This window comes from Streptomyces sp. NPDC023157 (assembly GCF_055560575.1).
On the sequence record NZ_JBVHIL010000005.1, the window covers coordinates 559,834 to 669,926 of the forward strand.

Annotated in this window: 103 protein-coding genes, 8 tRNA genes, 1 other RNA gene and 4 pseudogenes (2 of these 116 only partly in view); 60 read left to right on the forward strand and 56 right to left on the reverse strand. The window is 70.8% G+C overall.

The window, feature by feature from the left end; translation table 11 throughout:
* Positions 1 to 3,203, reverse strand: partial view of a PAS domain-containing protein gene (locus ACZ3ZE_RS21210; RefSeq protein ID WP_467260120.1) — the 5' portion only. It extends 613 nt beyond the left edge of the window; 3,203 of the gene's 3,816 nt are visible here — the first part of the coding sequence; it begins with the start codon at positions 3,201 to 3,203; the stop codon falls past the left edge of the window.
* Positions 3,204 to 3,341: 138 nt separating this feature from the next.
* Positions 3,342 to 3,779: an SSI family serine proteinase inhibitor gene (locus tag ACZ3ZE_RS21215; protein WP_442305689.1), complete on the reverse strand. Its 438-nt coding sequence runs from the start codon at positions 3,777 to 3,779 to the stop codon at positions 3,342 to 3,344.
* Positions 3,780 to 4,042: 263 nt separating this feature from the next.
* Here ACZ3ZE_RS21215 and ACZ3ZE_RS21220 point away from each other — a divergent pair.
* From ACZ3ZE_RS21220 to ACZ3ZE_RS21240, 5 genes and pseudogenes are all read left to right on the forward strand, one after another.
* Positions 4,043 to 4,133 (forward strand) — tRNA-Ser (locus ACZ3ZE_RS21220).
* Between the two features lie 278 nt (positions 4,134 to 4,411).
* Positions 4,412 to 4,484: transfer RNA gene (locus tag ACZ3ZE_RS21225), tRNA-Arg, on the forward strand.
* 78 nt (positions 4,485 to 4,562) lie between these two features.
* A pseudogene (locus tag ACZ3ZE_RS21230) lies at positions 4,563 to 4,916 on the forward strand (NUDIX hydrolase); the annotation flags it as partial.
* Between the two features lie 59 nt (positions 4,917 to 4,975).
* A complete protein-coding gene (locus tag ACZ3ZE_RS21235) occupies positions 4,976 to 5,143 on the forward strand; it encodes an e9imm peptide (protein ID WP_442305688.1) in 168 nt (55 codons plus the stop codon).
* 512 nt (positions 5,144 to 5,655) lie between these two features.
* Positions 5,656 to 6,231: a hypothetical protein gene (locus ACZ3ZE_RS21240; RefSeq protein WP_467260122.1), complete on the forward strand. Its 576-nt coding sequence runs from the start codon at positions 5,656 to 5,658 to the stop codon at positions 6,229 to 6,231.
* A gap of 116 nt (positions 6,232 to 6,347) precedes the next feature.
* Here the strand turns inward: ACZ3ZE_RS21240 and ACZ3ZE_RS21245 are convergent, their stop codons facing one another.
* Positions 6,348 to 7,340 carry an HNH endonuclease signature motif containing protein gene (locus ACZ3ZE_RS21245; protein ID WP_467260125.1) on the reverse strand — a complete coding sequence of 331 codons (993 nt, stop codon included), beginning with the start codon at positions 7,338 to 7,340 and terminating at the stop codon, positions 6,348 to 6,350.
* A gap of 218 nt (positions 7,341 to 7,558) precedes the next feature.
* On the reverse strand, positions 7,559 to 8,326 hold the full coding sequence (locus ACZ3ZE_RS21250; RefSeq protein ID WP_467260128.1) for a transposase: 768 nt from the start codon (positions 8,324 to 8,326) through the stop codon (positions 7,559 to 7,561).
* A gap of 94 nt (positions 8,327 to 8,420) precedes the next feature.
* Here ACZ3ZE_RS21250 and ACZ3ZE_RS21255 point away from each other — a divergent pair, with 94 nt between their 5' ends.
* On the forward strand, positions 8,421 to 8,807 hold the full coding sequence (locus tag ACZ3ZE_RS21255) for a DUF6221 family protein (RefSeq protein WP_361629591.1): 387 nt from the start codon (positions 8,421 to 8,423) through the stop codon (positions 8,805 to 8,807).
* Positions 8,808 to 8,827: 20 nt separating this feature from the next.
* On the opposite strand, the gene ACZ3ZE_RS21260 is transcribed toward ACZ3ZE_RS21255, so the two are convergent.
* The gene (locus ACZ3ZE_RS21260; RefSeq protein ID WP_442305684.1) at positions 8,828 to 9,325 is read right to left on the reverse strand and encodes a hypothetical protein; all 498 of its coding nucleotides are present in this window, start codon (positions 9,323 to 9,325) and stop codon (positions 8,828 to 8,830) included.
* 1,069 nt (positions 9,326 to 10,394) lie between these two features.
* On the opposite strand from ACZ3ZE_RS21260, the gene ACZ3ZE_RS21265 reads away from it, so the two are divergent.
* The 13 genes from ACZ3ZE_RS21265 (at position 10,395) to ACZ3ZE_RS21325 (ending at position 23,441) form a co-directional block, all read left to right on the forward strand.
* Positions 10,395 to 10,772 (forward strand): hypothetical protein, encoded by a 378-nt coding sequence (locus ACZ3ZE_RS21265; protein ID WP_467260131.1) that lies wholly within the window; start codon positions 10,395 to 10,397, stop codon positions 10,770 to 10,772.
* On the forward strand, positions 10,769 to 11,203 hold the full coding sequence (locus ACZ3ZE_RS21270) for a hypothetical protein (RefSeq protein ID WP_467260134.1): 435 nt from the start codon (positions 10,769 to 10,771) through the stop codon (positions 11,201 to 11,203). Before ACZ3ZE_RS21265 ends, ACZ3ZE_RS21270 begins: the two co-directional genes overlap by 4 nt.
* 10 nt (positions 11,204 to 11,213) lie before the next feature.
* On the forward strand, positions 11,214 to 11,864 hold the full coding sequence (locus ACZ3ZE_RS21275) for a histone deacetylase (RefSeq protein ID WP_361620946.1): 651 nt from the start codon (positions 11,214 to 11,216) through the stop codon (positions 11,862 to 11,864).
* A gap of 66 nt (positions 11,865 to 11,930) precedes the next feature.
* Positions 11,931 to 12,698 (forward strand): BRO family protein, encoded by a 768-nt coding sequence (locus ACZ3ZE_RS21280; RefSeq protein ID WP_467260137.1) that lies wholly within the window; start codon positions 11,931 to 11,933, stop codon positions 12,696 to 12,698.
* A 54-nt stretch (positions 12,699 to 12,752) separates the two neighbouring features.
* Complete coding sequence (locus tag ACZ3ZE_RS21285) at positions 12,753 to 13,622, forward strand: DUF2797 domain-containing protein (protein WP_361168076.1); 870 nt, start codon at positions 12,753 to 12,755, stop codon at positions 13,620 to 13,622.
* A gap of 127 nt (positions 13,623 to 13,749) precedes the next feature.
* Positions 13,750 to 14,085: an antibiotic biosynthesis monooxygenase family protein gene (locus ACZ3ZE_RS21290; RefSeq protein WP_467260139.1), complete on the forward strand. Its 336-nt coding sequence runs from the start codon at positions 13,750 to 13,752 to the stop codon at positions 14,083 to 14,085.
* Between the two features lie 91 nt (positions 14,086 to 14,176).
* On the forward strand, positions 14,177 to 15,022 hold the full coding sequence (locus ACZ3ZE_RS21295; RefSeq protein WP_467260229.1) for an amidohydrolase family protein: 846 nt from the start codon (positions 14,177 to 14,179) through the stop codon (positions 15,020 to 15,022).
* Between the two features lie 85 nt (positions 15,023 to 15,107).
* Positions 15,108 to 15,845, forward strand: a complete 738-nt coding sequence (locus ACZ3ZE_RS21300) for a response regulator transcription factor (RefSeq protein WP_361168070.1) — start codon at positions 15,108 to 15,110, stop codon at positions 15,843 to 15,845.
* Positions 15,846 to 16,004: 159 nt separating this feature from the next.
* Positions 16,005 to 17,420, forward strand: coding sequence for a sensor histidine kinase (locus ACZ3ZE_RS21305; protein ID WP_363290562.1), 1,416 nt, complete (start codon positions 16,005 to 16,007; stop codon positions 17,418 to 17,420).
* A 120-nt stretch (positions 17,421 to 17,540) separates the two neighbouring features.
* Positions 17,541 to 18,803, forward strand: a complete 1,263-nt coding sequence (locus ACZ3ZE_RS21310; RefSeq protein WP_361168067.1) for a bifunctional glycosyltransferase family 2/GtrA family protein — start codon at positions 17,541 to 17,543, stop codon at positions 18,801 to 18,803.
* Positions 18,800 to 20,950 carry an ArnT family glycosyltransferase gene (locus tag ACZ3ZE_RS21315; protein ID WP_467260141.1) on the forward strand — a complete coding sequence of 717 codons (2,151 nt, stop codon included), beginning with the start codon at positions 18,800 to 18,802 and terminating at the stop codon, positions 20,948 to 20,950. Before ACZ3ZE_RS21310 ends, ACZ3ZE_RS21315 begins: the two co-directional genes overlap by 4 nt.
* Before the next feature lie 154 nt (positions 20,951 to 21,104).
* Positions 21,105 to 22,631: an MFS transporter gene (locus ACZ3ZE_RS21320; RefSeq protein ID WP_467260144.1), complete on the forward strand. Its 1,527-nt coding sequence runs from the start codon at positions 21,105 to 21,107 to the stop codon at positions 22,629 to 22,631.
* Positions 22,632 to 22,667: 36 nt separating this feature from the next.
* Positions 22,668 to 23,441 carry a TetR/AcrR family transcriptional regulator gene (locus ACZ3ZE_RS21325; RefSeq protein WP_361168058.1) on the forward strand — a complete coding sequence of 258 codons (774 nt, stop codon included), beginning with the start codon at positions 22,668 to 22,670 and terminating at the stop codon, positions 23,439 to 23,441.
* 194 nt (positions 23,442 to 23,635) lie between these two features.
* Here ACZ3ZE_RS21325 and ACZ3ZE_RS21330 read toward each other — a convergent pair.
* Positions 23,636 to 25,120, reverse strand: a pseudogene (locus ACZ3ZE_RS21330) (MDR family MFS transporter); the annotation flags it as partial.
* 242 nt (positions 25,121 to 25,362) lie between these two features.
* Positions 25,363 to 25,806, reverse strand: a complete 444-nt coding sequence (locus ACZ3ZE_RS21335) for a MarR family winged helix-turn-helix transcriptional regulator (protein WP_361168051.1) — start codon at positions 25,804 to 25,806, stop codon at positions 25,363 to 25,365.
* Positions 25,807 to 26,007: 201 nt separating this feature from the next.
* On the opposite strand from ACZ3ZE_RS21335, the gene ACZ3ZE_RS21340 reads away from it, so the two are divergent.
* From ACZ3ZE_RS21340 to ACZ3ZE_RS21360, 5 genes are all read left to right on the forward strand, one after another.
* On the forward strand, positions 26,008 to 26,274 hold the full coding sequence (locus ACZ3ZE_RS21340; RefSeq protein ID WP_361168048.1) for a hypothetical protein: 267 nt from the start codon (positions 26,008 to 26,010) through the stop codon (positions 26,272 to 26,274).
* A 652-nt stretch (positions 26,275 to 26,926) separates the two neighbouring features.
* Positions 26,927 to 27,394, forward strand: coding sequence for a MarR family winged helix-turn-helix transcriptional regulator (locus tag ACZ3ZE_RS21345; protein ID WP_361620951.1), 468 nt, complete (start codon positions 26,927 to 26,929; stop codon positions 27,392 to 27,394).
* Between the two features lie 153 nt (positions 27,395 to 27,547).
* On the forward strand, positions 27,548 to 28,231 hold the full coding sequence (locus ACZ3ZE_RS21350) for a DNA alkylation repair protein (RefSeq protein ID WP_361620952.1): 684 nt from the start codon (positions 27,548 to 27,550) through the stop codon (positions 28,229 to 28,231).
* A gap of 131 nt (positions 28,232 to 28,362) precedes the next feature.
* Positions 28,363 to 29,367 carry a 1-aminocyclopropane-1-carboxylate deaminase/D-cysteine desulfhydrase gene (locus ACZ3ZE_RS21355; protein WP_361168039.1) on the forward strand — a complete coding sequence of 335 codons (1,005 nt, stop codon included), beginning with the start codon at positions 28,363 to 28,365 and terminating at the stop codon, positions 29,365 to 29,367.
* 100 nt (positions 29,368 to 29,467) lie between these two features.
* Positions 29,468 to 29,809, forward strand: coding sequence for a DoxX family protein (locus tag ACZ3ZE_RS21360; protein ID WP_361168036.1), 342 nt, complete (start codon positions 29,468 to 29,470; stop codon positions 29,807 to 29,809).
* Positions 29,810 to 29,812: 3 nt separating this feature from the next.
* Here ACZ3ZE_RS21360 and ACZ3ZE_RS21365 read toward each other — a convergent pair.
* Positions 29,813 to 29,917, reverse strand: a pseudogene (locus ACZ3ZE_RS21365) (DUF397 domain-containing protein); the annotation flags it as partial.
* Entirely contained in the window at positions 29,886 to 30,833 is a 948-nt protein-coding gene (locus ACZ3ZE_RS21370) for a helix-turn-helix domain-containing protein (protein ID WP_467260146.1), read from the reverse strand. The gene ACZ3ZE_RS21370 and the pseudogene ACZ3ZE_RS21365, both read right to left, overlap by 32 nt.
* Before the next feature lie 127 nt (positions 30,834 to 30,960).
* On the opposite strand from ACZ3ZE_RS21370, the gene ACZ3ZE_RS21375 reads away from it, so the two are divergent.
* The 3 genes from ACZ3ZE_RS21375 (at position 30,961) to ACZ3ZE_RS21385 (ending at position 32,822) form a co-directional block, all read left to right on the forward strand.
* Entirely contained in the window at positions 30,961 to 31,332 is a 372-nt protein-coding gene (locus ACZ3ZE_RS21375; protein WP_467260149.1) for a hypothetical protein, read from the forward strand.
* Between the two features lie 72 nt (positions 31,333 to 31,404).
* Positions 31,405 to 31,968, forward strand: coding sequence for a TetR/AcrR family transcriptional regulator (locus ACZ3ZE_RS21380; RefSeq protein ID WP_361168030.1), 564 nt, complete (start codon positions 31,405 to 31,407; stop codon positions 31,966 to 31,968).
* On the forward strand, positions 31,965 to 32,822 hold the full coding sequence (locus ACZ3ZE_RS21385; protein WP_363290565.1) for an alpha/beta fold hydrolase: 858 nt from the start codon (positions 31,965 to 31,967) through the stop codon (positions 32,820 to 32,822). The genes ACZ3ZE_RS21380 and ACZ3ZE_RS21385 overlap by 4 nt, the downstream gene beginning before the upstream one ends.
* Here the strand turns inward: ACZ3ZE_RS21385 and ACZ3ZE_RS21390 are convergent.
* The 9 genes from ACZ3ZE_RS21390 to ACZ3ZE_RS21430 all read right to left on the reverse strand — a co-directional run bounded on the left by ACZ3ZE_RS21390 (position 32,803) and on the right by ACZ3ZE_RS21430 (position 38,477).
* The gene (locus tag ACZ3ZE_RS21390) at positions 32,803 to 33,588 is read right to left on the reverse strand and encodes a hypothetical protein (protein WP_442305676.1); all 786 of its coding nucleotides are present in this window, start codon (positions 33,586 to 33,588) and stop codon (positions 32,803 to 32,805) included. The genes ACZ3ZE_RS21385 and ACZ3ZE_RS21390 overlap by 20 nt on opposite strands.
* Positions 33,589 to 33,639: 51 nt before the next feature.
* Positions 33,640 to 34,605, reverse strand: a complete 966-nt coding sequence (locus ACZ3ZE_RS21395; RefSeq protein WP_361168021.1) for an RNA polymerase sigma factor SigF — start codon at positions 34,603 to 34,605, stop codon at positions 33,640 to 33,642.
* A 235-nt stretch (positions 34,606 to 34,840) separates the two neighbouring features.
* Positions 34,841 to 35,686 carry an RNA polymerase sigma factor SigF gene (locus ACZ3ZE_RS21400; protein ID WP_329422433.1) on the reverse strand — a complete coding sequence of 282 codons (846 nt, stop codon included), beginning with the start codon at positions 35,684 to 35,686 and terminating at the stop codon, positions 34,841 to 34,843.
* A gap of 262 nt (positions 35,687 to 35,948) precedes the next feature.
* Complete coding sequence (locus tag ACZ3ZE_RS21405; protein WP_361168018.1) at positions 35,949 to 36,248, reverse strand: Dabb family protein; 300 nt, start codon at positions 36,246 to 36,248, stop codon at positions 35,949 to 35,951.
* An 11-nt stretch (positions 36,249 to 36,259) separates the two neighbouring features.
* Positions 36,260 to 36,424, reverse strand: coding sequence for a hypothetical protein (locus ACZ3ZE_RS21410; RefSeq protein ID WP_361168015.1), 165 nt, complete (start codon positions 36,422 to 36,424; stop codon positions 36,260 to 36,262).
* A 413-nt stretch (positions 36,425 to 36,837) separates the two neighbouring features.
* A tRNA-Ser gene (locus tag ACZ3ZE_RS21415) sits at positions 36,838 to 36,925 on the reverse strand.
* A 67-nt stretch (positions 36,926 to 36,992) separates the two neighbouring features.
* A complete protein-coding gene (tadA, locus tag ACZ3ZE_RS21420; RefSeq protein ID WP_361169043.1) occupies positions 36,993 to 37,421 on the reverse strand; it encodes a tRNA adenosine(34) deaminase TadA in 429 nt (142 codons plus the stop codon).
* Between the two features lie 65 nt (positions 37,422 to 37,486).
* Positions 37,487 to 38,026, reverse strand: coding sequence for a tRNA adenosine deaminase-associated protein (locus ACZ3ZE_RS21425; protein WP_361168012.1), 540 nt, complete (start codon positions 38,024 to 38,026; stop codon positions 37,487 to 37,489).
* A gap of 247 nt (positions 38,027 to 38,273) precedes the next feature.
* Positions 38,274 to 38,477, reverse strand: a complete 204-nt coding sequence (locus ACZ3ZE_RS21430; protein ID WP_361168009.1) for a hypothetical protein — start codon at positions 38,475 to 38,477, stop codon at positions 38,274 to 38,276.
* A gap of 93 nt (positions 38,478 to 38,570) precedes the next feature.
* Between ACZ3ZE_RS21430 and upp the strand changes: the two genes are divergently transcribed.
* Positions 38,571 to 39,206 carry a uracil phosphoribosyltransferase gene (gene upp / locus ACZ3ZE_RS21435; protein ID WP_361168006.1) on the forward strand — a complete coding sequence of 212 codons (636 nt, stop codon included), beginning with the start codon at positions 38,571 to 38,573 and terminating at the stop codon, positions 39,204 to 39,206.
* A gap of 79 nt (positions 39,207 to 39,285) precedes the next feature.
* Here upp and ACZ3ZE_RS21440 read toward each other — a convergent pair whose 3' ends face one another.
* Both ACZ3ZE_RS21440 and ACZ3ZE_RS21445 read right to left on the reverse strand, forming a co-directional pair.
* The gene (locus ACZ3ZE_RS21440; RefSeq protein WP_361168003.1) at positions 39,286 to 39,918 is read right to left on the reverse strand and encodes a LytR C-terminal domain-containing protein; all 633 of its coding nucleotides are present in this window, start codon (positions 39,916 to 39,918) and stop codon (positions 39,286 to 39,288) included.
* Positions 39,919 to 40,073: 155 nt separating this feature from the next.
* Complete coding sequence (locus ACZ3ZE_RS21445) at positions 40,074 to 40,370, reverse strand: type II toxin-antitoxin system VapB family antitoxin (RefSeq protein WP_017240525.1); 297 nt, start codon at positions 40,368 to 40,370, stop codon at positions 40,074 to 40,076.
* A gap of 106 nt (positions 40,371 to 40,476) precedes the next feature.
* Here ACZ3ZE_RS21445 and ACZ3ZE_RS21450 point away from each other — a divergent pair, with 106 nt between their 5' ends.
* On the forward strand, positions 40,477 to 42,090 hold the full coding sequence (locus ACZ3ZE_RS21450) for a helicase HerA-like domain-containing protein (protein ID WP_361167998.1): 1,614 nt from the start codon (positions 40,477 to 40,479) through the stop codon (positions 42,088 to 42,090).
* A gap of 34 nt (positions 42,091 to 42,124) precedes the next feature.
* Here the strand turns inward: ACZ3ZE_RS21450 and ACZ3ZE_RS21455 are convergent, their stop codons facing one another.
* From ACZ3ZE_RS21455 to ACZ3ZE_RS21475, 5 genes are all read right to left on the reverse strand, one after another.
* Positions 42,125 to 43,678 carry a M28 family metallopeptidase gene (locus tag ACZ3ZE_RS21455; RefSeq protein ID WP_467260152.1) on the reverse strand — a complete coding sequence of 518 codons (1,554 nt, stop codon included), beginning with the start codon at positions 43,676 to 43,678 and terminating at the stop codon, positions 42,125 to 42,127.
* Positions 43,679 to 43,793: 115 nt separating this feature from the next.
* Positions 43,794 to 44,441 carry an HhH-GPD-type base excision DNA repair protein gene (locus ACZ3ZE_RS21460; RefSeq protein WP_363290567.1) on the reverse strand — a complete coding sequence of 216 codons (648 nt, stop codon included), beginning with the start codon at positions 44,439 to 44,441 and terminating at the stop codon, positions 43,794 to 43,796.
* 41 nt (positions 44,442 to 44,482) lie between these two features.
* Entirely contained in the window at positions 44,483 to 45,475 is a 993-nt protein-coding gene (gene pip / locus ACZ3ZE_RS21465) for a prolyl aminopeptidase (RefSeq protein WP_467260155.1), read from the reverse strand.
* Positions 45,476 to 45,485: 10 nt separating this feature from the next.
* A complete protein-coding gene (locus ACZ3ZE_RS21470) occupies positions 45,486 to 46,061 on the reverse strand; it encodes an RBBP9/YdeN family alpha/beta hydrolase (RefSeq protein ID WP_361167986.1) in 576 nt (191 codons plus the stop codon).
* A gap of 95 nt (positions 46,062 to 46,156) precedes the next feature.
* Positions 46,157 to 46,804: a TetR/AcrR family transcriptional regulator gene (locus ACZ3ZE_RS21475; protein WP_361167983.1), complete on the reverse strand. Its 648-nt coding sequence runs from the start codon at positions 46,802 to 46,804 to the stop codon at positions 46,157 to 46,159.
* 149 nt (positions 46,805 to 46,953) lie between these two features.
* Here ACZ3ZE_RS21475 and wrbA point away from each other — a divergent pair, with 149 nt between their 5' ends.
* Positions 46,954 to 47,565 carry an NAD(P)H:quinone oxidoreductase gene (wrbA, locus tag ACZ3ZE_RS21480; protein ID WP_361167980.1) on the forward strand — a complete coding sequence of 204 codons (612 nt, stop codon included), beginning with the start codon at positions 46,954 to 46,956 and terminating at the stop codon, positions 47,563 to 47,565.
* Between the two features lie 127 nt (positions 47,566 to 47,692).
* Here the strand turns inward: wrbA and ACZ3ZE_RS21485 are convergent, their stop codons facing one another.
* The 7 genes from ACZ3ZE_RS21485 to ACZ3ZE_RS21515 all read right to left on the reverse strand — a co-directional run bounded on the left by ACZ3ZE_RS21485 (position 47,693) and on the right by ACZ3ZE_RS21515 (position 54,520).
* Positions 47,693 to 47,980 carry a metal-sensitive transcriptional regulator gene (locus tag ACZ3ZE_RS21485; RefSeq protein WP_361167977.1) on the reverse strand — a complete coding sequence of 96 codons (288 nt, stop codon included), beginning with the start codon at positions 47,978 to 47,980 and terminating at the stop codon, positions 47,693 to 47,695.
* Positions 47,981 to 48,080: 100 nt separating this feature from the next.
* A complete protein-coding gene (locus ACZ3ZE_RS21490; protein ID WP_361621008.1) occupies positions 48,081 to 49,283 on the reverse strand; it encodes an RNA polymerase sigma factor in 1,203 nt (400 codons plus the stop codon).
* Positions 49,284 to 49,447: 164 nt separating this feature from the next.
* On the reverse strand, positions 49,448 to 49,882 hold the full coding sequence (locus tag ACZ3ZE_RS21495) for a YciI family protein (RefSeq protein ID WP_361167974.1): 435 nt from the start codon (positions 49,880 to 49,882) through the stop codon (positions 49,448 to 49,450).
* A gap of 251 nt (positions 49,883 to 50,133) precedes the next feature.
* Positions 50,134 to 51,339 carry a winged helix DNA-binding domain-containing protein gene (locus ACZ3ZE_RS21500; RefSeq protein WP_467260157.1) on the reverse strand — a complete coding sequence of 402 codons (1,206 nt, stop codon included), beginning with the start codon at positions 51,337 to 51,339 and terminating at the stop codon, positions 50,134 to 50,136.
* A gap of 107 nt (positions 51,340 to 51,446) precedes the next feature.
* Complete coding sequence (locus ACZ3ZE_RS21505) at positions 51,447 to 52,508, reverse strand: aldo/keto reductase (RefSeq protein WP_442305672.1); 1,062 nt, start codon at positions 52,506 to 52,508, stop codon at positions 51,447 to 51,449.
* 60 nt (positions 52,509 to 52,568) lie between these two features.
* A complete protein-coding gene (locus tag ACZ3ZE_RS21510) occupies positions 52,569 to 53,477 on the reverse strand; it encodes an alpha/beta fold hydrolase (protein ID WP_467260159.1) in 909 nt (302 codons plus the stop codon).
* Positions 53,474 to 54,520, reverse strand: a complete 1,047-nt coding sequence (locus ACZ3ZE_RS21515) for an ArsR/SmtB family transcription factor (protein ID WP_467260162.1) — start codon at positions 54,518 to 54,520, stop codon at positions 53,474 to 53,476. Before ACZ3ZE_RS21515 ends, ACZ3ZE_RS21510 begins: the two co-directional genes overlap by 4 nt.
* An 83-nt stretch (positions 54,521 to 54,603) precedes the next feature.
* Between ACZ3ZE_RS21515 and ACZ3ZE_RS21520 the strand changes: the two are divergent.
* Positions 54,604 to 55,665, forward strand: a pseudogene (locus ACZ3ZE_RS21520) (MFS transporter); the annotation flags it as partial.
* Between the two features lie 156 nt (positions 55,666 to 55,821).
* Here the strand turns inward: ACZ3ZE_RS21520 and ACZ3ZE_RS21525 are convergent.
* The 5 genes from ACZ3ZE_RS21525 to ACZ3ZE_RS21545 all read right to left on the reverse strand — a co-directional run bounded on the left by ACZ3ZE_RS21525 (position 55,822) and on the right by ACZ3ZE_RS21545 (position 60,397).
* Positions 55,822 to 56,034 (reverse strand): DUF4287 domain-containing protein, encoded by a 213-nt coding sequence (locus ACZ3ZE_RS21525; RefSeq protein ID WP_361169034.1) that lies wholly within the window; start codon positions 56,032 to 56,034, stop codon positions 55,822 to 55,824.
* Positions 56,035 to 56,251: 217 nt separating this feature from the next.
* Positions 56,252 to 58,531, reverse strand: coding sequence for an FtsX-like permease family protein (locus ACZ3ZE_RS21530; RefSeq protein WP_467260164.1), 2,280 nt, complete (start codon positions 58,529 to 58,531; stop codon positions 56,252 to 56,254).
* On the reverse strand, positions 58,528 to 59,187 hold the full coding sequence (locus ACZ3ZE_RS21535; protein WP_467260167.1) for an ABC transporter ATP-binding protein: 660 nt from the start codon (positions 59,185 to 59,187) through the stop codon (positions 58,528 to 58,530). Before ACZ3ZE_RS21535 ends, ACZ3ZE_RS21530 begins: the two co-directional genes overlap by 4 nt.
* Before the next feature lie 21 nt (positions 59,188 to 59,208).
* Positions 59,209 to 59,562: a hypothetical protein gene (locus tag ACZ3ZE_RS21540; RefSeq protein WP_467260170.1), complete on the reverse strand. Its 354-nt coding sequence runs from the start codon at positions 59,560 to 59,562 to the stop codon at positions 59,209 to 59,211.
* A 241-nt stretch (positions 59,563 to 59,803) separates the two neighbouring features.
* The gene (locus ACZ3ZE_RS21545; protein ID WP_467260172.1) at positions 59,804 to 60,397 is read right to left on the reverse strand and encodes a dienelactone hydrolase family protein; all 594 of its coding nucleotides are present in this window, start codon (positions 60,395 to 60,397) and stop codon (positions 59,804 to 59,806) included.
* Between ACZ3ZE_RS21545 and ACZ3ZE_RS21550 the strand changes: the two genes are divergently transcribed.
* From ACZ3ZE_RS21550 to ACZ3ZE_RS21565, 4 genes are all read left to right on the forward strand, one after another.
* Positions 60,371 to 60,634, forward strand: coding sequence for a hypothetical protein (locus tag ACZ3ZE_RS21550; RefSeq protein ID WP_467260175.1), 264 nt, complete (start codon positions 60,371 to 60,373; stop codon positions 60,632 to 60,634). The genes ACZ3ZE_RS21545 and ACZ3ZE_RS21550 overlap by 27 nt on opposite strands.
* Positions 60,631 to 60,951: a hypothetical protein gene (locus tag ACZ3ZE_RS21555; protein ID WP_361167947.1), complete on the forward strand. Its 321-nt coding sequence runs from the start codon at positions 60,631 to 60,633 to the stop codon at positions 60,949 to 60,951. Before ACZ3ZE_RS21550 ends, ACZ3ZE_RS21555 begins: the two co-directional genes overlap by 4 nt.
* 212 nt (positions 60,952 to 61,163) lie before the next feature.
* Positions 61,164 to 61,634, forward strand: a complete 471-nt coding sequence (locus tag ACZ3ZE_RS21560; RefSeq protein ID WP_467260178.1) for a hypothetical protein — start codon at positions 61,164 to 61,166, stop codon at positions 61,632 to 61,634.
* 102 nt (positions 61,635 to 61,736) lie between these two features.
* Complete coding sequence (locus tag ACZ3ZE_RS21565) at positions 61,737 to 62,297, forward strand: hypothetical protein (protein ID WP_361167944.1); 561 nt, start codon at positions 61,737 to 61,739, stop codon at positions 62,295 to 62,297.
* An 84-nt stretch (positions 62,298 to 62,381) separates the two neighbouring features.
* Here ACZ3ZE_RS21565 and ACZ3ZE_RS21570 read toward each other — a convergent pair whose 3' ends face one another.
* The gene (locus tag ACZ3ZE_RS21570) at positions 62,382 to 63,149 is read right to left on the reverse strand and encodes a hypothetical protein (protein ID WP_467260181.1); all 768 of its coding nucleotides are present in this window, start codon (positions 63,147 to 63,149) and stop codon (positions 62,382 to 62,384) included.
* A gap of 472 nt (positions 63,150 to 63,621) precedes the next feature.
* Positions 63,622 to 65,172, reverse strand: coding sequence for a hypothetical protein (locus ACZ3ZE_RS21575; protein WP_361167938.1), 1,551 nt, complete (start codon positions 65,170 to 65,172; stop codon positions 63,622 to 63,624).
* Positions 65,173 to 66,307: 1,135 nt separating this feature from the next.
* Here ACZ3ZE_RS21575 and ACZ3ZE_RS21580 point away from each other — a divergent pair.
* Both ACZ3ZE_RS21580 and ACZ3ZE_RS21585 read left to right on the forward strand, forming a co-directional pair.
* Entirely contained in the window at positions 66,308 to 67,012 is a 705-nt protein-coding gene (locus tag ACZ3ZE_RS21580) for a restriction endonuclease (RefSeq protein ID WP_361167935.1), read from the forward strand.
* 231 nt (positions 67,013 to 67,243) lie between these two features.
* A complete protein-coding gene (locus ACZ3ZE_RS21585; RefSeq protein WP_361167932.1) occupies positions 67,244 to 67,723 on the forward strand; it encodes a hypothetical protein in 480 nt (159 codons plus the stop codon).
* Between the two features lie 96 nt (positions 67,724 to 67,819).
* Here the strand turns inward: ACZ3ZE_RS21585 and ACZ3ZE_RS21590 are convergent, their stop codons facing one another.
* Positions 67,820 to 68,476 (reverse strand): hypothetical protein, encoded by a 657-nt coding sequence (locus ACZ3ZE_RS21590; protein WP_361167929.1) that lies wholly within the window; start codon positions 68,474 to 68,476, stop codon positions 67,820 to 67,822.
* 252 nt (positions 68,477 to 68,728) lie between these two features.
* On the opposite strand from ACZ3ZE_RS21590, the gene ACZ3ZE_RS21595 reads away from it, so the two are divergent.
* On the forward strand, positions 68,729 to 69,571 hold the full coding sequence (locus ACZ3ZE_RS21595) for a PE-PGRS family protein (RefSeq protein ID WP_467260183.1): 843 nt from the start codon (positions 68,729 to 68,731) through the stop codon (positions 69,569 to 69,571).
* Here ACZ3ZE_RS21595 and ACZ3ZE_RS21600 read toward each other — a convergent pair.
* From ACZ3ZE_RS21600 to ACZ3ZE_RS21610, 3 genes are all read right to left on the reverse strand, one after another.
* On the reverse strand, positions 69,501 to 71,198 hold the full coding sequence (locus ACZ3ZE_RS21600; RefSeq protein WP_361167924.1) for a PE-PGRS family protein: 1,698 nt from the start codon (positions 71,196 to 71,198) through the stop codon (positions 69,501 to 69,503). The two genes, ACZ3ZE_RS21595 and ACZ3ZE_RS21600, sit on opposite strands and share 71 nt — an antisense overlap.
* 75 nt (positions 71,199 to 71,273) lie before the next feature.
* A complete protein-coding gene (locus ACZ3ZE_RS21605) occupies positions 71,274 to 72,215 on the reverse strand; it encodes an SUMF1/EgtB/PvdO family nonheme iron enzyme (RefSeq protein WP_361167921.1) in 942 nt (313 codons plus the stop codon).
* Between the two features lie 65 nt (positions 72,216 to 72,280).
* Positions 72,281 to 73,054 carry an aminotransferase class IV family protein gene (locus ACZ3ZE_RS21610; protein ID WP_361167918.1) on the reverse strand — a complete coding sequence of 258 codons (774 nt, stop codon included), beginning with the start codon at positions 73,052 to 73,054 and terminating at the stop codon, positions 72,281 to 72,283.
* A gap of 355 nt (positions 73,055 to 73,409) precedes the next feature.
* Between ACZ3ZE_RS21610 and ACZ3ZE_RS21615 the strand changes: the two genes are divergently transcribed.
* The 4 genes from ACZ3ZE_RS21615 to ACZ3ZE_RS21630 all read left to right on the forward strand — a co-directional run bounded on the left by ACZ3ZE_RS21615 (position 73,410) and on the right by ACZ3ZE_RS21630 (position 77,087).
* On the forward strand, positions 73,410 to 74,846 hold the full coding sequence (locus tag ACZ3ZE_RS21615; RefSeq protein WP_361167915.1) for a Gfo/Idh/MocA family oxidoreductase: 1,437 nt from the start codon (positions 73,410 to 73,412) through the stop codon (positions 74,844 to 74,846).
* Positions 74,847 to 74,888: 42 nt separating this feature from the next.
* Positions 74,889 to 75,605 carry a class I SAM-dependent methyltransferase gene (locus tag ACZ3ZE_RS21620; RefSeq protein WP_467260185.1) on the forward strand — a complete coding sequence of 239 codons (717 nt, stop codon included), beginning with the start codon at positions 74,889 to 74,891 and terminating at the stop codon, positions 75,603 to 75,605.
* Positions 75,602 to 76,528 (forward strand): glycosyltransferase family 2 protein, encoded by a 927-nt coding sequence (locus tag ACZ3ZE_RS21625; protein WP_467260188.1) that lies wholly within the window; start codon positions 75,602 to 75,604, stop codon positions 76,526 to 76,528. The genes ACZ3ZE_RS21620 and ACZ3ZE_RS21625 overlap by 4 nt, the downstream gene beginning before the upstream one ends.
* 76 nt (positions 76,529 to 76,604) lie before the next feature.
* A complete protein-coding gene (locus ACZ3ZE_RS21630) occupies positions 76,605 to 77,087 on the forward strand; it encodes a nuclear transport factor 2 family protein (RefSeq protein WP_361167906.1) in 483 nt (160 codons plus the stop codon).
* A 58-nt stretch (positions 77,088 to 77,145) separates the two neighbouring features.
* On the opposite strand, the gene ACZ3ZE_RS21635 is transcribed toward ACZ3ZE_RS21630, so the two are convergent.
* From ACZ3ZE_RS21635 to ACZ3ZE_RS21645, 3 genes are all read right to left on the reverse strand, one after another.
* Entirely contained in the window at positions 77,146 to 79,767 is a 2,622-nt protein-coding gene (locus tag ACZ3ZE_RS21635) for a valine--tRNA ligase (RefSeq protein WP_467260190.1), read from the reverse strand.
* An 87-nt stretch (positions 79,768 to 79,854) separates the two neighbouring features.
* The gene (locus tag ACZ3ZE_RS21640; protein WP_361167900.1) at positions 79,855 to 80,466 is read right to left on the reverse strand and encodes a hypothetical protein; all 612 of its coding nucleotides are present in this window, start codon (positions 80,464 to 80,466) and stop codon (positions 79,855 to 79,857) included.
* A gap of 120 nt (positions 80,467 to 80,586) precedes the next feature.
* A complete protein-coding gene (locus tag ACZ3ZE_RS21645; RefSeq protein ID WP_467260192.1) occupies positions 80,587 to 81,096 on the reverse strand; it encodes a hypothetical protein in 510 nt (169 codons plus the stop codon).
* A 354-nt stretch (positions 81,097 to 81,450) separates the two neighbouring features.
* Between ACZ3ZE_RS21645 and ACZ3ZE_RS21650 the strand changes: the two genes are divergently transcribed.
* Positions 81,451 to 81,984 carry a hypothetical protein gene (locus ACZ3ZE_RS21650; RefSeq protein ID WP_361167894.1) on the forward strand — a complete coding sequence of 178 codons (534 nt, stop codon included), beginning with the start codon at positions 81,451 to 81,453 and terminating at the stop codon, positions 81,982 to 81,984.
* Positions 81,985 to 82,075: 91 nt separating this feature from the next.
* Here the strand turns inward: ACZ3ZE_RS21650 and ACZ3ZE_RS21655 are convergent.
* Positions 82,076 to 82,163: transfer RNA gene (locus tag ACZ3ZE_RS21655), tRNA-Ser, on the reverse strand.
* Positions 82,164 to 82,281: 118 nt separating this feature from the next.
* Between ACZ3ZE_RS21655 and ffs the strand changes: the two genes are divergently transcribed.
* The 6 genes from ffs to ACZ3ZE_RS21685 all read left to right on the forward strand — a co-directional run bounded on the left by ffs (position 82,282) and on the right by ACZ3ZE_RS21685 (position 90,883).
* An RNA gene (gene ffs / locus ACZ3ZE_RS21660) (signal recognition particle sRNA small type) lies at positions 82,282 to 82,380 on the forward strand.
* Between the two features lie 50 nt (positions 82,381 to 82,430).
* Positions 82,431 to 84,566: a DNA polymerase III subunit gamma and tau gene (locus tag ACZ3ZE_RS21665; protein WP_467260195.1), complete on the forward strand. Its 2,136-nt coding sequence runs from the start codon at positions 82,431 to 82,433 to the stop codon at positions 84,564 to 84,566.
* Positions 84,567 to 84,627: 61 nt separating this feature from the next.
* Positions 84,628 to 85,878, forward strand: a complete 1,251-nt coding sequence (gene purD / locus ACZ3ZE_RS21670; RefSeq protein ID WP_361167888.1) for a phosphoribosylamine--glycine ligase — start codon at positions 84,628 to 84,630, stop codon at positions 85,876 to 85,878.
* A gap of 326 nt (positions 85,879 to 86,204) precedes the next feature.
* Entirely contained in the window at positions 86,205 to 88,148 is a 1,944-nt protein-coding gene (locus ACZ3ZE_RS21675; protein ID WP_467260196.1) for a M48 family metalloprotease, read from the forward strand.
* A 289-nt stretch (positions 88,149 to 88,437) separates the two neighbouring features.
* Positions 88,438 to 89,898, forward strand: coding sequence for a N,N-dimethylformamidase beta subunit family domain-containing protein (locus tag ACZ3ZE_RS21680; protein ID WP_361167882.1), 1,461 nt, complete (start codon positions 88,438 to 88,440; stop codon positions 89,896 to 89,898).
* Between the two features lie 88 nt (positions 89,899 to 89,986).
* The gene (locus ACZ3ZE_RS21685) at positions 89,987 to 90,883 is read left to right on the forward strand and encodes a phosphoribosylaminoimidazolesuccinocarboxamide synthase (protein WP_361620975.1); all 897 of its coding nucleotides are present in this window, start codon (positions 89,987 to 89,989) and stop codon (positions 90,881 to 90,883) included.
* A gap of 44 nt (positions 90,884 to 90,927) precedes the next feature.
* Here ACZ3ZE_RS21685 and ACZ3ZE_RS21690 read toward each other — a convergent pair.
* From ACZ3ZE_RS21690 to ACZ3ZE_RS21705, 4 genes are all read right to left on the reverse strand, one after another.
* Positions 90,928 to 91,003, reverse strand: a tRNA-Gly gene (locus tag ACZ3ZE_RS21690).
* Positions 91,004 to 91,196: 193 nt separating this feature from the next.
* A tRNA-Gly gene (locus ACZ3ZE_RS21695) sits at positions 91,197 to 91,269 on the reverse strand.
* 80 nt (positions 91,270 to 91,349) lie between these two features.
* A tRNA-Gly gene (locus ACZ3ZE_RS21700) sits at positions 91,350 to 91,421 on the reverse strand.
* 113 nt (positions 91,422 to 91,534) lie between these two features.
* Positions 91,535 to 91,879, reverse strand: a complete 345-nt coding sequence (locus tag ACZ3ZE_RS21705) for a histone-like nucleoid-structuring protein Lsr2 (RefSeq protein WP_361167876.1) — start codon at positions 91,877 to 91,879, stop codon at positions 91,535 to 91,537.
* A gap of 362 nt (positions 91,880 to 92,241) precedes the next feature.
* Between ACZ3ZE_RS21705 and purS the strand changes: the two genes are divergently transcribed.
* The 3 genes from purS to purL are packed head-to-tail and all read left to right on the forward strand — an operon-like array spanning position 92,242 to position 95,413.
* Entirely contained in the window at positions 92,242 to 92,487 is a 246-nt protein-coding gene (gene purS, locus ACZ3ZE_RS21710; protein WP_361167873.1) for a phosphoribosylformylglycinamidine synthase subunit PurS, read from the forward strand.
* Complete coding sequence (gene purQ / locus ACZ3ZE_RS21715; protein WP_361167870.1) at positions 92,484 to 93,164, forward strand: phosphoribosylformylglycinamidine synthase subunit PurQ; 681 nt, start codon at positions 92,484 to 92,486, stop codon at positions 93,162 to 93,164. Before purS ends, purQ begins: the two co-directional genes overlap by 4 nt.
* On the forward strand, positions 93,164 to 95,413 hold the full coding sequence (gene purL / locus ACZ3ZE_RS21720; RefSeq protein ID WP_363290575.1) for a phosphoribosylformylglycinamidine synthase subunit PurL: 2,250 nt from the start codon (positions 93,164 to 93,166) through the stop codon (positions 95,411 to 95,413). The genes purQ and purL overlap by 1 nt, the downstream gene beginning before the upstream one ends.
* A gap of 64 nt (positions 95,414 to 95,477) precedes the next feature.
* Here the strand turns inward: purL and ACZ3ZE_RS21725 are convergent, their stop codons facing one another.
* Positions 95,478 to 95,888: a nuclear transport factor 2 family protein gene (locus tag ACZ3ZE_RS21725; protein ID WP_361167864.1), complete on the reverse strand. Its 411-nt coding sequence runs from the start codon at positions 95,886 to 95,888 to the stop codon at positions 95,478 to 95,480.
* Between the two features lie 66 nt (positions 95,889 to 95,954).
* Between ACZ3ZE_RS21725 and ACZ3ZE_RS21730 the strand changes: the two genes are divergently transcribed.
* The 4 genes from ACZ3ZE_RS21730 to purM all read left to right on the forward strand — a co-directional run bounded on the left by ACZ3ZE_RS21730 (position 95,955) and on the right by purM (position 100,567).
* Positions 95,955 to 96,743, forward strand: a complete 789-nt coding sequence (locus ACZ3ZE_RS21730; protein WP_361620977.1) for a maleylpyruvate isomerase family mycothiol-dependent enzyme — start codon at positions 95,955 to 95,957, stop codon at positions 96,741 to 96,743.
* A 149-nt stretch (positions 96,744 to 96,892) separates the two neighbouring features.
* Positions 96,893 to 97,687: an META domain-containing protein gene (locus ACZ3ZE_RS21735; protein ID WP_467260198.1), complete on the forward strand. Its 795-nt coding sequence runs from the start codon at positions 96,893 to 96,895 to the stop codon at positions 97,685 to 97,687.
* A 241-nt stretch (positions 97,688 to 97,928) separates the two neighbouring features.
* Complete coding sequence (gene purF, locus ACZ3ZE_RS21740; RefSeq protein WP_361167855.1) at positions 97,929 to 99,455, forward strand: amidophosphoribosyltransferase; 1,527 nt, start codon at positions 97,929 to 97,931, stop codon at positions 99,453 to 99,455.
* Positions 99,456 to 99,499: 44 nt separating this feature from the next.
* Entirely contained in the window at positions 99,500 to 100,567 is a 1,068-nt protein-coding gene (gene purM, locus ACZ3ZE_RS21745) for a phosphoribosylformylglycinamidine cyclo-ligase (protein ID WP_329422501.1), read from the forward strand.
* A gap of 159 nt (positions 100,568 to 100,726) precedes the next feature.
* Here the strand turns inward: purM and ACZ3ZE_RS21750 are convergent, their stop codons facing one another.
* The gene (locus ACZ3ZE_RS21750) at positions 100,727 to 100,984 is read right to left on the reverse strand and encodes a DUF3073 domain-containing protein (protein ID WP_361167852.1); all 258 of its coding nucleotides are present in this window, start codon (positions 100,982 to 100,984) and stop codon (positions 100,727 to 100,729) included.
* 301 nt (positions 100,985 to 101,285) lie between these two features.
* On the reverse strand, positions 101,286 to 102,374 hold the full coding sequence (locus tag ACZ3ZE_RS21755) for a Leu/Phe/Val dehydrogenase (RefSeq protein WP_361167849.1): 1,089 nt from the start codon (positions 102,372 to 102,374) through the stop codon (positions 101,286 to 101,288).
* Positions 102,375 to 102,527: 153 nt separating this feature from the next.
* Between ACZ3ZE_RS21755 and ACZ3ZE_RS21760 the strand changes: the two genes are divergently transcribed.
* Positions 102,528 to 103,475: a DUF8083 family protein gene (locus ACZ3ZE_RS21760; protein WP_442305758.1), complete on the forward strand. Its 948-nt coding sequence runs from the start codon at positions 102,528 to 102,530 to the stop codon at positions 103,473 to 103,475.
* A 590-nt stretch (positions 103,476 to 104,065) separates the two neighbouring features.
* The gene (gene bldC, locus ACZ3ZE_RS21765) at positions 104,066 to 104,272 is read left to right on the forward strand and encodes a developmental transcriptional regulator BldC (protein WP_003949541.1); all 207 of its coding nucleotides are present in this window, start codon (positions 104,066 to 104,068) and stop codon (positions 104,270 to 104,272) included.
* 423 nt (positions 104,273 to 104,695) lie between these two features.
* On the opposite strand, the gene ACZ3ZE_RS21770 is transcribed toward bldC, so the two are convergent.
* Both ACZ3ZE_RS21770 and hrpA read right to left on the reverse strand, forming a co-directional pair.
* Positions 104,696 to 104,769: transfer RNA gene (locus ACZ3ZE_RS21770), tRNA-Asp, on the reverse strand.
* Positions 104,770 to 104,857: 88 nt separating this feature from the next.
* Complete coding sequence (gene hrpA / locus ACZ3ZE_RS21775; RefSeq protein WP_361167843.1) at positions 104,858 to 108,832, reverse strand: ATP-dependent RNA helicase HrpA; 3,975 nt, start codon at positions 108,830 to 108,832, stop codon at positions 104,858 to 104,860.
* A gap of 118 nt (positions 108,833 to 108,950) precedes the next feature.
* On the opposite strand from hrpA, the gene ACZ3ZE_RS21780 reads away from it, so the two are divergent.
* Both ACZ3ZE_RS21780 and ACZ3ZE_RS21785 read left to right on the forward strand, forming a co-directional pair.
* A complete protein-coding gene (locus tag ACZ3ZE_RS21780; RefSeq protein WP_361620979.1) occupies positions 108,951 to 109,298 on the forward strand; it encodes a hypothetical protein in 348 nt (115 codons plus the stop codon).
* Between the two features lie 59 nt (positions 109,299 to 109,357).
* On the forward strand, positions 109,358 to 110,093 hold the 5' portion of the coding sequence (locus ACZ3ZE_RS21785; RefSeq protein ID WP_467260201.1) for a DsbA family protein. It continues 62 nt past the right edge of the window; only the first 736 of its 798 coding nucleotides appear in the window; its start codon is at positions 109,358 to 109,360; the stop codon falls past the right edge of the window.

The window sequence follows — 110,093 nt, forward strand, 5'->3', positions numbered from 1 at the left end:
GAGTGCACGATCACCGGCCGGTAGCCGCGGTCGCTCAGCGCCTGCTGGGTGGAGACGTCCGGCGCGGGCCAGACCAGCAGCCGGCGCGGGTTGTCCAGCGGCTCCGGGGGCAGTTCGTCGTCGACGGGCTGGGGCAGCGGCTGGTTCGACACCTCGACCGCGCCGCCGGGCCCGTCCAGCGGCTCCGGCCCCTCGGCCGAGCCCTCGGCGGGCGCACCTATGGCGTACGCGCGCCCCTCGGGGGCGGCGGCGGGCGCGGGGATCGGGGCGGCCTTCGGGGCGGCGGGCACGGGCGGCATGGCCGGTACCTGCGGCATGGGCGGTACGGGCTGGGCCGCGGGCAGCGGATGCGGCTTGGCGCCCGCCTCCGGGGCGGCGCCCGGACGGCTCTCCTCGGCGGGGTTGCCCAGCTTGCGGCGCCGACCGGAGGGGTTGGAAGGGTTGGCGGGGCCGGAGAGGCCGGAAGGGCCGGAGGGGTGGGGCTGGGCGGCGGTGGGCTGCGCCGGGGCTTGGGCCGGAGCCGGAGCCGGAGCGTGGGCCTGGGCCTGGCCCTTGGCCTGCGCCGGGTGGGCGAAGGGGACGCCCTGCCCGAGGGTACGGACGCTGAACGCCCGCCCCTGCGTCGAGTCCGAGCCGGGTACGGAGGGTGCCGCCGGAACCTCCGGCGGCAGCGGCACGGACCCCGTGCCCGTCCCGCTGGTGGTCTCCTGCGGCCCACGGCGCCGCCCGGGCAGCGGATGCGGCTGCGGCGCGGTGTGGGCGTCCTCGGGCAGCGCCCGTACGGCCTCGTGGCGCTCCGCGTGCGCCGGATCCACGTGGTCCTCCGCGGCGCGGTCGGCGTCGGCCGGCCCCAGCGCGAACGGCGTACGCGGCCCCGCCTCCGCCGCGGCGGCCCGCTCCTGCGCGGCAGCGAGCGCCCGGCGCCGACGCCCGGTGGGCTGGGCGGGCGACTCCTCGGACGCGACGGCGGGCAGGGCGAGGGCGAGCGCGTTGCTCTGGGGCGCGTCGGCCGGCACGCCCTGCGGGGGCACGGTGTCGCCGAGCGCCGCCCGGCCCTGCGCGCCCTCGGCGGCGGTCACGACGGCACCCTCGGCGGGCCGGCCACGGCGCCGCCCGGTCCCGGTCGGTTCGACGGACCCGGTGTTCTGAGCCGGGATCAGCTCACCCGGCGCGCCCGCGGGGACACCGGTGGCAGGCGTGTCGCCCGTACGGCCACGGCGTCGGCCGGTCGGCTCGGGCGCGGCACCGTCCTCGGGGACCAGCGGGCTCTGCAGGAACGCGTCGGTGGAAGCCCGCCGGGCCCGCCGACGCCCGCCGCCGTGGGTGCCGTTGGTGCCGTCCTGGGAGGCGACAGGGGCGGAGGGGGCGACGCCGGACGGACCTTCCGGCGCGACGACGGGAACGACGTCCTCGGAGGCCGCCTGCGCGGGCGCGGGCGGCAACGCGGGCATTCCCCTGCCGTCCCCGCCCCCGGCCCCAGCCTCGGCCTTGGCCGCACCCACCTCACGCGCGGAACCCAGCTCACGCGCCGCGCCCAACTCCCTTACGGGCCCCAGCTCGTGCGCGGACCCCAACTCCCGCACAGGCCCCAACTCGGGCCTGCCCCCGGCGTCCGGGGTGGCGTCCGGCGCGGCGGGCGGTGCGGCGACGGTCCCGCGCCCGGAGCCGAGGGGAACCTCGACGACGTACGCGCTGCCGGTCGTCCCCGGCACCTCGTGCGTCTGGACGACGCCGCCGTGGGCGTCGACGATCCCGCGCACGATCGGCTGGTGGACGGGGTCGCCGCCCGCGGACGGGCCGCGGACCTCGATGCGGACGACGTCGCCGCGCTGGGCGGCCGCGACGACGATCGTGGAGTCGGCGTAGCCGCTCGGCTGGGCGGCCTTGCTCTTGCCGGTGGCGTCGACCCCGGCGACGTCGGCGACGAGGTGGGCCAGCGCGGTGACGAGCCGTGCGGCGTCGACCTCGGCCTCGATCGGCGGCGCGTGGACGGCGAACTGGGCGCGGCCGGGCCCGATCAGCTCGACGGCGTGGTCGATGCCGGCCGTGACGATCTTGTCGAGGAGGGCGGCGTCCTTGTCGAGGGCCTCGGCGCCGGCGTCGAGCCGCTGGTACCCGAGGACGTTGTCGACGAGGGTGGTCATCCGGGTGTAGCCGGCGGCCAGATGGTGGAGGACCTGGTTCGCCTCGGGCCACAGCTGCCCGGCGTCGTCGGCGGCGAGGGTGCCGAGCTGGGTGCGCAGCTCCTCCAGGGGCCCGCGCAGGGACTCGGCGAGCACGGCGGTCAGCTGCTCGTGCCGGGCGGAGAGCTCGGCGTACCGCTCGCGCTGCTGCTCCAGCTCGGCCAGGTGCCGTTCGGCGCGGTCGGCGGCCTCGCCGGCGTGCTGCTCGACGAGCTGCTCGTACGGCCTGCGGTCGGTGAAGGTCATGACGGCGCCGACGAGCTGGTCCCCGTCCCGCACCGGCGCGGTGGTCAGGTCGACCGGCACGCGGTCGCCGCTCTTCGACCAGAGCACCTGGCCGCGGACGCGGTGCTTGCGGCCGGACTTGAGGGTGTCGGCGAGCGGCGACTCGGCGTACGGGAAGGGCTCACCGTCCGGGCGGGAGTGCAGCACCAGGGGGTGCAGCTCCTTGCCGCCGAGGTCGGTGGCGCGGAAACCGAGGATCTGCGCGGCGGCCGGGTTGACGAGGACGACGCGCCCGTCGGTGTCGGTGCCGACGACGCCCTCGGAGGCGGCGCGCAGGATCATCTCGGTCTGGCGCTGGGAGCGGGCGAGTTCGGCCTCGGTGTCGAGGGTGCCGGTGAGGTCGCGGACGACCAGCATGAGCAGCTCGTCGCCGGTGTACCCGCTGTACGAGTCGTAGGCCTCGCGCCCGTCCTCCAGACTGGCGCTCGTCACCTCGACGGGGAACTCGCTGCCGTCGGTGCGGCGGGCGACCATCCGGGTCGGCTTGGTGCGGCCCCGCTCGTCGGCGGCCTCGGGGAGGCGCATGGAGCCGGGGATGAGACGCGAGTCGAACTCGGGAAGCAGATCCAGCAGACCGCGCCCGACGAGCGCGGTGCCGGGCGTCTCGAACATCCCGAGGGCGATCGTGTTGGCGTTGACGACCGTGCCGTTGCAATTGACGAGCACGAGGCCGTCCGGGAGGGCGTCGAGTATGGCTGCGAGGCGAGCAGCGCCTCGGGATGGCCTGCTGCTCACGACGACGGTTCCTCCCTGACCCACTGCACTTGCCTATTGCCTGTGCCTATCGCCTGCCGGCCGGGCCCATCTTGCCTCTCGGGTCGCGGCCTGTCACGGAGGGAGTCTAAGGGAGGCGTCCCCTCCACTCCCCGGGGCTCACCCCTGGACGCGGGGAAGGACGGGCCGCAGGTTGTCCCAGCGCCCGATCTCGCACCCGTTCGCGCGGGAGAAAAGCGCGTCGATCGACCGCCCCTGCCAGTCGCCGGTGATGTGCGCGGTGGCGGGCCCGCCGTACTGCTGGGTGCACAGCTGGTCCTTGGGCACGGGAGCGAACGGATTCACGCCGGCGGCGGCGAACTCCTCCAGCCTCTTGCAGGCGTTCTCCCCGGCGGGATGCGTCCCCCCGGGCGTCCCGCCGCACTCCAGCCGGAACGTCCCGTCGGCCTCCGGGCTCCCGGCGTCCGCGACGACGACCGTGAGCGAGTCGGGCACGGAGAGCAGCGACAACGGAGGCAACGGACCGATCCCGGTCCCCGAGGCGGCGGCGGTGACGGCGAGCGGGGCGAGGGCGGCGAGGACGAGGCGGCGCAGCATACGAACTCCAGGAGAGGACGGACGAACGAGCGAGGGACTGACGAACCGGAGGGACGCGGGGCGGCGCCCCCTCCTCTAACGCTCGGACCTCCGCTCCGTTGCGCAACCGGGATGCGCCGGGCGGGGGGCGCGACCCGGGGGCGCGAGGGCGCGAGGGCTTTGCCCTGGGCCCCCGGGTCCTAGTACGGTGATAAGCGATTGGTGGCGCGGTGCTCGTCTGTGTCATCATCTGCACGCACCACTCGCGTACGCGCGGGGTGCGAGGAGGCGTCGCCTAGTCCGGTCTATGGCGCCGCACTGCTAATGCGGTTTGGGTCTTAAAGCCCATCGAGGGTTCAAATCCCTCCGCCTCCGCCCACCGAAGCCCCGGCCCCCAAGGCCGGGGCTTCGCCCGTTCCCGGCCCCACGCCACGGCGCCCCACGCCAGGGTGTGACCCCGGTCTCTTTCCACCGATTCCGGCCCCGCCCGCCCTGCCGCCGGCTCCCGCCCCATCCCCTCCCCGTCCGACGTTTCCGCAGGTCACAAGGGGTGTGGTCTATGGATTTCACATGACGGCGGCAGTCATGTAATGTTCTTCCTGTCGCCGCGAGCGGGTCGAAAGACCGGGGAGCGAAGACAAAAAACAAAACAAGCACTCGTAGCTTAACGGATAGAGCATCTGACTACGGATCAGAAGGTTGCAGGTTCGAATCCTGCCGAGTGCACACAGGTAAGAGGCCCGGACGAGAGTCCGGGCCTCTTGCGTTTCCGGGTCGTACAGCAGCGAAGTACAGCAACCGCATCGCCCGAGTGATCAGACGGTTCCACCGGGCGGAGTCCTCGAACTCACCGAGGCCCCGGAAGCAGGCGTAGCCCGCGAGGTCCTGGAGGAGACCGGCATCCACGTGGATGTAGACGAGCTCACGGGCGTCTACAAGAACACGAAGCGAGGCATCGTCGCCCTGGTCTTCCACTGCAAGCCCTCAGGCGGCACCGAGCGAACCTCGGCCGAGTCCACCGCGGTCGACTTGCTGACGCCGGAGGAGGTCGAGGAGCGCATGGCGGAGGTCTACGCGATCCGTCTCCTGGACGCCCTCGACGGGAACGGCCCTCACGTCCGGAGCCACGACGGCCGCCAGCTGATCGCGCAGCAGTGACCACGCAGCCGGTAGGGCGGATGCCCCGTGACGAAGCGATCCTCCTTGTCGAGCGCCTGATGAACGCAGAGGACTCCGAGGAGGAGGCGGACGAGATCCTGGCCAACCTCCAACGGGGCCTGGCCTGCCCGCACATCAGCGACTACATCTTCTGGGACCTGGACCCCGAGCTGACTGCCGAGAAGGCAGTGGACAGGGCCCTGGCCTACAAGCCGATCGCCCTCTGAGGGCAGCGCGGTAAGACTTTCTCTACTTCATCAAGGCACTCACCGCGCACGGCGCGGTGCGCGCGGCCCGTCGCCCGGGCCTGCGCTCCTGTCTACGCCCCGCTCCAGCCCGGGCGCCGTCCGCACGCCTGACGGCTCGGGTTGATGGGTGGCGAACCCACGATTGGGCCGAGGCGATCCGCGAGTGCAGCTGAAGACGATGCCTCCGGCGGGGGCGCTCAGGCTCCGGGATGGAGGGGCCCGTACGCGGGTGCCGACCGGTGGGTTGTAGCGGTGGGGGACTCCCATCCCGTCTGCCGTCGACCCAGGCAGAGCCGAGCAGACACGGCACCGGGCGTCCAGGTCGTTCGTACAGTGGCGCGCTCCACCTGGACGCCCGGCACCGCGCCTGCTCCACGGTGTGTGGGTCGACGGCAGACGGGATGGGAGTTGGGTGAGCGGTGGGGCCAGGCCGGACTGCAGAATCTGTGATCTTCGATGTGAAGAGTCGCAAGATGAGGGACCATCCAGCTATGGATGGACAGTCGGCCACGATCTTCGCAGCCGGAATCGCGGCAAGCGTTACGCTTGCCGGCGCTGTAATTGCCTACCGCGCCGGGCGACGGCAAGTAAGGGATCAAGGCGATATCGCGCATTCTCACTGGCTACGCACACAAAGAGAGCAAGCCTACGTTGAGTACCTAAGTGCGTGTGAAATCGCCAACGATGCAGTTTACAAGAGCTCTATGAAGTTCGATGAAGCTCTGATTCAGATTTCTTCCCCAGGGTTTACCGGGAACAGGACGGAGGTCGCTTCTAGTGTTGGGATTTACGAGGCGTACAACCTGGTGGATGCCACGCAGAAGCATTTGAATCGGATCGTCATGTTGGGCCCGGACTCTGTGGCCGGGGAGGCGGAAAGATTGAGGTCGGCACTCTGGGAATACGCTAGTGGCACTCAACGATTAGTCGTCATGCTATCGCACGAAATTCCATCACAACGAGAAGTCGACCTTGCTAACGACAAAATGGATGGCGTATTTCGTGCGCGTACCGAGTTTGCCAAGCTCGCTCGCCAGGTTTTGATAGGTGAAGGTTCCGCCATGTAGCGAGACGCGTCGCGCTCTCAAGGGACGGATCCTATTGGCAGACCCCCAGGCTGCCCGATGCTCGGAAAGTCTAGGGGCCTCGATTAGTCGCTTCAAATATACTCCGCTGCCCGTATTTAGCGTGACGAGCCTCCCTGTTTGGTGACGCGATTCTTCAGCTGCTCCAGTCCCGGATAGAGTTCCCCGCGTGCTTGCTCTGATCGACTGTACTCCTCGCGTGACAAATTGTTCGTAAAGACGCCGTCGCCGACGCGATGTCCCAAAGCTCCCTCCTCGAACCTGAATAGTGGGTCAATTTCCGAACGGACCGAGTCGCAGATGTAATTAGCGGATTTCGTTAGTTCGAGTGAGAGCTCGCTCAGGATGTCAACTTTGTGGTTGAAGTCCTTAAGGGACGCGTTGTATTCCTCTTGGGTTAGGGTGCGCTGCTTGTGCTCTCTGTGGAATTCCCAAATGCCTTCCCTTCCGTCGATCTCGATCATGAATTTACGCATATGGTTCACAGTGTCCCGCAGGACCGCGCCATAATTTTCGAAAGCGTGAGAGACCTTAGGGTAGCGTTCGGGCCAGTTTCGGGTCATGACCCATTCGGCTTGGTCAGCCAACTGTTCGATCTCTTCACCCTTTAGACGGGGGACGGGGGAGTTCAGCTTCCAGGTGAGGCTCTGCCACTTGCTCAGGTCTGCCTTTTCCGTCCAGGCATCCACCATGGCAAGGGTCCTGATCTCGATTTCTTCGAGCTTTTTAGTGCCGCTACTCTTCTGGCTGCGCTGCACTGCCTCGTGATTCGACTTCATGTTGCGCAGGGTATCGACGGAGAATCCCGATCCGTCCTTCTTGTCGATCAGGCTGTGGTGTGTCGGGCAGAGGAGAATGAGATTCTCATAGCTGTCCACTTTATCTGAGGGGTAGTCAGCGTCGTACCGCGGCCCATCCTTGCTTCCGGATACGATATGGGCTTCTTCTCCTAGTGGGATTCCGGCCGCTTCCATGGCTCTTGATCCGTCGTCGTGGAGATTGACCGTGAGCTCTTGCTGGCATTCCGGAAAAGCGCAGACATTGGATGATCTGGCCCACAGGACCTTCCGTGCCGTACTAGAGATGGACATCTCTCCCCTTACTCGCGGATGCTGAATTCAGATCGTAGCCGCATCTCCCGCCAATTGTTGGCGCTTCTTCTGCATTTGCACTGGGCCCATCGTGCGCAGGGAAGCCCCGGACCTGAGGCCGGGGCTTCCCTGTCGTCGGCGGTGCGTCGTTGCTAAGGGTTGTCCCGTAAATGATCTTCTGGTCGCCTCGGACATGGTTGGCCGCTGTGCCCGCTGCCTTATCCGGCGAGGGCGAGGTTGTGCATGCGGGCGATGCCGAGCATGGCGTGGTGGACGCCGTCGCCTTTGAGGCGGCAGTCGCGGAGGATCTTCCAGGTCTTCATGCGGGCGAAGACGTGCTCGACGCGGGCGCGGACCTGCTCGTGAGACTTGTTGTGCGCCTGCTTCCATTCGGGCAGTTCTTCGCCTTTGCGGCGTCGGTGGGGCATGACAAGTCCGGTGCCCGGATAGCCGCCGTCGGCGATCGTCATGGTTCTGCCGACGGCGGCTTTGGCGCCGGATTCCTCCCATGCCTTGCAATCGTTGCGGTTCCCGGCCAGCGGCCGGCCGACCGCGACGACCAGGCGGGTGTCGGCGTCGATGACGACCTGGTGGTTAGTGGAGTACCTGTAGTTCTTAGACTGCGCGGCAATGGTGTGGTCCCGGGTGGGGACCAGGGTGCCGTCCACGATGAGCACGGTGTCCTTCGCGAACCGCTTGCGAGGCTGGAGCGCGAGCATCGGCCCGAGGTGGTCGATGATGCGGTCCGCCGCCGACTTGGACACCCCGAACAGTGGGGCGAGCTGCCGCATGGTCAGGTTCGTGCGCCAGTAGGCCGCGACCAACAGGGCCCGGTCCTCCAGCGGAAGACTCCACGGCCGGCCCCTGCGGACCGAGTCCGCCCCCTCGCGCCGCAGCACCGTCACCAGCTTCCCGAACTGCCACGGGCTCAGCCCGGTGAACGGGGATATCCAAGACGGCTCCGACGCCATGATCACACCAGCCACAGCAAGATCATCCCAGTGCCCGCCTGCCGGCCGGGTCCTGCCCTCAGCACGGAAATCAGGCGACCGGGCCTGGCGCATCATCCAGGATGACCCCATGAGCCAAGACCTTGTGACGTTCCTCCACGCGCGGCTGGACGAGGAGGCAGACCTGGCCCGACGCTGCGACAGTGACGACTGCGGGGAGTGGACCGCTCACGGGCACACCGTCGACTTCTGCCAAGTAGAACTCTCCGGCTTCCATCCCACGATCGCCCTGCACGTCGCGCTGCACGACCCGGCTCGCATCCTGCGGGAGGTTGAAGCCAAGCGGCGCGTGCTCGCCCGCCATGCACTCAGTCCTGCCACGGGCGACCCCGAACTACCGTGGGACAACCGCGATGACTGCCAGTACGACGGCGAGACCTGGCCATGCGACGACCTGCTCGACCTCGCGTCACCTTACGGCGATCACCCTGACTACCCCGTCACCCCTGAGACGTAGATCGTTTTACGGGACAACCCTTAGACGCCGTAGATGGCACGCAGACGGCTGGCCAGAGCCTCCTGTGCTGCTGCGAGGCGGTTGTGACTCTCCACAACGAGATCACCCAACTCCTCTGGTGTGCCCGGGCCAGCCCACCCCAATTTCGACAACTGCTGGTGGGCGCTCTCAACGAGGGTTCGGAGTTCTTCATCGAGGATGAACGATTGCAAGCGGGCCAGCTCCTGCACCTCCCGCATGAAAGCGCCTGGTTCGGGCACCGGCGAGGCGGCATTGATCCTGTGCAGGTGCTCCATTAGCGCAGCACTGAACAAGCGAGACAGGCACTCGCTCGCCTTCGGGAGGTGATCGAGTTCGAACACCTCGCGCCGATCCAAGCGTGCTTGCTCTCGATCTAGCTGGCGCACCTGTCTCTCACGCTGGAGGGCAGCCTTCTCCCTCTTCGCGTCGCTCAGCTGGTTCATCCAAGCACCGAGCATGAGCGTGACGACAGGTAGCACGGATGTGAAGACGTCCACGGCGGGGAGAGTACGGCAAAGACCCCGCGATTCCATGGTCACCTCGGCGGGATCCTGCGGTACAGCAGCCAGGTACCGCAACCCTGGCAATCGCCCGCGTGGGTGCTCACCGGCCCCAGGCGACTGCTGGGCGCTTCGTGTGAGCCGGAGGTTCACGCCTCTGGAGGGGGTACCACGTCCCCCCTGGTGTGCAAGAGAAGACCCCGAGGTGCGCGCGTTCACCTCGGGGTACCTGGGTTGTAAAACAACTAATAGCTACCTGTTATTGCTTTTGATCAAATAATAGAGAGTTACGCAGATTCCTAGCACGGTGGCCCCGCCAATGAAGGCGCTACCCGCCGCCTGTAGTGCTTCCCATTTCGTATCGCCTGCGGTTGTGGATAGCCATCCCGCCCCCAGTGCAACCACCAGTGAGGCGGTCAGTACCAGCAAGGTGGCGAGGAGGGCGTGCTTCCTAGGTTCGAAACCTGGCGCGGACATGTCTTCGTTGTCTCCTTAGTGTGGTCTGAAATGTCATTTCTGCTCCAAATTGGTTGACTTCACCGATCGAATCGGCTTCGAAGGGCCGCATTGCAATTGCTTTCGAGTCGATTCGTTTTAGATGTGCGGCTGCTGCGGTGGATCCCTCATGACGCGCCTCCTGTTGATCATTTAAGAAAGATCACGAACGCGCCTCCGCAAATGGGAGGTGACCGACCCCGATGCATGGGGGCTGCGAGGGTATCTGGCACGCCCTCAGATGAGTAGACGAGCATTCAAGGCTTCGAGTTCCCCACGTCACCCGTCCGGGTTGGCCGACCGCTGGCGAGATCGCCAAGTCAACCCTCAGCGGGCGCCTGGTCTTCGGCCGCTCCCATGACCGCCGTGGCCCGGGCCGGAGTTCGGGTCCTTTGTGCTGTGGGCTTCGGCCCGTTGACAGAGGAACTTGAACGCGTTCAGGATGACGTCCGGCGCTTCCTTGAGGTGTCGCCATCGGGCATGTGTGAGACATGAGAGGCGGGGCCGTATGGCTGCCGGCCGGCATCAGCGGATACGACGTGCCTTCATGGGTGTTGCGTGGGGATGCGGGGTGAGCTTCCTCTTGACCTCCTGTTCCACCTATCCGGTCGAGGTCACGTCCGCTGATCAGTTGGCGGGCGTGTGGAAGGACTTCGCTGGGAGGACCGTCGAGTTCAAGGGCGACGGGACGTTCACGGCCACGGGGATGGACGAGGCGGACGTCGGTGAAGAGTGCTCCGGGGTCGCCGCTACGCAGCAGGGGGCGTTGTCCCTCTCCGGGACGTATGCCGATGTCACCTTTGACGGTGTGGACTGTGAGGGCATGATGCTCGCCTTCTACGGCTCCCCCAGCTCCTTCGTCGTCTGCTTCACTCGGGACGTGACGGCTGGGGGGTGCACGGGCGAACTCAGTCGGAAGGGCGACGTGACGGCTACGGGGGCGCCATGAGTGAGGTGCGGGCTGCTGTGCGGCCTTGGCATGTTTTTGCCGTGGGGGTGGTGCTCGGGGCGGGCGCGCTCTTCGAGCGGGTGTGGGGGTTTCGGGGCGGGCGGCAGTACGTGTTGTGTCACGCTTCGGCCGCGCTGGGCCATCGGACGTTCGTTGCTCTCGGGCTGGTGGCTGGGGCCTTTCTGGTGGGCTGCGTCGGTGCGGCGGCGGAGACCGTACGGGGCAAGGCCTCTCGTCCCGCGTTCCTTGTCGCCTGCATGGTGGGCGCCCTGGTGTTCGTCGTAGCGGCCGACAGGGTGGATGCCGGCGGGGAGGTGCGGGCCGTGGCCATGGCGGGTGACGACCATGGGGTGGGGGCCTGTGATTACGTGCCGCAGGTCTACTCCGCTACTCCCGGCTGGTTCTCTCCGGGTGGGCTGTCCGACCGGTAGTTTCGGGGGCGTGACGGCCGAGCGGGGTTCCTGGGTCTGGTACGTCGCTTACGGGTCGAACATGGATCTGGAGCGGCTTCAGCGGTATCTCGATGCCGGGCGGGATGCCGCCGCGCCGGTCGAGTCGCGCGGGGTCGTGCTGCCGGGGGTCGTCTACTTCGCCACCGACTCTCCCGTCTGGGGCGGTGCGCGGGCGTTCTACGATCCGGCCGCGGACGGGCGCGTGTACGCGCGGGCGCATCTGATCCGCCTCGGGCAGTTCTCCGACATCGCCGCTCTTGAGATGTATCGCTTGCCCGGTGTCGAAAGCGGGCTCGATGTCGGGCTCGATCTTGATCTTGATCTCGATGACCTTGTGCTGGGAGGGCGGGTTCAGGTGGGCCCCGGGCGGTACGAGACCGTCGTTCGGGTCGGGGAGGCCGGGCGGGTTCCCATGGTCAGTCTCACCTCGCCCTGGCGGGTGGGTGAGGTCGAGTTGCGGCCGCCTTCCTCGGCCTACCTGCGGCATTTCGTGCTCGGGCTGCGTGCCACGCGGCAATGGTCGGATCTCCAGATCGCCCGGTATCTCGTCCGGTGTCCCGGGGTCGCGGAGGCCTGGTCGGTACCCGACGTGCTCGCTCTCATCGGGGCGGAACCTCCTGATTCCCACACGTTTGGGTGAACCGGGCTGATTTCCATGTCAGTTGAATATGCCCTCGGCCTAGCTTGCAGGTGGAGGTGATGTCCGATGAACGCCAACGTCAACGCCGACGCCATTGACATCGACGACTTCGTTTTTGCCGCCACCGGGATCCGGCTGCGCAGGCTCACCCTGGCCGACGGCACACACTGGTTCCCCGCCGCGGACGTGGCCGGCGCCCTCGGCCACACCGACGTGCGCACAGCCCTCCGCGCCCACGTCGGCCAGCCCATGCAGGCCACCCTCGGCGAACGGATGGTCAGCCTCGAAGGGCTCGTCCAGCTCGTCGCCGCCTCCACCGCGGCCCGCGTCGCCCCCTTCACCGCCTGGATCGCCGAGATCGCCAGCGCCGTCCAGCGCCACGGCGCCTACGGGCTCGAACCCGCCGCCCTGCACCGCGGGTTCGTCCCTCCGGCGCCCGTCCTCGACGAGCTCGTCCGGCTGGAGGCGGACGAGCTCGACGACCGGAACCTCACCCGGCTCGCCGAGGCCGGCGAACTGCTCGCCGTGCCCGTCCAGCGCGTCGGCCCCGACCCGTACACCGGCCCCGCGCTCACCCCGCAGGACCTGCTCGCCTCCTGGCGCGAGCGGAACGTCGAGCTCAGCGACGACGTCCACGCCGTCGCCGCCTGCCTCGCCCCCGAACTCGTCCGCGGCGGCGTCCGCTACCGCCTGGAAGAAGTCGCCCGCCGCACCGGACTCCCCTCCGACCGCGTCCGCGACTGCGTCCGCATGCTCGTCGAGCGGGGGTGCATGCGGCATGCGGAGGGCGGGAGCGGGGGGCCTGACGGCGGGCTGCTTTATCTGTTGCCCTGACATCTGACCTCTGACCCCCCGACCCCTGTCAGTGCCCTGCGTCAGACTTGACCCATGGTGTGGCGGAGTGCCGGAGTGTCCTGGCGGGGTGGTTCACCCGCGTTGCGGTGGGACGGGGGGCGGGTCAGTTCGCTCGGGTACGGGCGGGTCATCGGGTTTCGCGCGGTCGGGGAGCGGCGGTGTCCTGGGGCCCGGGGGAACGCGTGCCCGCTGGGGGCCGTCGTGGGTGGGCGGAGTACGGGTGGGCGGTGTGCCGAGTGTGCGCGGCTCGACCGGGCGCATTCCGTCGCCGCCGACACCCTCCTCGACGACCCCCGGCCGTACCGCGTCTACCTCGCCTGGTTCGGGCCCGGCATGGTCAAGGTCGGGATCACCCGGGAGGAGCGCGGGGACGCGCGGCTCCTGGAGCAGGGGGCGGTCGCGTTCAGCTGGCTCGGGCGGGGGCCGCTGATGGCCGCGCGGCGGACCGAGGAAGTGCTGCGGCACGCGCTCGCCGTGCCCGACCGCATCCCGTACGCGCGTAAGCGGGCCGTCCGCACCGCCCTGCCGCCCGCCGCCGAGCGGGCCCGCGAGGTCGAGGAGCTGTACGCGCGGGCGGTCGGCGTCGGCGCCTGGGCCGAGACGCTGGAGCGGCTGGCGTTCGAGGTCCATGACCATGTGGGGGCGTTCCACCTCGACGGGCTGGTCCCGCTCGACGCGAGCGTCGTCGAGCTCGTGCCCGGCGGGGTCGTCGCCGGGCGGCTGCTCGCCGCCGCCGGGCCCGACCTGCACCTCCTCGACCGGGACGGGCGGCACCTCGCCCTCGACACCCGGCTGCTGACCGGGTGGGGGATCGAGAGCGCGCCGGGCGAGTCGCCCGTCAGCGTGCCTCTCCTGTCCGCTCCCCGAGAGAGTTCGGGGGACGGGCAGGAGCAGCTCTTCTGAAGGTCTTCTGAGGGCTGCCGAGGGGCTGCCGAGGGGCTGCCGAGTGTGTCGCCGTGATCGTAAAGTCTTGGATCCCTTCCAGCGGTGGCCATGGACACGTCTGCCCGGCCCGGACCAGGGTGATCACATGACTCCGCGACCTGTCGGCGGCTTCGAACCGCCTTACTACACCGCTGTCTTCACCTCCGTCCGGCCCGACGCGCCCGAGGGTTACGCCGAGACCGTCACCGACCTGCACGCCCTGGTCCAGGACATGCCCGGCTTCCTCGGTTACGAGTCCGCCCGCACGCCCGGCGGGATCGGCATCACCGTCGCCTACTTCCGTGACCTGGACGCGCTCGCCGCCTGGCAGCACCACCCGGAGCACATGGAGGCGAAGCGGCGTGGGCGGGAGGAGTGGTACGACAGCTACCGGGTCCACATCGGCAAGGTGGAGAGGACGTACGGCTTTGACCGCGACTGACGGCTCCCGTGACGATCTCGGCCGCCGTGACGATGACCACCCCCACGTCACCGAGGCCCGCGAGGTCCGGGCATGGGCGGCGCGGCTCGGGGTGCCCGGGCTCGTCGACGTCCACACGCACTTCATGCCGCGCAACGTCCTCGACAAGGTGTGGGCCTACTTCGACTCCGCCGGGCCCCTCACCGGCGTCGAGTGGCCCATCACCTACCGCGAGGAGGAGGACCGCCGGGTCGCGCTGCTGCGCGAGTTCGGGGTGCTCGCCTTCACCTCGATGCTCTACCCGCACAAGGCCGGCATGGCCGCCTGGCTCAACGACTGGGCGGCGGCCTTCGCCCGCCGCACCCCCGACTGCCTGCAAACCGCCACCCTCTTCCCCGAGCCCGGCGCCCCCGGCTACGTCCGCGACGCGCTCGACCGCGGGGCCCGGGTCCTCAAGGTGCACGTCCAGGTCGGCGGCTTCGATCCGAACGACGCCCTGCTCGACGAGGTGTGGGGCGTCGTCGAGGACGCCGGGACGCCCGTCGTCATGCACTGCGGCTCCGGGCCGGCGCCCGGCGCGTTCACCGGGCCCGGGCCGGTCGGGCGGCTGCTCGCCCGCCACCCGCGGCTGCGGCTGATCGTCGCCCACATGGGCATGCCCGAGTACGGGGACTTCCTCGGCCTCGCCGAGCGGTACGAGGGCGTCCACCTCGACACCACCATGGCCTTCACCGACTTCAGCGAACGCCTCGCCCCCTTCCCCGAGGCCGAACTCAAGCGGCTCCAAGGCCTCGGCGACCGGATCCTGCTCGGCACCGACTTCCCGAACATCCCCTACCCGTACGTCCACCAGCTCCACGCCCTCGAACGCCTCGGGCTCGGCGACGACTGGCTGCGGGCGGTCTGCCACGACAACGCCGCCGGGCTCTTCGGGCTGCCACAGCCGCCGCCCTCCTAGCCCTCAGGCCGCGCCCCGGGCATTCTCAGGAGATTCACAGGGAAGCGAAAGAACGGTCTCAGCAGCGGCGGGCACCGTGTCTGCCATGACTGCGACCACTCCCCGCTCGCGTACCGATCTGCTCCGGCCCGACGGCACCGCCGTCCGCGTCCTCGTCGTCGACGACGAGGCCTCGCTCGCCGAGCTGCTCTCGATGGCCCTGCGCTACGAGGGCTGGCAGGTGCACAGCGCGGGCGACGGGGCCGGGGCGCTGCGCACCGCGCGGGAGTTCCGGCCCGACGTCGTCGTGCTCGACATGATGCTGCCCGACATGGACGGGCTCGCCGTCCTCGGGCGGCTGCGGCGCGAGCTGCCCGAGGTGCCGGTGCTGTTCCTCACCGCGAAGGACGCGGTCGAGGACCGGATCGCCGGGCTCACCGCGGGCGGCGACGACTACGTCACCAAGCCGTTCAGCCTGGAGGAGGTCGTCGCCCGGCTGCGCGGGCTGATCCGCCGCTCCGGGGCCGCGCAGGCGCGCAGCGAGTCGCTGCTCACCGTCGGCGACCTCACTCTCGACGAGGACAGCCACGAGGTCACCCGGGGCGGCGACTCCGTCCACCTCACCGCGACCGAGTTCGAGCTGCTGCGCTACCTCATGCGCAACCCGCGCCGGGTGCTCAGCAAGGCGCAGATCCTGGACCGCGTCTGGTCGTACGACTTCGGCGGCCAGGCCAACGTCGTCGAGCTCTACATCTCGTACCTGCGGCGCAAGCTGGACGCCGGACGCAGCCCGATGATCCACACCCGGCGGGGGGCCGGGTATCTCATCAAGCCGGGGGAGTAGGGCGGCGTGCGCGTCCGCCCTTCCTCGGATGCACCCCGTGCACCCCGTGCACCCCGTGCACCCCGCCCTCCCCGCCCTCCCCGCGCTCCCCGCCCTCCCCGTGCGCCCTGGTCGCTGCGGACCCGCCTCGTCGTCTCCGCCGTCGCGCTGATCGCCGTCGTGTGCGCGGTCATCGGCACGGTGACGACGATCGCGTTCCGCTCGTACCTGTACGACCAGGCGGACACCCGCCTCCAGGAGGTCGCCAACCGGGCCGCCGGCCCGCCGCACTCCGCCCCCGGGCCCATGCCGGACGGCGGCTTCAGGGCGCCCCTCGGCTTCGTCCTCGGGCCCGGCGCGCCGCTCGGGACGGTCGGTGCGCGGGTCGTGGACGGCGAGCTGACCTCGTCGAGCGTCTCCGTGCCGCCGGAGGACGGGGTGTACGGGCAGCGGTACCGGGAGGACGAGCTGAGCGCCGCCCAGTCCGCCGCCCTCTCCGCCGTCCCGCGCGACGGCGGCCCGCACACCGTGGCGCTGCCCGGCGGCCTGGGCGACTACCGGGTGCAGTACGCCACCGGCAAGAACGGCGACTACCTCATCGGCATCCCGCTGTCCGAGGTCCAGGACGCCCTGTCCACCCTCGTCGTCGTCGAGCTGAGCGTCACCGGTGCCGGGCTCGTCGCCGCCTCGCTCGCCGGGACCGTGCTCGTACGGGTCGCCCTGCGGCCGCTGCGCCGGGTCGCCGCGACCGCCGCCCAGGTCTCCCGGCTGCCGCTGCACAGCGGCGAGGTGGCGCTCGACCACCGGGTGCCGGAGGCGCAGGCCGATCCGCGGACCGAGGTCGGGCAGGTCGGCGCGGCCATCAACCGGATGCTCGACCACGTCCACTCGGCGCTCGACGCGCGCCAGCGGAGCGAGACCCGGGTGCGCCAGTTCGTCGCCGACGCCAGCCACGAGCTGCGCACCCCGCTGGCCTCGATCCGCGGGTACGCGGAGCTGACCCGGCGCGGGCGCGAGGAGTGCGGGCCCGACACCCGGCACGCGCTCGGGCGCATCGAGTCGGAGGCGACCCGGATGACGGGCCTGGTCGAGGACCTGCTGCTGCTCGCCCGGCTCGACACCGGACGCCCGCTCTCGTACGAGAGCACCGATCTCGCCCTGCTGGTCGTGGACGCCGTCTCCGACGCCCGCGCCGCCGGCCCCGGGCACCACTGGCGCCTCGAACTCCCCGACGGCGGGGCCGCGGTGAAGATCCCGGCCGACGCCGCCCGGCTCCACCAGGTCCTCGTCAACCTCCTCGCCAACGCCCGTACGCACACCCCGCCCGGCACCACCGTCACCGGGCGGCTGCGAGTCGGCCCCACCCACGTGGTCGTCGAGGTCGAGGACGACGGGCCGGGCATCGCACCGGAGTTGGTGCCGTCCGTCTTCGAACGGTTCGCCCGCGGCGACGCCTCCCGCTCCCGGCACGCCGGCAGCACCGGACTCGGCCTCGCCATCGTCCGGGCGGTCACCCTCGCCCACGGCGGCGAGGTGAACGTCGACAGCGCGCCGGGGCGCACCCTGTTCGCGATCAGGCTGCCGAAGCAGCTCTGAGGCGGGGGGGGAGGGGGAGGGGGCGGGACAGCTGCTGGCCCCCCTCCCCTCCCCCCGACTCACAGCCACCCCACAGCCTCACCACACCACCATGACAGCGCCCCTGGCGAGGGTCGGGGCATGCAGATGTCACCGACCGCCGAAACCCTTCCCGCCCGGGAGCACCTCCCCGTTGGCGTGGCCGGCCGGCCCGTCCTCGACGTGGTGATCCCCGTGTTCAACGAGGAGAAGGACCTGGAGCCCTGCGTCCTGCGGCTCCACGAGCACCTCTCCCGTACCTTCCCGTACGACTTCCGCGTCACCGTCGCCGACAACGCCTCCACCGACTCCACCCCGGACGTGGCGCGGGCGCTGGCCGCCCGGCTGCCCGGCGTACGGGCCGTACGGCTGGAGCAGAAGGGGCGCGGGCGCGCGTTGCGGACCGTGTGGTCGGCGTCCGAGGCGCCGGTCCTCGCGTACATGGACGTGGACCTGTCCACCGACCTCAACGCGCTGCTGCCGCTCGTCGCGCCGCTCATCTCCGGCCACTCCGACCTCGCGATCGGCTCGCGGCTCGCCCGTTCCTCGCGCGTGGTGCGCGGCCCGAAGCGGGAGTTCATCTCCCGCGCCTACAACCTGATCCTGCGCGGCTCGCTCGCCGCCCGTTTCTCCGACGCGCAGTGCGGCTTCAAGGCGATCCGGCGCGAGGTCGCCGAGCGCCTGCTGCCGATGGTCGAGGACACCGGCTGGTTCTTCGACACGGAGCTGCTGGTGCTCGCCGAGCGGGCCGGGCTGCGCATCCACGAGGTGCCGGTCGACTGGGTCGACGACCCCGACTCGACCGTGCACCTCGTGCGGACCGCCACCGACGACCTGCGGGGCGTGTGGCGGGTGGGGCGGGCGCTCGCGACGGGTTCGCTGCCGCTGGACCGGCTGGCCCGGCCGTTCGGCGACGACCCGCGCGACCGCGACCTGTCCGGCGTGCCGGGCGGCCTGGCCCGCCAACTGGTCGGGTTCTGCGTGGTCGGGGCCCTGTCGACCCTCTGCTACCTGGCCCTCTACTCCCTCTTCCGGCTCGGCGTCGGCCCCCAACTCGCCAACGCCGGCGCCCTCCTCGTCTCCGCCGTCGCCAACACGGCCGCCAACCGGCGGCTCACCTTCGGCGTACGGGGCCGCGAACGGGCCGCCCGCCACCAGGCGCAGGGGCTCGTCGTCTTCGGCATCGGCCTCGCCCTGACCAGCGGCTCCCTCGCCGCGCTCGGCGCCGCGACCGGCGATCCGGCGCACTCGACCGAACTCGCCGTGCTGATCGTCGCCAACCTCGCCGCGACCGTCGTCCGCTTCCTCCTCTTCCGGCTCTGGGTCTTCCCGGAGCGCGCCACCGCCCCAAGGACCTCGCGATGAACTCCCTGACCCGACCCGGACCCGGGCCCCGCCCCCGCCCCCAGCGTCTGTGGCGCGGGCGGCCCGAAGACGCCCCCTGGGTGCGGCCCGCCTTCCTCGGCCTGCTCCTCCTCACCGCGGCGCTCTACCTCTGGAACCTGAGCGCCGGCGGCTACGCCAACTCCTTCTACTCCGCCGCCGTGCAGGCCGGCAGCGAGAGCTGGAAGGCCTTCTTCTTCGGCTCGCTCGACGCGGCCAACGCCATCACCGTCGACAAGCCGCCCGCCGCGCTGTGGCCGATGGCCCTGTCGGTCCGCCTGTTCGGTCTCGGCTCCTGGCAGATCCTGCTGCCCGAGGTGCTGATGGGGGTCGCCACCGTCGGCGTCCTGTACGCGGCGGTCCGGCGTCGCTTCGGCGCGGGCGCCGGCCTCATGGCGGGCCTGGTCCTCGCGCTCACCCCGGTCGCCGCGCTGATGTTCCGCTTCAACAACCCGGACGCGCTGCTGGCGCTCCTCATGACCGTCGCCGTCTACTGCGTGCTGCGCGCCCTGGAACTCGACAAGGGCGCGGCGCGCTGGCTGGTGTGGGCGGGCGTGGCGCTCGGCTTCGCGTTCCTCGCCAAGACCCTGCAGGCCTTCCTGATCCTGCCGGTCCTCGCGCTCGTGTACGTGGTGTGCGCGCCGGGCGGGATCGGGCGCCGGTTCGGGCGGCTCGGCCTCGGCGGGCTCGCGCTGCTGGTGTCGGCGGGCTGGTGGGTGGCCCTGGTCGAACTGTGGCCGGCGTCCTCCCGCCCGTACATCGGCGGCTCGCAGAACAACAGCTTCCTGGAGCTGACCTTCGGCTACAACGGCCTCGGCCGGCTCAACGGCGACGAGGTCGGCAGCGTGGGCGGCGGCGGTGCGCGCGGCGGCGGTACGGGCATGGAGCTGCCGGCCGGTTTGGAGCTGCCGGCCGGTTTGGAGCTGCCCGGAGGCGGCGGCCGTGGCGGTGGCGGCGGCTGGGGCGAGACCGGCCTCGGGCGCATGTTCAACGACCAGGTCGGCGGCCAGATCTCCTGGCTGCTCCCGGCCGCGCTGCTGCTGCTCGTCGCCGGTCTCGTGGTGACCTGGCGGGCCTCCCGTACGGACACGGCGCGTGCGGCGTTCCTGGTGTGGGGCGGTTCGCTGCTGCTGACGACGGGTGTCTTCAGCTTCATGGCCGGCATCTTCCACGAGTACTACACGGTGGCCATGGCCCCGTACCTCGCCGCCCTGGTCGGCATGGGCGCCGCCGTGCTGTGGGAGGAGCGGGCCCGGTTCCTCGCCTCGGCGGCCCTCGCCGCCTCGGTCGCGGTGACGGCGGTGTGGGCGTGGGTGCTGCTCGGCCGGACCCCGGACTGGCTGCCGTGGCTGCGCTGGGCGGTGCTCGTCGCGGGCTGCGCGGCGGCGCTCGGCCTGCTGGTCGCGGCCCGGCTGACCAGCGCGGCCCGGCGGATCGGCCTGACGGCGGCGGGCCTCGGCCTGGCGGCCGCCCTCGCGGGCCCCTTCGCGTACACCCTGGCCACGCTGGCCGACGGGCACCAGGGCTCGATCGTCACGGCGGGCCCGGCGGGCAGGGCCGGGCCGGGCGGGATGCGCGGCGGGCCGGGTGGCGGCCGGATGCTGTTCGGGGAGCGCCCGGGGCAGGGCGGCCCGGGCGCGCCGGGTGGCCAGGGCATGGGCCAGTTCCCGGGCGGCGGCGGCCAGGCTCCAGGGGGCCAGACCCCCGGTGGAGTTCAAGCCCCCACGCCCCCCGGCGAGAACGCCCGCCCCGGCGCCATCGGCGGCCTCCTCGACGGCCCGAGCGTCGGCACCGCGGCCAAGCGCAAGCTGCTCGCCGACGCCGGCGCGTACACCTGGGTCGCCGCCGCCGTCGGCGCGCAGAACGCGGCCGGCTACCAGCTCGCCACGGAGAAGCCGGTGATGGCGATCGGCGGCTTCAACGGCAGCGACCCGTCGCCGACGCTCGCGCGGTTCAAGCAGTACGTGGCCGAGGGGAAGATCCACTACTTCATCGGGTCCGGCGGTGGCATGGGCGGCGGTCCAGGCGGTGCCGGCAGCAGCGGCGAGATCAGCTCCTGGGTCGAGTCCACCTTCGAGAAGACGACCGTGGGCAGCGCCACCTTCTACGACCTGACCAGCAAGAAGTAGGAGGGCCTGGGCAGCGCGGATCAGCCCCCGATCAGTCCCCGATCAGGCCCCGAGTAGCCCCCGATCAGCCCCCGGAAAATAATCCCTATACAGCGTAAGAGACCTCCTATACGGTGTACGAGAACTCGCCTCGTACACCGTATAAGGAGTTGCCATGACGGCGCCGAACGCCAACGCCACGACCGGGGGCGGCCACCCACAGCGCTGGCTGATCCTCGGCGTCATCTGCCTCGCCCAGCTCACCGTGCTGCTCGACAACACGGTGCTCAGCGTCGCCATCCCCTCGCTGACCTCCGAGCTGCACGCCACCACCAGCGACATCCAGTGGATGATCAACGCCTACTCGCTGGTCCAGTCCGGCCTGCTGCTCACCGCGGGCAACGCCGCCGACCGCTACGGCCGCAAGAAGCTCCTCGCCGCCGGCCTCGCGCTCTTCGGGCTCGGCTCGCTCGCGGCGGGACTCGCCGACTCCACCGCGCAGTTGATCGCCGCCCGCGCGGGCATGGGTGTCGGCGGGGCGCTCCTGATGACCACGACCCTCGCCGTCGTCATGCAGATCTTCGACGACTCGGAGCGGGTCAAGGCCATCGCGCTCTGGTCCACCGTCGCCTCGCTCGGCTTCGCCGGCGGGCCGCTGATCGGCGGCGTGATCCTGAACCACTTCTGGTGGGGAATGATCTTCCTGATCAACATCCCGGTCGCCGTCGTCGCCCTGGTCGCCGTCGTCAAGCTGGTCCCCGAGTCCAAGAACCCGCAGGGCGAGCGCCCCGACCTGCTCGGCGCCCTGCTCTCCACCATCGGCATGACCGCCGTCGTGTACGCGATCATCAGCGGCCCCGAGCACGGCTGGATCTCCGGCGAGGTGCTGGTCCCGGCGGTCATCGGACTGCTCGGCCTGGGCGCCTTCGCGCTGTGGGAGCTGCACACCCCGTATCCGATGCTCGACATGCACTTCTTCCGCAACCAGAAGTTCGTCGGCGCCGTCGGCGGCTCGATCCTGGTCGTCTTCGGCATGGGCGGCTCGCTCTTCCTGCTCACCCAGCACCTGCAGTTCGTGCTCGGCTACGAACCCCTTGAGGCGGGCCTGCGGATGGCGCCGCTCGCCCTGACGATCGTCGGCCTCAACCTGACCGGCATCGGCCCGAAGATCGTCGTGAAGCTGGGCACCCCGCCCACCGTCGCCCTCGGCATGACCCTGGTCGCCGCCGGTCTCACCTCGATCTCGCTGCTCGGCGGCGGCACGGACGGCAGCTACTGGGGCATGCTGCTCGGCCTGATCCTCATGGGCGCCGGCATCGCGGTCTCCTCCCCGGCGATGGCCAACGCGCTCATGAGCGCGATCCCGCCGGAGAAGGCGGGCGTGGGCGCCGGGATCAACGGCACCCTCGCCGAGTTCGGCAACGGTCTCGGTGTCGCCGTCCTCGGCGCCGTCCTCAACGCCCGCTTCGCCGCCCTCGTCGCCGTCACCGCCACCTCCCTCCCGGCCGCCCTGGCCGCGGCGGGCAGCGACACCCAACGGCAGCAGATCTCCGACGCCTTCGCCTCCGGCCTGCAGACCAGCCAGCTGGTCGGCGCGGTCGCCGTCTTCGCCGGCGGACTGCTCGCCGCGGCCCTGCTCCAGCGGGCCGAACGGGCGGAGCGGCGCGAGCAGCGCGCGGAGAACATCGACGTGGCTGCATAGCATGGGCACGGAAAGCTGATCGGACGGAGCAACGCGATGGTCAAGGCGGCGGACAGGGCCAAGAACCCTGCGCGTTCCAGCGTCTGGCTGGAGAACCGGGCCGCCCGCAGCGGCGGCGGCCCGGCCGGGCTCGACCGGGAGCGGATCGTGACCACCGCGATCCGGATGCTCGACGAGGACGGCCTCGCCAAGCTGTCGATGCGCAGGCTGGCGACCGAGCTCAACGTCACCGCGATGTCCCTGTACTGGTACGTGGACACCAAGGACGACATCATCGAGTTCGCACTCGACGCCGTCCACGAGGCGATCGACCTGGCGGCCGTCGAAGCGGCGGGGAGCTGGCAGGAACGGCTCCGGCTGATGGCGAACGACTACCGCCGGATGCTGGTCGCCCACCCGTGGGTCTCGTCGATCTCGGGGACGTACCTCAACGTGGGCCCGCGGGCGGTCGCCGTCGCGAAGGGCATCTACTACCTGATCGAGTCGACCGGGCTGCCGCTGGACGGCCAGCCGGGGGCCACCTCGGCCGTCTTCCAGTTCGTGTACGGATTCGGCACGGTCGAGGGGCACTTCGAGCGGCGGGCGGCCGAGACGGGCATGTCGCAGGACGAGTACTACCGCTCGGCCGTCGACGCCTTCATGGACGATCCCCGCTTCGCCGACGACCTGGAGATCATGCGGTCCGTCATCGAGGAGCGGGCCGCCCGCTCGGTGGAGGTGCTGTGGGACCGCGACTTCGACTACGCGCTGGACGTGCTGATCGCGGGCATCGAGGTCATGGTCACCCGGGCCCGGGCGCGGGAGCAGTAAGCGGAAGCAGACGGAAATGACGGAGCGGCGGGCCGTCCCCTGCCCGCCGCTCCGTACCGAACCCGGCCGCACCTCCGCTCGAAGCGCGGCCGGGAGCTTTTCTACTTGGCGTCCGCCGTGACGTCCGCCGTGGTCTTCGCCGTGACGTCCGCCGTGCTCTCCGCCGTGGCGGCGTCCGCCTTGACGGTGTTGCTCTTCAGCGCGACCTCCTTGATGAACAGGGTCACGATGAAGGCCAGCAGCGCGAAGGGCGCCGAGTAGAGGAAGACGTCGCCGACGCCGTGGCCGTACGCGCTCTCCATGACCGTACGGATCGGGGCGGGCAGCTTGTCCATGTCGGGGATGCCGCCGCCGCCCTGGCCCATGGCCGCCGCGGCCTTCGGGCCGAGCTCGGTCAGGCCCTCCTTGACGTAGTCGGTGACCCGGTGGGCCATGACCGCGCCGAGCGCCGAGACACCGATCGCACCGCCGAGGGAGCGGAAGAAGGTGACGACGGAGGAGGCGACGCCGAGGTCGGAGGGGGCGACCTGGTTCTGCGTGCAGAGCACCAGGTTCTGCATCATCATGCCGAGGCCGAGGCCGAGGACCGCCATGAAGATCGCGATGTGCCAGTACGTCGTGTCGTAGCGGATCGTGCCGAGCAGACCGAGACCGCCGGCGGCGAGGGCGCCGCCGCTGACCAGCCAGGCCTTCCAGCGGCCGGTCTTGGTGATGATCATGCCGGAGACCGTCGACGAGACGAACAGGCCGCTGATCATCGGGATGGTGAGGACGCCGGACATCGTCGGCGACTCGTTGCGGGCCAGCTGGAAGTACTGGCTGAAGAAGACCGTGCCGGCGAACATCGCGACACCCACGAAGAGCGAGGCCAGCGAGGCCAGCGTGATCGTGCGGTTGCGGAAGAGACGCAGCGGGATGATCGGCTCGGAGGCCTTGGACTCCACGAGGAGGAACACCGCGCCGAGGAGGATCGAACCCCCGACCATGGCGGCGGTCTGCCAGGACATCCAGTCGTACTTGTCGCCCGCGAAGGTGACCCAGACCAGCAGCAGCGAGACGGCGGCGCTGATGAAGAAGGCACCCGCCCAGTCGACCTTGACCTCACGCTTGACGACGGGCAGCTTCAGCGTCTTCTGCAGCACGATCAGCGCGATCAGCGCGAAGGGCACGCCGACGTAGAAGCACCAGCGCCAGCCGAGCCAGTCGGTGTCGGTGATGACGCCGCCGAGCAGCGGGCCGCCGACGGTGGCGACGGCGAAGGTCGCGCCGAGGTAGCCGCTGTACCGGCCGCGCTCACGCGGGGCGATCATGGCGGCCAGGATGATCTGGGAGAGGGCGGTGAGACCGCCGACGCCGATGCCCTGCACCACGCGGCAGGCGATCAGCATGCCGGTGTTCTGCGAGAGACCGGCGACGATCGAGCCCGTGACGTAGATGATCAGGGCTATCTGGACCAGCAGCTTCTTGGAGAAGAGGTCCGCGAGCTTGCCCCAGAGCGGGGTGGTCGCCGTCATCGACAGGAGGGCGGCGGTGACGACCCAGGTGTAGGCGGACTGGCCGCCGCCGAGGTCGGTGATGATCTGGGGGAGGGCGTTCGAGACGATCGTCGAGGACAGGATGGCGACGAACATGCCGAGCAGAAGCCCGGAGAGCGCCTCCATGATCTGCCGGTGCGTCATCGGGGCACCGGAGTTGTCGGTCCGGCCTTCCCGTACACCCGTGGCAGGTGCGGTGGTAGCCATGAGGTTCCTTTACGTGTACGTGGGTGTACGTGGTGTACGGCGTCGTACGTGGGCATACGTGACGTCCGCTGCGGTCGGACGCGGGGCCGGTCGGGGGTCGGCCGGCGGGGTGGTCGGGCGGTGGCCGGCCGGGTGGCAGTGCGTCCGGGTGGCAGGGCTGCCTGGCGGCCGGGTGGTGGTCAGGCGTGCGGGGCCCGGCAGTCCCCGAAGGAGTCGCGCAGCCGGGAAAGCATGGTGGTGAGCAGTACGACGTCGTCGTCGGACCACTCCGCGAGGTGGCGGGCGAAGGCATCGGCGACCCGGCTGTCGAGCTCGCCGAGCATCGCGTGACCTTCGGTGGTGAGCCGCAGGATCCGGGAGCGCTTGTCGTCCGGGTCGGGCAGTCGCTCGATCCAGCCGTGCTCCACGGTGTGCGCCACGTGGCGGCTGCACACGGACATGTCGACGGCCATGAGTTCGGCCAGCCGGCTCATCCGCATGTCGCCGTGGTGTTTGACGAGGGCGAGCACGGCAGCCGCACCGCCCTGGCAGTGGGCGGGCAGGACCCGTGCGATGCCACGCTTGACGGCACCGATGGCGCTCACCGCCCTGGCGAGCTCCTCGTACCGGTTCAGCGTCTCCATCGGGCTCCCCCAACATCTTGTTGCTTAGGGCAACCATAGAGATCGATGGTTGCTCCAGGCAAACTAAATCGGTCAAAGCGCGCTAAAGAATCGGTAAAGGGGGGCCGGAAGGGGAGGAGAGGTGGGGGTCCTGGGGCGAGGGCGGTACGGGAGGAGGGCGGGGCTTGGGTCGGGAAGCCCTGTTTCGCTAGGGTCCGGGCCATGGCACACAACCCCCAAGCACCGTACGGCCAGGGCGGCCAGAGCCCCGAGGGCTCCTACGACCCCGCCGGCAGCACCCAGATGTTCCGCGCCTTCGTCGACGAGGGCGCCCCGCAGCAGCAGAACCAGCAGAACCAGCAGGGACAGCGGCGGCAGCAGCAGTACCAGACCACGACCCACTCCTCGGGCCCGCGCGTCGGCGTGATCGTCGGCGTCATCGTGGCGATCGCCGTCCTGGCGGGTGTTGCCTGGCTGGCGCTGGGCTGAGGGGCGGGCTCGGTGAGAGGGCGGTCGTGGTGGGAGTCCTGGTGGGCTTCTGGTGCGGCCGCCCTCTTTCCGAGTGTGGCCCCCGGGACCGGGCCCACGCGTACGCCGGGTTCGTGGTGCCTGTGGGTGGGCGGCTGCCTGGATGGTGGGTGGTGGGGCCGGGTATCGGCCGGGGCCGTGCCCTGTCCGTCGGGTGAGTGGGTGGGGGCTTGGTTCGTGGCCGAGGGTGGTGGGTGACGTTCCCCCCCGGTTCGAGGTGCGCGGGAGTGGAATCGGGCGGCCGGGCTTTGCTCAGCGGCTGACGGAAGGGGTGCGGCCGGGCTTCAGGCCCCGCTGGTCGCTGCCGGGGGTTGGCCTTGGGCTTCGGGCCGAACAATCCCGCCGCATTCGCGACTGGAGATGGCTGACGGTCGCCTCCCTCGTCACACGAGTGCCCGGCCGCCCCATCCCGGCCCGGAATTGTGGACTTTGCATGGCTGGGCATGGCAGGGCTGGGACGGGTGGTCGGGCGGGTGGAGTGGTGGCGAGATGGATCGATCTTTCTGGTCGGATCTCCGGCTTGACCTCAAGCGCACTTGAGGTCCTAGGTTCGTCCCACGGCCCGCGCGGCGGCGTGCGGGCTCCGCAACGAAGTATCAGGAGGGGACACCTCATGACGAGCCCGCAGATCTCCGATGCCGAACTCGCCGGACAGCCCGCTGCCTACTGGACCGGGGTCGCGTACGAGGCGCTCATCGCGTACACCCGCGCCCGGCAGGCCGAGAAGGGCTACACCCAGCCCCAGTTCTGGCTGCTGCGCAACCTGTCGGAGAACGACATCTCACCCGACGGCAAGGGGATGACCCTCCCCGAACTCCAGGCCGCCATGTCTTCCTACATACGGCCCGAGGACGACCTCGCGGCCGAGGCGGAGGTGCTCGTGGAGCGCGGCTGGCTGACCCGGGACGCCGAGGGCCTGCTGTGGCTCACCAAGGAGGGCGAGCAGGCCCGCGTCGACCTCGCGCGCAACGCCCCCGCCATCCGCGCCGCCCTCCACGCGGGCATCGACGACGCCGACTACGTCACCACCCTGAAGGTGCTCCAGCAGCTGATCCGCAACGCAGGCGGGACGGCTGCCTGACGGACCGAGGGGAGGGGCAGGGCGCTCGGCCTCTCCGCGCCCTTGACGCGGCGGCGGAAGGTGCGACTCTCGGAAAGAGGGCGGCCACACCAGAAGCCCACCAGCACCCCCACCCCCACGAACCCAGTGATCAGCGCGACCAGGAGGACACCGATGCCCGAGACGTCCGTACCCGACACGTCCGTCCCCCAGCTCCTGGCCGAGCTGGCCGCCCTGGAGGACCCGAAGGCGCGTGCCGTGAACGAGCGGCACGGGGACGACCACGGTGTGAACCTCGGCAAGCTGCGTGCGCTCGCCAAGCGGCTCAAGACGCAGCAGGACCTCGCGCGCGGGCTCTGGGCCACCGACGACACCGCCGCGATGCTCCTCGCGCTCCTGATCTGCCGCCCCAAGGCGTTCGAGCGCGACGAGCTGGACGCGATGCTGCGGCAGGCCCGCGCGCCCAAGGTCCACGACTGGCTCGTCAACTACGTCGTCAAGAAGAGCCCGCACGCCGAGGAGCTGCGCGTGGCCTGGTCCGCCGACCCGGACCCCGTCGTCGCCAGTGCCGGCTGGGCCCTCACCACCGAGCGGGTCGCCAAGAAGCCCGACGGCCTCGACCTCCCCGCCCTCCTCGACGTCATCGAGGCGGACATGAAGGACGCACCCGACCGCCTCCAGTGGGCCATGAACCACTGCCTCGCCCAGATCGGGATCGAGCACCCCGAGTACCGCGCCCGCGCGATCGGCATCGGCGAGCGCCTCGAAGTCCTGAAGGACTACCCGACCTCCCCGGGCTGCACGTCCCCCTTCGCCCCCGTCTGGATCGCCGAGATGGTCCGCCGCCAGACGGCGTGACCCGACCCCGACCCCGACCCCGACCCTGGCCCTGGCTCCGGCTCCGGCCCCGGATCCGCCCGATCCCGATCCCGCCCCGATCCGCCCCGGCCCCTCCCCCTCAGGCCCCCTCTCCCCCTACCGTGGCCCGCATGACCAGCCGTCCGCCGCTGATCCACCGGCACTGGCCCGCCCTCGCCGACGCCCTGCCGTACCTGCCGCTCGGTGCCGGCCCCACCCCCGTACGGCCGCTCACCGGTCTCGGCCTGCGCACCCCGGTCTGGGTGAAGGACGAGAGCGGGTACGGCGACGGTGGCTGGGGCGGCAACAAGGTCCGGAAACTGGAGTGGCTCCTCCCGGACGCCCGCCGCCGAGGCGCCCGCACCCTCCTCAGCGTCGGCGGCCTCGGTACGAACTGGGGTCTCGCCGCCGCGCTCTACGGCCGCGAACAGGGCCTCGACGTCGCCCTCGCGCTGATCGACCACCCGGTCGACGACCACGTCCGGGCCCAGCTCGCCCGGCTGCGGGCCTCCGGCGCCACGCTGCACTTCCCGCACACCAAAACGCGGCTCGTCCTCTCGTTGCCCTGGCTGCTCGCCCGCCACAGCCACGGCCTCCGCCTCCCGTACGTCCTCCCGGCCGGCGGCTCGTCGGCGCTCGGGACGCTCGGCTACGTCGAGTGCGCGCTGGAACTGGCCGAGCAGGTGGCGGCGGGCGAGCTGCCCGAGCCCGGCTGGATCGTGACGGCGGTCGGGTCCGGCGGCACGACCGCCGGGCTCGCCCTCGGACTGCGGCTCGCCGGTCTGCGCACCAGGGTCCTGGGGATCGTCGTCAACGACACCCTGCGCCTCGACGCCCCACGGCTCGCGTCGCTGGCCGCCAGGACGCACCGGCTGCTGCGGGCACGCGGCGCGGAGCTGCCGCCCGTACGGCTCGACGCCGGGGACATCGTCACCGAGTACGGGTGGCTGGGCGCGGGTTACGCCCACCCCTCGGAGCCCGGTACGCGCGCCGCCCGGCGGGCGGAGGCGGAGTCCGCCCTGCCGCTGGAGCCGGTCTACACGGGCAAGGCCCTCGCGGCCCTCCTGGACCTGGACGCGGCGGGCCGTTTCGGGGCGGGCCCGGTGCTGTTCCTGAACACCTTCGGGCCGCGCTAGAAAAAAACTTCGGCAGCCCGGTCACACGTCCGTCGGGCGCGGTGTCAGAGGGACAGAGCGAGCGAGAAGCGCCCGCCACAGCCCCTCCGAGGAGCCCCGGATGTCCACCACCGCCATCGTCGTCACCGCCGTCGCCGCCTTCATGGCCGGGTTCTCGGGTGCCTCGATCTTCTTCAAGGCGAAGTTCACCGTCGAGCCGCTCGCCGAGTACGGCGTCCCGCGCGCCTGGTGGAACTGGCTGGGTGCCGCCAAGGCGGCGGGCGCGGTCGGTCTGCTCGTCGGCTACGCGATCCCCGCGATCGGGATCGCCGCCGCGATCGGCCTGGTCCTGTACTTCCTCGGCGCCGTGATCACGGTCCTCCGCGCCAAGGCGTACGGGCACGCGGTCTTCCCGCTCGTCTACATGGCCCCGGCGGTCGCCGTCCTGGCCCTGGCGGCGTGAAGGTCAGACGCTGCGGACGAACGAGTCCCACGCGGAACGCTCGAAGACGACAGCAGGGCCCTCAGGGGCCTTGCTGTCACGTACGGGGACGAGGCCGGGGAACCCGGGGGCGACTTCGAGGCAGTCTCCGCCGTCGTTGCCGCTGTAGCTGCTCTTGATCCACGTCGCCGTGCTGAGTTCGTGCCTCTGCATGCTGCTCGTACCCCTTAATGAACTCGCTGATCAGAGCGGCGGATTCGGTCGCCGACAGAATGTCCGCCCGGAGCACATCATAGGTCTGGAAGTGCCGCTCGAAGGCGGTTGGATCATCGAGGAAGTGGCCCTGGCCCAGGGACTCCGAGTAGACCCACTCCTCGCCTCCCGGCAGCCGGATCAGCGACATCGACGTCTTCGGGCGGACGAGCTGGGCCCGGTCGTACGGGTCGATCTGGATCACGATGTTGGGTCGACGTCCCACCTCCAGGAGGTGGGCGCACTGGTCGCGCATGACGGTGGGGTCACCCACCACGTTCCGCAGACAACTCTCGTCGAGGACCGCCATGAACAACGGTCCGTCCTCCGTGAGGAAGCGCTGCTGGCGGCTCAGTCGGGCTCGGACCCGTTCCTCCGCCTCGTCCGGGTCGGCGACCTGCGAGAGCAGGGCGTACGCGTACTCCGGCGTCTGCAGCAGGCCCGGCACCACCTGCACCTGGTACTGCCGCAGTGCCACGGCCTTCGCGTCCATCTCCGCTCTGCGCTCGAACCAGTCGGGATGCTGAACCTCCGGGTACCAGTCGATCCGCCCCCACAGCCGCAGTAACACCCCTCCCGTCCCCAGGATCTCGTCGCACGCTCGCGCGAACGTGTCCGTCGGCACCCGCTTCGCCGCCTCCACGCGGGCCACCTGCGAGCGGTCGCAGGGGATGAGGCGGGCCAGGGCCTCCTGGGTCAGGCCCGCTGACTCGCGGTAGTGGCGGAGGAGTTCGCCGAAGACCTCCGCAGTCGTGGCGGCGGTCTCGCTGGTCGGCAGGGTCCTCTTGGTCACTTCAACCTCCCTCGTGACAGCACTCCTTGGCACGCCGCAAGCGTTGTGGCCGCCTCTTCCATTGAGCAACGCTAAGGGCACAGAGAGTAGTCGCCCGATCGGGTGACCGTGAGGCGAGGAGTGCGGAATGGCAGGGCACGAGGAGTGCGGCGCGTACCTGTACGACCCGGCGGCGAGGAAGGTCGGCGAGTACCGGGGGCGGGCCGGGCCGTACGCCATGCTGCGGCCGCTCGGGGGTGGGCGGGAGTGGCAGGCCGATCCGGACCGGGTGCGGCCGGCGACGCCGGAGGAGCGGCTGAGCGCCGGGGTGCGGGCGGCCAACGCGCTGTCGACGGCCTCGTACGGGCTGAGCCGTCCGCCCGTGCCGGTCCCGCACTGTGTGGAGTGCGCCGAGCTGGCCGGCTCGCGGACGGCGGCCCGCGCCCGGTTCGACTGGAGTGCCGAGACCGACGCGAACGTGCTGTTGCGGCGGCATCTCCAGGCGGGCCATCCCGAGTGACCGTAATTCCCTCCACACCCCTTCCTAGGGGTGCTAGCTTTCAACCTAGAGCCCCTAGGAAGGATTCCGCGCATGGTCCGCGCCGGCATCACCGTCGACCGTCTCGTCCAGGCCGCCGCCGAGCTGGCCGACACCGACGGCCTCGACAAGGTCACCGTCTCCACCCTCGCCCGCCGCTTCGGCGTCAAGGACGCGAGTCTCTACTCGCACATCAAGAACCTCCGCGACCTGCGCGTCCGCCTCGCCCTCCTCGCCTCCGGCGAGATGAACGAGGCCATCGGGGCCGCCGTCGCCGGGCGCTCCGGCAAGGACGCGCTCGTGGCCTTCGCCGACGCCTACCGCGCCTACGCGCTGGCCCACCCCGGCCGGTACGCCGCCACCCAGCAGCGGATCGAGCCGGAGGAGATCGGCGACCCCGCCGTCCTGCTCCGTGCCGTCGAGCTGACGTACGGGATGCTGCGCGGCTACGGGCTCGCCGAGCCCGACCTCACCGACGCCGGGCGCCTGCTGCGCGCCACCTTCCACGGCTACATCCATCTGGAGCTGAGCGGCGGATTCCACGCCTCCCGGCCCGTCGCCGACTCCTGGGCGCGCTCGCTCGACGCCCTGCACACCACCCTGGAGAGCTGGTCATGAAGCCTGTCGTGAAGCCCGCCCTCAGCACCGCCGTCCTGCCTGTCCCCGGCGCCACCCTCCGGTACGAGACGCGCGGCGCCGGCCCCGTGCTCCTGCTCATACCCGGTGGCGCGGGTGACGCCGGCCTGTACGAGGGGATGGCGGACCTGCTCGCGGGCGCCGGGTTCACGGTCGTCTCCTACGACCAGCGCGGGCTCTCCCGCAGCCCGCTCGACGGGCCGGTCGCCGACCAGCGGGTCGAGGTGTGGGCCGAGGATGCCCGCGCGGTCCTCGACGCGGTCGTGCCGGACGGCGAAGCCGCGTACGTCTACGGCAGCAGCTCCGGCGCGATCGTCGCCCTCGCCCTGCTCGCCGCCCACCCGGGCCGCCTGCGCCGGGTCGTCGCCCACGAGCCGCCCCTGGTGGAACTGCTCGCCGACCCCGGCCCGTACCGCGCCCACTTCGCCGAGGTGCGTGAGCTGCACCGTACGCGGGGGCTCGGCCCGGCGATGGCCCGGTTCGCGGAGACGCCCGACGGGCGGAGGCCGCCGCAGGGCGAGAGCCATGCCGAACTGCCCGAGTCCATCCGCCCGATGGCCTCCCGCATGGCCGCCAACATGCCCGTCTTCCTGGAGCACGTCCTGTGCCCCTTCTCCTCCTCCGAGCCGGATCTGGACGGGCTGCGCGCCGCCGCCGGGAAGCTGGTCCTGGGGGTCGGCCGGGAGTCGGACGGTCAGGAGGCGCTGGTCGGTCCGGCCCGGCGGATCGCCGAGCTGACGGGGGCCGCCGTGGTGGCGTTCCCGGGCGGGCACCTCGGGTGCGTCGAGCATCCGGAGGAGTTCGCCGAGGTGCTGCTCACTGCCATGAGGCCGTGACGGTCCGGGTGTCCACGCGCATGCCGAGCGGCACCCGCCAGGACTCCACGCACACCGTGTAGGTCCTGGTGCGGGTCTCCCCGGCCGCGATCGGGGCCGGCAGGGGCTGGCTGGAGCCGATGGTGGCCCAGTCGACGCCGAGGGCGCCGATGATGTGCGTCGCGAAGGTGACCGTGCCCGAACGGGCCGCCGTCCCACCGGTGTTGCGGAAGGTGACCGTCACGTTCTCGCACCAGCGCTTGTCCGTGTCGGCGAGCGTGGGCGCGGAGAGGGTGAGTGCGGCGGGGGCGGGTGGGGTCGTGGCGGGGCCGCCGGGGCTCGTGGGCTTCGTGCCTGGGACGCCTGGAGTGCCCGGAGTGCCCGGCGCTGAAGGGGAGGGCTTGGGGGCGGGCGTCCCGGGGCGGGTCGTCGCCGGTGTTCCGCCGGTACGGGTCGGGGGCGGCGCCGTGGCCGTACGCGGGCCTCCCGGGGAGCCGGGGTCTTCCGGAGTCGTACCGCCCGGGTTCCCTCCCCCCGCACCGCCCGTGCCGTCCCCCGGGCGTGGCGACGGGGACGACGTGCTGGAGGTGTCCCCGGTGCCGCCCGGGTCCAGGGGGACGAGCGTCACCGATCCGCTCGGTGGGACCGCGCCCTTGGGGGAGGAGCCGGCGCCGACCGCCGCGTACCCCTCGTTGTCGTCGCCCGATCCGCAGGCGGTGAGCGCTCCGCCGAGGCAGAGCGCGACCACCACGAGTCCGGGACGCTTCCTTCGCCACGAGCTCAGCATGAGCGCCAGTGTGACTGACGGTGTGTCAGCAAGGAAGCAGAACGACCGAGTTCAGTCCGCGATCAGGCCCTCGCGCAGCTGCGCCAGCGTGCGGGTGAGGAGGCGGGAGACGTGCATCTGGGAGATGCCGACCTCTTCGCCGATCTGCGACTGGGTCATGTTCGCGAAGAAGCGGAGCATGATGATCTGCCGCTCGCGGGGCGGGAGTTTGGCGAGCAGCGGCTTCAGCGACTCGCGGTACTCGACGCCCTCCAGGGCCGTGTCCTCGTAGCCGAGGCGGTCCGCGAGGGAGCCCTCGCCGCCGTCGTCCTCGGGGGACGGGGAGTCGAGCGAGGAGGCCGTGTACGCGTTGCCGACTGCGAGGCCGTCGACGACGTCCTCCTCCGACACCCCGAGCACCGCCGCGAGTTCGGGCACGGTGGGGGAGCGGTCCAGCTTCTGCGCGAGCTCGTCGCTGGCCTTGGTGAGCGCGAGGCGGAGCTCCTGGAGGCGGCGCGGGACGCGGACCGACCAGGAGGTGTCGCGGAAGAAGCGCTTGATCTCGCCCACGACGGTCGGCATGGCGAAGGTCGGGAACTCCACGCCCCGTTCGCAGTCGAAGCGGTCGATCGCCTTGATCAGGCCGATGGTGCCGACCTGGACGATGTCCTCCATGGGCTCGTTGCGGGAGCGGAAGCGGGCCGCCGCGTACCGCACGAGGGGGAGGTTGAGCTCGATGAGGGTGTCGCGGACGTAGGTCCGGTCCGGGCTGTCCGCGGCGACGCCGGCGTCGTCCAGGGCGCGCAGCCGCAGGAACAGGGAGCGCGAGAGGGTGCGGGTGTCGAGGGCCTCGGGCGCGACGGCCGGCGGGGCGACGAGGGGCTCGTCGGGCGCGGTCGCCGTGTCCGCGGCGTTCGGCGCCGTCGTCTGGGCGGGCAGGCCCGTCGGCGGGGCCGTCGGCACGGAGACGGGCGTCTGCACGGACGCGGGCATGGGCGTGAGCGTGAGCACCTTCGAGCTGCCCTGTTCTGCGGACATGCCACCCCCTTGAGGTCGCGGACGGTCGTGGTGGCCACGACCAACTGAGGAACGCAGCCTCCACCTGAATACCGGAGGCGGGGCCGCGGCAAACTCGGTTTCTGCAGAATGTCACATGTCGGCAACACGCTGTAGTGACTTGTCGACACAACGGGGTCGAATATCCGCAGGAAACAAGGGGTGTGCGGCATTTGGGGTGCCGAAAAACTGCTCTGAAAGGGTCTACCCGTCTCAGCTACGCTTCGATCCGATTTGCGGATCTCAACCGGGCGAAGCTGCGGGCGAGGAGCCTTGACACGTGCATCTGCGAGACCCCGAGCTCCTGGCTGATCTGGGACTGCGTCAGGTTGCTGTAGTAACGCAGCATCAGGATCCGCTGCTCGCGCTCGGGCAGCTGGACGAGCAGGTGGCGTACGAGGTCGCGGTGTTCGACGCCGGCGAGCGCCGGGTCCTCGTAGCCGAGCCGGTCGAGCAGGCCGGGCAGGCCGTCGCCCTCCTGGGCCGCCTCCAGGGACGTCGCGTGGTAGGAGCGGCCGGCCTCGATGCAGGCCAGCACCTCGTCCTCGCCGATCTTGAGGCGTTCGGCGATCTCGGCGGTGGTGGGGGAGCGGCCGTGGGCCGTCGTCAGGTCCTCGGTGGCGCCGTTGACCTGGACCCACAGCTCGTGGAGCCGGCGGGGCACGTGGACGGTGCGCACGTTGTCGCGGAAGTAGCGCTTGATCTCGCCGACGACGGTCGGCATCGCGAAGGTCGGGAACTGCACGCCCCGGTCGGGGTCGAAGCGGTCGATGGCGTTGATCAGGCCGATCGTGCCGACCTGGACGACATCCTCCATGGGCTCGTTGCGGCTGCGGAAGCGGGCGGCGGCGTACCGCACGAGGGGCAGGTTGGCCTCGATCAGGGCGCCGCGCACGCGGTGGTGCTCGGGGGTGCCCGGCTCCAGGTTCTTGAGCTGCCCGAAGAGCACCTGGGTCAGGGCGCGGGTGTCGGCGCCCCGGGTGCTCTGGGGGCGGGGGCGCGGGGTCTCGGGCGCCCCGGCCTCGTTCTGGGGCGGGACTTGAGGCGCTGCACTGGCCGGCACGTTCACGCCACCCCTTCATGTCAACTTCGGTCGACTCATCCGTCAAAAGCGGTCATAGCATCACAAGACATGTCCACTGTGTGCAAGCACCGTATAACCACGTGTTGAGGGCAAGTTGAGCGGGTAAAACTTCGGGCCCCCCGCCGAAGGTCGGCGGGGGGCCCGGAAGAAGTCAGGGGTGGAGCGGGTGGAGCGAGGGGGGAGCGAGGGGGGAGCGAGGGGGAGTGGGGCGAGGCGAGCCGGTACGGGGCTCGGCCGGGGCTCAGCCCTCGAACGGGTAGTCGGCGATCACCCAGGTCGCGAACTCGCGCCACTGGGCCACGCCCGCCTGGTGCGCCGGGTGCTCCAGGTAGCGCTTGAGCGCGTCCGCGTCCTCGACGGCCGAGTTGATGGCGAAGTCGTACGCGATCGGGCGGTCCGAGATGTTCCAGTCGCACTCCCAGAAGCGCAGCTCCGGGATCTGGGAGCCGAGGGCACGGAAGGCCTCGACGCCCGCCACCACGCGGGGCTCGTCGCGCTGCACGCCGTCGTTGAGCTTGAAGAGGACCAGATGGCGGATCACGGGCGGTACTCCTAGTTGACGAGCTCGGTCATGAACTGGCCGACGCCTTGAGCGGCGCTCGATATGCCTTCGAACCCTACCTGGACGAGATCCGCCGCCCGGGCCGGGGACGTGATGATCGTGTACAGCACGAAAATCATGACCGCATAGAGAGCGATCTTCTTCGCCTGCGCCATTGCTCCGCCCTCCCCTGGCCCCGCCTCCGCCGCGCGGTCGCCGAGTCTAGCCCAGGGCTTCCTCACGGGTCCTTTATGGACCAAGGGCCCTGCGATCGGGGCCTTTTGCCGCCTGCCGGAGGGGTGACGGAGGAGCAGTATTGATCTCGAGCCCGGCGGATCTGGCAGGAATGCGCAGGGCTTGAGGAACCGGCCCTCACTGCGGGGTCCGCGCCGCGAGCTTCCCCCCTGACTGCGGCGCAGGACTTGCAGGACCGGTTCTCATCGGGGGGAGCGGCTTGTCCCCCCGATGCCGCTCCCCCCGTCCTAAGCCTTCGTCAGCCCCTTGGTGATTGTCATGGGCATGGCTACCCGAGGGGGGCGTGGTGACCGCATGAAAAAACCTCCCCCAGCCGAAGCTGGGAGAGGTTCTCTGGCGGTAGCGGAGGGATTTGAACCCTCGGTGAGTTTCCCCACACTCGCTTTCGAGGCGAGCTCCTTCGGCCGCTCGGACACGCTACCGAGAGAGAGCTTAGCCCAAAGGCGCCCGTGGATGAAATCCGTATGTCTCCGCAGGTGGGTGGCGGCCTCAGCGGTCCCGGAAGAAGGCCGTCAGCTGACCGGAGCACTCCGCCTCCAGCACCCCCTGGACGACCTCGGGGCGGTGGTTGAGCCGCCGGTCGCGCACGAGGTCCCAGAGCGAGCCGGTCGCGCCGGCCTTCTCGTCCCAGGCGCCGAAGACCACCCGTTCGACCCGCGCCTGGACGAGTGCGCCCGCGCACATCACGCACGGCTCCAGGGTCACCACGAGCGTGCAGCCGGTCAGCCGCCACTCGCCGGTCGCCGCCGCCGCCCGCCGCAGGGCCAGCACCTCGGCGTGGGCCGTCGGGTCGCCGGTCGCCTCACGCTCGTTGTGGCCGAGGGCGAGGACCGTGCCGTCCGGGGACAGCACGACCGCGCCGACCGGTACGTCACCGGCCAGCGCGGCCTTGTCCGCCTCGGCGAGGGCCTGCCGCATCGGATCCCGCCAGGGGTCCCGTACGGGATCGGGGCCCACGCCGGGGCCTGGTACTGCCAGGGGCACTAGCGCACGGCCTCCAGGACGGCGGAGGCGCCGAGGGCGTCCGCGATCTCCCCGAGGGCGTCGCTGTCGAGGGCGAGCAGCTCCCGCTCGGAGATGCCCAGGTCGGCCAGGATGTGCCGGTCGCCGACGGGGGCGGCGGGCACGCCGCCCGTCTCCTCGTCGTCCTCGCCGTCCTCGGCGGCGGAGGCGTCGAGGGGCTCGCCGTCCTCCGTACCGTCCAGGTCCAGCGCGTCCAGGTCGGTGTCGGCGTCGCGCGGGTCGTCGCCGAGGACCTCCGAGGTGAGGATCTCCCCGTACGAGGAGCGGGCCGCCGCGGCCGCGTTCGAGACGAAGACCCGGGGGTCGTCCTCGCCGTCGACGCGGACGACGCCGAACCACGCGTCCTCCTGCTCGATGAACACGATCACCGTCTCGCTGTCGTCCGCCGCGGCCTCACGGGCCAGATCGGCGATGTCCGACAGGGTCTCCACGTTGTCGAGATCGGTATCGCTCGCTTCCCACCCGTCTTCGGTGCGCGCGAGCAGTGCGGCGAAGTACACCTGACTCTCCCACTGATCAGAGGTGTGATGATCCGGCGGCGCGCTCCTGATGCCCCGCCCAATCGGCATCGTGGCAGAAACGGAGGCCTCAGGAGAGGTCTTCGGCTCTTGCGTCGTGCATCAGTCTGAACGACACCGCGATCGGGCGGGCGTGCGACCCCGGCGCACACGGGGGGCGCACGGCAGGCGGGTCAGCGGCGCTTCACCCGCACGTCACCGGGGCGGCCGTCGGCGGGTCACCGGCGCGTCACCAGCGGAAGGTCCGCATGCGCATGGCCTGCCGCATCCGGGCCGCCCGGGCGCGCCGGGGCTGGACGCGGTCGCGCAGCGCCTTGGCCTCGTTCAGTTCGCGCAGGAACTGGGCGCGGCGTCTGCGGCGCTCCGCGTCGGTCTCCGGGCGGCGCTCCTCGTCGGGAGCCGGTCCGCCGGGCTTGCCTTCCAGGTCGGGCATGGGCCACACCACCCCAGGACTTGGGTCCGGTACCTGTGTCCCCACCTTCCCTCCACGGCGTGGTTCGACGCCACTCCCGGCTACTGTGGAGGCATGCGTCTCCACGTCGTCGATCACCCGCTGGTCGCTCACAAGCTCACCACGCTGCGCGACAAGCGCACGGACTCCCCGACCTTCCGCCGGCTCGCCGACGAGCTGGTCACGCTGCTCGCCTACGAGGCGACCAGGGACGTGCGCACCGAGCAGGTCGACATCGAGACCCCCGTCACGCCGACGACCGGTGTGAAGCTGTCGTACCCGCGTCCGCTGGTGGTCCCGATCCTGCGGGCCGGCCTGGGCATGCTCGACGGCATGGTGCGGCTGCTCCCGACGGCCGAGGTGGGCTTCCTCGGCATGATCCGCAACGAGGAGACGCTGGAGGCGTCCACGTACGCCTCGCGCATGCCGGAGGACCTGTCCGGCCGCCAGGTGTACGTCCTGGACCCGATGCTCGCGACCGGCGGCACGCTGGTGGCGGCGATCCAGGAGCTCATCAAGCGCGGCGCCGACGACGTGACCGCGGTCGTGCTGCTCGCCGCCCCGGAGGGCGTGGCGGTCATGGAGCGCGAGCTGGCGGGCACGCCGGTGACCGTCGTGACGGCCTCGGTCGACGAGCGCCTCAACGAGAGCGGCTACATCGTCCCGGGCCTGGGCGACGCGGGCGACCGCATGTACGGGTCCGCCGACTAGTTCGCGAGCTCGCCGGCCAGTCCGCGAACTCGCCGCGGACCGGCCGGTCGCCGGACCGCCCGGCGGACCGGCCCGGCGGCTAGCAGTGTCCGGGCAGGGGCTGCTTGGGCTTGTTCAGGGCCACGAGCGCCGCGTCCGCGGCGGCCTTCGGGTCGAGGTTCTTGAAGGCCGTGCCGATGATCAGGTCGACGTCCGCCGTGGTGCGGGCGTCGACCTTTGTCGTGGCGCCCTTCAGCTGGGTGCCGAGCACGGAGAAGCTGCCCTTGGTGGCGGCGGGGGCGCCGAGCAGTATCCCGGAGCCGGGGACCTTCTTGTCGTACGGGGCCGGGGCGTTGCCCACCTTGCCGATGGCGAAGCCGCGCTTCTTCAGCTCGTCCGCGGTCGTCTTGGCGAGCCCGGCGCGCGGGGTCGCGTTGTAGACGTTGACCGTGATCTGGCCGGGCTTGGGCAGGGCGGTGGCGGGCTGTGCGCTCGCCTTGGCGACGGGCTTGCAGTCGGCCTGCTTCCCGGCGGCCGTGGTGGTCTTCCCGTCGCCGCCGGTGAAGACCTCGACCAGCTGCAGCGTGCCCCAGCCCGCCGCACCGAGCACGAGCGCTCCGGCCGCGGCCGTGAGGATGATCCTGCGCCGGCGGTGGGGGCGCCGCATGCGCGGGTAGACATCGCCCGTGATGCGGTACTTTCCGCCCATTCCGGGGGGAGTGAGCATGCTCATGGACGCAGCGTAATGCCGCCCGTGGGCGATGCCTACTGGATGATCATGTGATCGCGTCCGGATGGGGGTGAAGAGGCCCCGAAAGGATCAGCCGGGAGGGCGGTCCGAGGCGTCGGCGGGCGGCCGACGGGATGGCGTCGGCGGGCGGCCGACGGTCAGTCCATCTCCAGCACGCGCGCGTGCAGCACCTGGCGCTGCTGGAGCGCGGCGCGGACCGCGCGGTGCAGGCCGTCCTCCAGGTAGAGGTCGCCCCGCCACTTCACGACGTGCGCGAAGAGGTCGCCGTAGAAGGTCGAGTCCTCGGCCAGGAGGGTCTCCAGGTCCAGCTGGCCCTTGGTCGTCACCAGCTGATCGAGGCGGACCGGGCGCGGGGCGACGTCCGCCCACTGCCGGGTGCTTTCCCGGCCGTGGTCGGGATACGGCTTTCCGTTACCGATGCGCTTGAAGATCACACGGAAAGCCTACCGGGCGACCGGCTCCCGGCGCAGCCACGCAGGCCCGGTGCGATGCTGGGACAAACCGGGATCAAGCCGTACGCACACGGGACAGGGGTCCGCCATGAGTGTGAGCGACCAGCCGTCGACAGGCTCCACGGCGCAGCCGGGCGCCGAGCCCTGGGCGCCGATCGCCGCCGGGTACGCCTTCGACGGAGCGGCACTCGAACTGGGGGCCCTGCTCTGGGACGGGCGGTGTCACCCGGACGCGCGCATCCGCATCCCGCTGCCCATGCTCAACCGGCACGGCCTGGTGGCCGGCGCGACCGGCACCGGCAAGACGAAGACGCTCCAGCTGATCGCCGAGCAGCTGTCCGCGAACGGCGTGCCCGTCTTCCTCGCCGACATCAAGGGCGACGTGTCGGGTGTCGCCGCGCCCGGCGTGGACGGCGAGAAGGTCCGCGAGCGGGCCGCGCAGGTCGGGCAGGAGTGGACGGCGACGGGCTTCCCCTGCGAGTTCTACGGCCTCGGCGGCACCGGCGCCGGCATCCCGGTGCGGGCCACCGTGACCAGCTTCGGTCCGGTGCTGCTCTCCAAGGTGCTCCAGCTCAACCAGACGCAGGAGCAGTCGCTCGGCCTGATCTTCCACTACGCCGACAGCAAGGGCCTGGAGCTGGTCGACCTGAAGGACCTGCGGGCGGTGGTCGCCTTCCTCGTGTCCGACGTGGGCAAGGCCGAACTGAAGGGGATCGGCGGTCTTTCGACGGTGACGGCCGGGGTGATCCTGCGCTCGATCACGGCGTTCGAGCAGCAGGGCGCGGGCGGTTTCTTCGGGGAGCCGGAGTTCGACACGAGCGAGTTCCTGCGCACGGCGGCGGACGGGCGCGGTGTGGTCTCCGTACTGGAGCTGCCGGCGGTGCAGGACAAGCCGCAGCTGTTCTCGACGTTCCTGATGTGGCTGCTCGCGGACCTGTACGGCGATCTGCCGGAGGTCGGCGACGTCGACAAGCCGAAGCTGGTGTTCTTCTTCGACGAGGCGCATCTGCTGTTCAACGGGGCCTCGAAGGCGTTCCTGGAGTCGATCACGCAGACCGTGCGGCTGATCCGTTCCAAGGGCGTCGGGGTGTTCTTCGTGACGCAGACCCCGAAGGACGTGCCCGCGGACGTGCTCGCCCAGCTGGGCAACCGGGTGCAGCACGCGCTGCGGGCGTTCACGCCGGACGACGCGAAGGCGCTCAAGGCGACGGTGCGGACCTTCCCCAACTCGCCGTACGACCTGGAGGAGGTGCTGACCGGGCTCGGCACGGGCGAGGCCGTGATCACCGTACTGAGCGAGAAGGGCGCCCCGACCCCGGTGGCGGCGACCCGGCTGCGGGCGCCGCAGTCGCTGATGGGCCCGGTTCCGGCGGCCGACCTGGAGGCGGCGGTGAAGGGCTCGCCGCTGTACGGGCGGTACGCGGAGGCCGTGGACCGCGAGTCGGCGTACGAGAAGCTGACGGCCGAGCAGCGGGAGGCGGAGGAGGCGGCGCTGCGGGCGGCGGCGGAGAAGGAGGCCGCCACGGACGCGGAGAGGGACGCGAAGGGAGCAGCGAGGGCTCCTCGCAGTAAGGAGGAGCCCTCGCTCGCCGAACAGGTCGTCGGCAGTGGGATCTTCAAGTCCCTCGCGCGGTCGGTCGGGACCCAGCTGGGCCGGGAGATCTCCCGTTCGCTCTTCGGGACGGCACGCAGGAAGCGGTAGCGCCGCTGCGAGCGGCGGCGCCGGGCGGGGGTGACTACTCGGTGGCCTCGTCGTGGTCGGCGTGCAGGCCGCCGCCGCTGCCCGCGTCGCCGGTGGTCGGGACGGAGACGACCGGGCGCTTCAGGGAGCTGATGTCGTGGGCGTAGGTGCCCACGGCGTTGGCGATGACGTCGATGTTGACGTCGAAGGCCGTCATGTTGATGTTCGAGAGGTCGTCGCCCTTGGCGTGGTAGTTCACGTCGTACGCGACGCCCGCCTGGCCGCCGAACTTCGCGGCCTGGCCCGCGGTCTTGATGCCCTCGGCGCCGGTGAAGGTGCCGCCGGAGGCGATGCCGGCGTCGACGAACGGGCCGTAGTCGGAGCGGCCGGTGAAGTCGGTGCCCTCGTGCGGGGTCCCGCGCCCGTCGAGGAAGTCGTTGATGTCGCGCTCCAGCTGGGCGGAGCCCTCAGGGCCCGCGCCCGAGCCGACGCCGTCGGAGTCGTCGCCGTCGTAGACGAACAGCCCGTAGTTCGGCGAGGCGATCATGTCGAAGTTCAGGTAGAGCTTGATCTCCTTCTTGCCGAGCTCGCTGAGGTTGGCGACGTAGTGCTCGGAGCCGAGCAGGCCGTTCTCCTCGGCGGACCACCAGGCGAAGCGGACCTTGTTGCGGACCTTGTCCTTGGACTTGGCGAGCTCCAGGGCGGTCTGGAGGAGGCCGGCGGAGCCGGAGCCGTTGTCGTTGATGCCGGGGCCCGCGGTGACGGAGTCGAGGTGCGAGCCGAGGACCACGGTGTTGGCGGCGTTGCCGCCGACGGTCTCCGCGATGACGTTGTTGGTGGAACGCTTCTCCTGGAGCTGGCGGATCTCGAAGGAGAGGTTCACCGGGCCCTTGGCGAGGTCGGCGACGAGCGCCTCGCCCTCGGCCTTGGTGATGCCGCCGGCCGGGGCCCCGACGGTGCTCGGCGCGCCGAGGGTGCCGGAGAGGACGCCGTCGGTGTTGTTGTAGATGATCGCGCCGACGGCACCGGCGGCGCCCGCGTTCTGCTGCTTGACGGCGAAGGCGCAGCCGCCGCGCTTGATGAGCGCGATCTTGCCGGTGAAGGCGCCGGTGGCGAAGTCGCCCGGCTCGCAGCCGGTGGTGCCGTCCGCGTCGACCGGGACCGCGGCGAGCGCGGCCTTCACGCCGCCGACCGGGGTCGACTTCGTGTAGGTCATCGCCTTGATGTCGAGGTCGCGGGCGGTGGGGGTGAGGACGGAGGCCTTCTCGGCGAGCGTCTGGGTGTAGATGAAGTCGAACTTCTGGTACGTGACGGCGTAGCCGGCCTTCTTCAGCTGCGTGTACACGTACGCGGCGGAGGCGTCGTGGCCGAGGGTGCCGGCGGCGCGGTTGCCGCCGGCCGAGTCGGCTATCGCCTGGAACTTCTGGAGGTGCTTGTAGGCGTCCTGCGCGGACGTCTCACGGACCAGCTTCCTCGCCAGCTTGGCGGCGTCGCGGGCGGCCGCGGCCCCGGGGTCGGGGGTGGCGGTGGCGGGCGCGGCGAGCACCAGCGGGGTGGCGAGTGCGGCAGCGGCCAGAACGGCGGCGGCTCTGCGCTGGGTTGCGTTCACAGAAGTCCTTCCCGGTTCGTACGAGGTGGAAGGGAAGTTAGCGATGTGTGGTGGATTTTGTGAACACATCTGGCTCAATTCCTGTCAGGTTGAACAGGATTGAAATCTGGAGTTATCAATTCCGGGGCGTTTTGCTGGATTTGGGGGAGGCGCTTGTGTCACTCGCCGCGGCCGCCTTGGTGGCCTTGGCCGCCTTGGCCGCCGCCTTCATCTCCTGCTTGTGGGCACGCACCTTCGCCAGCGACTCCGGCCCGGTGATGTCGGCGGCCGAGCGGTAGCAGCTCGCCTCGCCGTACGCGCCCGCCGCCTCCCGCCAGCCCTGGGGGCGCACGTCGTACCGCTTGCCGAGCAGGGCCAGGAAGATCCGCGCCTTCTGCTCGCCGAACCCGGGCAGCGCCTTGAGCCGGGCGAACAGCTCCGCCCCGGTCGCCGCGTCCCGCCAGACGGCCTCGGCGTCGCCGCCGTACTCGTCGACGAGGAACCGGCACAGCTGCTGGATCCGCTTGGCCATGGAGCCCGGGTAGCGGTGCACGGCCGGCTTCTCGGAGAGCAGCGCGGCGAAGGCCTCCGGGTCCTGGGCGGCGATCTCGTGCGCGTCCAGGTCGTCGTGGCCCATCCGGGTCGCGATCGTGTACGGGCCGGAGAACGCCCACTCCATCGGCACCTGCTGGTCGAGCAGCATGCCGACGAGCGCGGCGAGCGGGGAGCGGCCGAGCAGCTCGTCGGCCTCCGGCTGCTGGGCGAGGTGGATCTCGGGGCTCATGACCGGATCATCGCGCCGTCGCTCCCCGCCCGCGCGGTGGGTCACCCCTTCGCGAAGCGTTCGAGGGCGGTGAGCAGGTGCGTACGGGTCTCCTCGCCGCCCATGTGCCCGGCGTTCTCCACGACGTGCAGCTCGGCGTCCGGCCAGGCGCGGGCCAGCTCCCAGGCGGTGGCGAGCGGCCCGGCCATGTCGAGCCGACCGTGCACCAGGACGCCGGGGATGCCGGCCAGCCGGTGCGCGCCCCTGAGCAGGGCGCCCTCGTCCAGGAAGGCGCCGTGCGCGAAGTAGTGGGAGCAGATCCGCACGAAGGCGAGCCGGGTGGCGTCGACCCGGTCGGTGTACGGGGTGCCCTGGCCCTCCATCGACAGGACGGCGTCCTCCCAGGCGCACCAGTCGGCGGCGGCCTTCTCCCGTACGGCGGGGTCGGGGTGGTTCATCAGGGCGGCGTAGGCGCGGACGAGAGCGGCGGAGGTGGCGGCCGTGCCCGCTTCCCCCGCCTCGTCTGCCCCTCCCGCCGCGCCCGCGCCCGCTCCCGCGCGGAAGCGGTCGTGGGCCTCGGGGAAGAAGCGGCCGGCGCCCTCGTACAGCCAGGCGATCTCGGAGCGGCGGGTGGTGGTGACGGCGGCGATGACGATCTCGCTCACGCGCTCCGGGTGGGCCTGCGCGTAGGCCAGGATCAGGGTGGAGCCCCAGGAGCCGCCGTACAGGAGCCAGCGGTCGACGCCGAGGTGGATCCGGAGCCGTTCCATGTCGGCGACCAGGTGGGCGGTGGTGTTGACCGCCAGGTCGGCGGCCGGGTCGCTCGCGTGCGGGGTGGAGCGCCCGCAGCCGCGCTGGTCGAACTGGACGATCCGGTACCGCTCGGGGTCGAAGAGGCGCCGCGCGCCGGGCGAGGACCCGGAGCCCGGCCCGCCGTGCACGACGAGCGCGGGCTTGCCTTCCGGGTTGCCGGCGACGGACCAGTGGACGTGGTTGCCGTCGCCGACGTCGAGGAGGCCTTCGGCGTACGGGGGGATGTCGTCGTGGAGGCGCATCCGCCCGACGTTAGCGGTTGGGGCCCACCCGCACCGACGGGTTTTCGCACCACTCCAGGACCGAGGGCCAGGCCCCGTACCCCGAGTCCGGGGTCAGATGCGCCCCGTCGGGCACCTCGTCCATGGCGAGGCCGAGCGGGGTGCCGTAGTGCGTGGCGGCGCCCTCGGGGCAGTACGGGTCGGCGGCCGCCCAGACGAGCCGGGCGGGCGCCTTCAGGTGGACGGCGCCGAGGTCGAGCCCGTCGGCGAAGCCGGCGATCTCCGGGAGGGAGGCGGTGACGCCGGGGGAGGGCGGCGCGACGAGGAGGACCCGGTCCGCGTCCGGCACCCGCCCGGCCGCCGCGGCCCGCAGCCACAGCAGCACGCCCAGGCTGTGCGCGACGACCACGAACTCTCCCTCGGCGGGACGCCGGCCGTGCTCCTCCAGGGCGTCCAGCCACTCGGCGAGCACCGGCGCGTCCGGCTCGGGCAGCTGCGGGTAGCGCACCTCGTGCCCGCGCTCGCGCAGCGCGCCGGCCAGCCAGTGGTGCCAGTGGCCGGGTGGGCGGTGGTTCTGGTAGCCGTGCAGGATCAGATACGTCGTCATGGCGCCGATCGTGCGTCCTGGGCGCGCGATCGGTCCACCGGCGTCCAGGGGGCGGATCGCCGGAGCGGTCCGGGCGCCGTGCCGGCGGGCCGGGCTCAGTGCGGGACGGGGCTCTGCAGCCGTATCAACTGGCGCATGCCCGCCTTGAGTTCACCGGCGGAGAGCTCCTTGTCCACCGAGAGGTGGTGGATCAGGCTCGGCGAGAACGGTGCGAGCAGCAGGTGCGCGAGCAGCGCGGCGTTGAACTCGGGGCGGGCCTGGCCGATCAGCAGCGTCAGGTGCAGGTGCATGGCGAGGTAGGCGCCGTTGCCGTAGCGGGCCACGGGCCCGGCGGTCTGGGCGGCGAGCAGGATCTCGCGCTGCTCGACGGAGCGGTCGACGAGCGCGTCGAGGAAGGCGTCGAGCCGTTCGTCGGCGGGGGCGCCGGGGCCGAGCGGCGGCGGGCCGTTCAGATACGCCTCCTGGAACTGCCGCTCGCGGTCGTCGAGGAGCGCGAGGAGCAGCTGGGCGACGTCGCCGAAGCGGCGGTAGACGGTGCCGACGCCTATACAGCTGGCGTGGGCGACCTGGTTCATGGTGACGGCTTCGGGGCCGTCCTCGGCGACGATCCGGGCGGCGGCGTCGAGGATCTTGCGCCGGTTCCGGGCGGCGTCGGCGCGCTCCGGCGGCGGGCCTCCTGCGATCGGCAGCAGGTTGAGCATCGGCGCTGACCCGTCTCTGGCCTGCGGATTCTTCGTGCTCATCTGCGACTGCCTCCCTTGTGGCGCACTTCCCCCTCGGTCCGTTCCAGGCCACGAGCATAACGTTCCCCTTGCGAATCGGATAGCTGTCCGCTTAGCCTCGGAGAGTCGAATCGGAAAGCAATCCGCTTAGCTCGATCGAGGAGCCCGCCATGTCCGTCAAGGTCGCCGTCGTCTACTACTCGTCCACGGGGAACGTGCACCAGCTCGCCCAGGCCGTCGCCGAGGGCGCCGAGAAGGCCGGTGCCGAGGTCCGCCTCCGCCGGGTCCCCGAACTCGCCCCCGACGCGGCCATCGACGCGAACCCGGCCTGGCGTGCGCACGTCGAGGCGACCGGTGACGTCGAGATCGCCACGCTCGAGGACCTGGAGTGGGCGGACGCCTACGCGCTCGGCTCGCCGACCCGCTTCGGCAACGTCGCCGCCCAGCTCAAGCAGTACATCGACACCGCGGGCGGCCTGTGGCAGCAGGGCGTGCTGGCCGACAAGCCGGCCACCGGCTTCACCAGCGCGTACAACACGCACGGCGGCAACGAGTCGACGCTGCTCGCGCTCTACAACACGTTCCACCACTGGGGCTCGGTCATCGTCGCCCCCGGCTTCACCGACCCGTCCGTGTACGCGGCCGGCGGCAACCCCTACGGCACCTCGCACGCGAGCACCAACGGCGCCCCCGAGGAGAACGTCCTCGCGGCCGCCCGCCACCAGGGCGAGCGCCTCGCGAAGATCGCCAAGCGCCTGAAGGGCCTCGCGGACGACGCCTGATCACCGGCGCGCGGGCTCCCCCGAGGGGCGGCCGGCGCGCGGGACTCCGCAGAACGAGAAGTACCCCCGGGGTGGACACCTCCGGGGGTACTTCCGTGTGCGCGGGGCTACGGCCCTCGGGGCGGCCTCAGGCCAGGGAGAGGAAGAGCTTCTCCAGGCGGGCGCGCATCTGGTCGCGGTCCTCGTTCGTCTTGCGCCCGTCCTCGATGTCCGTCAGGCACTGCTGGAGCCCGGTCGCGATGATGGCGAACCCGGCCCGGTCGAGCGCCCGGGAGGCGGCGGCGAGCTGGGTGACGACCTCCTCGCAGTCCCGCCCCTCCTCGATCATCCGGATCACACCGGCGATCTGGCCCTGGGCCCGCCGCAGCCGGTTCAGCACGGCCTTGAGCTCGGCGCCCGCGAGATCCAGTTCCACAACCACTCCTCCATGGATACCCCAGGGGGTACATTTCTCCCCGCCTCGGGGCCCTGTCGAAGACCAAGGATGGCACCTGCGGATTTATTGCCGGGGGGCGTCACGGATCGAGGCGGGCCGCGCGGGTCTCGAGGTAGCGGCGTTCCGGGAGGCTGAGGGTGTGGCGGGCGGCGGTGCGGTAGGCGTCGGCGGCGGCTCGGTGGGCGCCGGTGCGTTCGAGGAGGTGGGCGCGGACGGCGGGCAGGCGGTGCGAGTCGGGCAGCCGGGGTTCCAGGGCGGCCAGGGCCGCGAGCCCCGCCTCCGGGCCCTCGACCATCGCCAGGGCGACCACCCGGCCCAGCTGCGCCATCGGGTCGGGCGTCTTCGTCACCAGGACGTCGTAGAGGGCGAGGATCTGGGGCCAGTCCGTCGCCTCGGGCCCGGTCGCCTCGTCGTGGAGGGCGGCGATGGCCGCCTGGAGCTGGTACGGCCCCGGTGGGCCCTCGGCCAGGGCCTCCGCCACCAGCGCGGTGCCCTCCGCGATCGCCGCCCGGTCCCAGCGGCCGCGGTCCTGCTCGTCCAGCGGGACCAGCTCGCCGTCCGGCCCCGTACGCGCCGCGCTGCGGGCCTCGGTGAGCAGCATCAGGGCCAGCAGACCCGTCACCGCGCCCTCCCGGGGCAGCAGCCGGCGGGCCGCCCGGGTCAGCCGGATGGCCTCGCGGGCCAGGTCGGCGCGGTGCAGGGCGGGGCCGGAGGTGGCGGTGTAGCCCTCGTTGAAGATCAGGTACAGCACCTGGAGGACCGAGGCCAGGCGCGCGTCCCGGTCCCGCGGGGCGGGCGCCCGGAACGGCTGGTCCGCCCCGGTCGCCCGCAGCCTCGCCTTCGCCCGGCTGATCCGCTGCGCGATCGTCGCCTCCGGTACGAGGTGGGCGCGGGCGATCTCCGCCGTCGTCAGGCCGCCCACCGCCCGCAGCGTCAGCGCGATCCGCGCGGCGGGCGCCAGCACCGGGTCGCAACACAGGAACAGCAGGGTGAGCGTGTCGTCCTCGGCGGGCGCCGCCTTCGGGTCGCGCGGTTCGAGCCGCAGCGCGGTCTCCTCCCGCCGCGCCCGCGCCTCCTCGGCCCGCAGCGCGTCCGTCAACCGCCGGGACGCCACCCGGATCAACCAGCCGCGCGGATTGCCCGGCACCCCGTCCAGGGGCCACTGCCGGGCCGCGGCGAGCAGCGCCTCCTGTACGGCGTCCTCGGCGGCGGCGAAGTGCCCGTACCGCCGCACGAGCGCGCCGAGAACCTGCGGCGCGTGCAGGCGCAGCAGGTTCTCGATGTCGGGGGAGGGGCGGGAAGGGGGCGGGGGTGGAGTCCCGCCCGGAGTCCCGCCCGGAGTCCCGTCCGGAGTCCCGTCCGGGGTCCCGTCCGGGGTCCCGTCCGGGTTCCCGTCCGGAGTCCGGCCCCGCACCCCGTCCGTGTCCGGGCCGTCGGGCGGCAGGGTCAAGCCGTCCCGCCCCCGCCGAGGTCCGCCCCGCCGGCCTCGTCGATCTGGCGGATGACCACCGGGTAGACCGGTGAGCCGACGGGTGCGGGGCACTGTGCCACGCGGGCCGCGATCTCCGTCACCCGGTCCAGGCTCGCGCAGTCGAGGACCCAGTACCCGGCGAGTACCTCCTTCGTCTCCCCGTAGGGGCCGTCGGTGACGACCGGCCGGCCCTCGTCGTCGGCGGTCACGAAGCGGGTCCTGGCCGGCTCGACCAGGCCCTGCGCGTCGACGAGCTCGCCCGATTCGGACAGGTCGTCGCTGACCGCGTTCATGTAGGCGAACATCGCCCTGAGCTCCTGCTCGCTCCAGGCCGGGCTGCGGTCGCTCGCCGTCCCCTTCATGGCCTCGTAGTCGGCCTGGGCGCCCTGCACCATCACCAGGTACTTCATGACGTCTCCTCGGTTCGGGGGCTTCCCGGGGTTTCGGCGGATCTCCCCGGGTTCCTCGGGGGCCGTCGGGGGTCCTCGGGCTCCTCGGGGTCCTCGGGGTCCTCGGGGTTCCTCGGGTTCCTTGGGGTTCCTTGGGATTCGTGGGGATCCCCGGGGCTTCTTCACAGGAGACGTCGGAGCCGGGCCGGGTTTCTCGACACCTCGCCGGAGCTCACCTGTACGGGTTCCCCCGTACGGGCCAGCCGCGCCGCTCAGCCCCCGGCCGCCAGCTCCCGCTCCAGCGGTGTGCGGAAGCGTGGCGTGATCCGGACCTCGCCCACCCAGGCGGCGAGCCGCGCGGCCTCCGCCTCGACCGCGCGGACCGCGTCGGCGCCGACGTCCGTGAGGAACCGGTGCGCGATCCCGCCGTCCGGGCGCTGCGCCCAGCCGCCGACGATCCGGCCGTTCCACCAGAGCGTCGGCCCGATGTTGCCGCTGCGGTCGAACAGCGCGGGCCGGTGAGCCGGGTCCAGGTACCAGTCGCGGGACTGCCAGCCCATCGGTGTCGGGTCGAGCGCGGGCAGCAGCGCCGCCCACGGGCCGACGGCGTCGGGCCGTACGGGATCGAGGTCGTCGGGGAGGAGATGGCCGACCGTCCCGGCCTCGTCCAGGGCGACCGGTTCCGCGCCGAGCGCGGTCAGGGCGCGGCGGACGTCGGTGACCTTCCATCCCGTCCACCACTTCAGATCCGCCTCGGTCGCCGGACCGTACGCGGCGAGCCAGTGCCGTACGAGCTCCGACTGGGCTTCGGCGGGCGGGAGTTCGTCATGGGGCGGGGTCAGTGCCCAGCGGAAGCGGCTCGACGTCCAGGACCCCTGCGGCCGGCCCCGGGCGATCCGGCCCTCCATGCCGAGGACCCGCAGCACCCGGCTGGACACCGACTGCGGCCCCTCCTGCGCGGTGCCGACGCCGTACACGTACTGCTCGCGCAAGCTCGGTACGGCGGTGCCGAGTTCGGCCCCGGTCGCCTCGCGGCGTGCCGCCAGCTCGGCGAGGACCCGGCGTTCGGTCTCGGCGAGCCAGGCCGCGTCGAGGTCGCTGCCCGCCGCCAAGTGCTTGAGGAGGGAGGCGCGTTCGCGGACGGCGGCGGCCGTGGAGGTGGAGGAGTGGACGGCGGCGGCGAGAGAGGAGGGCACGACGAAGACCGTGTGCCGCATGCCGTGCATCCGGATCAGGGTCCGCTCCTCGTACAGCGCCCGCTCCACCTCCGCCACGGGGTCCCGGCCCTCCGCGAGCCGCGCCCCCGCCGCCAGGAACACCGTCGCCGGATCCGTCGCGTGCAGCGCCACCAGCGCACCGGCGACCTCCTCGACGGTCGCCGCCCGCGCCGCCCCGGCCAGCCGGTGCCGCAGCGCGAGGCGGGCCCCGCGCTCCTCGGGGCCGACGACTCGGCCGTGCTTCTTCTCGCCTCTGCTCATGGCCTCAGCATGGCTTCGAATCGCGCCCGGCACCGTTCACACGGGCAGGAACGCCGTCACCGTCTTCCCTCGACGCCGGGCAGGTGATGCTCTTCGACGACGCGGGGTCAGTCGGCCGCAGCCCGCTCGCCCACCGGCCGGCGCCGCAGCGTGGCGTCGGTCAGGGCGGCCGGGCGCCAGACGCCGTCGGCCCGGTAGAGGTCGGTCCCGGGCGGGACGATCGCGTCGATACGGTCCATGGCCTCGTCCGTGAGGACCACGGAAGCCCCCTTCAGCAGCCCCTCCAGCTGCTCCATCGTCCGGGGCCCGAGGATGACGGAGGTCACGGCCGGGTGCGCGGCGGCGAAGGCGACGGCCAGCTCGGGCAGGGTGCAGCCGAGGGAGTCGGCGACGCCGGCCAGCTCCTCGACGGCGTCCAGTTTGGCCTGGTTGACGGGGAGGGCGGGGTCGAAGCGGTGCGGGGTGAGCGCGGCGCGCCCGCGCGTGAGGTCGACGGGGAGGCCCCGGCGGTAGCCGCCGCTGAGGAACCCGGACGCCAGGGGGCTCCAGGTCAGCACCCCCATCCCGTACCGCTGGGCGACGGGCAGGACGGACGCCTCGATGCCGCGGGCGAGCAGCGAGTACGGGGGCTGTTCGGTGCGGAAGCGGCGCAGCCCGCGCCGTTCGGCGACGGCGTGCGCCTCGACGATCTCCTCGGCGGGGAACGTCGAGCAGCCGAAGGCGCGGATCTTGCCCTGGGAGACCAGGTCGCCGAGGACGTCGAGGGTCTCCTCGATGTCGGTCCGGTGGTCGGGCCGGTGCACCTGGTAGAGGTCGATCCGGTCGGTGCCGAGCCGCGTCAGGCTGTTCTCGACGGCCCGGACGATCCAACGGCGTGAGGTACCGCCCCGGTTGGGGCCCTCGCCGCCGACCGGGAAGTACACCTTGGTGGCGAGGACGGTGTCGTCGCGGCGGCGCGGGTCGCGGAGCGCCTTGCCGACGATCTCCTCGGACTCGCCCGCCGAGTACATGTCGGCGGTGTCGACGAAGTTGACGCCCCGGTCGAGGGCGGCGTGGATGATCCGTATGGCGTCCTGGTGATCGGGGTTGCCGACGGCCCCGAACATCATCGTGCCGAGGCAGTACGTGCTGACTTCGATCCCGGTCCCGCCGAGTACCCGATAGCGCATGCGCCGCACCCTAGGAGCTGGAGCGTGCTCGAAGGCAAGTGGGCGTCGACGGTACGGAGTTCAGCGCGGCAGCTCGTCCAGGAACCGGGCCACCAGGTCGTGCAGGACGTCCGGCCGCTCCAGGTGCAGGTCATGCCCGGTGCCGGGGACGCAGGCGCCCCGTAGACCGGGCTGGAGCCGGGCCATCCCGTCGTACTCGTCCCCCTCCATGATCCCCTTCTCGCCGACGACGGAGAGCAGCGGAACGCCGATCGCGGCCCACTCCTCCCACCAGTCGCGCCCGCTGTTCTCGGCGAGCGAGGCACCCATCACCTCGGGGTCGAACCGGGGCCACCAGCCCCCGTCGCGCCGCTCCAGACCGCCCGCCCAGCCGTCCCCCACGGGCCCGCCGCCGAAGTACGCGGCGGCCGCCTCCCGCGACGGGAAGGGCACGGGCCAGGCCTGGAGCCAGCCCCTGATCTCCTCCGGGAGCCCGGGCTCGGCCCCACCGGGTCCGGCCTCGACGAGGACGGCGCCGGCGAGGACGGCGCCGGTGACGCGCGACGAGTGCCCGGCGGCGGAGAGGGAGGCGGCGGTGAGGAAGGCGGCGTGCCCGCCGTACGACTGCCCGACGAGCACGGGCGGCCGGCCCCCGGGACCGCCCGCCAGCCCCAGCCCGGGGTCGTCGAGTACGGCGATGATGTCGGCGACGTACGCGGCGCGCGAGGTGTCGGCGGGCTGCCGTTCGCTCGCGCCGTGCCCGCGCTGGTCAAGGGCGACGACCCGGTGCCCGTCGGCGCGCAGGAGCCGGGCGAGCGCGTCCCACTCACCGGCGTGCCCGGCGAGCCCGTGCAGCAGGAGCAGGGACCGCGCGGAACCACCCGACCCGTCCCGGCCACCGTCGCGACCCCAGTCACGGCAGGAGAGCCGCACCCCGTCCCGTACGAGGACGTGCTCGGTCCACTCGATCTGGTCGGGGCGGCTGGTCATACGGGTTCCTCCGCGGGGCAGAGCAGGCTGTCGGCGACGGTGGTGCGGGCGTAGAGGACGGCGCGCCCGCTGCGGTGGGCGGTGACGAGTCCGGCGTTCTTGAGGGCGATGAGGTGCTGGGAGACACCGGCCGCCGACAGGCCGCAGGAGGCGGCGAGTTGGGTGGTCGAGGCGGGGGTGTCCAGCTCGGCGAGGAGGAGGGTGCGGGAGCGGCCGAGGACGGCGGCGACGGCATCGGTGGCGCTGCTGGTGGTGCGGGGCTCCCAGAGGTTGCCGATCCCCCGTGCGGGATAGGCCAGTTGGGGCGGGTCGGGGGCGACGGAACGCGTCAGGACACGCGGCCAGGCGAAGGCCGAGGGGATCAGCAGCAGCCCGGAACCGGCCTGGTCACGGGTGAGCGCGCAGGCGCGCCGGACGAGGCGCAGGGTGCCGTCGTCCCACCGTACGGTCTCGTGGAGCTCGCTGAGCACGCGCGCCGAACCGTGCTCGGCGACCTGGCGGGCCCGGTGGAAGACATCGGCTTCGAGGAGGCCGCGGATACGGGCCCAGTAGGGGGCGAGGGCGAGCTCCCAGTAGGTCTCGATCTCGATGGCGAGCCGGTCGAGGTCGATGTCGGGGTCGGGGGCGATGTCGGGGCCGCGGGCGGTGTCGCGGTCGCGGGCGGTGTCGCGGTCGCGATGGGCATGGGGACCTGCGGGGAGGGCGGTGTCGCGGCGGAGGAGCCGGAGGTCGCGGGCGATCTGTTCGGGCGGGGTGCGCCGGATGGCGTCGAGTTCGGATTCGAGGGTGGGGAAGGGGCCGGTGGGGGTGGGGTTGAGGAAGTCGGCGAGGTAGCCGCGGGCGGGAACGAGCGCGGCGAGCCGCCCGCGGTCGAGCCCGGCGCGGGCGATCCGGGGCCGCACCTGGGCGGCCCACCGGCGGTGGAGCGGCGGTTCGGAGGCGTCCCGGAGGAGGCGGAAGCTGGTGACGACCTCCCACATGGGGGAGACGGCGAAGCGGGTCTGGGCGAGATCGGCGGCGGAGAAACTCAGTCCGGACTCCATGCGTACCCCCGTGCTCCGAGCGTTGGATTCGGCCTGAGCTTAATCATTGGAGGGGGAAGGGGGAGCGGGAGCACCCTCCTGCCATGCCCTCCAAGTCCCCCTCCTCGTCCTCCTCGTCGTCTTCGTCGTTCTCGTCGTTCAAGAACCTGCCGCCCGTGGTCTGGACGCTCTTCGGCGGCACGGTCGTCAACCGGCTCGGCTACATGGTCACGCCCTTCCTGGTCTTCTTCCTCGCCTCGCGCGGAGTGACCGGCACGGAGACCTCGTACGTGCTCGGTGCCCTGGGCGCCGGCAACCTGCTCGGCCCGGCGGCCGGCGGTGTCCTCGCCGACCGGATCGGCCGCCGTCCCACGATGCTGATCGGACTGCTGGGCGCGGCGCTGGCGCAGGGCGCGCTGTTCGTGGCGCCGGGGGTGTGGACGATGGCGGGGGCGGCGCTGCTGATCAGCGCGACGGGCACGCTCGTCTCACCCGCGGCGTTCGCGCTGATGGCGGACGCGGTCGACGCGGAGCGCAGGCAACGGGCGTACGCGCTGTTCGGCTGGGGCGTCAACATCGGCACGGCCGTGGCGGGGGTGCTCGGCGGGGTGCTCGCCGCGCGGGGCTACTGGCTGCTGTTCGCCGTCGACGCCGGGACGATGCTGGTCTACGCGGTCGTCGTCGCCACCCGCCTGAGCGAGCCGCCGCGCGGCCCGCGCCCGCAGAAGGACGGCATCGGTTACGGGGTGGTGCTGCGCGACCGGCTCACGCTGCTCCTGCTGCCCCTGTTCGGCGTCCAGCTCTTCGTCTACTCACTGACCGAGGTGGCCCTGCCACTGGCCATCCACGACAGCGGCCTCTCGCCCGCGGTGTACGGCGCGATGGCGGCCGTCAACGCCGTCCTGGTCGTCGCCCTCCAGCCCTTCGCGACGGCCCGGCTCGCCGCACTGCCCCAGCTGCGGGTGCAGGCCGCCGGCAGCGTCCTGATCGCGCTCGGCGTGGCGCTGACGGGCGTGGCCGACGGCATCGTGGGCTTCGCCGTGTCGGTCGCGGTCTGGTCGCTGGGCGAGGTCGTCGTCGCGGGCGTCGCGGCCTCCGTCATCGCCAACCTGGCCCCGGCGCACGCCCGCGGCCGCTACCAGGGCGCGTTCAGCTGGACCTGGGGCGTCGCCCGCTTCGGCGCGCTCACCGTGGGCGTCACGGTGTACACGGGCCTCGGGGCCCCGGCCCTGTGGTGGTCCGCCCTCGCCGCCGGCCTGGCGGCGGCGGCCGCGACCCTGGCCCTGACGGGCCGGGTCACGCGACGGACAGCCCGGCAGGAACTACTTGGCGCCGGCGAGGGCATGGGCGACGAGCGCGTTGGCGTGGCCGTGGCCGAGCCCGTGCTCGGACTTGAGCCAGGCGACGAGCTCCATGTGCTTGGCGAGCGGGGAGCTCTCGATGAGCCCGAGCCATTCGGAGACCGGACGCCCGTACTTCTTCTCGATGGAGGGGAAGTAGCTGGCGGGGCCCTTGACGGGGGGAGTGGCGGACATGGGGCCTCTTCTCTGCGGGGTGCGGGTGCGGGTGCGGGTGCGGTGTGCGGCTGACGGTGACGGCTGTGAGCTGTCGAGATCTGCCGTGATCTTCTGTGATCTTCTGCGATCTTCTGCGATCTGCCGTGAGCCGTCGAGAGTAGAGACCGGGTCCCCGCCGAGAACTCATCGGCGGGGCCGTGGTGATTTTCGAAGCCCGTCGGCCGGGCCGGGCGGGTCAGTCCCGCCGAATGTGCTCGGGATCGACATGCCGCCGCACAAGCGGCAGCGAGGCCAGCCCGCCGACCACCAGCACCCCCAGCGCCGACACCACCAGCAACGGCAACCCGGCCCAGTCCCAGTGCACGGCCCCGCCGCCGGTGATCAGATAGCTGGACTCGGCCAGCCACCCGGTCACGACAGCCGCCCCGAGCCCCACCCCGAGCGGCAGCACGACCTGCGCACACTGCGCCCACCGCAACGTCCCGCCCCGCGCCCCCAGCAGAGCCAGCGCGGCCACCTGCCCCCGCCGCTCCATCGCCCGATCCGCCACCGACACGACGAACGCGGCGACCCCGACGACGAGCCCGAGCACCATGCCGGCGGCGAGGAGACTGCGGATGACGGTGAGCTGGTGCAGCGAGCTGACGACGATGCCTACGGGCACGACCTCGGCGGTCGGCGCGATGGCGCCGATGGCGTCCAGGGCGGTGCGGACGGTGGTGGGGTCGGAGGGGGTGACGAGACTGATGGTGCCGTCGGCGGGGACGGTGTCCGGGGGGAGGAGGGATGGGGGGATGAGGACGTCGATACCGGAGAACGCCGAAGGCTGCCAGGCGAACACGGTCACCTTCTCCTGCGGAACGACGACGGTGATCTTCCTTCCGTTGTCGAGGAGGAACGGAAAGCCGCGGCCGGGCTGGCCGTCCGGATTCTGCAGGGTGTCCGGCTCGTCGACGCGGAGCACCTTGCCGTCGACGCAGCCGCTGCTCGACTTCGTGAAGGAGGCCAGCTGGGCACAGGTCGCGATGGCCGCCGTGATCCGCGGAGTGTCCACGTCGAGGGAACGGATCCACGAGTCGGCGGTGAGCCCCTGCCCCCGGACCCCTTCCACCTGGCTGAGCCGTGCTCGCTGGTGGGCGTCGACGGCGTCCACGGACAAGGCGTACTCCTGGACGGGAGCGGTACGCCGGCTCACCTGGTCCAGTTCGACGAGGACGCCCTGCGTCAGCGAGGCCGCGTACACGAGCAGCACGAGCCCGGTGACGACGCGCAGCGCGCTGCCGGGGTCGACCTCGGCCCGGCGCATCGCGAGGGTGAGCGGCAGCGACCGCACCCGACCGGCCAGTCGGCGGGCCAGCCACGCGGTGACGGGCGCGAGCCCGAACACCAGCCCCGCGCCGGTGAGCAGCACGGCCCCGGGAACGAGTACCGCGCTGGCGCTGCCCCCGGACGGGTCCCGCCCGAGGACGCTGAGGACGCAGTACCCCCCGATGACGCCGAGCCCCGGCACCAACAGCAGCGTCCCGTACTTCTTCGGAGGCTTGCGCTGAGCGGTCCGGCGCACGTTCAGCGGCGTGAGTGCCGCCTCGCGGGCGGATCGCCGTCCGACGAACCAGGCGAGCGCAGGGCAGAGCACCAGGCAGACGGCGAGTGTGGTGACCTCCGGCCGTCCGTCGGCCGGGTACCAGTGCAGCCCGGGAAGGCCGATCCGCGCCATGACCTCGTTGAAGCCGAGGTATCCGGCGACACCGACGACCGCCCCCAGGAACGCGGCGGCCACCGTCTCGCCCGCGTTGACCCGCAGCGTGTCCTTCATGCTCAGCCCGACCAGCCGGAGCGCGGCCAGCCTGCGGGCCCGCGACTCGGCGGAGAGCCGGGCGCAGACGGAGAGGAACACGGCGAGGGGGAGCAGGACGACACAGGCGAGGGTGAAGCGGAGGATGTCGAGCGTCGACTCCTCCACGGCGGGATACGGATCGAACGAGGAACCGAACGAGTGGAGTCCGGAAGCATCCGACGGCAACTGCTGCCTCGTCCGTCCGACATACGCGTAGAGGTCGTCCTGGCCGGCCAACCCCGCCGGTCCGATGACGCCGATCACCCTCCCGGGCAGGAGTCCGGCGATGCCCGGTTCCTCCGCCAGGACCTCGCGCAGCCGAGGAGAGACGAGCACCTCACCCGGGGCGGGGAGCCGGTCCACGCCGGGCGGCAGCTGCGTCGGCCCCGGCCGGGTGTGGGCGACGAACACCCGGTAGAACGGCTCGGATCCGTACGCGTCCTGGCGTGTGGCGTACGCGATGGTCGACGCAGGCTCCGGGGACGTGTCCTGCATCATCGGGCGGGGATTCCGCTCGCTGGACCGCGCCTCGTGCGCGCCGATGATCGCCGGAATGGTGAGGACGGCGGCCAGGCATGCCACCCCCAACGCACATCCGCCCGTCATCAGCAGGAAGCGTGCCCGCCCGCGCCGCCCGCCGCGCCACAGCAGGCGCAGCCCGAACAGGAAGCCGTTCACTTCAGGACTCCGTCGGACATCGTGTACCGGACGTCGGCCCGCGCGGCCACGCTCTCGTCGTGCGTGACGATGACGACCGCCGTGCCCTGATCGCGGGCCAGCCGAAGGAACTCGTCCAGTACGGCGGCGGCGTTCGCGCTGTCGAGGGCCCCGGTCGGCTCGTCCGCGAACACCACGGCCGGGCGGTGCACCAGGGCCCGCGCGACGGCGACGCGCTGGCTCTGGCCGCCGGACAGCTGGGAGGTCCTGCGCTGGAGCAGCTCGGTCATGCCGAGCCGCCCCAGCACCTCCCCGGCGACGGCGTGCGCGGGCGCCTTGCGCTGGCCGGCGAGACGCAGCGGGAGCGCCGCGTTCTCCTCGACGGTCAGCTCGGGCAACAGCTCGCCGTACTGGAAGACGAACCCGAACCGCTCCCGGCGCAGCGTGCTCAGCTCGTCGTCGTCGAGGGTCGCGAGATCGACACCGTCGAAGACGACCCGCCCGCCGGTGGGGGCCAGCACCCCGGCCAGGCAGTAGAGCAGCGAGGACTTGCCGGATCCACTGCTCCCCATGACAGCGGCCACTTCTCCGCGCCGCAGCGTGAAATCGGCGCCGCTGACGGCTTGGTGTGCACCGTAGAAGAGGTCCACGCGCTCGGCGCGGAGAACGGCGTTCATGGTGATGTGCGCTCCGCCCCGTCAGCCCTTCCGGTGGTAGGAGAGCTCGGGGGAGCAGTTGTCCGGCCGCAGCGAACCCCGATCACGGCACACCCGGATGGAGGCATCCGTGGAGTACAGGGCCGCACCGTCGTACACCACCTGGTCCAGGTGGACGGTCTTGCGCTGGACGCCGTTGAAACGGTTCCAGGAGTAGCCCTGGACCTTCGCCTGCAGGTAGACGTTGTGGCCGTCGTTGGGGAAGCTGTCGACCAGGTCGCCCTTGAAGTGGAAACCGCCGTGATTGCTGTCCTTGGCCTCCCAGCGGTACTTCGCGTCACGGAACTTGGAGCCGTCAGTGGTCCGGGGCTTGATCTCCTGCCACGAGTCCGCCACCGCGGCACCGATTCCTCCGACGAACAACCCGGCGGCCACAGCCACCGAAACCCACTTCCGCACAACGCCTCCACTCAGAGCACCAAGGGATCTTGTGGCTCTGAGTATTGGGGGTGTCGCTCACCGTAGTGAAATGCCGGATCGTTTCCTTCCTACCATCTGGTGAATCGACGACCGGATCGTCAACACCCGCACCCGCACCGTCCGTTCTCCCGGCACTTCAGCTCCCCCCGACTCCCCCTCACCCCTCCAGCCCGGCCAGGAACCCCCGCACCCGCCCCATCAGCACCCCCGCCGCCTCCGCGTCGTACCCCGCGAGCCCCGCGTCCGCGAAGAGATGCCGGTCCCCCGGGTAGAGGAACAACTCACCGCTCCCCGTCCCGCCGCGCACCCCCGCCACCAGCGCCCGGGCCGCCTCGACGTCACCCTCGCCCGCGAAGAACGGATCGGTGTCCATCCCGTGTACCTGGACCGGCACCCCCTCCGGCCAGCCCCCGCTGAACTCCTCTACCGGCACGCACGCCTCGAACAGCAGCGCCCCCGCCGCGCCCGCCCGGGTCTGGGCCAGCTTCTGGGCGGGGAGGACGCCGAGGGAGAAGCCGGCGTAGACGAGCCGCTCGGGGAGCGGGTCCGCCGCGCGGACGCCGCGCTCGACGAGCGTGCCGAAGCCGACTTCCATCGCGTACGCGGCCCCGGCCTCCAGGCTGTCGAACGTCCGGCCCTCGTAGAGGTCGGGCGCGTGCACGGTGTGCCCGGCGTGCCGCAGCTCCTCGGCGAAGGCGAGGACGCCGGAGGTGAGCCCTTGGGCGTGGTGGAAGAGCAGTACCTCGGCCATGGTGAGCGGCTCCCGTTCCTCGTTCGCTTCGCGTTCCCTCGATGCCCGTTCATCATCGAGGACCCCACTGACAACGCCGCGTCACGCGAAAGCGGCCCGGCCTACGCCGAAGCACCCCACTCGGCCTCGGTGTTCACGCCGGTCCCCCGGGCCGACGCCGCGAGCCAGGCTTGCAGGGGCGCCGATGCCGTGTCGTGCGATTTCGGCGCGGCCGGGGCTCCTAGGCTCGGCATGTGACGGAGAACGAGATCAAGCTCAAGGCCATCGCCGCTCTGACGGCGCTGCGTGGGGGAGTGGACGAGAGCCTCGTCTCGGACCTGCTCGGCGAGGTGATTCCGCGGGAGTTCTCGGTGCCGGTGGACGCGACCGCCGAGGAGGCCGGGCTCGCCGTCCTCGGCCAGCTCTCGGACCCGCTGAGCGCACTCGTCAACGGCTTCATCCTCGCCTTCGACGCCGTGGCCGACGCCCACGACGCGGCGGGCGCGGAGCCGGGCACGGAACCGATCCTCCAGGAACTGGCCCTCCGCCTGGCCAGCGACAACTTCGAGGACTGACGGAGGGCCGCCCCCAACCGGAACACCACCCCACCCCACTCCGCCCCCCGGCTACCCTCAACGCCCCCAAAATCAGGCCCCGTTGTCACGGAGCACCCGGCCGAGCGGCGCCGCGGGGCGGGCTCGCTCTTGCTGGACGCCGCGGTCGAGGCGGCGCGGACCTGCCCGCGCTCAGCGCGCTCGTCGAGAAGGCGCCGGACGGCTACCGGCTCGTGGAGTGGGAGGGGGTGGTCCCGGAGGAGTTCGCGGAGACGTTCGTGGCCTCGCGGCGGGCGATGGACGACACGCCGATGGGCGCGGTCGACCACGGCACGGTCGTCTGGGACCTCGACCGGGTACGGGCGGCCGTCGGCGCCGTCGCCGGGCGCGGGGACGTCCTGCACACCGTCGCGGCCGTCGACGTCTCGTACGGCTCCATGGCCGGCTTCACCGAGCTCGTGGTCCCCGGCAGCGGTACGGGCGACGCCCAGCACTACGGCACCGGTGTCCTCCCCGAGCACCGCGGTCACGGGCTGGCCCGCTGGATGAAGGCGGCGGGGATCGTCCGGGCCCGCGAGACGTACCCCGAGCTGGGCGGCCTCCTGACGGACACGGCCGACAACAACCCGTACATGCGCCGGGTCAACGACGCACTCGGCTACCTGCCGACGCACGCGGCCCACGAGTTCCAGCGCGACCTGTAACGCCGTCGCGGTCGACACGCGACCGAACTGACCGACCCCGCAAGGGTGATCATGCGGCGTGCCTGCGTGAACGGGCCCGGCGCGGTTGTCGAGGATGCGCCCATGCGCCTTTCCACCTCGCTGTCGCGCCGTGCCCTGCTGCCCTTCGTGGCGGCCGTCGCGCTCCTGGCCACCGCCGGCACCGCCACGGCGACCGCGGCGGAAGCCTGCGGCTCGATCATCACCGCCCCGCTCGCCCCGCCGGTGGCGGCCGACGACCCCTGTCCGAGTACCGACCCGGTGGTGTGCCGCATCCGCGTCATGCCGATGGACCAGAAGGTCGACGCCCAGCGGACCCGTATCCGCTATCACGAGCTCCTGGAGGACATGCACCGCACCGAGGCCGACATGCGCGAGGCGGGCTCCTCCGAGGAGGAGATCGCCCGCGAGCTGGTCGACATGCGCAACCAGGCGAAGGAGATCACCCGCGCGGGCATGACCCCCGAGGAGGTCCGTGTCCTGGAGGAGCGCAACCAGGCCAAGTACGGCAACCCCCTCGGCCCCACGGCCGACCAGCTCTACGCGAAGTACGGCTCCTGGGAGAAGGTCACCGACGCGTCGATGCGCACCAGCTACGCCGTCGACCGCGAGCTGAGCCTCGAGTACCGGCCCTGCCCGGTGTAGCCCCTGATCCCGAGGAGGCCCGGACCACTCTCGCCGTCCTCTCGCCGACCTCTCGCGACCGCGTCCGGCCGGCCCTCCTCGCTGTCAGACCGGGTACGTGATCGTGCCCAGCGGAGGACAGGGCGCGAGGGCGGCCCCGGCGCCGGGGCGCTCGACGAAGGCCCGGGCCTCGGCGGCCTGCCGGCGCCGGGTGTCCAGCTCGTCGGCGTGCCAGGCGTCGAACCTGGCGCGCGGGTGGTCCCACGAGCCGTCGATGAGGTCGAGGCTGGTGTTCCCGGCGCTCCGCTGGAACTCCGCCTTCATCGCGGTCTGTTGGAGCGCGGTCTGGACGGCGGCGAGGTCGACGCGGGTGACCAGGACGCCGGTGGTGTGCGGCTCGCGGGTGGGCAGGGGTGCCTGCGGGAGCGGGGACACCCCGGTGTCGAGGCGCCCCATGTTGTCGACCGTCGCGTCCTGGGCGTCCCGCACCGCGATCTGCATCTCCTGGTGCAGCCAGAAGAACTCGTCGAGGTCTCCCTGGGTGACGCGCATGCGCTGGTACAGGGCCTGGAAGCGGGGATCCCGGTGCAGCGGGCGCACGGGGGCGGCGTGCAGCGCCACGCAGTCGTTGTAGCCGGCGTCCACGGCGGCTTCGAGGTGGGCGATCGCCCGCTCCCCCCGCCTGCTCATGACGGCCGCCCCAGCGAGGTTCACGTGGCCCGCGGCGCCTATCCACGCGCCGTCCGGCCCGAGCCTCGCGGCGCGCGCCACGACGTCGTAGAGCCCCGGTGCCGCCTCGGCGGCCCCACCGGTCAGCTGTGTCACGAGCAGTTCGTGCAGGCGGGCGACCAGTGAGTTGACGGTGTCGGCCATGGATCTCCTCGTACCTCGAAGGTGAAGAGCGAAGCGGCGGCGCCGCGTCTGGGGACGTGGCGGTCCCGAGGAGATGACGGGCGGACGGGGGCGACGGTTCCTGCCGGCCGCGCATCGGGCCCCGTGGAACGACGACGGCCCCGCCCAGGCCGAAGGGCCCGCAAACGTCGAAGGCCCCGCCAACGCCGAAGGGCCCCACTGCGAACAGTGGGGCCCTTCGACTTAGTGCCCGGTGAGGCACTTGGCGGAGGATACGAGATTCGAACTCGTGAGGGGTTGCCCCCAACACGCTTTCCAAATGTTCGTACGGGGGTCCGGCGGGGGTCATAGGTGTCCTGACCTGGGGCGGAGCGTTCGGGGTGGCCCTGTCCGGACCGGGTCGGCCGGGGGCGAATGAGACCAGGACTGAGACCAGCCGAGCCCTTCGGCCTCTACTGACGGTCCCCCCGTTACGGCTCCGCAGCCGACCGGGTCAGGACAGGCCGTACAACTTCAGCCCGACGTGGTCGACGATCCAGCGGTATGCCTCGCCGTCGATCGCGAAGTAGATTCGGCCCACCCTGTCCTTGCTGGTGTGGTCATCGAGCTTGATGTGGGGCTGCCGATCCCAGGTCTTCTCGTCGAAGTTGAACTCGTGCAGCCCCTTGATCCGCAGTGGTTCGTCTTCAGGCGCATAGGTCAAGGCCGTTTGGTTGCCGATCCAGGAGACCAAGGATTCACCGACCCTGCTCTTCTTCCCCCTCCATGCCTTGGCGAGAGCGGCCAGCGAGTCCAGTGCCTCCCTCATACGCTCGAAGTCCTTGTACGAACACTTGCGCCACTGCGTCTTCGCGTTTGGTGTGAAGACGAGAGCTCCCCCGGATTCCTGGGTCCACCGGTCCCAGTCACTGGAGAAGTCGCTGCTGACGGAGACCAGGTGCTGTGCTGCCACCTCAGCCGGCTCTGCAGGCGAAGGCGCCGCCTCGGCGTCGAGGCGAGCCTCCAGGTTCGCAACGTCGATCTCCAGTCTGCCGACCTTGCTCTCCAGCACCTCGTTTTCTTCGAGAAGCTTGAGGGTCTGACTCCGCTCCTCCGCCAGCTTTGCCTTCAGGAGCACGATCTGTTCGGTCTCGGCTTCCCCTGCCAGGCTCTCGAGGATGGAGTTCGTCTCGGCTGAGCGGACTGCGTCCCAGTGGCGGTCCCTGCCTCGTGCGACAACGCTGAGAGGGGCGAGGAGTCGCATCATCGTGCGCAGGAGCGCCTCATGGTCGCCGCAGAGTTCGCTCGGTCCCCACCATGGATTGCGGGCTTCCAGCGTGGGCCAGTACAGCCGCGCACCGTCCCTGGGCAGCAGGCTTCGGTCCACGCTTGTGTTGAAGGAATCGAAGGCCAGCCAACCCGAAACCACCACCACATGGGCTAGACCTGCAAGACGGCGTGCGGCTTTGCGCGCGAAGGCATCCGAAGGCCCCATCATGCGGATTGATGAGACGGCGAGGACTGGAAGCCGCCTCTGTGGGCTGCCCAGGCGCTCCAGCACCGCGGGAACCTGAGCGGCGAGGACCGGCGTCGCGGCTGCGGCGATCTTGTCGGAGCCCTCCGCGCGATGGAGTTCGGGATCAGCCATGATTCCGTTGAGCGCGCGAGGCGGCTTCAGGTCTTCCACTGTCGCTGGCGCGAGCACGCCACCACTCTTCCGCCCCATTGCGACACGGAAGCGCGTCTTCTCGTCGTACTGGGATGCAGTCAGCTGACATACGAACCGGCCGCCTCGAGGCAGGTCCTGTTCGATTTCCATCCGCAAGGCCCGCACATCGTTGCTGACAGCGACAGGGGTCCAGGTCACGTGCTGGTCGGGCCTGCCAGGGCCGTGTCCAGGGACCGTGATCTGGCCGCTGTCGACCATGAGATCCGTGGCTGACAACCCGGTCGATCCTGGGTCGAGGTGCTCTTCCATATGTGACAGGAGTCGATCGAAGGCGGCTGAGGCGCCCCCCTCACCCGCCACGCCTACCTCGAAGCCGACGACGTACAGCTGCTGCATTGAGCCCCCTTACACCGTTCGAGGTTCAGGGCGACGAGTCCTGCCCTCCGCGCCAGAACCGGGGCAGCATACTGTCACGGCAACACCCGTACGGCGCAGTCATGTTCGGTGCATGAGGCCAGCGCCTGCCCCTCCTCCGGCAGTCCGAGCGAACGAAATCGGTCAACAGTTGAACGGCACCCTGCTCGCTGCGCGGTCTGACTAGGCTTGATCGCGCTACGAAGCTGATCGAGACCTCTGACAGATACGCCGGAGTGACAGTGGCCAATCCTTTCGCGCCGCCGCCGAAGAACGCACAACGGTCACCCTGGTCTGCGTTAGACGAGTACCTGTGGCACACGTGCGACATCCTCGCGGACATCCTCGAAGGGCGACTCGCCAGCCGCCCGCTGATCGCCACGACCGCCCGGCTCGGGCAAGGGGACCGCGCCCTCGCGGTCGGGCCCGGGCAACGTTCGACCTGGCGGGCCCTGGGGAATGGGCGGTATCAGCACAGCAGCGTGGTCGCGGCCGGTGGTCCGGCCTTCGTCATCGGCAGTTTGGTGGGTTCCGCGCTCGGCAACTCTTCTCGGCGTCGTCAAGCGGAACGCGATGCGCAACCGCGGTGGGTGCTGGACGGCGCGGGAGAGGTGACCATCACCCTGCGGAGGCTGTTCTTCGCCCATCCGGTGGCTGAGCTTGACCTCGACTGGGGGGCACTCAGCACGATCGATCTCGTAGCCCCGGATGTGTTCCAGACAAGTTTCGTTAACACCCGCGGGCAACACGCGACGATCCGTGTACATACGCCGTGGGCATCGCTCATCTTCGTCGTCGCTGCTGTTACGGCGTTCCCAGCTCACCCCCGTCTACTTGGGCGAGGGTGGCTGCCAGCAGACTTCGAGTGGCGATGCGCAAGCATCGGGCGCCCATGTCGCCCAGCTGCCCAGCTTGCATCGGACGGACGCCAGCAGTGATCGGGAACGAGCGGAAGCCGGCGTGGCCCGTCGCGTTATCGGTCGCTGTTACCGGGCGGATGAGCGGTCCCTCATAGGCGGGATGAGCGGAGCACCAGTTGTCAGCCATTGGCTGATCGGCGCCCTTACGGTTCAGTGCCTACTCCTTGATCCTGCTGTGCCGGAGTACAAGGAGGGCCATGGCGGCGGCACGGAAGCGGCGGGTATCGGCTGCGCGCAAGCGTCGCCAGCAGCGGCTCAAGATCGGGTCCCTCGCTGGGGGCGTGAGCGTTGTCGTGCTGGTGGTCTTCTGGGGTGAGGTCTGGCCCTATCTGGTGGGTGCGATCGTGCTTGGCGGCGCCGTCAGCGGCGGGTGGTGGCTGTGGCGCACCGATCGGTTCATCAAGGGCGGCGATCGGCAATGGAGGCATGACGAGGCCGTAAAGGCAGGGCATCGGACGCTCGCCGAGGTCGATGCGATGACGGGAACGGAGTTCGAGGACTTCGTCGTGGAGTTGTGTCGGCGAGACGGGTGCAGCGACGTGCGGAGGGTCGGTGGCTCGCACGACAACGGGGCTGATGTGCTGGGGGTCCTTCCCGATGGACGGAGCATGGTGATCCAGTGCAAGCGGTACACGCCCAAGAGCAAGATCCCCAGCCGGGAGGTGCGTGACCTGCTCGGATCGAGAGTGCACTTCAAGGTCGACGTGGCGATCTTCGTGGCCACGACGTACTTCAGCGGGCCCGCCGAGAAGTTCGCCACCGAGAACGACATCCTCGCTGTCCATCGCGATCACCTTGGGCTGTGGAACAACGGTGCCTCACTGATGTCGCTCGGCTCGGTGAACGGTCTGGGGCAGGGCGACCGGCGGCATCGGGAGCGGTGGAAGGAGACTTATGAGTAAGCGTGATCTCGATGGGCGTAGTCGCCGGCTGCCGGCTGTTCACTGGGCGGGTCGCCGAAGACCGGGCTCCACTCTCCGCACGGCGAAGGGCCTCGCTGCAACCAGCGGACGGGGTCCGACAGGAGTGAATGAGGCCAGAAGTGAGACCGCGATCACCGGACCCCGGCAGCGAACGGCGCGCGGAGGTAGGGGCGGATCAAGTGCTTGTGTGACCCCAGTATCGTCGCCTGCATGTCTGCCACGCACCTGCTGATCCTCAGCGACAGGGAGGCCCTGCGCTGGGTCGTCACCGAACAGCGGATGGCGTTCCCTGCTGGGCGCTCCAAGCCGGTCAGCCAGGGCGACGAGATCTTTCTCTATACGACGCGAGGGTGCTTCAGGAGCCCGACTCACGATCGTGGACGACTGATGGGAAGGGCCACAGTGTCCAGCCCTGTCAGGGGCATGTCGAAGCCGCTGTCAATCGGGTATCGGACCTTCCCTGAGGGATGTGAGCTCAGGATCCACGCCTTGGCGGGGTGGAGGGAGGGGCTGGTGCTCAGTGACTTTGTGTCGCGGCTCGAGGTCTTTCCAGACCCGGTGACGTGGAGCGCGCGCATGCGTCGCGCTGTGCTCTCTCTGCCCGATCGTGACGCAAATCTGCTTCGGGCCGCTGTTAGTCCGTTGCTCCGCGCGTACGACGACGTTGTGGAGCAGTACCGCCAGGATTAGGGGGAAGCCGAGCGGGAGTCTGCTGCGGTGGAGCGTTCGGATCGGCTCAGTCTGGAGGATCGTGACGGGGGTCGGCTGAGGCCGAGGAACGAGACATCAGCGCGTATCGAGGCTCACACTGAGACAGTCGTTCGAATCCACTGCCACGCCAGTAGGAGTGGTGACGATGATGCCGTACTCGGTCCCGGCCAGCGCTCTCGCGGCGGTGCAGTGTTGGCCGGCGTTGCCGCTGGTGAACTCGATCTGAATCGAGTCGCGGCGGTCAGCCGGGTTCGCTTCCTCGGGGTTGCCGGGCTGGATGTACGCCGCCTTCACGTCCTGGAGGCGCTTGACCCAGGCGGGCACCCCAGCTCCATAGCTGGGGGCCACGGATGGAGTGGCGTCACCGGAGCCAGGGTCTGCCGTGGCTGTTGGCACTGCCTCCGAAGAGGGATCGGGTGCTTCCAACGTCGATGATGTCTGTGGGGCTGCCGATACGGGCTCGCTGCTGTCGGTGTCGAAGAGCCCGTAGGCCACCGCCAGGGCGAGTACACCGGCTACCCCGACGCCGAAGATCAGTCCGGTCCGGGAGGGCCTTGGCGGGGTGGGGGACGTCAGGGGTGACAGCCTGCCTGGAGGGACGGAGAGCTCGCTTCCCGTGTTGAGCATGCGTATCTCGACGTCGCCGTTGGCTGTGTAGCCGGTGACGTTGGCGCGGTTCCCCAGGTACAGGACGATCGAGTCGATCGGGAAGCTCTGTGTTGCGGGCGTCAAAGCGGAATCCTTCGGTGAACAGGGTGACTGCCTGTGGGAGATGCCTGGCGCGCACGTCTCACGACGCTGCGATCGGTGCGATCACTTGACTGGGCCATTGGACTGCTTGGACGGCTGCTGCCGTGAGCACCATTCGGCCAACTGTCACGGAGGAGCTGTCCTGGCCGGGGAACCCCAGCAAGCGCTGCCATCCAGCGCCTGTTTTTTGCAATGGCTGGGCGATGGTGTGAACCCAGCTGGCTGAATAGACACATGGAGATTGGTGAGCACTGGGCCTATCGCGCCAGGCCGAAGGAGCTGGGTGCCTTGGTTCGCCGGGTTGAGATCGTTCGCGTGGGCGGGAGCGGCAGGTCCGGGTGGCTCCACGTGCGGTTCCTCACGGGGGACGACGCCGGGCTGCAGGAGTGGGTCAACCCGAGTTCTCTCGTGGCACGCTGGGAGGACGTCGAGGCGTTCCGAGCGGACGACGGGAGCGAGCTTGGGCTGGCCGAGGTGTCGCGGGGCGTCCGAGGAAGTGTCGACTTCGAGGCGGCGCGGTTCGTCCTTGGATTCGTTCGCCCGAAGAGCAAGCTGCGCCTGCGGCGCGGCGCCGCTGACGCCGGAATCTTGGAAATGAGCCGTCTCGACGAAGGCGCCAGGCTTGTCGGGGTGGAACCCGATGAGCTGCGGGGCGATCCGATGGTCCATGAGAACCGCGAGGGGCTCTGCCTGGCAGGGTGGCCGGTTACCGAGCGCATTGCACGCCTCGTGGCCGGCCGTCTTGCCGAGGACATCCTTCCGGAGGTGGACCGCAGGCAGAAGGCCATCGATCAGGAGCGCACGCAGTCCTCCTGGTACTCCTACAGCCGCCGGGACGACCGCAAGCTCGACGCGGAAGCGGCCGTCCTGCGGACCGTCCGGGAGTGGTGTGGTCAGGACAAGGCCGAGCGTTACGACGAGCTGGTCGCCCTGCGCGAGGAGGTCGTCCGGCTCGGGAAGCTCGTGGAGAAATCGGTGAAGGCCCTACGTGACCGCGGGCACGGCGTCATCGCCTCCACCATTGAGCGCGACCTCGGGGTCCATGTCTCCAGCCTTGGTCCAGACGTTCGTCGGTGAAGCTACGCCACCGCTCTGGCTCCGGCTTGGGCGGTTCGGCCTCCGCCTTGGGTTCTTCCTGCTTTGGTGGCTTCTCTTTCTCTGGCCGCTGCGGGTGCCAGCCGTCGAGGAAGGGCCGTAGCTGGTCGTCCGTGGGTTCCGCGTGGAGGCTGTGGCCGGTCAGGCTCCTGCCGGCCACGGTCGGGTCGAGCCGGTCAGCCTCCGCCTTCCCCCACGCTGACCACTCGCGAAGCCGCTCGGCTTCGTGGGCGTCGTCCGAGGTGGAGGCAGCCTCGTCGAGCGCTGCGCAGAAGGCCCGCATCTCCCCTGCGGCCCGCCACTGCGCCAGGGCGGTGCCGAACCGGTCGACCCGTACGGCGTCCACTGCCTTGATCGTCGCGACGCTGACCGCTGCTTCCCACTCCCGCCGCGTGCGCTCCTTCTTCTCCGCCTTCTGCCGGCGGTGCTCCTCTTCTTCCTGGGCCTCTCGCAGGCGGCGTTCCTTCTCCTGTCGCTCCTGCTCCTCACGCTGACGCTGCTGTTCCGCCTCCCGCGCCAGCCGGGCCTGCTCCTCTTCCTCTGCGCGGGCCTTCAGCGCTCGGAGGACGGCGGCGATCTGGTCCTCCAACGGCTTCTTGGCGGTGTCGGACCATTCCTTCGTCCAGCCGTAGCGGTAGCCATAGCTGTACCCCGATTGCTGGGCCACTTGCAGCTCCAGCTCGCCGGACGGTTCGAGCCGGTGGGCCGGGGTGACCCGCTGCCATTCGTACGTCCGCCGGCCCGGCTGCGTGGGTACGTACCGGACCTGTTTCTGCCGTTCCTTGAAGCTGATCTCGTACGTCCTGCCGTGGACTGTGAGCAGCGGCCGCACCTGCCTGCGCTTCTTCGACACCGCGATATCGCCGTGCCGCGCCAGAGCCTGCTCGGCGAGGAGCCGAAGGAGAGAAAGCACCCGTGGGAGGACCTCGTCCGAGATCTCGAAGGCGCTGTGGTCCGCGGTGACCGCCGCGATCACGTCCTCGACGTCGGTGATCACACGGCTGCGCGCCAGGCGGATCCGGTTCCACTCGGTGTCGTCCTCGCCTGTCACCCGCAGCAGGCCGAGGAAGAAGTCCCCCTTCGCCCGCCCGCTGTACTTCAGGTGGAAGCCGTCCGGGGCACACTGCCGCGCCGCGTCGAACGCCCGGCGGTAGTGAGCCCGCTCTTCCTCGCTCGGGTCCGGGATCCGAAGGAACCGGCCAGCCTTCTGCACCTCCGCGATCATGGCCGCGCCGATTTCCGCCGGCGACTGACGTGGCGGCTTCACAGGGCGCGCTGGCGCCGGCTTCGCCTCAGGCGAGGGCGTCGCCCGCTGACGGGGCGGTGCCGCAGCTTCCGGCTTCTGCTCGGCGGCTGCCGGTCGTTGCCTGCGCGGGGTTGGTTCAGGCCGGTCCGGGTGGTGGCCGTGTTCCAGGTAGAAGCGACCGTCATCGGTGATCTCCGCCTCCCACCTCCCACCGTGCTTGGGCATGGTGATTAGCCCCCGACTCTTGAGAGCACGGGCGGTGACGGCGAGTTCCGGGCTCGCGGAGGTGACGGGATCCGTTCCCTCTTCGATCCGGGTGAGCATGGCTAACTGTCGATCGTTGAGCGGCGACCATCGGTACATGGTGACCGTCGTACCGGCCCCACCGAGCGCTCACAAGCGGAACGCTGACATTCCCGACCCTCAACTGCCCGAGCGTCAGGTGCCGAGCAGCATTTCCACCGCTGTCGCAGGAATCGCGCAGCGGAACCCCGTGTCGTCGTCGAGCATCTCGGTGGAGGCGTCGTTGAAGACGGCGGGGGTGGCGCGGGCGAAGGGGCTGGTCCAGGCGCCGGCCTTGAGCTCGTAGCGGCCCGGCTCGGAGCGGGTCGAGCACCACTCCCAGGTGTTGCCGCAGAGGTCGTAGACGCCGTACGGGGAAACTCCGCTGTGGTAGCGGCTCACCGGGGTCGTGGAGCCGATGCCGCTCTCGCGGGAGTTGCACTTGGCCGGGGTGGCGTTGTTGCCCCACGGGTATGTGTCGCCGCGCGTGCCACGGGCCGCTTTCTCCCACTGCGGGGCGGTCGGCAGTTCCTTGCCCGCCCACGCCGCGTACGCGGAGGCGTCGTGCCAGGTGACGAAGACCACCGGGTGATCGAGGATCGCCTCAGGGCACTTGCCGCGGTGCCAGTGTTGGGGTGGCTCGTGGCCGGTGGCGGCCACGAAGCGCGCGTAGTCGTTGTTGGTGACCGGGAAGACGTCGATGTAGAAGGACGGGAGCCAGACCGGCTCGTTCTTCTCGCCGTACAGGAAGGTGCCGGCCTCGACCAGGGCCATCTTCTTGCCGTCGCGGGGATGGCGGACCTGGTGCTGCTGAGGCTGGGGACCGGGGTTTGGAGTCTCCTGCGTGGGGAGCACCGTGTCCAGCGAGCGGGCGAGGCTCGCGAACCGCTCGTGGACATCGGGCGCGGAGCTGGCGAGGAGTGTGTCCAGAGCCGCTTGGTTCACCTGCCTGAGCCGGATCGTGTCCTTGCGCGCTTCCCACTTGGACACCATGCGATCGCTGACACCGAGGCGCGTCGCGAACTCCTCGGTACTCATCCGCGATGCCTCGCGTAAGGCCCGGACCTCTAGTCCGGACCATCGCTCAACTGTCGCCACTCCAGGACTCCTTGTTGCTGGCCGGTCCTGTTCAGCCTAGCCAGTGGGAGCCCGACTTCGGAGCGTTACAACAAGTCGCCCTCGATCTCCATGTACTCCTTGCGGAGCGTGTCGATGATCGCGTGGGATTCGGGCAGCTCGATTCCATCGATCGCGTTGACTGCGCGGACCCCGATCGCCGCGTTGGTCGCGAATGCGGCCCGCATGTTCGTCAGGTCGCCCAGGCGGACCGAGCGGGTTTCGTGGCCGTGGGCGCCCTTCAGGAGCTCCATGGTCACACCGACGAGGCAGTCGGCGTTCGGCCAGATCACGCGGTTCCCGTCGAAGAATCCTACGTTCCAGGTACCTCCCTCCGAGATCACACGCTCCTGGTCGACGAAGAGGGCGTCGTCGAATCCGTTCAGCTGGGCCTGACGGCGGTGGTGCAGGGTCGCGAAGAGGCCGACGCTCTTGACGCTCGGTACGTCGCGTACGTAGGTCGCGGACTTCACCTTGAGCGGCGGCAGCGGGAGGGCACCCGCCGGCCGGGAGGTCACCAGGATGTGCGGGTCGTCGGCCTTGTTCGGATGGCCGAGGTCGAGGCTGGGGTCGAAGACGGTGACGCGGACCGTGGTCGATCCGGTGGAGGGAGTGGCACGCCTGGCCAGCTCGCGTACGCGCTGCGGGTCGATGTCAGTGCCGAAGAGCGTTCGGCAGTCGCGCTGAAGTCGCTCCATGTGCAGGGACAGGCCGCGTACGCGCCCGTCGTCCACTCGCATGGAGGTGAAGTGGCCGTAGTTGGTCAGGGCCAGGTTCTGAAGCTGGGCCGGCTCGACCGGTTCTCCGTTGAGTTCTGCCATGCGGCCAGCGTGCCACCTGGTTCACGCCTCTCAGCTATGAACGGCCTGGTAGGGCGCCTAAGTTCGGTGAAAGTTCGGTCCTGGGGCGGTGGGAGGACGTTCCGACGGGGCGGCCCAGACAGCAGCCTTGTGGTGTGAACACGAGCCCCCGCCGCCTCCTCGCTGGCGCCGGGGAGGACAGCTCCGTCTCCGGCTAGTACGCCACCTTCGCGATCTTCAGAAGAAGGCGATCACGGCCGGGGCCACCAACGTCCGATCTGCTTCGGAACAGCTCCGAACAGTCACAGCACGAGTGGGAGCAATGCGGATGAGAACCGACTCTCGAACGTCTCGGGTGACATCGAGGCCGATCCCCATGCAGCCGACCCTCCGCTGCATCGAGGAGCCCGGAGGACGAGCCGCCGCTCCCGGTCCCCGCCCCGCCACGCGTCGCCACAACCTCGTCGTGGTCGGCTTCGACGAGATCGTCGCCAACAAGTACCTGCCCTGCATCAAGAACGCCATCGAGGCCGGCCACGTCGACTCGTACTCCGTCATCGACCTGGAGTCGGAGCGGCCGACGATCGAGGAGCGCATCCAGGGCGTCGACTTGAAGCCCCGGGAGGTCATCTACCTCCCGGAGTCGGGCCGCGGCGTGACCGCGCAGCAGAGGCAGCCCGAGCTGATCGGAGCCGCATTACGGCGCCTCTGCCTGCCCGAGCTGCCGACGAAGGTGTACATCGCGACCGAGGTACGGGCGCACGAGGCGTACCTGCGCTACTGCGTCGAGAACGGGATCGACTCCCTGGTGGAGAAGCCGGTCCTGGCCCCCATGGCAGATGGCCGGTTCGCGCCGTCCCGCATCACGGAGGTCATGCGGGAGCTGATCGCTCAGGCCGGTCGTACCGGTGCCAAGCACTCCGTGATGACGCTGAGCCGGTACCACCGCATCTACAACGGGGAGGTACTGCGCTCGCTCGAAGAGCGGGTACGGGACTGGCAGGCCCCCGTCACCTCGTTCCACCTGCGCGCCGCCGGCGGCGTGTGGAACCTCCAGCACGAGTACGAGACGCGGGACGATCACCCCTACCGGTACGGCTACGGGATGATGATGCACGGCGCCTACCACTACGTGGACCTCGCCGTGCAGTGCCTGTCCCTCAACAAGCTCGTGTTCCCCGACCGCCGCTTCCGGCTCGAAGTCAGCTCCTTCGGAGCCTTCCCCGCCGACCAGCACCTCCGGATCCCGAATCCGGCCGCCAGCCGGTTCGAGGACGGACACCCCCGCTGGCCGCACTCCGCGATCCTGGAGAACGCCTTCGGGGAGACGGACATCACCGCCACGTTCCGCCTGGTCGACGTCGAGTCGGAGTGGACCCTGACCATCGGGACTCTGTCCTTCGAGCAGACGACGCCGTCCGTCCGCAGCTGGCGTGACCTCCCGGACGACGTCTACAACAAGAACGGCCGCACCTCCAGCGTCGACCTCGAAGCGCAACTGTCGACCCTCTACTCCGCGCACGTCCACTGCTACGACGTGCCCCGCGGGCAGAACGCGGACCGGATCGACGCCTTCGCCCGGCTGACCACGAGGGCGAACGCCTCCCTGTTGCCGGAAGAGCAGTACACGTCGGTCAGGACGTTCGACGGGCTGTTCCACAGCGACAGCAACCGGCAGCTCATGGAGAACTGGCTGCAGGGGACCGAGAACCGGAGCTCGCTCGCCGCGCACCTGCTGCCGATGCAGGTCACCGAAGCGCTGGCGACCTCCCTGCTCACGCCCGGCCGGCCCGTCGAGATCGCCGACTTCTAGATGCCTCCCCTCGCTCATCCCTCCAGCCCCAGGTGGTGCCCCTTGCCTGTACAGCACTCGAAGGCGTCCCTCCACGCCTTCTACGCGGACGCGTTACGGAACGGCCGAAGCACCGGCGAGGAGCTGCGTGCGCCCGTCTCGGCGCGGTTCCGCGCCCTGCTGACTTCCCTCCCTGCCGACATCCCTCGTCGGGCTCTGGACCTCGGGTACGGCGCCGGGGCCTACACCATCGCCCTGGCGAAGGCCGGCTTCACCGTCGTCGCGGTGGACCAGGCCCCGGCCGAACCGCTGCTCCGGCGACTCTCGCCGCACGAGGACCTGGCGGGGCGCGTCACGGTGGTGGAGTCCCTCATCGAGCAGTACGTGGGTGAGGAGGACTTCGGCCTGCTCGTCGCGAAGGACGTCCTCCACTACCTCTCTCAGCACGACGTCGAAGCCGTGCTCACCCAGGCCGTACAGAGCGCCCGGGCGGTCAACGTGCACTACCTGGAGGTCTTCGCCGGGATCTCCCGGACGGACGCCCATGGCGATCAGATCCACATCGAGGGCGAGGCCCGCTACACGCCAGAGACCCTCAGCCGAGCGCTGGAGCGGATCTACGAGGGCTGGGAAGTGGCCGTGAGCTGGGACGACCACACCGAACAGGACACGCGCTCGCGGCGCACCTACTTCGAAGCGACTCGCGCGACTGTCACCGCGGTGCGGAAGTGCCGCGTTTCCTCCGGCACCGCGACCATGAAGGGACGGGAAGCCTCGTGACGACCACGGGCCATGGAGGCATCAGCTTCGTCATCCCCTGCCACAATGCCGGCGACTACCTCGTCGAGGCCGTGGAGTCCGTCGTCGAGCAGCCGCTTCGGTGTCCGTACGAGGTGGTGATCGTGGACGACGGGTCGGATGACGACACGACCCGGAAGGCCATCGACATCTGCACCGAGCTGCCCGGCGTACGCGTCGTCCGCTTCGAACGGCGCCAGGGGCACCACGTGGCCAGGAACGCCGGCCTGGCAGCCGCGCGACTGGAGTACGTCATGCAGGTGGATGCCGACGACCGGCTGGCCACCGAGCCGTTCCTCCTGGCGGCCGGGTCCTACCCGGACAGGGCGGTGGGGATCCTCGAGTCCGACCCCGGCACCGCGTTCGTGCACACGATGTCGTGGATGTTCGGTGCCTTCGAGGGCTTCACCATCTCCTCGTACCCGTGTCGAGAGGACCTGGTGGTGCGCAAGCACCACGTGCCGACGTCGATCGTCTGCCGCCGGGAGGACGCCCTCGAATGCGGCCTGTACGACCCGAGGGTGCTCAAGTGGGGAGACTGGGCCTTCGCCGTCAACCTGCTGGCCAGCCGGTTCAGGCGAGGGGCGGCCAACAACATCCACTGCGTCGCTGGCCCCTTCTACGAGTACCGCGTGCACTCGCGCGTCGACCGAGTGTCCGACGCGGAAGTCTCGGAGCTCGACATGGCTCGCCTCGTCGTGGAGAAGAACCTGGACTTCTTCCGGGACCGGCTGGACCGCAGCGACGGCGTCGCTGAGATCGCCCTGGACGTGCTGGAGCAGAAGCCGACGCGTCTCGATGACCTTCTGTACATGGCGCAGTTCGATCTCCACCAGGCCCAGATCGTCGCGCAGCAGCGCGAGTTCTCTCTGTCGAGCCCGTACGAGGCGCTGGGGATTCCGTAGGGCCAGTGCCGAAGTGGCGTGTCACTCTCCAGGAAAGCTGTCGCGGTGCCCTTGATCATCCTGATACGACATGGGGATGGATAGTGAAGCGCTGAGTCCCACAGAGCGTCTGCTTGCTGAGCGAGCGTGCGAACGCCTCATTGTCGATTTCGTCCACAAGCTCGACCTCGGTGACCCGGGCGACGTGGCCGATCTCTTCACGGATGTCGGGTTCTGGGAGTGGGCGGAAGGCGACCGCCGGATTGAGGGTCGTGACGCACTTCGGTCGTATTTCGCCGGTCGGCCCGCGGACCGACTCTCGCGCCGGATCTGCACGAACATCCTGGTCACCGTCACGTCGGAGTCGACGGCCATCGCGACCACCTACTTCACGACGTACCGTGTCGACGGACATGCCGGCGGCTTCGTGCCCCCGCGGGCCCCGACGCAGGTCGGCCACTACGAGGACACGTTCCTCAAGGTCGAAGGCCGTTGGCTCCTCAGCTCTCGGTCCTTGTATCTGGCCTTTGCCGGACCGACCGAGCGGATTGAAGCACGATCCACCGTCCCGGAGGCATGAGAACCCGAAGGGGGCCCAGACCAGGCGGTCTGGGCCCCCTTCATGCGTGTTCCGGTGCCTACTGCGGCGGCAGCTTGTCCAGCTGGGCCTGGATGCGGGCGATGTCCTCGTCCGCCTTGGCGAGGCGGCCCTTGATCTTGTCCACGACGTTGTCGGGGGCCTTGGCGAGGAACGCCTCGTTGCCGAGCTTGCCCTCGGCCTGAGCCTTCTCCTTCTCGGCGGCGGCCAGGTCCTTAGCGAGCCGCTTGCGCTCGGCGGCCACGTCGATGGTGCCAGACAGGTCGAGCGCGACGGTGGCGCCGGCGACCGGCAGGGAGGCGGTGGCGGCGAAGCCCTCGCCCTCCGGCTGGAGGCGCAGCACCTGACGGATGGCGCCCTCGTGCGGCGCGAGGGCGGTGCCGTCCAGCTCCAGGCGGGCCGGGACCTTCTGGCCGGGCTGGAGGCCCTGGTCGGAGCGGAAGCGGCGGACCTCGGTGACGACCCGCTGGACCAGCTCGATCTCCTTCTCGGCGGCCTCGTCCCGGAAACCGGAGTCCTTCGGCCACTCGGCGATGACGACCGACTCGCGGCCTGTCAGCGTGGTCCACAGGGTGTCCGTGACGAACGGGACGATCGGGTGCAGCAGGCGGAGGGTGACGTCGAGGACCTCGCCCAGGACGCGGGCCGAGACCTTGGCCTGCTCGCCGCCCTCGAAGAACGTCGTCTTCGACAGCTCGACGTACCAGTCGAAGACCTCGTCCCACGCGAAGTGGTAGAGGGCGTCGGCGAGCTTGGCGAACTGGTAGTCGTCGTAGTAGGCGTCCGCCTCAGCGACGACCTTGTTCAGGCGGGACAGGATCCAGCGGTCGGTCGCCGACATCGCGGATGCGTCCGGCAGCGGGCCCTCGACCGTCGCGCCGTTCATCATCGCGAAGCGGGTCGCGTTCCAGATCTTGTTGGCGAAGTTCCGGGACGCCTGGACCCAGTCCTCGCCGATCGGGACGTCGACGCCCGGGTTGGCGCCCTTGGCCAGGGTGAAGCGCAGGGCGTCGGAGCCGTACTTGTCCATCCAGTCCAGCGGGTTGACCGTGTTCCCGAACGACTTCGACATCTTCTTGCCGAACTCGTCGCGGACCATGCCGTGGAACGCGATCGTGTGGAACGGCGGCTGGCCGTCCATCGCGTACAGGCCGAACATCATCATCCGGGCGACCCAGAAGAACATCAGGTCGTAGCCGGTGACCAGGACGGAGTTCGGGTAGAACTTCTCCAGGTCCGGCGTCTGCTCCGGCCAGCCGAGCGTGGAGAACGGCCACAGGCCGGACGAGAACCACGTGTCGAGGACGTCGGTGTCCTGCGTCCAGCCGTCACCCGTGGGCGCCTCGTCGTCAGGGCCGACGCAGACCAGCTCGCCGTTCGGGCCATGCCAGACCGGGATGCGGTGGCCCCACCAGAGCTGGCGCGAGATGCACCAGTCGTTGAGGTTGTCGACCCAGTCGAAGTAGCGCTGAGACATGTCGGCCGGGTGGATGTTGACTCGACCGTCGCGGACCGCGTCGCCGGCGGCCTTGGCGAGGGTCTCGACCTTGACCCACCACTGCATGGACAGGCGGGGCTCCAGCGTCGTCTTGCAGCGGGAGCAGTGGCCGACGGAGTGGACGTACGGGCGCTTCTCGGCGACGATCCGGCCCTCGGCGCGCAGGGCGGCGACGATCGCGGAGCGGGCCTCGAAGCGGTCCAGGCCCTGGAAGGGGCCGTGGGTGGTGATCACGCCGCGCTCGTCGAGGACCTCGATGGATTCGAGGTTGTGGCGCTGGCCGATGGCGAAGTCGTTCGGGTCGTGCGCCGGGGTCACCTTGACGGCTCCGGTGCCGAACTCCGGGTCGACGTGCGTGTCGGCGACGACCGGGATCGTACGGTCCGTCAGCGGCAGCTTGATCTGCTTGCCGATCAGGTGGGCGTACCGCTCGTCGTCGGGGTGGACGGCGACGGCGGTGTCGCCGAGCATCGTCTCCGCGCGGGTCGTGGCGACGACGATGGTGTCGTCACCCTCGCCGTACTTCATGGAGACGAGCTCGCCGTCGTCGTCCTGGTAGTCGACCTCGATGTCGGAGATGGCCGTCAGACAGCGCGGGCACCAGTTGATGATGCGCTCGGCGCGGTAGATCAGGCCGTCGTCGAACATCTTCTTGAAGACGGTCTGGACGGCTCGGGACAGGCCCTCGTCCATGGTGAAGCGGTCCCGGCTCCAGGCCAGGCCCTCGCCGAGGCGGCGCATCTGGCCGGCGATCTGGCCGCCGGACTCGGCCTTCCACTCCCAGACACGCTCGACGAAGGCTTCGCGGCCCAGGTCGTGGCGGGACTTGCCCTCCTTGGCGAGCTCGCGCTCGACGACGTTTTGGGTGGCGATGCCGGCGTGGTCCATGCCCGGCTGCCACAGCGTCTCGAAGCCCTGCATGCGCTTGCGGCGGGTGAGGGCGTCGATCAGCGTGTGCTCGAAGGCGTGGCCCAGGTGGAGCGAGCCGGTGACGTTCGGCGGCGGGATGACGATGGTGTACGCAGGCTTCTCGCTCTTCGCGTCCGCCTCGAAGTACCCGCGCTCTACCCAGCGCTCGTACAGCGGCCCTTCTACCTCGGCCGGCGCGTACTGGGTCGGCAGTTCGGTGGTGGGCGCTGTCTGCTGCTGAGTGTTGTCGGTCACGACGGCCATTCTAAGGGCGTGCCCCGGCTACTCTCGCCTGGCTTTTGCTGGCGTCACCGGGGCCCGTTTCCTGCCTTCGGCCGGGATTCACTCTCGAACAGGGAACGCTTTATCGAGCGGCGGCACCAGGAGCTTGCCCGACGCCATGGCCTGCTGGACATCGCCGATGGTCACATAACGCCCCTGCTGGATGACGGGAGTGATCATCTCGATGGCACCCACCTCAGAGAGGAAGAAAACCGTCCACGGGTACGTGTCCCGATCCTCGGATTCCCTCGTGCGCGTGATCTCCACGGTCTCGGGAGTCGTGGCCCGGGTTCCGGGAAGGTCCTGCTTGACGGTCTCGACCGCGGTGACCTCGAATACGCGACCGCCACCGCCAGGGGTGTACATGACCAGAAGCCGTGGCCGGGCCAGGCTCAGGTGGTTGCTCGTCGCAGGACACATGTAGATGCCGTGGTCCCGCAGCTCGGAGAAGGCCAACGCGTTGCCCGGAACGACGACAGCGTGATCGTGCAGTGCGCGGAACCAGTCCAGCGCCGCCGACTTCTCCCAGATGGGCTTGCCCTGGTGCTGGTGGGTCGGCTCAGCCAGGAGGCCCCGGTCGGCCATCTTCGCGACGCTCTTCGGCTCCCGTCTGGCGAGCCCGCCGAAATCGGCCCGGTTCAAGATCTCTGGCAGCTCGGGGCGTACTGGCATGTGGCTGTTCCTGTTCAGGCGTGATGTGGTGCGAGCTTGTGGGGCGATTCGGCCCGTACGTTAGTCGGTTGCCGTGTGAGTGTGCTCGGTTCCAGGAACCGCGCTATTCGCATGTTCGATCTATCGGATGCACAGGTGGGGCGCCTGTCGCTGGCCGGAAGGATTGTGTTTGCCGACTACCGACTCTCGCGGTCTGACTTGTGCGCGGCCGTCCGGCGGACGATGGGTCGCGGCCGGTGGTGGGGAGCACCCTCGACCACCGGCCGCCGGTTCTTGTAGCTGGGGCCGTGTGTCTGTGCTCAGTCTTTGGGGGGGGCGGAGGAGGTGGGCGCCCGCAGCGATGACGGTCTCCAACCGGCCGTACTCGAGCATGTCCTCGTGGGTCATGAAGGGGATGAGGGCTTCACGGTGTGGGAGGGCGTACTTGAACAGAAGCTCGGCCAACTCGTGCGCGGCGGCCTTGGCCTCGGCTCCGGCCTCGGGGTCGTGGACACCGGCGGCCTGGAGTTCTTCGAGCGTGGCGTCATCGGCGAGGGCCTGTTCCTCGTCGGTGAAGGGGCGTCCGTCGAGGTGGCGGAAGGTGCGGGTGCCCGGGGGTCGGTTGAAGTTCGTGTCGAACAGCAGGGCCATGACGTGGGGGCGGGGGGGTGGGTGTGGGCAAAGGGGTTCTCCTTAGCGGGGCGGGGGTGGTGCCGATGTGCCCATGGTCTGGAGAATCCCCGGTTAGCCTAACCGGGGATCGTCGGCTACCTTTTGCGGCTCGGTTTTCGCGGTCAGCGTCGCCGCGGGGGGTTATTCGCGGGCCTAATCCCGATTTGTGCTGCCCGTTCCGGCGAGTAGGCAGAGGGGATTCCGCTGGTTCGCTGGCCCTGGGAGTTCTGGGGATCGACGGGGAGGCCGGTCATTCGCCGTAGCCGCCACAAGCGCCACTGCCTCATCAATGAGGGCGCTGGCCACTGTGGGGCGATTCACGCGGACTGGTTCGTGCCCGCGCTGTGCCTCCCGCAGCGGAAGCCCGTCCGCATCGAGGACCTGGTCGTGCACAGCGCGACGGGCGAGAGCGTCCCGGTCTACGTGCCCAACCGAGGGAACGGCCGTGCCGGCCGGCACATGTGGGTCTCGGCCAACGACCGCGCGCTGTGGCAGGAGCTCATCGGCGAGAAGACGCCTCTCCCCACGGCCCCGGCCGAAGAGGAGGACGACGTGATCACCTTCGCCGAGCGGGAGATCGACCGTACCTGCCGAGCGGGGGAAGAGGGCTGGTTCGTCAGCGACGGTCGGCCCGTCCGCGATCTCGACCAGCCGACCGGCGGCTTCACCCTTCCCCGCATGCCGGTCCAGCGCTCCCGCGACCCGATGCGGATCACCACCGTGGAACGCGCCGCCGCCTCCGCCGCACTGGGATGCCCGCCGTGGGAGCTCGGGCTGTGCGCCGGCTGCGGCCAGCTCATGCGGCGCTACGGACGGAACGCAGCCATGTTCTGCAACGTGTGCCGGTCCGTCCTCAACGACCGGTAGACGGGAACTGCAACCAAAACTGCAACCACGCACGTCGAAGGGCCCCACCGCAAGCGGTGGGGCCCTTCGACTTAGTGCCCGGTGAGGCACTTGGCGGAGGATACGAGATTCGAACTCGTGAGGGGTTGCCCCCAACACGCTTTCCAAGCGTGCGCCCTAGGCCACTAGGCGAATCCTCCGGGGAGAACATTACATGACCGGAGGGGGTGCTCGCGCACACGATTCGACGGGTGGGGTCGGCGAAGGGTGCAGGTCGAGGGGGGTGGCGGGGGAGGGGTCGGGATCGGGTACTCTGGGCAGAGCCCCTCACGTGGCGCTATCTGACTGAACTCCCCCAGGGCCGGAAGGCAGCAAGGGTAGGTCGGCTCTGGCGGGTGCGTGGGGGGCGCTTGCGTTCCCGGGTCGTCGTTCCCGGGTTGTCAGTGGGCGCCTATAACCTCGTATACGTGTCGTCTCTCGCGCTGTACCGCCGCTACCGCCCCGAGTCCTTCGCCGAGGTCATCGGGCAGGAGCATGTCACTGACCCGCTGCAGCAGGCGCTGCGGAACAACCGGGTCAATCACGCGTACCTGTTCAGCGGCCCCCGTGGATGCGGCAAGACGACCAGCGCGCGGATCCTGGCGCGCTGTCTGAACTGTGCGCAGGGCCCCACCCCCACCCCGTGCGGGGAGTGCCAGTCCTGCCTCGACCTCGCGCGCAACGGGCCGGGGTCCATCGACGTCATCGAGATCGACGCGGCGTCCCACGGTGGCGTGGACGACGCCCGTGACCTGCGGGAGAAGGCCTTCTTCGGGCCCGCCTCCAGCCGGTACAAGATCTACATCATCGACGAGGCGCACATGGTCACCTCGGCGGGCTTCAACGCCCTGCTGAAGGTGGTCGAGGAGCCGCCGGAGCACCTCAAGTTCATCTTCGCGACGACCGAGCCCGAGAAGGTCATCGGCACCATCCGGTCGCGTACGCACCACTACCCCTTCCGGCTCGTCCCGCCCGGCACCCTGCGGGAGTATCTGGGCGAGGTCTGCGGCCGCGAGGGCATCCCCGTCGAGGACGGCGTGCTGCCGCTCGTCGTGCGGGCCGGCGCGGGTTCGGTGCGTGACTCGATGTCGGTGATGGACCAGCTCCTCGCCGGCGCCACCGACGTCGGTGTGACGTACGCGATGGCGACCTCCCTGCTCGGCTACACCGACGGGTCCCTGCTCGACTCGGTGGTGGACTCCTTCGCCTCCGGTGACGGCGCCGCGGCCTTCGAGGTCGTCGACCGCGTCATCGAGGGGGGCAACGACCCCCGCCGGTTCGTCGCCGACCTCCTGGAGCGGCTGCGCGACCTGGTGATCCTCGCGGCCGTGCCCGACGCCGCTGAGAAGGGGCTCGTCGACGCCCCGGTCGACGTCATCGAGCGCATGCAGGCGCAGGCCTCCGTCTTCGGCGCCGCCGAGCTCAGCCGGGCCGCCGACCTCGTCAACGCCGGTCTGACCGAGATGCGCGGCGCGACCTCGCCGCGGCTCCAGCTGGAGCTGATCTGCGCGCGCGTGCTGCTGCCCGCCGCCTTCGACGACGAGCGTTCGATGCAGGCGCGGCTCGACCGGCTGGAGCGCGGGGCCGCCGCCGCGCCGGCGCCCGTGTTCACGACGAGCTCGCCCGCGCCGCAGATGGGGTACGTGCCGGCGCCCGAGGCCCATGTCCCGCCGCCCGTCGTCCCCGTGCCGCAGGCCGCGCCCATGCCGCCGGCTCCGGCTCCCGCTCCCGTTCAGCCCGAGCCCGTCGCGTACCAGCAGGCCCCCGCGCCCCAGCCGGAGGCCGCCGACGCGCCGCGCCCCGGTGCGTGGCCCGGCGCCGCCAAGCCCGGCGGCGGTGCGCCCGGCGCCTGGCCGGGAGCCGCCGTGCCCGCGGCGGCGCCCGCCCCGCAGGCCCCGGCCGCCACGCCGCAGGCCGCCGCCCAGCCCGCCGCGCCGGCGGCCGGCGGCAGCATGGCCGCGGGCGCCGCCCAGGTGCGCAACATGTGGCCGCAGATCCTGGAGGCGGTCAAGGGCCGCCGCCGCTTCACCTGGATCCTGCTCTCGCAGAACGCCCAGGTCGCCGGCTTCGACGGCACCACCCTCCAGCTCGGCTTCCTCAACGCGGGCGCCCGGGACAACTTCGCGAGCAGCGGCAGCGAGGACGTGCTGAAGGCCGCCCTCGCCGAGCAGTTCAACGTGAACTGGCGCGTCGAGGCGATCATCGACCCCTCGGGCGGTGCCGCCCCGCCGCCCGGTGCCGGAGGCTTCTCCGGCGGGGGCGCTCCCGGCGCCGGTTTCGGAGGCGGCGGCTTCGGCGGCCGCCCGGCCGCGCCCGCCCCCGCGCAGGCCCCGCCGCCCGCGCAGCAGGCCCCGGCCCAGGCCCCCGCTCCCGCACAGGCCCCGCCGCCCGTCCAGCACGCCCCGGCCCCCGTCCACACGCCGCAGGCGCCGCCGCCCGTCGCGCCCGAGGACGACGTGCCGGAGGAGGACGACCCGGACCTCGTGGACTCCGCGCTCTCCGGCCACGACCTGATCGTGCGCGAGCTCGGCGCGACGGTCCTGGAGGAATACACCAACGAGTAGCGACGTCTCGCTCGGTGGCCCGCACAAGGGGCATCCGTCCCCTCGGGCTACCCTGGCTGGCGTGAAGGTCCTCGTCATCGGCGGCGGCGCCCGCGAACATGCCCTGTGCCGCTCCCTCTCTCTCGATCCCGACGTCACCGCTCTGCACTGCGCGCCCGGCAACGCCGGAATCGCCGAGGTCGCCGAGCTGCACCCCGTCGATCAGCTCGACGGCGACGCCGTCGCCCGCCTGGCCACCGAGCTCGGCGCCGAACTGGTCGTCGTCGGCCCGGAGGCCCCGCTCGTCGCGGGCGTCGCCGACGCCGTCCGCGCCGTCGGCATCCCCGCCTTCGGCCCGTCCCGGGAGGCGGCGGAGCTGGAGGGCTCCAAGGCGTTCGCCAAGGACGTCATGGCCGGGGCGGGCGTCCCGACCGCCCGCAGCTACGTCTGCACCACCCCCGAGGAGATCGACGAGGCGCTGGACGCCTTCGGCGCTCCGTACGTCGTCAAGGACGACGGCCTCGCCGCCGGCAAGGGCGTCGTGGTCACCGACGACCTGGCGCAGGCCCGGGAGCACGCCCTCGCCTGCGACCGTGTCGTGATCGAGGAGTTCCTGGACGGCCCCGAGGTCTCCCTCTTCGCCATCACCGACGGCACCACCGTCCTCCCGCTCCAGCCCGCGCAGGACTTCAAGCGCGCGCTCGACGGCGACGAGGGCCCGAACACCGGCGGCATGGGTGCCTACTCGCCGCTGCCGTGGGCCGACCCCAAGCTGGTCGACGAGGTCATGGCGACCGTCCTGCAGCCGACCGTCGACGAGCTGCGCCGCCGTGGCACCCCGTTCTCCGGTCTGCTGTACGCGGGCCTGGCGATCACCAGCCGCGGCGTGCGGGTGATCGAGTTCAACGCGCGCTTCGGCGACCCGGAGACCCAGGTCGTGCTGGCCCGCCTCCGCACCCCGCTCGCGGGCGTCCTCCTGAACGCCGCCAACGGCACCCTTGAGGACCAGTCGCCGCTCACCTGGCGCGACGACGCCGCCGTGACCGTGGTGGTGGCCTCGCACAACTACCCGGACACCCCACGTACCGGCGACCCGATCGAGGGCCTGGCCGAGGTCGCGGCGACCGACGCCCCGGAGGCGTACGTGCTGCATGCCGGCACCCGGCGCGAAGGCGACGCCGTCGTCAGCGCCGGCGGCCGTGTGCTGTCGGTGACCGCCACCGGCACGGACCTGGCGCAGGCCCGCGAGCGCGCCTACGCGGCAGTCGGCCGCATCCGCCTTGACGGTTCCCAGCACCGTACGGACATCGCCCTCAAGGCCGCCGGCGCCTGAGCGCACCGGAACCGCTCCCCAGTGGAACAGAGCGGAACAGAGCACAATAGAGCGGAACAAAGCAGGATCAAGCAGTACGAAAGCGCGGCCGTGCAGTGAACAGCACGGCCGCGCTGCCGTCATCACCTTTACCCAAAGCCATTCCATCGAGTGACGGATCGCCCGTCTGGATGACGCCCGCCGAAGCCCCAACTAGGGTGCGGCGAAGGCGTTGCGGCGGTGTTCCGGCACTTGGCCCACCGGCATTGCGATGTCAGTGACGGATGCCACAGTGGGGGAGTGAGCAACACCGCCACGGGTAGTCCCGACAAGGGCAGGAGGGGGTGATGTACGGCGTGTCCGGTACCGGTTCGGTGATCGGCGACGAGCTCGGCGCGCGGGCCGCGCGGGTCCGCGCCCTGGCCGTGCTCCGCGTCCGAGGCAGGGCTCTGGGGGCCGCGGTGCTCCCCGCCGCCGTCGCCGTCGTCCTCTACGCGGGCGGCGTCACCGACCACTTCACGGGCCCCGCCTGGGACACCGCCCGCTGGGTGGTCACCGTCGTCGCCGTGATCGTCCTCCTCACCGCGACCGCCGTCGCCCTGGTCGTCGCACGCGCCCGCCCGGCCGTGACGCCGACGGTGGAGCTCGCCGAGACCTCCGCCCCCGACCTCTACCGGATGGTCCGCGACCTCGCCGACCGCCTCGGGGTCCCCGCCCCCTCCGCGATAGCCCTGACGCCGGACTGCGACAGCTGGCTGGAGGACCGCTCGCACCCGGCCCACGGCCGGCACCGCGGCGGCGACGCGCCCGTCCTCGTCATCGGCTCCCCCTTCCTGTGGTGGATGCGCGTCGGCGAGCTCCGCGCGGTCCTCGCCCCCGTCGTCGCCGGTACGGGACCGGCCGCCCACCCCGACATAGCCGCCGCCCGCCGTTTCGTACGGGGCCTGGACGCGGCGGTCGCCGTGCCCCGGCGCCCCGGCCTCGACCCGGTCCGCAAGCTGGGCGCGCTCGGCGTCGGCCGACTCGCCCGGATCATGCTCGTGGGCTGCCGCACGCACGCCGCCGAGATGGAGCGGGGCGTGGCCGCGGCCGGCTCCGAGCGCGCGCAGGCCGTGGACTACGGCGTACGGATCGTCGCCCAGGAACAGGTCGGCCTCGCCTACGCGGGCTGGGACCGGCTGCTGACCCGCGTCGCCCTCCCCGCCTGGCGGATGGGCCGCTGGCCCGCGCGCCTGGACGCGGGCGTGGTCTCCGCCCTCACCGAGCTCTCCCGCCGCGACCGCCTCGCCGAGGGCTTCACCTCCCGGCTCGGCGAGCGCCCCGCCTGCGACCTCCTGGACGAGCCCGGCGCGGTCGACGCGGCCACCTCGCTGCTCGCCGCCCGCCTCTTCCACGGCGGCCCCGCCGAGCCGGGCCCGGACTGGGCGCCGGTCGAGTGGAGCGAGTACCCGGAGGAGGTCGTCGACCGCAAATGGCGCGCCGACGCCGCCCGCCTCCACCAGGTCCTCGACCGCCTGGGCCCGCCCGACCCGCCCGACGGGACCCACGCCGCCGAGGACCACCCGTCCACCAAGCCCTCCGACGGCCCCGACGACGGCCCCACCCTGTCCCGCGTGATGGCCCGCCTCGCCACGCCCCGCCTCCAGGCGGGGGCGCCGGCCGACGAGGCCGCCACCGAAGCGGACGCCGTGGCCGAAGCCCAAGCCGACAGCGAGGCCGAAGCCTCCCTCGACCCGGCCCCGGCGCCCGCCCGCGCCCTGGCCGAGGACCCGGCCGAGGACCCGGACTCGGCCGCGGCCCCGGCCCCGGCGCCCGCCCGCGCCCCGGCCGAGGGCCCGGTCGCGGCCCCGGACCCGGCCACAGACCTGCCCCCCGACCCCGACCCCGACCCCGACCCCGACCCCGACCCCCCAGGCAACCCCGCCGCCGACGTCCTCGCCGCCGCGCTCACCGCGCAGGCGGCCCGTGAGGAGGGGCTGCGGCCGGTCGTGCCCGACGCGGAGGGGCCGGACGGGGCGTTGCCGCTGTTCCCGCTCCAGCCGCCGCGCACCGGGCGGGATCTGCTCGCCGACCACGTGGCGGCCATGGTCTGCTGCGCCGCCGTGGACACGGCGGAGGCGGCCCCGGGGCTGGACTGGCTCGACGGGCCCGCGCTGCTGGTCGCCGGAGTGCGGAGCACCGATCTGAACGGCGTGGTCCTCGCGCTCGTCGAGGACGGCGACCCGGAGCCCCTGCGCGCCTGGCTGGCGCGCACGGGAGTGCGCCCGGAGAAGCCGGTCCGGCTGGTCTGAGGGCCGCGCGCGAGACCCTCCGGGAGAGCCCCCGGGCGAGAGCCGCGCCCGCCCCGCAGCCCGCCCCGCACTCGACCCCACAACAGCCCCGCCCCCGACCCCCCAACCGCCCCCGAACCACGCTCACGCGCAGCTCAGCACACCGGAGTGGCTGGTTCCACTCTCGTCAATTCACGACGAACGGTGACGGAGTGCGTGCGTTATGTGATGTGCTGGAGACCGGCACTGACAGAGGCAGTATCCAGAGGCACTGACCAGCCGACCGGGGGAGTCGAGGGAGGGGCGCAACATGGGGGCCGAGCAGATCAGGCGGTGGGAATCGGGCGCGCTCGCCCATGCCGTATCGGATCCTTTCGGTCAGGGCCCGCTGCCCTGGCTGCGTCATTCCGAGAACTACGTCGACGACACCGGTCAGATGGTGCCCTGGTACGCCGACGAGACGCTGGCCCGTGGTGGCGCCGGCGGGCCGCGGACCGCGGACGACGTGCACGGTCAGATCAAGGGCTTCGCCTCCAGCGGGGCCGTCGCGCCCGGCGAGGCGATCGATTTCCACATCACGGTGGACCCGCCGCAGCAGTTCTCGGTCGACATCTACCGGATCGGGCACTACGGCGGCGACGGAGCCGCGAAGATCACCACCAGTCCGCGGCTCTCCGGGATCGTGCAGCCGGCCCCGCTGACCGCCGACCGGACCGTCTCCTGCCATCACTGGTGGCAGTCCTGGCGGCTGCAGATCCCGTCGTACTGGTCGATCGGCGCCTATGTCGCCGTCCTCACCACCGTCGGCGGCTACCGCTCGCACATCCCGTTCACGGTCCGCGACAGCCACCCGGCGGACCTGCTGCTCGTCCTGCCGGACGTGACCTGGCAGGCGTACAACCTCTATCCGGAGGACGGCCGGACGGGCGCCAGCCTCTACCACGCCTGGGACGAGGAGGGCCGGCTGCTCGGCGAGGAGGACGCGGCGGTCACGGTCTCCTTCGACCGCCCGTACGCGGGCGCGGGCCTGCCGCTGCACGTGGGCCACGCCTACGACTTCATCCGCTGGGCCGAGCGCTACGGCTACGACCTGGCGTACGCCGAGACCCGCGACCTGCACGCGGGCCGGGTGGATCCGAGCCGCTACCGGGGCCTGGTCTTCCCGGGCCACGACGAGTACTGGTCGGCGCCCATGCGCCGGAGCGCCGAGCTCGCCCGCGACCAGGGCACCTCGCTGGTCTTCCTCTCCGCCAACACCATGTACTGGCAGGTGGAGCTGGGCCCGTCGCCGTCCGGTGCCCCGGACCGGCTGCTCACCTGCCGCAAGCGCCGTGGCCCCGGCCGTCCGGCGCTGTGGCGGGAGGTCGACCGGCCGGAGCAGCAGCTGCTCGGCATCCAGTACGCGGGGCGGGTGCCCGAACCGCACCCGCTGGTCGTACGGAACGCGGACCACTGGCTGTGGGAGGCCACCGGCGCGGGCGAGGGCGACGAGCTCCCGGGCCTGGTCGCGGGCGAGGCGGACCGCTACTTCCCGCGCACCGCGCTCCCCGAGCACCAGGGCCGCATCCTGCTCGCCCACTCGCCCTACCGGGACGGCGAGGGGGCGCTCCGGCACCAGGAGACGAGTCTCTACCGGGCCCCGTCGGGTGCCTGGGTCTTCGCCGCCGGCACCTTCGCCTGGTCGCCGGCGCTCGACCGGCCGGGCCATGTGGACCCCCGGGTCCAGCGCGCCACGGCGAACCTCCTCGACCGGATCTGTAAGAGGGACTGAGCGGGGGGTCACAGGGCCTGGCGGCGGGATCCGCCCTGATGTGCGAGAGAATCGGACACGCTCCTGGATCAACCTACGCGGAGGAACCGTGTCCGGATTCGTAGAAAAGCCCGAGCCTGTCCAGGTACCGGGCCTGACCCATCTCCACACGGGCAAGGTCCGCGACCTGTACCGGAACGAGGCGGGCGAGCTCGTGATGGTGGCGAGCGACCGCATGTCGGCCTACGACTGGGTGCTGCCCACCGAGATCCCGGACAAGGGCCGGGTCCTCACCAAGCTCTCCCTGTGGTGGTTCGACCGGCTCGCCGACCTGGTCCCGAACCACGTGCTCTCCACCGACCTGCCGGCCGGCGCGCCCGCCGACTGGGAGGGCCGCACGCTGATCTGCAAGTCCCTGGACATGGTCCCGGTCGAGTGCGTCGCCCGCGGCTACCTCACCGGCTCCGGCCTCGTCGAGTACGACGAGTCCCGCACGGTCTGCGGCCTCGCGCTTCCCGAGGGCCTGAAGGACGGTTCCGAACTGCCCGCCCCGATCTTCACCCCGGCGACCAAGGCCGCGGTCGGCGACCACGACGAGAACGTCTCGTACGAGGAGGTCGCCCGCCAGGTCGGCGCCGAGACGGCCGCGGTGCTGCGGCAGACGACGCTCGCCGTGTACGGCCGGGCCCGTGACATCGCGCGTGAGCGGGGCGTCATCCTGGCCGACACGAAGTTCGAGTTCGGCTTCGAGGGGGAGACGCTCGTCCTCGCCGACGAGGTCCTCACCCCGGACTCGTCCCGTTTCTGGCCGGCCGACCAGTGGCAGCCGGGCCGCACCCAGCCCTCGTACGACAAGCAGTTCGTGCGGAACTGGCTGACCTCCCCGGCCTCCGGCTGGGACCGCAAGAGCGAGCAGCCGCCGCCGGCGCTCCCTGAGGAGGTCGTGGCCGCGACCCGCGCCAAGTACATCGAGGCGTACGAGCGCCTGACCGGGACCGCCTGGTAGGGGAACGAGAAAGCCCCCGGTCGATTCGACCGGGGGCTTCTTCATGGAGCGGACGACGAGATTCGAACTCGCGACCCTCACCTTGGCAAGGTGATGCTCTACCAACTGAGCCACGTCCGCATGCGCCTGAGCGCGCTGCTAACTATACAGAAGGTTCTGGGTGCCGATGACACGGTTTTCCAGGCTTCCCGCTGTGGTGGTCGCCACAGATCCACTGGGCGGACGGCTGGACCGGCCGGACGGCTGGACGGCTGGGCGAGTGCCGGGCATGACGAAAGCCCCGGTTCTGATGAACCGGGGCTTTTGTTCCCTGAGCGGACGACGAGATTCGAACTCGCGACCCTCACCTTGGCAAGGTGATGCTCTACCAACTGAGCCACGTCCGCATTGCCTCCGCTCGGCTTTCACCGGGCGGCGCGAGCACCACTCTACCTGATGCACCGGAGTGCTCGGTAACGCGATGCAGAGCGGGTGACAGGGATCGCACACTGCGCCTTCCCCCTGGAAGGGGGCTGTTCTGCTACTGAACTACACCCGCACGCTGCTTGAGGTTCGGGGCCTTCCGGCCTCGCCCCTCGGCGTGTTCCAGACTCTAGCGGATCATGGGGGGTGGGATGCAAATCCGGGGTCCGGCCCGGAGTGCCCCCGGGGTCAGCTCGCGGCGCGGAAGGCCTCGTAGACCCGCTTCGGGATGCGGCCGCGGGCGGGCACGTCCATCTTGTTGGACTGCGCCCAGGCGCGGACCGCGGCCGGGGCGGGGGCGAGCGCGGTGTGCTTGAAGCCGCCCTCGGGCAGCGCCCGCGTGGCGCCGGCGGACCGGCCGCTCAGCTTGCGGCCCGCGGCCAGGTAGGGCGCGAGCGCCTTGCGCAGTTTCTTTGCATTGGCGGGATTCAGGTCGATCTCGTACATCTTCCCGTCCAGGCCGAACGCGACTGTTTCCGCCGCTTCTCCGCCGTCGATGTCGTCGGAGAGGGTGACCACCACACGCTGAGCCACGGATATCGGTCCTTTCCTGCGGATCGCCGTTGCCGTCTCGACGCTCGTGCCGCTCTGACGTGCGGCGATGTCGATACGGTGGCTCCCCTAGGGGCAATACTGCGCTGGTCTGGTGCCTGTTCGTGCCCGGTTGCGCACGTCTGGTTTTTTCTCTGCATTCCCTTTGTACAGTGGCGAGTGGCGCATTGTGAAGCCCACTCAATTGCTTCCGCGTGTCCCGGTCGGCGGACGATATTCCACTTGAATTCATCAGCGTGCCGTGCAGGGGCTCTTTGTAGGATCCTTCAGACTTCTACCCGCGTAGAATTTGGAGGCAGGTACGCTGAGGGAACCGCCCACGCAACACACCACCGGGAGTGCCAGTGGCACGCGTCGTAGTCGACGTCATGCTCAAGTCGGAGATCCTCGACCCCCAGGGACAGGCGGTGCAGCGTGCACTGCCCCGCCTTGGATTCGAGGGCATCGCCGACGTCCGCCAGGGGAAGCGCTTCGAGCTGGAGGTGGAGGGACCGGTCGACGAGGCCGCCCTCGCCCGCATCCACGAGATGGCCGAAACGTTCCTTGCCAACACCGTGATCGAGGACTTCACCGTGAAGGTGGAGTCGTGACCGCACGCATCGGCGTCGTGACGTTCCCCGGAACGCTCGACGACCAGGACGCGCTGCGCGCCGCCCGCCTCGCGGGCGCCGAGCCCGTCTCCCTCTGGCACCGCGACAAGGACCTCAAGCAGGTCGACGCCGTGGTCCTGGCCGGCGGTTTCTCCTACGGCGACTACCTGCGGGCCGGCGCCATCTCCCGCTTCTCGCCGGTGATGGAGTCGATCATCGAGCAGGCGAAGGCGGGCATGCCCGTCCTCGGCATCTGCAACGGCTTCCAGATCCTCACCGAGGCCCATCTGCTGCCGGGCGCCATGCTGCGCAACAACCACCTCCACTTCATCTGCCGCGACCAGAAGCTGCGGGTGGAGAACGCGGAGACCGCCTGGACCTCGGACTACACCGAGGGCCAGGAGATCGAGGTCCCGCTCAAGAACATGGACGGCCGGTACGTCGCCGACGAGCGCACGCTCGACGAGCTCGAGGCCGAGGGGCGGGTGGCCTTCCGCTACCTGGACATGAACCCCAACGGCTCGCTGCGGGACATCGCGGGCATCACCAACGCCGCCGGCAACGTGGTCGGCCTCATGCCGCACCCGGAGCACGCCGTGGAGCCGCTCGTCGGCACCGGCAAGACCGACGGCCTCGGATTCTTCACCTCGATCCTCAAGAAGCTGGTCAACGCCTGATGACTCTGGACACGGTCAAGCACGCGACCGAGACGCCCGACGTCGAGCAGCCCTGGAAGGAACTCGGCCTCAAGCAGGACGAGTACGAGCGGATCCGCGAGATCCTCGGCCGCCGTCCCACCGGCGCCGAGCTCGCCATGTACTCCGTCATGTGGTCCGAGCACTGCTCCTACAAGAGCAGCAAGGTCCACCTGAAGCAGTTCGGCGAGAAGGTCCCCGAGAACGACGCCATGCTCGTCGGCATCGGTGAGAACGCGGGCGTCGTCGACGTCGGCCAGGGGTACGCGGTCACCTTCAAGGTCGAGTCGCACAACCACCCCAGCTACATCGAGCCCTACCAGGGCGCGGCCACCGGCGTCGGCGGCATCGTCCGCGACATCCTCGCCATGGGCGCCCGTCCGGTCGCCGTCGTCGACCCGCTGCGCTTCGGCGCCGCGGACCACCCCGACACCCGGCGCGTGCTGCCCGGCGTGGTCGCCGGCATCGGCGGCTACGGCAACTGCCTCGGCCTGCCGAACATCGGCGGCGAGGTCGTCTTCGACTCCTGCTACCAGGGCAACCCGCTGGTCAACGCCGGCTGCATCGGCGTGATGAAGCACGAGGACATCCACCTGGCCAAGGCCTCCGGCCCCGGCAACAAGGTGATCCTCTACGGTGCCCGCACCGGTGGCGACGGCATCGGCGGCGTGTCCGTGCTGGCCTCGGAGACCTTCGACGACACCAAGCCGACGAAGCGCCCCGCGGTCCAGGTCGGCGACCCGTTCCAGGAGAAGCTGCTCATCGAGTGCACCCTGGAGATCTTCCAGGAGAAGCTGGTCGCGGGCATCCAGGACCTCGGCGGCGCCGGCCTGTCCTGCGCCACCTCGGAGCTGGCCTCGGCCGGTTCCGGCGGCATGCGCGTGGAGCTCGACCGGGTCCACCTGCGCGACGCGACGCTCTCGCCCGAGGAGATCCTCATGAGCGAGTCGCAGGAGCGCATGTGCGCGATCGTCGAGCCCGAGCACGTCGACCGCTTCATGGAGATCTGCGAGAAGTGGGACGTCATCGCGGTCGTCATCGGTGAGGTGACCGACGGCGAGCGCCTGGAGATCTTCTGGCACGGCGAGCAGATCGTCGACGTCCCGCCGCGCACCGTCGCGCACGAGGGCCCCGTCTACCACCGGCCGTTCGCGCGCCCGGAGTGGCAGGACGCCCTGCAGGCCGACGACGCCGGCAAGCTGCCCCGGCCGCAGGGCGGCGCCGAGCTGAAGGACCAGGTCCTCAAGCTGGTGTCCTCCCCGAACCAGGCCTCGAAGTCCTGGATCACGGACCAGTACGACCGGTTCGTGCAGGGCAACACGGTCCTGGCGCAGCCCGAGGACGCGGGCATGGTCCGGATCGACGAGGAGACCAACCTCGGCGTGGCCATGGCGACCGACGGCAACGGCCGGTACGCCAAGCTGGACCCGTACACGGGTGCGCAGCTCGCGCTGGCGGAGGCGTACCGCAACGTCGCCGCCTCCGGTGCGAAGCCCCTCGCGATCTCGGACTGCCTGAACTTCGGTTCGCCCGAGGACCCGGCCGTGATGTGGCAGTTCGCCGAGGCCACCCGTGGTCTCGCGGACGGCTGCCTGCAGCTGGGCACCCCGGTCACCGGCGGCAACGTGTCGCTGTACAACCAGACCGGTGAGGTCGCGATCCACCCGACGCCCGTCGTGGCCGTCCTCGGTGTGATCGACGACGTCAACCGCCGCACCCCGATCGCCTTCGCGGAAGAGGGCCAGCTCCTCTACCTGCTGGGCGACACCAAGGAGGAGTTCGGCGGTTCGGCCTGGTCCGAGGTGATCCACCAGCACCTCGGCGGTCTCCCGCCGGCCGTGGACCTCGACCGGGAGAAGCTGCTCGGCGAGATCCTGATCTCGGCCTCCCGCGACGGCATGATCGACGCGGCCCACGACCTGTCCGACGGCGGTCTGGTCCAGGCGGTCGTCGAGTCCTGCCTGCGCGGCGGCAACGGCGCGCGCCTGGTCGTGCCCGAGGGCATGGACGCGTTCACGTTCCTCTTCAGCGAGTCGGCCGGCCGTGCGGTCGTGGCCGTCCCGCGCAGCGAGGAACTCCGCTTCACCGACATGTGCGGTGCGCGGGGTCTGCCCGCCGCCCGCATCGGTGTGGTCGACGGCGACGAGGTCGACGTGCAGGGCGAGTTCAGCCTCTCCCTGGAGGAGCTGCGCACCGCGCACGAGGCGACGATCCCGGCCCTGCTGGCCTGATCCGTCCCCGTATCCGTACGGAGAGAAGCCCCCGTCCGAACTGGGCGGGGGCTTCGCCGTGGGGTCAGTCGCCCAGGGAGTAGAAGGCGTCGAGCTCCGCGATGTCCTCGACGCATTCGTCGATGTCCGAGACCTTGCCTCCGATGATCGTGAAGAAGAGGGCGCCGGGCATCTCTATGCCCCGGTCGCCGTGTTCGGCGAACCACTTGTGGCTCGCGATGGCGTGGCCGCGCCCGTCGACGGTGATGGTGCCGAGTTCGATACGCAGGGTGCCGCCGGTGTACTCGGCCAGCGACCCGTACATGGCGATGACGTTGTCGCGGCCCTTGAAGTGCCCGCCGAACCGGGTGGTCCCCGGCGAGTGGTGGGTGCAGTCGCTGGTCATCAGGGCGGACAGCGCCGCCATGTCACCGTTCATGAACGCTTCGTAGCCCCGCCGCACCAGGACGGCATCGGGGTGCTCGTGATGGGTCATGGTCCCGGCATGCCTTTCGGTGAGGGGATGTCCCCCCTCCTCAAGTCTCGGGGCTAGCCTCGGCCCATGCCACCCGCCAAGAAGCGCGCCCGCAGCTACGACTCCGCCAAGACCCGAGCCGCCGTCCTCGCCCAGTTCGGGCACGTACGGGACGCGGTGCTCGCGCTGCCCCCGGCGGCGCTCGACGGGCCGACCCGGCTGGGGGCGTGGACGGTGCGGGAGCTGGCCGGGCACATCGCGTGGATGGTCGACTCGGTGCCCGCGCTGCTCGCCGCGCCCGAGCCGGCGAAGCAGGAACTCCCGCTCCTGGACTGGCCGTCCGTGACCGCGTCGGCCGCCGAGCGGATCGACGAGCACACCCGGGGCCTCGGTACCGCCGACCTGGCCGGTCTCTACGAGCGGACCCGGGAGGCGTACGAGACGGCGGTGGCGGCGGCCCCGGACACCCGGCTGCTGCCGGTGAGCTTCGGGGCGATGACGCTCGCCGACTTCCTCGTCACCCGGACCGTCGAACTCGTCGTCCACACCGACGACCTGAGCGCGGCGACCGGCGTCTCCATCCCGTACGACCGGCAGGCGCTCGCCGCCTGCACCCGGCTGCTCGCCGACACCCTCGCGGCACGGGCCCCGGGCGGCGCGGTGGAGGTGCGGGTCCCGCCGTACGCCGTGGTGCAGTGCGTCGAGGGGCCCCGGCACACGCGGGGCACCCCGCCGAACGTCGTCGAGACGGACCCGCTGACCTGGATCCGGCTCGCGACCGGGCGGGCCGAGTGGGCGGTGGAGCTGGACACGGCGCGGGTGAGCGCGAGCGGGGAGCGGGCGGATCTGGCGGGACTGCTGCCGCTGATGGGCTGAGGGGGCCGGGTCCGTACGGGTCGACTCGGAGCCGTACGCCGGCCGGGACGCGGCCCCCCGGAAACGGCCCCCGGAACCGCCCCCGGCAACCGGCCGCCCCGCAACCGGCCGCCCCGGAACCATAAGAGGAGCCGTCCCGTCCCATCCGCATGAAGAAGCCGCGCGTGTTCGCCGCCCTGGTCCCGCTGCTCTTCCTCGCCGCCTGCGGTTCGCAGCAGGGGGCAGGTCCCGGAGCCGGCACCGTCACCCCCGGACTGCCCGTCGAGGGCACCGACTGGACGATCGGCGCGGTCACGGTCGACGGCGCCCGGTCGGCGGCCCCACCCGGGGCGCGGGTGGCGTTCACGGAGGACGGGCGGGCACGGGGGAACAGCGGCTGCAACACCTTCGGCGCCGCCGTGGCCGTGGACGGCACCACCCTCACGGTCGCCCCGAGCGAGGTCACGGAGATCGGCTGCCCCGCTGACCTGCACCGCTTCGAGACGGCCCTGCTCAAGGCGTTCGACGGGCGGCTCAAGGGCGAGCTGAAGGGGAAGGCGCTCACGCTGACCTCGCCGGACGGGCGCCGGGTCGTGGAGCTGACCGCCGAGCCCGACGCCCCGCTCGTCGGCACCACCTGGACGGTGGACGCGCTGCTCTCCGGGAAGACCGCCGCGTCCCTCCCGGCCGGCTCCGAGGGGAAGGCGAAGCTGACCTTCGGCAAGGACGGGCGGCTCACCGGCAGTCTCGGCTGCAACCGGGTCACCGCGCCCGCGCGGATCAGCGGCGGGACGATCACGCTGGGCGCGATCGCGACGACCCGGATGATCTGCACGGGCCCCCAGATGGACCTGGAGACGAAGCTGTACGAGGCCCTCGACGGCCCTCTCGGCTACCGGCTGGACCACCGCACGCTGACCGTCACCGACGCGGACGGCCAGGGCTTCACGGCGACCGCGGGCTGAGCCGGGGGCCCGCCGGCTGCGTCCTCCGTCACATCCCGACCGTTCGGCCCGTGCCGTACGAGCGTCCGCTTCGGGGGCTCGTGTCACCGGCCGTCGGGCGGGAGCCCTTGTGCCCCTTGCTTTGTGGGCTCCGACAAGGATCGAAGGATCACTTCGTGGGATCGTACGAGCAGCTCAGGGGCCCTACCACGACCCGTTCGCCAATTCGGACCAGTGGTCGATCTCGCCTACACTCGGAGCCGTGCCACGTGGTGACGGTCGACTCAATCACGATCTGCTCCCCGGCGAGAAAGGCCCCCAGGACGCTTGTGGCGTCTTCGGTGTCTGGGCTCCGGGTGAAGAGGTCGCAAAGCTCACGTACTTCGGGCTCTACGCCCTCCAGCATCGGGGCCAGGAATCCGCGGGAATCGCGGTTAGCAACGGCTCCCAGATCCTCGTCTTCAAGGACATGGGCCTCGTGTCCCAGGTCTTCGACGAGACCTCTCTCGGTTCCCTCCAAGGTCATATCGCGGTCGGTCACGCCCGCTACTCGACCACCGGGGCCTCCGTGTGGGAGAACGCGCAGCCGACGTTCCGGGCGACCGCCCACGGCTCGATCGCGCTCGGCCACAACGGCAACCTGGTGAACACGGCCAAGCTGGCCGAGATGGTCGCCGAACTCCCCAAGCGGGAGGGCCGGTCCACTCAGGTCGCCGCGACCAACGACACCGATCTGGTGACCGCGCTCCTCGCGGGCCAGGCGGACGAGGACGGCAAGCCGCTCACCATCGAGCAGGCGGCCGCGAAGGTCCTCCCCGACGTCCGGGGCGCCTTCTCCCTCGTCTTCATGGACGAGCACACGCTCTACGCGGCCCGTGACCCGCAGGGCATCCGCCCGCTGGTCCTCGGCCGGCTGGAGCGCGGCTGGGTCGTCGCGTCGGAGTCCGCCGCCCTCGACATCTGCGGGGCGACCTTCGTCCGCGAGGTCGAGCCGGGCGAGCTGGTGGCCATCGACGAGAACGGCATCCGCACCTCGCGCTTCGCGGAAGCGAAGCCCAAGGGCTGTGTCTTCGAGTACGTGTACCTGGCCCGTCCCGACACGGACATCGCCGGTCGCAACGTGTACCTCTCCCGCGTGGAGATGGGCCGCAAACTGGCCAAGGAGGCGCCTGCCGACGCCGACCTGGTGATAGCGACGCCGGAGTCCGGCACCCCGGCCGCCATCGGCTACGCGGAGGCCTCGGGCATCCCGTTCGGTGCCGGCCTGGTCAAGAACGCCTACGTCGGCCGGACCTTCATCCAGCCCTCGCAGACCATCCGCCAGCTGGGCATCCGGCTGAAGCTGAACCCCCTCAAGGAAGTCATCAAGGGGAAGAAGCTGGTGGTCGTCGACGACTCGATCGTCCGCGGCAACACCCAGCGGGCCCTGGTCCGGATGCTCCGCGAGGCCGGTGCCGCCGAGGTCCACATCCGGATCTCCTCGCCGCCGGTGAAGTGGCCCTGCTTCTTCGGTATCGACTTCGCCACCCGCGCGGAGCTGATCGCCAACGGCATGACGGTCGACGAGATCGGCAAGTCGCTGGGCGCGGACTCGCTCTCGTACATCTCGCTCGACGGGATGATCGAGGCGACCACCATCCAGAAGCCCAACCTGTGCCGCGCCTGCTTCGACGGCGAGTACCCGATGGAGCTGCCGGACCCCGAGCTGCTCGGCAAGCAGCTCCTGGAGACCGAGCTGGCCGCAGGCCCCGCAGCCACCGCGGCCGCGGACGCCCTGCGCCGCCCGTAAGACCCCGCTGCGCCCGCGCAGTACGACACGAAAGTTCTGAAGCCATGTCTCAGGCCACCGGTGCCAGCTACGCGAGCGCGGGCGTCGACATCGAAGCGGGCGACCGCGCCGTCGAGCTCATGAAGGAGTGGGTGAAGAAGACCCAGCGCCCCGAGGTCCTCGGTGGCCTCGGCGGCTTCGCCGGGCTCTTCGACGCCTCCGCCCTCAAGCGGTACGAGCGCCCGCTGCTCGCCTCCGCGACCGACGGCGTCGGCACGAAGGTCGACATCGCCCGCCAGATGGGCGTGTACGACACGATCGGCCACGACCTGGTCGCCATGGTCATGGACGACATCGTCGTCTGCGGTGCCGAGCCGCTCTTCATGACCGACTACATCTGTGTCGGCAAGGTGCACCCGGAGCGGGTCGCCGCCATCGTCAAGGGCATCGCCGAGGGCTGCGTCCTGGCCGGCTGCGCCCTGGTCGGCGGCGAGACGGCGGAGCACCCGGGCCTCCTCGGCCCGGACGACTTCGACGTCGCGGGCGCCGGAACGGGTGTCGTGGAGTACGACCGGCTGCTCGGCGCGGATCGCATCCGTACGGGTGACGCGGTCATCGCCATGGCGTCCTCCGGTCTTCACTCCAACGGGTACTCGCTCGTCCGCCACGTGGTCTTCGACCGCGCCGGCATGACCCTGGACCAGCAGGTCGAGGAGTTCGGCCGGACCCTGGGCGAGGAGCTCCTGGAGCCCACCAAGATCTACTCGCTGGACTGCCTGGCGCTGACCCGGACCACCGACGTCCACGCCTTCAGCCACATCACGGGCGGCGGCCTGGCCGCCAACCTGGCGCGGGTGATCCCGGACGGCCTCCACGCCACCGTGGACCGGTCGACCTGGGCCCCGGGCGCGGTCTTCGACCTGGTCGGCAAGGCGGGACAGGTCGAGCGCCTGGAGCTGGAGAAGACCCTCAACATGGGCGTCGGCATGATGGCCGTCGTCCCCGCCGACTCGGTGGACGCGGCGCTCACCACGCTGGCCGACCGGGGCGTCGAGTCCTGGGTGGCCGGTGAGATCACCGAGCGCGGCGACAAGGCGAGCGGCGCGGAGCTGGTCGGCGACTACGCGAAGTAGCCGAACCGGGCACGTACACACGGAGGGGCACACCTTGACGTCAAGGTGTGCCCCTCCGCGTACGTACTGGGGGGAGCCGCGCGCCGAGGTGGCTACCGTCCCCGGACATCGCAGAAACCCGGTCCGAGGTCCCCGGACCGGGCTGCGATGTTCAGAAGGTCAAGCGCGACGCTGAGCGGACGCCGGACCGGACTCGTCGTCCTCGTCCTCGTCGTCCGTGTTGTAGAGATCCGCGTACTGTGCGTACGGGTCGTCTTCTTCGTCGTCGTCGTCTTCGAACGGCTCGCCATTCGGCGGCTGATTCGAAGTCGAAGCGCCCAGCTCATTGGCCAGACGCGACAGGTCAGTCCCGCCGCTGCTGTACTTCAGCTGGCGGGCGACCTTCGTCTGCTTGGCCTTTGCCCGGCCGCGCCCCATGGCTCGACCCCCTCGGTGACGGGGCTCGACGGCCCCAGAGTCTTGACACGCGTTCATGATCCAGAACGGACTCTCGAATGAGAGACCGGTCCGTAGGGCTTCAACGGTACCTGTTTCCGTCGGTCTACGGTACGCCGCGCGCATCACATACCTCGGTACAGAACCTTCGAGGAGCCCCGTCCTCGCTGGTCAATCGCGATTTTAACCCCTTCTTGAGGGGCGACCCGCCGATCGGCGTGAGCGAAGTCTCCCGATATCCCCCCGGGAGGGCCCTCCGCCGGCGGGTCGCCCCCGGCGAGGGTCAGTCGCGGCGGGCCTCGGCCATCCTCTGCTCGGCGATCCGGTCGGCCGCCGCGGCCGGCGGAATTCCGTCAGACTTTGCGCGAGCGAAGATTTCGAGGGTGGTGTCGAAGATCTTCGTCGCCTTGGCCTTGCAGCGGTCGAAATCGAAGCCGTGCAGCTCGTCGGCCACCTGGATCACGCCACCGGCGTTGATCACGTAGTCGGGCGCGTAGAGGATGCCCCGCTCCGAGAGGTCCTTCTCGACACCGGGGTGCGCGAGCTGGTTGTTGGCGGCACCGCAGACGATCTTCGCGGTGAGGACCGGCACGGTGGCGTCGTTCAGCGCCCCGCCGAGGGCACAGGGGGCGTAGACGTCCAGGCCCTCGGTGCGGATCAGCGCGTCGGTGTCGGCGACCACGGAGACCTGCGGGAACCTCTCGGTGATCCGGCGCACCGACTCCTCGCGGACATCGGTGATCACGACCTCGGCGCCGTCGGAGATCAGGTGCTCGACCAGGTAGTGGCCGACCTTGCCGACGCCCGCCACGCCGACCTTGCGGCCGCGGAGGGTGGGGTCGCCCCAGAGGAACTGCGCGGAGGCGCGCATGCCCTGGAAGACGCCGAAGGCGGTGAGGACGGAGGAGTCGCCGGCGCCGCCGTTCTCGGGGGAGCGGCCGGTGGTCCACTGGTTGGTGCGGGCCACGACGTCCATGTCGGCCACGTAGGTGCCGACGTCGCAGGCCGTCACGTAGCGGCCGCCGAGGGAGGCCACGAAGCGCCCGTAGGCGAGCAGCAGTTCCTCGGTCTTGATCGTCTCGGGGTCACCGATGATCACGGCCTTGCCGCCGCCGTGGTCGAGGCCGGCCATGGCGTTCTTGTACGACATGCCGCGGGAGAGGTTCAGCGCGTCGGCGACGGCCTCCGCCTCGGTGGCGTACGGGTAGAAGCGGGTGCCGCCGAGGGCGGGGCCCAGGGCGGTGTTGTGGAGGGCGATGACGGCCTTGAGGCCGGTGGCGCGGTCCTGGCACAGCACGACGTGTTCGTGGCCGCCCTGCTCCGAGTGGAACAGGGTGTGCAGTACATCAGGAACGCCGGTCACATCGGTCACGGTGGTGACTCCCAAGTTGATGCGGCGGAAGGTCCCCCCTGCGGGTGGGGGTGGGACCAGGTCGGCACGAGGGTAAGTCCTACCTGGCCGTAGCAGGGACGCAGTGCTGAGGATCACCCCCTCTCGGAGTACCCCCGTGGAAGGATTTGCGACATGCCGGACCCGTCCGCCCCCTCGTCGGTGCTCGTTCCGTACGCCTCCTACTTGCGGGTGTACGAGCCGCTGGCCGCGTTCCCGGAGCCGGAGCGGAGCCACTGGGCCCGCTACGCCCGCCGTACGGACCTGCCAGGCGCGCAGCAGGAACTGCGCCGCTCCCTGGCGGACTTGGTGCGGGTGCCGCCGGCCCCGGTGCCGGCCCGCGAGAGCGGGGACGCGTTCGTGGTGACGGTGGACGGGGCGGTCCTGGTCTGCCCGTGGCGCACCCGGCTGCGCGGGTGGCTGGCCCTGGAGGACCTGGTGGGCGGGACGCTGCCGGCGCCGGTCCTGGACGCGATGCTGGCGCCGGAGGCGCGGGCGCGGGTGGCGGCGGAGCACGAGCGGTGGCGGGAGCGGAATCCGGACGCGCGGCCGTGGATCCGGGGCGCGGTGTGGCAGGTGCCGCTGCGGTGGTTCGCGCTCTTCTCGGACGAGGAGCGGGAGTACGTGCCGGGGGCGGCGTGCGGGGCGGGCGCGGGTGCGGGCGACGCGGGTGACGGGGGCGCCGGGAGCGGCGGGAGCGTGGGGAGCGGCGTGGGTGCCGGGGACGCCGTGGCCCGGCCGCCGGTGCTGCGCTACCGGACGCCGATGGCGCAGGCGCGGCGGCGGCTCGCGCGGGCCCTGAAGGCGCTGCGGGAGGCCATCGACGAGGGCCCGATGACGGAGGGTCTGGTCGAGGTGGGGCGCTGGCTGGAGGAGTTCCATCCGCGGGCGCTGGTGGAGCTCGACTACGGCGGCCTGGTGCACGCGCTCGCGGCGGAGGCGCTGGAGGCGGACCGGTCGGCGGCCGACATGGCGGTGGGGATCGCGGCGCTGCGGGACGGCGACGAGGAGGCCGCGCAGGAGGCGTACGGGCGGCTGGCGGAGCGGTGGCGGGCGGTCCGCGATCTTCAGTTCGCCAACTGACCGGGGCGGGTCTCCGGCCCCTGGAACCGACCGTCTTCGCGGTTATCACTCGACAGATCGGGTCCATCTGGCTTAAATGATCTTCTCGCTGGACGTCTGTTCGGGTCTTTGGTGTGTTCTCGTGGGGACGTTGGGGCGGGTGTGGCAGGACGTAGGTCCCGATCCGGGCCTTTGGCTCAAGCGTGACGGATAGCACTTACCGCACCCTTGCGCCCATCACCCACCCTCGTGCCAAAATAGGACAAGGAGTCCGGGGAGGGTTCCTTCCGTCCAAGTAAGGGCGGAATGCTCAGCATTGCACTCTATGGGGGGTCTGAGGACTCCTGATCGCTCTGTGACTGATCGTCACAGGGGCGTGACTGTCCGTTATGGCATGGTCCATCGACTTCCGCCGCTGATGAACACCTGCGAGGGCAATTCCATCGGTTTGGCCGACGTGGCTGGACGGATGGTGTAGTTGTAGTGCCGAGGACAAGCCGTTCGTCCTATAACCGACTCGGCCCGCTACTGCCATTTCGGGCAACGCGGGTCAAGGTGCAGAATTTAGAGGAAAGAACCGAGATGGTTCGGTTCTCCCGAGGAGGCCGCTCATGACCGCTCGCACCCCTGATGCCGAGCCGCTGCTGACCCCTGCCGAGGTTGCCACGATGTTCCGCGTGGACCCGAAGACGGTCACCCGTTGGGCGAAGGCGGGCAAGCTCACGTCCATCCGCACCCTGGGTGGGCACCGCCGGTACCGCGAGGCCGAGGTTCGCGCTCTGCTGGCGGGCATTCCGCAGCAGCGCAGCGAGGCCTGAGGTACTCGCGACTTACGCAGCACCCCGTAATACCCGCAACACCGGGCACAAGCCGGGTCCCCCAACCCGGTCCGCCCACCCCAAGCTCTGCTGACGAACTACCTGCCCCAACAGGTTCTCCGTCGTCGATCGCGCTGGACTCCGCCGGGTCCAGCGCGATCTTTTTATGTCCGCCGCCGGCCCCGTCCCTGCCGTGCAATTGCACATATTAAATCGAAGCCATGTAGGGGAGGTGTAAGTGAAGCACTTCCGAAAACGGATTGAGTGACACCCGTCACATCGTCAAACTCTTGCCATGGAACAGCCTTCCACCCCGGGGAAGCCCGCCAACGCGCCGTTGGTCACCCCTTGCCGGGACCTTGGTCCCTCGGATGCGGGAACGCAAGAAGGCCCGCACCGAACGGTGCGGGCCTTCTCTGCTTGCGACTCTGACGGGACTTGAACCCGCGACCTCCACCTTGACAGGGTGGCGAGCTAACCAACTGCTCCACAGAGCCTTCGCAGCCGCTGAACTGTGGCTGCGAGAAAGACTGTACAGCAGGTCAGCGGTCTGGTCGAACTCGGCGGGCGCGCCCGCCGAACGGGCTACGGCACCGCCGCGTCGATCGCCTTCACGATCCGCTTGTCGGAGACCGGGTGGGCCGTGCCCAGGGCGTGCGCGAAGTAGCTGACCCGCAGCTCCTCGATCATCCAGCGGATGTCCGTGACCTGCGTCGGCACCGGCCGGCCCTTGGGGAGCTGTTCGAGCAGCCACGCGTACTCGTCCAGCATCTCGTGGACCTTCTCCATCCGGGTGGTGTCCCGCTGCACGCCCGTCGGCATCTGCTGCAGCCGCCGGTCCGCCGCCACCAGATAGCGCATCAGGTCCGGCAGCCGCTTCAGGCCCGTACGGGTCACGAAACCGGCCGGCATCAGCCAGGCCAGCTGGTCGCGCACGTCCTTGAGGTTGGGCAGCAGCGCGGGGCTTCCGGTGGCCTTCAGGCGCCGCTCACAGGCCTGCCAGGCCGCCAGGACCTGCTGCACCTGCCCCACGGTCCGCACGGTCAGCTCCACGAGGTCCGCGCGGACCTTCTCGTACAGCTTCCGGAAGGACTCCTCGTCCCACGCGGGGCCGCCGTGGTCCGCGATCAGCCGGTCGGCCGCCGCGGTCGCGCAGTCGTCGAAGAGGGCCTGGATCGAGCCGTGCGGGTTCGCCGACAGGGCCAGCTTCTGCTGGTTGGTCAGCCGGTCCGAGGCGAACTTCGCCGGGTTCACCGGGATGTTCAGCATGATCAGCTTCCGGGTGCCCCGCCACATCGCCAGCTGCTGCTCGGCCTCCGTGTCGAAGAGCCGTACGGCCACGCTGTCGCCCTCGTCGACGAGCGCCGGGTACGCCTTCACCGGCTGGCCCGCCCGCCGGGTCTCGAAGACCCGGGTGAGCGTGCCGATCGTCCACTCCTTGAGCCCTGTGCGCTCCAGAGAGGGCCCGGAGCCGTCCGGGCCGGCCGTCGCCGCCGCGGCGGCCTGGGAGAGCGCCTGACGGGCCTTGGGGCGCATCCGCAGCTTGAGCGCCTCCAGGTCCTTGTCCTCGGCCAGCTTGCGGCGCCGCTCGTCGACGATCCGGAAAGTGATCTTGAGGTGCTCGGGCAGCTTCGCCCAGTCGAAGTCCTCGGCGGTCAGCGGGACGCCCACCATCCGCTGGAGCTCGCGCGCGAGCGCGCCCGCCAACGGCTCCTGGACGGGCACGACCGCGTCCAGGAAGCGGGTCGCGAAGTTCGGCGCCGGGACGTAGTGGCGGCGGATCGGCTTGGGGAGGGACCGGATCAGCTCCGTGACGACCTCCTCGCGCAGGCCCGGGATCTGCCACTCGAAGCCCTCGTCGGTGACCTGGTTGAGCACCTGGAGCGGGACGTGCACGGTCACACCGTCCGCGTCCGCGCCCGGCTCGAACTGGTACGTCACCCGGAACTTCAGCGCGCCCTGCCGCCACGAGTCCGGGTAGTCGTCCTTGGTGACCGCACCCGCCTTCTCGTTGATGAGCATCTCGCGCTCGAAGTCGAGGAACTCCGGCTCCTCGTGGCGCTTGTGCTTCCACCACGAGTCGAAGTGCGCGCCCGAGACGACGTGCTCGGGCACCCGCTTGTCGTAGAAGTCGAACAGCGTCTCGTCGTCGACGAGGATGTCCCGGCGCCGGGCCCGGTGCTCCAGCTCCTCGACCTCGGTGAGCAGCTTGCGGTTGTCGGCGAAGAACTTGTGGTGGGTGCGCCAGTCGCCCTCGACCAGCGCGTTGCGGATGAACAGCTCGCGGGAGACCTCGGGGTCGATCCGGCCGAAGTTCACCTTGCGGTCGGCGACGATCGGCACGCCGTACAGCGTCACCTTCTCCAGGGCCATGACGGCGGCCTGGTCCTTCTCCCAGTGGGGCTCGCTGTACGTCTTCTTCACCAGGTGCTGGGCCAGCGGCTCGATCCACTCGGGCTCGATCCGCGCGTTGACCCGCGCCCACAGGCGGGAGGTCTCCACCAGCTCGGCGGACATCACGAAGCGCGGGGGCTTCTTGAAGAGCGCGGAGCCGGGGAAGATCGCGAACTTGGCGTTGCGGGCGCCGAGGTACTCGTTCCGGGTGCCCTCCCGCTTGCCGTCCCGGCCGCCGCCGTCCTTGGACTCCTTCACGTCCTTCAGGCCGACGTGGCTGAGGAGCCCGGAGAGCAGGGAGACGTGGACGGACTGCTCGGGCGCGTCCTCCTCGTTGGGGTGTATCCCCATCTGCTTGGCCACCGTGCGCAGCTGCGCGTAGATGTCCTGCCACTCCCGGATCCGCAGGAAGTTCAGGTACTCCTGCTTGCACATCCGGCGGAACGAGCTGGAGCCGCGCTCCTTCTGCTGCTCGCGGATGTAGCGCCAGAGGTTGAGGAAGGAGAGGAAGTCGCTCGTCTCGTCCTTGAAGCGTGCGTGCTGCTGGTCGGCCTGGGCCTGCTTCTCGGCGGGCCGCTCGCGCGGGTCCTGGATGGAGAGCGCGGCCGCGATCACCATGACCTCGCGGACGCAGCCGTTCCGCTCGGCCTCCAGGACCATCCGGGCGAGCCGCGGGTCGACGGGCAGCTGGGAGAGCTTGCGGCCCTGCTCGGTGAGCCGCTTCTTCGGGTCCTTCTCCGCGGGATTCAGCGCGCCCAGCTCCTGGAGGAGCTGCACGCCGTCCCGGATGTTGCGGTGGTCCGGCGGGTCGATGAAGGGGAACTTCTCGATGTCGCCGAGGCCGGCCGCGGTCATCTGGAGGATGACGGAGGCCAGGTTGGTCCGCAGGATCTCCGCGTCGGTGAACTCCGGCCGGGTCAGGAAGTCGTCCTCGGAGTACAGCCGGACGCAGATGCCGTCGCTGGTACGCCCGCAGCGGCCCTTGCGCTGGTTGGCGCTGGCCTGGCTGACCGGCTCGATCGGCAGCCGCTGCACCTTGGTGCGGTGCGAGTAGCGGGAGATGCGGGCGGTGCCCGGGTCGATCACGTACTTGATGCCGGGGACGGTGAGCGAGGTCTCGGCCACGTTCGTCGCGAGGACGATCCGGCGGCCGGAGTGCGCCTGGAAGACCCGGTGCTGCTCGGCATGGCTCAGTCGCGCGTACAGCGGCAGCACCTCGGTGCCGCGCAGGTTCTTCTTGATCAGGGCGTCGGCGGTGTCGCGGATCTCGCGCTCGCCGGAGAGGAAGACCAGGATGTCGCCGGGGCCCTCGGCCTGGAGTTCGACGACGGCGTCGCAGATCGCGGTGATCTGGTCCCGGTCGGACTCCTCGCTGTCCTCTTCGAGGAGCGGGCGGTAGCGCACCTCGACCGGGTACGTACGGCCGCTGACCTCGACGATCGGCGCGTCGCCGAAGTGGCGGGAGAAGCGCTCCGGGTCGATGGTCGCGGAGGTGATCACGACCTTCAGGTCGGGGCGCTTCGGCAGCAGCTGGGCCAGGTAGCCGAGCAGGAAGTCGATGTTGAGGGACCGCTCGTGGGCCTCGTCGATGATGATCGTGTCGTAGGCGCGCAGCTCGCGGTCCGTCTGGATCTCGGCGAGCAGGATGCCGTCCGTCATCAGCTTCACGAAGGTGCCCTCGGGGTTCACCTGGTCGGTGAAGCGCACCTTCCAGCCGACCGCCTCGCCCAGCGGGGTGCGGAGCTCCTCCGCGACGCGCTCGGCGACCGTGCGGGCGGCAAGCCGGCGGGGCTGGGTGTGCCCGATCATGCCCCGGACGCCGCGGCCCAGCTCCAGGCAGATCTTCGGGATCTGCGTGGTCTTCCCGGAACCGGTCTCACCGGCGACGATCACGACCTGGTGGTCGCGTATCGCCTCCAGGATCTCGTCCTTCTTCTGGGAGACGGGCAGCTGCTCGGGGTACGAGACCGCGGGCACGCGGGCGGCGCGCGCGTCGACCCGCTCCTTGGCCTTGCCGGCCTCGGCGGCGATCTCGTCCAGGACGGCCTCACGGGCCTCGGGCTTGCGGATGCGGCGGGCGCCTTCGAGACGGCGGCCGAGCCGGTGCGAGTCCCGCAGCGAGACCTCGGCCAGGACGGACTGGAGGGCGGCGAAGGAAGTAGACATACGGGATCCAGGATCGCACCTGTCGCGGAGAAGCGGCGAACCGATTTACGAGGGCCGGACCGACGGGCTGCGTAATATTTCGGGCACACCCGCAAGGACCGTCCCGAAAGGTTTCCGCATGGCCCGCACCGCCCGCGCGCTCGCGGCGTTCGCCGCGCTGGCGGGCCTGGTGCTCGGACTGGTGGTCTGCGGGGCCGCCACGCCGCCGCCCGCGCCCGGACCGGTCGTCGCGGGCGCCGTGGCACCCGGCTGCGGGCAGGGCCATCCGGTCGACGAGGGGGCCGCGGGCCCCGTCGTACCGCCGCGCTCGCACGGCTTCGGGGAGCTGCTGCCCGCGCTCGTGGGCGCGCGGGCGGGCTGCGCGGACTGGGCCGTGGACGAGGGCCCGGACGAGACGACCCGGGGCCGGGAGCCGCCCGCCCTCGTGCCCCCCTCACCGGTGGAGCTGTCGATCCTGAGGGTCTAGACGGCCGGCGCCCCTCCTCGCCGCCCGTCCTCTTCCTCCGTCCTCAGGAGCGCTTCCGCATGCCCCAGTCCAAGCCCGTCATGATCATCGGCGGTGTGGTGCTCGCCGCCACGCTGCTCGGCGTCGCCTCGTACGCGACCACCAGGCCCTCCGGCCCCTCCTCCTCGCCCGGCGCCGCCGCCGAGGTCTCCGCCGACCCGTCCGCCGGCGTCTACCCCGAGCTGGAGGCGTACGCCCGCCGGGACGCCTCCGACAAGTTGGCCCTCGGCCGCGCCGACGCGCCGGTCGTCCTCATCGAGTACGCCGACTTCAAGTGCGGCTACTGCGGGAAGTTCGCCCGGGACACGGAGCCCGAGCTGGTGAAGCGGTACGTCGACGCCGGCACCCTGCGCATCGAGTGGCGGAACTTCCCGATCTTCGGCGAGGAGTCGGAGGCGGCGGCCCGGGCCTCCTGGGCGGCCGGGCAGCAGGGCCGGTTCTGGGAGTTCCACAAGGCGGCGTACGCGCAGGGCGCCAAGGAGAAGGGCTTCGGCAAGGAGCGCCTGACCGCCCTCGCGAAGGAGGCGGGCGTCCCGGACCTCGCCCGCTTCACCCGCGACACGGACGGGGCCGCGGCCCGCGCCGCCGTCTCCAAGGACCAGGAGCAGGGCTACTCCCTGGGCGCCACCTCCACCCCCTCCTTCCTCGTCAACGGGCGCCCGATCGCGGGCGCCCAGCCGATGGAGGCCTTCACGGAGGCGATCGACGCGGCGGCGAGGACGGCCGCCGCGAAGAAGCCGGGGCCGAAGGCGGGGC

What these genes read in the sequence shown, in the direction of transcription:
- ACZ3ZE_RS21215 (WP_442305689.1), bottom strand. Translation starts at nt 3,779, where the DNA reads ATGCTGCGCCGCCTCGTCCTCGCCGCCCTCGCCCCGCTCGCCGTCACC.
- ACZ3ZE_RS21235 (WP_442305688.1), top strand. Translation starts at nt 4,976, where the DNA reads ATGAACGCAGAGGACTCCGAGGAGGAGGCGGACGAGATCCTGGCCAAC.
- ACZ3ZE_RS21240 (WP_467260122.1), top strand. Translation starts at nt 5,656, where the DNA reads ATGGATGGACAGTCGGCCACGATCTTCGCAGCCGGAATCGCGGCAAGC.
- ACZ3ZE_RS21245 (WP_467260125.1), bottom strand. Translation starts at nt 7,340, where the DNA reads ATGTCCATCTCTAGTACGGCACGGAAGGTCCTGTGGGCCAGATCATCC.
- ACZ3ZE_RS21255 (WP_361629591.1), top strand. Translation starts at nt 8,421, where the DNA reads ATGAGCCAAGACCTTGTGACGTTCCTCCACGCGCGGCTGGACGAGGAG.
- ACZ3ZE_RS21270 (WP_467260134.1), top strand. Translation starts at nt 10,769, where the DNA reads ATGAGTGAGGTGCGGGCTGCTGTGCGGCCTTGGCATGTTTTTGCCGTG.
- ACZ3ZE_RS21280 (WP_467260137.1), top strand. Translation starts at nt 11,931, where the DNA reads ATGAACGCCAACGTCAACGCCGACGCCATTGACATCGACGACTTCGTT.
- ACZ3ZE_RS21285 (WP_361168076.1), top strand. Translation starts at nt 12,753, where the DNA reads ATGGTGTGGCGGAGTGCCGGAGTGTCCTGGCGGGGTGGTTCACCCGCG.
- ACZ3ZE_RS21290 (WP_467260139.1), top strand. Translation starts at nt 13,750, where the DNA reads ATGACTCCGCGACCTGTCGGCGGCTTCGAACCGCCTTACTACACCGCT.
- ACZ3ZE_RS21300 (WP_361168070.1), top strand. Translation starts at nt 15,108, where the DNA reads ATGACTGCGACCACTCCCCGCTCGCGTACCGATCTGCTCCGGCCCGAC.
- ACZ3ZE_RS21310 (WP_361168067.1), top strand. Translation starts at nt 17,541, where the DNA reads ATGCAGATGTCACCGACCGCCGAAACCCTTCCCGCCCGGGAGCACCTC.
- ACZ3ZE_RS21315 (WP_467260141.1), top strand. Translation starts at nt 18,800, where the DNA reads ATGAACTCCCTGACCCGACCCGGACCCGGGCCCCGCCCCCGCCCCCAG.
- ACZ3ZE_RS21320 (WP_467260144.1), top strand. Translation starts at nt 21,105, where the DNA reads ATGACGGCGCCGAACGCCAACGCCACGACCGGGGGCGGCCACCCACAG.
- ACZ3ZE_RS21325 (WP_361168058.1), top strand. Translation starts at nt 22,668, where the DNA reads ATGGTCAAGGCGGCGGACAGGGCCAAGAACCCTGCGCGTTCCAGCGTC.
- ACZ3ZE_RS21335 (WP_361168051.1), bottom strand. Translation starts at nt 25,806, where the DNA reads ATGGAGACGCTGAACCGGTACGAGGAGCTCGCCAGGGCGGTGAGCGCC.
- ACZ3ZE_RS21340 (WP_361168048.1), top strand. Translation starts at nt 26,008, where the DNA reads ATGGCACACAACCCCCAAGCACCGTACGGCCAGGGCGGCCAGAGCCCC.
- ACZ3ZE_RS21345 (WP_361620951.1), top strand. Translation starts at nt 26,927, where the DNA reads ATGACGAGCCCGCAGATCTCCGATGCCGAACTCGCCGGACAGCCCGCT.
- ACZ3ZE_RS21350 (WP_361620952.1), top strand. Translation starts at nt 27,548, where the DNA reads ATGCCCGAGACGTCCGTACCCGACACGTCCGTCCCCCAGCTCCTGGCC.
- ACZ3ZE_RS21355 (WP_361168039.1), top strand. Translation starts at nt 28,363, where the DNA reads ATGACCAGCCGTCCGCCGCTGATCCACCGGCACTGGCCCGCCCTCGCC.
- ACZ3ZE_RS21360 (WP_361168036.1), top strand. Translation starts at nt 29,468, where the DNA reads ATGTCCACCACCGCCATCGTCGTCACCGCCGTCGCCGCCTTCATGGCC.
- ACZ3ZE_RS21375 (WP_467260149.1), top strand. Translation starts at nt 30,961, where the DNA reads ATGGCAGGGCACGAGGAGTGCGGCGCGTACCTGTACGACCCGGCGGCG.
- ACZ3ZE_RS21380 (WP_361168030.1), top strand. Translation starts at nt 31,405, where the DNA reads ATGGTCCGCGCCGGCATCACCGTCGACCGTCTCGTCCAGGCCGCCGCC.
- ACZ3ZE_RS21385 (WP_363290565.1), top strand. Translation starts at nt 31,965, where the DNA reads ATGAAGCCTGTCGTGAAGCCCGCCCTCAGCACCGCCGTCCTGCCTGTC.
- ACZ3ZE_RS21390 (WP_442305676.1), bottom strand. Translation starts at nt 33,588, where the DNA reads ATGCTGAGCTCGTGGCGAAGGAAGCGTCCCGGACTCGTGGTGGTCGCG.
- ACZ3ZE_RS21395 (WP_361168021.1), bottom strand. Translation starts at nt 34,605, where the DNA reads ATGTCCGCAGAACAGGGCAGCTCGAAGGTGCTCACGCTCACGCCCATG.
- ACZ3ZE_RS21410 (WP_361168015.1), bottom strand. Translation starts at nt 36,424, where the DNA reads ATGGCGCAGGCGAAGAAGATCGCTCTCTATGCGGTCATGATTTTCGTG.
- tadA (WP_361169043.1), bottom strand. Translation starts at nt 37,421, where the DNA reads ATGCGGCAGGCCCTCGCCGAGGCGGACAAGGCCGCGCTGGCCGGTGAC.
- ACZ3ZE_RS21430 (WP_361168009.1), bottom strand. Translation starts at nt 38,477, where the DNA reads ATGCCCGACCTGGAAGGCAAGCCCGGCGGACCGGCTCCCGACGAGGAG.
- upp (WP_361168006.1), top strand. Translation starts at nt 38,571, where the DNA reads ATGCGTCTCCACGTCGTCGATCACCCGCTGGTCGCTCACAAGCTCACC.
- ACZ3ZE_RS21440 (WP_361168003.1), bottom strand. Translation starts at nt 39,918, where the DNA reads ATGAGCATGCTCACTCCCCCCGGAATGGGCGGAAAGTACCGCATCACG.
- ACZ3ZE_RS21450 (WP_361167998.1), top strand. Translation starts at nt 40,477, where the DNA reads ATGAGTGTGAGCGACCAGCCGTCGACAGGCTCCACGGCGCAGCCGGGC.
- ACZ3ZE_RS21460 (WP_363290567.1), bottom strand. Translation starts at nt 44,441, where the DNA reads ATGAGCCCCGAGATCCACCTCGCCCAGCAGCCGGAGGCCGACGAGCTG.
- pip (WP_467260155.1), bottom strand. Translation starts at nt 45,475, where the DNA reads ATGCGCCTCCACGACGACATCCCCCCGTACGCCGAAGGCCTCCTCGAC.
- ACZ3ZE_RS21470 (WP_361167986.1), bottom strand. Translation starts at nt 46,061, where the DNA reads ATGACGACGTATCTGATCCTGCACGGCTACCAGAACCACCGCCCACCC.
- ACZ3ZE_RS21475 (WP_361167983.1), bottom strand. Translation starts at nt 46,804, where the DNA reads ATGAGCACGAAGAATCCGCAGGCCAGAGACGGGTCAGCGCCGATGCTC.
- wrbA (WP_361167980.1), top strand. Translation starts at nt 46,954, where the DNA reads ATGTCCGTCAAGGTCGCCGTCGTCTACTACTCGTCCACGGGGAACGTG.
- ACZ3ZE_RS21495 (WP_361167974.1), bottom strand. Translation starts at nt 49,882, where the DNA reads ATGAAGTACCTGGTGATGGTGCAGGGCGCCCAGGCCGACTACGAGGCC.
- ACZ3ZE_RS21500 (WP_467260157.1), bottom strand. Translation starts at nt 51,339, where the DNA reads ATGAGCAGAGGCGAGAAGAAGCACGGCCGAGTCGTCGGCCCCGAGGAG.
- ACZ3ZE_RS21505 (WP_442305672.1), bottom strand. Translation starts at nt 52,508, where the DNA reads ATGCGCTATCGGGTACTCGGCGGGACCGGGATCGAAGTCAGCACGTAC.
- ACZ3ZE_RS21510 (WP_467260159.1), bottom strand. Translation starts at nt 53,477, where the DNA reads ATGACCAGCCGCCCCGACCAGATCGAGTGGACCGAGCACGTCCTCGTA.
- ACZ3ZE_RS21515 (WP_467260162.1), bottom strand. Translation starts at nt 54,520, where the DNA reads ATGGAGTCCGGACTGAGTTTCTCCGCCGCCGATCTCGCCCAGACCCGC.
- ACZ3ZE_RS21525 (WP_361169034.1), bottom strand. Translation starts at nt 56,034, where the DNA reads ATGTCCGCCACTCCCCCCGTCAAGGGCCCCGCCAGCTACTTCCCCTCC.
- ACZ3ZE_RS21535 (WP_467260167.1), bottom strand. Translation starts at nt 59,187, where the DNA reads ATGAACGCCGTTCTCCGCGCCGAGCGCGTGGACCTCTTCTACGGTGCA.
- ACZ3ZE_RS21545 (WP_467260172.1), bottom strand. Translation starts at nt 60,397, where the DNA reads ATGGCCGAGGTACTGCTCTTCCACCACGCCCAAGGGCTCACCTCCGGC.
- ACZ3ZE_RS21565 (WP_361167944.1), top strand. Translation starts at nt 61,737, where the DNA reads ATGCGCCTTTCCACCTCGCTGTCGCGCCGTGCCCTGCTGCCCTTCGTG.
- ACZ3ZE_RS21570 (WP_467260181.1), bottom strand. Translation starts at nt 63,149, where the DNA reads ATGGCCGACACCGTCAACTCACTGGTCGCCCGCCTGCACGAACTGCTC.
- ACZ3ZE_RS21575 (WP_361167938.1), bottom strand. Translation starts at nt 65,172, where the DNA reads ATGCAGCAGCTGTACGTCGTCGGCTTCGAGGTAGGCGTGGCGGGTGAG.
- ACZ3ZE_RS21580 (WP_361167935.1), top strand. Translation starts at nt 66,308, where the DNA reads ATGGCGGCGGCACGGAAGCGGCGGGTATCGGCTGCGCGCAAGCGTCGC.
- ACZ3ZE_RS21585 (WP_361167932.1), top strand. Translation starts at nt 67,244, where the DNA reads ATGTCTGCCACGCACCTGCTGATCCTCAGCGACAGGGAGGCCCTGCGC.
- ACZ3ZE_RS21595 (WP_467260183.1), top strand. Translation starts at nt 68,729, where the DNA reads ATGGAGATTGGTGAGCACTGGGCCTATCGCGCCAGGCCGAAGGAGCTG.
- ACZ3ZE_RS21600 (WP_361167924.1), bottom strand. Translation starts at nt 71,198, where the DNA reads ATGTACCGATGGTCGCCGCTCAACGATCGACAGTTAGCCATGCTCACC.
- ACZ3ZE_RS21610 (WP_361167918.1), bottom strand. Translation starts at nt 73,054, where the DNA reads ATGGCAGAACTCAACGGAGAACCGGTCGAGCCGGCCCAGCTTCAGAAC.
- ACZ3ZE_RS21615 (WP_361167915.1), top strand. Translation starts at nt 73,410, where the DNA reads ATGCAGCCGACCCTCCGCTGCATCGAGGAGCCCGGAGGACGAGCCGCC.
- ACZ3ZE_RS21630 (WP_361167906.1), top strand. Translation starts at nt 76,605, where the DNA reads ATGGATAGTGAAGCGCTGAGTCCCACAGAGCGTCTGCTTGCTGAGCGA.
- ACZ3ZE_RS21640 (WP_361167900.1), bottom strand. Translation starts at nt 80,466, where the DNA reads ATGCCAGTACGCCCCGAGCTGCCAGAGATCTTGAACCGGGCCGATTTC.
- ACZ3ZE_RS21645 (WP_467260192.1), bottom strand. Translation starts at nt 81,096, where the DNA reads ATGGCCCTGCTGTTCGACACGAACTTCAACCGACCCCCGGGCACCCGC.
- ACZ3ZE_RS21675 (WP_467260196.1), top strand. Translation starts at nt 86,205, where the DNA reads ATGTACGGCGTGTCCGGTACCGGTTCGGTGATCGGCGACGAGCTCGGC.
- ACZ3ZE_RS21680 (WP_361167882.1), top strand. Translation starts at nt 88,438, where the DNA reads ATGGGGGCCGAGCAGATCAGGCGGTGGGAATCGGGCGCGCTCGCCCAT.
- purL (WP_363290575.1), top strand. Translation starts at nt 93,164, where the DNA reads ATGACTCTGGACACGGTCAAGCACGCGACCGAGACGCCCGACGTCGAG.
- ACZ3ZE_RS21725 (WP_361167864.1), bottom strand. Translation starts at nt 95,888, where the DNA reads ATGACCCATCACGAGCACCCCGATGCCGTCCTGGTGCGGCGGGGCTAC.
- ACZ3ZE_RS21730 (WP_361620977.1), top strand. Translation starts at nt 95,955, where the DNA reads ATGCCACCCGCCAAGAAGCGCGCCCGCAGCTACGACTCCGCCAAGACC.
- ACZ3ZE_RS21735 (WP_467260198.1), top strand. Translation starts at nt 96,893, where the DNA reads ATGAAGAAGCCGCGCGTGTTCGCCGCCCTGGTCCCGCTGCTCTTCCTC.
- purM (WP_329422501.1), top strand. Translation starts at nt 99,500, where the DNA reads ATGTCTCAGGCCACCGGTGCCAGCTACGCGAGCGCGGGCGTCGACATC.
- ACZ3ZE_RS21750 (WP_361167852.1), bottom strand. Translation starts at nt 100,984, where the DNA reads ATGGGGCGCGGCCGGGCAAAGGCCAAGCAGACGAAGGTCGCCCGCCAG.
- ACZ3ZE_RS21760 (WP_442305758.1), top strand. Translation starts at nt 102,528, where the DNA reads ATGCCGGACCCGTCCGCCCCCTCGTCGGTGCTCGTTCCGTACGCCTCC.
- bldC (WP_003949541.1), top strand. Translation starts at nt 104,066, where the DNA reads ATGACCGCTCGCACCCCTGATGCCGAGCCGCTGCTGACCCCTGCCGAG.
- hrpA (WP_361167843.1), bottom strand. Translation starts at nt 108,832, where the DNA reads ATGTCTACTTCCTTCGCCGCCCTCCAGTCCGTCCTGGCCGAGGTCTCG.
- ACZ3ZE_RS21780 (WP_361620979.1), top strand. Translation starts at nt 108,951, where the DNA reads ATGGCCCGCACCGCCCGCGCGCTCGCGGCGTTCGCCGCGCTGGCGGGC.